The sequence below is a fragment of the Xanthomonas sp. CFBP 8152 genome, assembly GCF_014199025.1.
Classification (GTDB): Bacteria; Pseudomonadota; Gammaproteobacteria; order Xanthomonadales; family Xanthomonadaceae; genus Xanthomonas; species Xanthomonas arboricola_B.
This window is the reverse complement of the sequence record NZ_JACHNO010000003.1, coordinates 342393-457735: the sequence shown is the minus strand read 5'-3', so window position 1 is coordinate 457735 and position 115343 is coordinate 342393. Positions and strand designations below refer to the sequence as shown.

94 protein-coding genes and 5 pseudogenes (2 of these 99 cut by a window edge) are annotated in these 115343 nt (G+C 65.5%); 45 read left to right on the top strand and 54 right to left on the bottom strand.

The features are described 5' to 3' along the window. On the bottom strand, positions 1-174 hold the 5' portion of the coding sequence (locus FHT09_RS13690) for a sigma-70 family RNA polymerase sigma factor (protein ID WP_047125716.1). Its footprint begins 417 nt before the window's first position; the window shows 174 of its 591 coding nt (coding positions 1-174); it begins with the start codon at positions 172-174; its stop codon lies off the left edge, out of view. Positions 175-361: 187 nt separating this feature from the next. Between FHT09_RS13690 and FHT09_RS13685 the strand changes: the two genes are divergently transcribed. Next, positions 362-610 (top strand): hypothetical protein, encoded by a 249-nt coding sequence (locus tag FHT09_RS13685; RefSeq protein WP_104538167.1) that lies wholly within the window; start codon positions 362-364, stop codon positions 608-610. A gap of 128 nt (positions 611-738) precedes the next feature. Continuing rightward, positions 739-1332: a mechanosensitive ion channel domain-containing protein gene (locus FHT09_RS13680; RefSeq protein ID WP_104606375.1), complete on the top strand. Its 594-nt coding sequence runs from the start codon at positions 739-741 to the stop codon at positions 1330-1332. A gap of 140 nt (positions 1333-1472) precedes the next feature. On the opposite strand, the gene FHT09_RS13675 is transcribed toward FHT09_RS13680, so the two are convergent. Next, a complete protein-coding gene (locus FHT09_RS13675; RefSeq protein WP_104538168.1) occupies positions 1473-1739 on the bottom strand; it encodes a DksA/TraR family C4-type zinc finger protein in 267 nt (88 codons plus the stop codon). Positions 1740-1870: 131 nt separating this feature from the next. Between FHT09_RS13675 and FHT09_RS13670 the strand changes: the two genes are divergently transcribed. Beyond that, positions 1871-2125 (top strand): DUF2789 domain-containing protein, encoded by a 255-nt coding sequence (locus tag FHT09_RS13670; protein WP_104606352.1) that lies wholly within the window; start codon positions 1871-1873, stop codon positions 2123-2125. Positions 2126-2300: 175 nt separating this feature from the next. Here FHT09_RS13670 and FHT09_RS13665 read toward each other — a convergent pair whose 3' ends face one another. Further along, positions 2301-2474 (bottom strand): DUF1328 domain-containing protein, encoded by a 174-nt coding sequence (locus tag FHT09_RS13665; protein WP_003489471.1) that lies wholly within the window; start codon positions 2472-2474, stop codon positions 2301-2303. Positions 2475-2649: 175 nt separating this feature from the next. On the opposite strand from FHT09_RS13665, the gene FHT09_RS13660 reads away from it, so the two are divergent. The 3 genes and pseudogenes from FHT09_RS13660 to FHT09_RS13650 all read left to right on the top strand — a co-directional run bounded on the left by FHT09_RS13660 (position 2650) and on the right by FHT09_RS13650 (position 5871). Further along, on the top strand, positions 2650-3177 hold the full coding sequence (locus tag FHT09_RS13660; RefSeq protein ID WP_104606353.1) for a M48 family metallopeptidase: 528 nt from the start codon (positions 2650-2652) through the stop codon (positions 3175-3177). Positions 3178-3362: 185 nt separating this feature from the next. Then, a pseudogene (locus FHT09_RS13655) lies at positions 3363-4614 on the top strand (2OG-Fe(II) oxygenase). A gap of 156 nt (positions 4615-4770) precedes the next feature. Next, the gene (locus tag FHT09_RS13650) at positions 4771-5871 is read left to right on the top strand and encodes a Glu/Leu/Phe/Val dehydrogenase dimerization domain-containing protein (RefSeq protein WP_104538172.1); all 1101 of its coding nucleotides are present in this window, start codon (positions 4771-4773) and stop codon (positions 5869-5871) included. 75 nt (positions 5872-5946) lie between these two features. On the opposite strand, the gene FHT09_RS13645 is transcribed toward FHT09_RS13650, so the two are convergent. Further along, a complete protein-coding gene (locus FHT09_RS13645) occupies positions 5947-8796 on the bottom strand; it encodes an autotransporter serine protease (RefSeq protein ID WP_104606354.1) in 2850 nt (949 codons plus the stop codon). Positions 8797-8983: 187 nt separating this feature from the next. Here FHT09_RS13645 and FHT09_RS13640 point away from each other — a divergent pair, with 187 nt between their 5' ends. The 11 genes from FHT09_RS13640 to pdeM all read left to right on the top strand — a co-directional run bounded on the left by FHT09_RS13640 (position 8984) and on the right by pdeM (position 20317). Next, positions 8984-10159, top strand: a complete 1176-nt coding sequence (locus FHT09_RS13640) for an acetyl-CoA C-acyltransferase (RefSeq protein ID WP_104606355.1) — start codon at positions 8984-8986, stop codon at positions 10157-10159. Between the two features lie 122 nt (positions 10160-10281). Beyond that, positions 10282-10623 (top strand): hypothetical protein, encoded by a 342-nt coding sequence (locus FHT09_RS13635; RefSeq protein WP_104538175.1) that lies wholly within the window; start codon positions 10282-10284, stop codon positions 10621-10623. 238 nt (positions 10624-10861) lie between these two features. Beyond that, positions 10862-11188 carry a hypothetical protein gene (locus FHT09_RS13630; protein ID WP_104606357.1) on the top strand — a complete coding sequence of 109 codons (327 nt, stop codon included), beginning with the start codon at positions 10862-10864 and terminating at the stop codon, positions 11186-11188. 116 nt (positions 11189-11304) lie between these two features. Continuing rightward, on the top strand, positions 11305-13014 hold the full coding sequence (locus FHT09_RS13625) for a diguanylate cyclase (protein WP_104606358.1): 1710 nt from the start codon (positions 11305-11307) through the stop codon (positions 13012-13014). A 95-nt stretch (positions 13015-13109) separates the two neighbouring features. After that, positions 13110-13667 (top strand): polymer-forming cytoskeletal protein, encoded by a 558-nt coding sequence (locus FHT09_RS13620; protein WP_104606359.1) that lies wholly within the window; start codon positions 13110-13112, stop codon positions 13665-13667. Then, positions 13664-14029, top strand: coding sequence for a hypothetical protein (locus FHT09_RS13615; RefSeq protein WP_104606360.1), 366 nt, complete (start codon positions 13664-13666; stop codon positions 14027-14029). Before FHT09_RS13620 ends, FHT09_RS13615 begins: the two co-directional genes overlap by 4 nt. Before the next feature lie 320 nt (positions 14030-14349). Further along, positions 14350-15360: a ligase-associated DNA damage response exonuclease gene (locus FHT09_RS13610; RefSeq protein WP_104538180.1), complete on the top strand. Its 1011-nt coding sequence runs from the start codon at positions 14350-14352 to the stop codon at positions 15358-15360. Further along, positions 15357-15590: a hypothetical protein gene (locus FHT09_RS13605; protein WP_104538181.1), complete on the top strand. Its 234-nt coding sequence runs from the start codon at positions 15357-15359 to the stop codon at positions 15588-15590. Before FHT09_RS13610 ends, FHT09_RS13605 begins: the two co-directional genes overlap by 4 nt. Then, positions 15587-17191 carry an ATP-dependent DNA ligase gene (locus FHT09_RS13600; RefSeq protein ID WP_104606361.1) on the top strand — a complete coding sequence of 535 codons (1605 nt, stop codon included), beginning with the start codon at positions 15587-15589 and terminating at the stop codon, positions 17189-17191. The genes FHT09_RS13605 and FHT09_RS13600 overlap by 4 nt, the downstream gene beginning before the upstream one ends. Continuing rightward, positions 17188-19683, top strand: coding sequence for a ligase-associated DNA damage response DEXH box helicase (locus FHT09_RS13595; RefSeq protein WP_184416996.1), 2496 nt, complete (start codon positions 17188-17190; stop codon positions 19681-19683). The genes FHT09_RS13600 and FHT09_RS13595 overlap by 4 nt, the downstream gene beginning before the upstream one ends. Beyond that, positions 19673-20317, top strand: a complete 645-nt coding sequence (gene pdeM, locus FHT09_RS13590; protein ID WP_104538184.1) for a ligase-associated DNA damage response endonuclease PdeM — start codon at positions 19673-19675, stop codon at positions 20315-20317. Before FHT09_RS13595 ends, pdeM begins: the two co-directional genes overlap by 11 nt. Before the next feature lie 32 nt (positions 20318-20349). Here pdeM and FHT09_RS13585 read toward each other — a convergent pair whose 3' ends face one another. The 10 genes from FHT09_RS13585 to rlmD all read right to left on the bottom strand — a co-directional run bounded on the left by FHT09_RS13585 (position 20350) and on the right by rlmD (position 30091). Continuing rightward, positions 20350-21615 (bottom strand): NAD(P)/FAD-dependent oxidoreductase, encoded by a 1266-nt coding sequence (locus tag FHT09_RS13585; protein ID WP_104606362.1) that lies wholly within the window; start codon positions 21613-21615, stop codon positions 20350-20352. Between the two features lie 94 nt (positions 21616-21709). Continuing rightward, positions 21710-21916 (bottom strand): cold-shock protein, encoded by a 207-nt coding sequence (locus FHT09_RS13580; protein WP_003488188.1) that lies wholly within the window; start codon positions 21914-21916, stop codon positions 21710-21712. Between the two features lie 87 nt (positions 21917-22003). Further along, positions 22004-22756: an S-methyl-5'-thioinosine phosphorylase gene (locus tag FHT09_RS13575; RefSeq protein WP_053045293.1), complete on the bottom strand. Its 753-nt coding sequence runs from the start codon at positions 22754-22756 to the stop codon at positions 22004-22006. An 86-nt stretch (positions 22757-22842) separates the two neighbouring features. Then, on the bottom strand, positions 22843-23397 hold the full coding sequence (locus tag FHT09_RS13570; RefSeq protein ID WP_053045294.1) for a hypoxanthine-guanine phosphoribosyltransferase: 555 nt from the start codon (positions 23395-23397) through the stop codon (positions 22843-22845). Continuing rightward, positions 23397-24401: a beta-N-acetylhexosaminidase gene (gene nagZ / locus FHT09_RS13565; RefSeq protein WP_053045295.1), complete on the bottom strand. Its 1005-nt coding sequence runs from the start codon at positions 24399-24401 to the stop codon at positions 23397-23399. Before nagZ ends, FHT09_RS13570 begins: the two co-directional genes overlap by 1 nt. A gap of 138 nt (positions 24402-24539) precedes the next feature. Next, positions 24540-26117, bottom strand: coding sequence for a cryptochrome/photolyase family protein (locus FHT09_RS13560; RefSeq protein ID WP_104606363.1), 1578 nt, complete (start codon positions 26115-26117; stop codon positions 24540-24542). Positions 26118-26300: 183 nt separating this feature from the next. After that, complete coding sequence (locus FHT09_RS13555; RefSeq protein WP_104606364.1) at positions 26301-27314, bottom strand: FAD-dependent oxidoreductase; 1014 nt, start codon at positions 27312-27314, stop codon at positions 26301-26303. Positions 27315-27352: 38 nt separating this feature from the next. Then, positions 27353-28036 (bottom strand): DsbA family oxidoreductase, encoded by a 684-nt coding sequence (locus FHT09_RS13550; RefSeq protein WP_104606365.1) that lies wholly within the window; start codon positions 28034-28036, stop codon positions 27353-27355. A 149-nt stretch (positions 28037-28185) separates the two neighbouring features. Further along, the gene (locus FHT09_RS13545) at positions 28186-28683 is read right to left on the bottom strand and encodes a CYTH domain-containing protein (protein ID WP_016903736.1); all 498 of its coding nucleotides are present in this window, start codon (positions 28681-28683) and stop codon (positions 28186-28188) included. 73 nt (positions 28684-28756) lie between these two features. Next, positions 28757-30091, bottom strand: coding sequence for a 23S rRNA (uracil(1939)-C(5))-methyltransferase RlmD (gene rlmD, locus FHT09_RS13540; protein WP_184416993.1), 1335 nt, complete (start codon positions 30089-30091; stop codon positions 28757-28759). A 157-nt stretch (positions 30092-30248) separates the two neighbouring features. Here rlmD and FHT09_RS13535 point away from each other — a divergent pair, with 157 nt between their 5' ends. Beyond that, positions 30249-30971, top strand: a complete 723-nt coding sequence (locus FHT09_RS13535; RefSeq protein WP_104606366.1) for a response regulator — start codon at positions 30249-30251, stop codon at positions 30969-30971. Positions 30972-31122: 151 nt separating this feature from the next. On the opposite strand, the gene recO is transcribed toward FHT09_RS13535, so the two are convergent. The 9 genes from recO to rpoE all read right to left on the bottom strand — a co-directional run bounded on the left by recO (position 31123) and on the right by rpoE (position 40133). Further along, the gene (gene recO / locus FHT09_RS13530; RefSeq protein ID WP_104606367.1) at positions 31123-31845 is read right to left on the bottom strand and encodes a DNA repair protein RecO; all 723 of its coding nucleotides are present in this window, start codon (positions 31843-31845) and stop codon (positions 31123-31125) included. Between the two features lie 240 nt (positions 31846-32085). Beyond that, entirely contained in the window at positions 32086-32985 is a 900-nt protein-coding gene (gene era / locus FHT09_RS13525) for a GTPase Era (protein WP_026064645.1), read from the bottom strand. Continuing rightward, positions 32982-33662, bottom strand: coding sequence for a ribonuclease III (gene rnc, locus FHT09_RS13520; RefSeq protein WP_053046266.1), 681 nt, complete (start codon positions 33660-33662; stop codon positions 32982-32984). The genes era and rnc overlap by 4 nt, the downstream gene beginning before the upstream one ends. Further along, positions 33652-34059 (bottom strand): DUF4845 domain-containing protein, encoded by a 408-nt coding sequence (locus FHT09_RS13515; protein ID WP_104538192.1) that lies wholly within the window; start codon positions 34057-34059, stop codon positions 33652-33654. Before FHT09_RS13515 ends, rnc begins: the two co-directional genes overlap by 11 nt. After that, positions 34059-34859 (bottom strand): signal peptidase I, encoded by an 801-nt coding sequence (lepB, locus tag FHT09_RS13510; RefSeq protein ID WP_104606368.1) that lies wholly within the window; start codon positions 34857-34859, stop codon positions 34059-34061. Before lepB ends, FHT09_RS13515 begins: the two co-directional genes overlap by 1 nt. Before the next feature lie 104 nt (positions 34860-34963). Continuing rightward, the gene (gene lepA, locus FHT09_RS13505) at positions 34964-36754 is read right to left on the bottom strand and encodes a translation elongation factor 4 (protein ID WP_166775889.1); all 1791 of its coding nucleotides are present in this window, start codon (positions 36752-36754) and stop codon (positions 34964-34966) included. 181 nt (positions 36755-36935) lie between these two features. Then, positions 36936-38516 carry a DegQ family serine endoprotease gene (locus tag FHT09_RS13500; protein ID WP_104606369.1) on the bottom strand — a complete coding sequence of 527 codons (1581 nt, stop codon included), beginning with the start codon at positions 38514-38516 and terminating at the stop codon, positions 36936-36938. 109 nt (positions 38517-38625) lie between these two features. Beyond that, positions 38626-39516 carry a sigma-E factor negative regulatory protein gene (locus FHT09_RS13495; protein WP_104606370.1) on the bottom strand — a complete coding sequence of 297 codons (891 nt, stop codon included), beginning with the start codon at positions 39514-39516 and terminating at the stop codon, positions 38626-38628. Further along, positions 39513-40133 (bottom strand): RNA polymerase sigma factor RpoE, encoded by a 621-nt coding sequence (gene rpoE, locus FHT09_RS13490; RefSeq protein ID WP_039809975.1) that lies wholly within the window; start codon positions 40131-40133, stop codon positions 39513-39515. The genes FHT09_RS13495 and rpoE overlap by 4 nt, the downstream gene beginning before the upstream one ends. Positions 40134-40368: 235 nt before the next feature. Here rpoE and FHT09_RS13485 point away from each other — a divergent pair, with 235 nt between their 5' ends. Then, on the top strand, positions 40369-42450 hold the full coding sequence (locus FHT09_RS13485; protein WP_104606371.1) for a 3-hydroxyacyl-CoA dehydrogenase NAD-binding domain-containing protein: 2082 nt from the start codon (positions 40369-40371) through the stop codon (positions 42448-42450). A gap of 174 nt (positions 42451-42624) precedes the next feature. Here FHT09_RS13485 and FHT09_RS13480 read toward each other — a convergent pair whose 3' ends face one another. From FHT09_RS13480 to FHT09_RS13470, 3 genes are all read right to left on the bottom strand, one after another. Next, complete coding sequence (locus FHT09_RS13480; RefSeq protein WP_104606372.1) at positions 42625-45477, bottom strand: TonB-dependent receptor; 2853 nt, start codon at positions 45475-45477, stop codon at positions 42625-42627. A 379-nt stretch (positions 45478-45856) separates the two neighbouring features. Continuing rightward, complete coding sequence (locus tag FHT09_RS13475) at positions 45857-47440, bottom strand: sulfotransferase (protein ID WP_184416991.1); 1584 nt, start codon at positions 47438-47440, stop codon at positions 45857-45859. A gap of 40 nt (positions 47441-47480) precedes the next feature. Beyond that, positions 47481-47939 (bottom strand): hypothetical protein, encoded by a 459-nt coding sequence (locus tag FHT09_RS13470; RefSeq protein ID WP_053046267.1) that lies wholly within the window; start codon positions 47937-47939, stop codon positions 47481-47483. A 161-nt stretch (positions 47940-48100) separates the two neighbouring features. Here FHT09_RS13470 and FHT09_RS13465 point away from each other — a divergent pair, with 161 nt between their 5' ends. Further along, a complete protein-coding gene (locus FHT09_RS13465) occupies positions 48101-49603 on the top strand; it encodes a sulfotransferase (protein WP_104606376.1) in 1503 nt (500 codons plus the stop codon). A 23-nt stretch (positions 49604-49626) separates the two neighbouring features. On the opposite strand, the pseudogene FHT09_RS13460 reads toward FHT09_RS13465, so the two are convergent. The 7 genes and pseudogenes from FHT09_RS13460 to FHT09_RS13430 all read right to left on the bottom strand — a co-directional run. Continuing rightward, positions 49627-49997, bottom strand: a pseudogene (locus FHT09_RS13460) (aspartyl/asparaginyl beta-hydroxylase domain-containing protein); the annotation flags it as partial. 76 nt (positions 49998-50073) lie between these two features. Further along, complete coding sequence (locus FHT09_RS13455) at positions 50074-51039, bottom strand: cation diffusion facilitator family transporter (protein WP_184417002.1); 966 nt, start codon at positions 51037-51039, stop codon at positions 50074-50076. 1458 nt (positions 51040-52497) lie between these two features. Beyond that, on the bottom strand, positions 52498-53400 hold the full coding sequence (gene mmsB / locus FHT09_RS13450) for a 3-hydroxyisobutyrate dehydrogenase (protein ID WP_181141454.1): 903 nt from the start codon (positions 53398-53400) through the stop codon (positions 52498-52500). Positions 53401-53556: 156 nt separating this feature from the next. After that, positions 53557-54744 carry an enoyl-CoA hydratase/isomerase family protein gene (locus FHT09_RS13445; RefSeq protein ID WP_104607305.1) on the bottom strand — a complete coding sequence of 396 codons (1188 nt, stop codon included), beginning with the start codon at positions 54742-54744 and terminating at the stop codon, positions 53557-53559. Further along, on the bottom strand, positions 54744-55541 hold the full coding sequence (locus FHT09_RS13440; RefSeq protein ID WP_053045305.1) for an enoyl-CoA hydratase: 798 nt from the start codon (positions 55539-55541) through the stop codon (positions 54744-54746). Before FHT09_RS13440 ends, FHT09_RS13445 begins: the two co-directional genes overlap by 1 nt. Next, positions 55538-56719: an acyl-CoA dehydrogenase family protein gene (locus FHT09_RS13435; protein ID WP_104538199.1), complete on the bottom strand. Its 1182-nt coding sequence runs from the start codon at positions 56717-56719 to the stop codon at positions 55538-55540. The genes FHT09_RS13440 and FHT09_RS13435 overlap by 4 nt, the downstream gene beginning before the upstream one ends. A 10-nt stretch (positions 56720-56729) precedes the next feature. Next, a complete protein-coding gene (locus tag FHT09_RS13430) occupies positions 56730-58235 on the bottom strand; it encodes a CoA-acylating methylmalonate-semialdehyde dehydrogenase (RefSeq protein ID WP_104538200.1) in 1506 nt (501 codons plus the stop codon). 123 nt (positions 58236-58358) lie between these two features. Between FHT09_RS13430 and FHT09_RS13425 the strand changes: the two genes are divergently transcribed. The 4 genes from FHT09_RS13425 (at position 58359) to galA (ending at position 66723) form a co-directional block, all read left to right on the top strand. After that, a complete protein-coding gene (locus FHT09_RS13425) occupies positions 58359-59744 on the top strand; it encodes a short-chain fatty acyl-CoA regulator family protein (protein WP_104607302.1) in 1386 nt (461 codons plus the stop codon). 369 nt (positions 59745-60113) lie between these two features. Continuing rightward, positions 60114-62798 (top strand): TonB-dependent receptor, encoded by a 2685-nt coding sequence (locus FHT09_RS13420; RefSeq protein ID WP_104607301.1) that lies wholly within the window; start codon positions 60114-60116, stop codon positions 62796-62798. 161 nt (positions 62799-62959) lie between these two features. Continuing rightward, complete coding sequence (locus tag FHT09_RS13415) at positions 62960-64159, top strand: arabinogalactan endo-1,4-beta-galactosidase (protein WP_104607300.1); 1200 nt, start codon at positions 62960-62962, stop codon at positions 64157-64159. After that, a complete protein-coding gene (gene galA, locus FHT09_RS13410) occupies positions 64156-66723 on the top strand; it encodes a beta-galactosidase GalA (protein ID WP_104607299.1) in 2568 nt (855 codons plus the stop codon). The genes FHT09_RS13415 and galA overlap by 4 nt, the downstream gene beginning before the upstream one ends. A gap of 198 nt (positions 66724-66921) precedes the next feature. Here galA and FHT09_RS13405 read toward each other — a convergent pair whose 3' ends face one another. Next, positions 66922-67227 (bottom strand): hypothetical protein, encoded by a 306-nt coding sequence (locus tag FHT09_RS13405; protein WP_053051653.1) that lies wholly within the window; start codon positions 67225-67227, stop codon positions 66922-66924. A gap of 154 nt (positions 67228-67381) precedes the next feature. Beyond that, positions 67382-68563 carry an MFS transporter gene (locus tag FHT09_RS13400; RefSeq protein ID WP_219842997.1) on the bottom strand — a complete coding sequence of 394 codons (1182 nt, stop codon included), beginning with the start codon at positions 68561-68563 and terminating at the stop codon, positions 67382-67384. A gap of 170 nt (positions 68564-68733) precedes the next feature. On the opposite strand from FHT09_RS13400, the gene FHT09_RS13395 reads away from it, so the two are divergent. The 4 genes and pseudogenes from FHT09_RS13395 to FHT09_RS20320 all read left to right on the top strand — a co-directional run bounded on the left by FHT09_RS13395 (position 68734) and on the right by FHT09_RS20320 (position 71984). Continuing rightward, positions 68734-69186 (top strand): helix-turn-helix domain-containing protein, encoded by a 453-nt coding sequence (locus tag FHT09_RS13395; protein ID WP_104607297.1) that lies wholly within the window; start codon positions 68734-68736, stop codon positions 69184-69186. A 190-nt stretch (positions 69187-69376) separates the two neighbouring features. Further along, the gene (locus tag FHT09_RS13390) at positions 69377-70345 is read left to right on the top strand and encodes a GAF domain-containing protein (protein WP_146096351.1); all 969 of its coding nucleotides are present in this window, start codon (positions 69377-69379) and stop codon (positions 70343-70345) included. A 616-nt stretch (positions 70346-70961) separates the two neighbouring features. After that, positions 70962-71591 (top strand): annotated as a pseudogene (locus FHT09_RS13385) (methyl-accepting chemotaxis protein); the annotation flags it as partial. Between the two features lie 201 nt (positions 71592-71792). After that, positions 71793-71984, top strand: coding sequence for a hypothetical protein (locus FHT09_RS20320; RefSeq protein WP_104607296.1), 192 nt, complete (start codon positions 71793-71795; stop codon positions 71982-71984). Between the two features lie 86 nt (positions 71985-72070). Here FHT09_RS20320 and FHT09_RS13380 read toward each other — a convergent pair whose 3' ends face one another. Beyond that, positions 72071-73312: an MFS transporter gene (locus tag FHT09_RS13380; RefSeq protein ID WP_146096586.1), complete on the bottom strand. Its 1242-nt coding sequence runs from the start codon at positions 73310-73312 to the stop codon at positions 72071-72073. Positions 73313-73404: 92 nt separating this feature from the next. Here FHT09_RS13380 and FHT09_RS13375 point away from each other — a divergent pair, with 92 nt between their 5' ends. Further along, positions 73405-74379, top strand: coding sequence for an AraC family transcriptional regulator (locus FHT09_RS13375; protein WP_308686691.1), 975 nt, complete (start codon positions 73405-73407; stop codon positions 74377-74379). Positions 74380-74407: 28 nt separating this feature from the next. Here FHT09_RS13375 and FHT09_RS20315 read toward each other — a convergent pair whose 3' ends face one another. Further along, positions 74408-74758: a hypothetical protein gene (locus tag FHT09_RS20315; protein ID WP_243849048.1), complete on the bottom strand. Its 351-nt coding sequence runs from the start codon at positions 74756-74758 to the stop codon at positions 74408-74410. Between the two features lie 863 nt (positions 74759-75621). Here FHT09_RS20315 and mutS point away from each other — a divergent pair. Next, positions 75622-78177: a DNA mismatch repair protein MutS gene (gene mutS, locus FHT09_RS13365; protein ID WP_308686690.1), complete on the top strand. Its 2556-nt coding sequence runs from the start codon at positions 75622-75624 to the stop codon at positions 78175-78177. A 43-nt stretch (positions 78178-78220) separates the two neighbouring features. Here mutS and FHT09_RS13360 read toward each other — a convergent pair whose 3' ends face one another. Next, the gene (locus FHT09_RS13360; RefSeq protein WP_104607293.1) at positions 78221-78865 is read right to left on the bottom strand and encodes a glutathione S-transferase family protein; all 645 of its coding nucleotides are present in this window, start codon (positions 78863-78865) and stop codon (positions 78221-78223) included. A 57-nt stretch (positions 78866-78922) separates the two neighbouring features. After that, positions 78923-79607: pseudogene (locus tag FHT09_RS13355) on the bottom strand (YafY family protein). 78 nt (positions 79608-79685) lie between these two features. Between FHT09_RS13355 and FHT09_RS13350 the strand changes: the two are divergent. Together FHT09_RS13350 and katG are read left to right on the top strand one after the other, a co-directional pair. Continuing rightward, positions 79686-80309, top strand: coding sequence for a DUF937 domain-containing protein (locus FHT09_RS13350; protein ID WP_208409067.1), 624 nt, complete (start codon positions 79686-79688; stop codon positions 80307-80309). 432 nt (positions 80310-80741) lie between these two features. Then, on the top strand, positions 80742-82988 hold the full coding sequence (gene katG / locus FHT09_RS13345) for a catalase/peroxidase HPI (RefSeq protein ID WP_104607291.1): 2247 nt from the start codon (positions 80742-80744) through the stop codon (positions 82986-82988). Positions 82989-83521: 533 nt separating this feature from the next. Here the strand turns inward: katG and FHT09_RS13340 are convergent. Next, complete coding sequence (locus FHT09_RS13340; RefSeq protein WP_016903197.1) at positions 83522-83929, bottom strand: RNA-binding S4 domain-containing protein; 408 nt, start codon at positions 83927-83929, stop codon at positions 83522-83524. A 315-nt stretch (positions 83930-84244) separates the two neighbouring features. On the opposite strand from FHT09_RS13340, the gene FHT09_RS13335 reads away from it, so the two are divergent. Continuing rightward, positions 84245-85720 (top strand): MATE family efflux transporter, encoded by a 1476-nt coding sequence (locus FHT09_RS13335; RefSeq protein ID WP_104607290.1) that lies wholly within the window; start codon positions 84245-84247, stop codon positions 85718-85720. A 332-nt stretch (positions 85721-86052) separates the two neighbouring features. Here FHT09_RS13335 and rplS read toward each other — a convergent pair whose 3' ends face one another. The 7 genes from rplS to ffh form a co-directional block, all read right to left on the bottom strand. After that, positions 86053-86460, bottom strand: a complete 408-nt coding sequence (gene rplS, locus FHT09_RS13330) for a 50S ribosomal protein L19 (protein ID WP_005989873.1) — start codon at positions 86458-86460, stop codon at positions 86053-86055. 144 nt (positions 86461-86604) lie between these two features. Continuing rightward, a complete protein-coding gene (gene trmD, locus FHT09_RS13325; protein ID WP_039512252.1) occupies positions 86605-87363 on the bottom strand; it encodes a tRNA (guanosine(37)-N1)-methyltransferase TrmD in 759 nt (252 codons plus the stop codon). Positions 87364-87432: 69 nt separating this feature from the next. Next, positions 87433-87945: a ribosome maturation factor RimM gene (gene rimM, locus FHT09_RS13320; protein WP_016901486.1), complete on the bottom strand. Its 513-nt coding sequence runs from the start codon at positions 87943-87945 to the stop codon at positions 87433-87435. A 44-nt stretch (positions 87946-87989) separates the two neighbouring features. Next, entirely contained in the window at positions 87990-88250 is a 261-nt protein-coding gene (rpsP, locus tag FHT09_RS13315; protein ID WP_011036396.1) for a 30S ribosomal protein S16, read from the bottom strand. Positions 88251-88347: 97 nt separating this feature from the next. Next, on the bottom strand, positions 88348-89145 hold the full coding sequence (locus FHT09_RS13310) for an aminotransferase class IV family protein (RefSeq protein ID WP_104607289.1): 798 nt from the start codon (positions 89143-89145) through the stop codon (positions 88348-88350). Continuing rightward, positions 89136-90206: a nitronate monooxygenase gene (locus FHT09_RS13305; protein ID WP_104607288.1), complete on the bottom strand. Its 1071-nt coding sequence runs from the start codon at positions 90204-90206 to the stop codon at positions 89136-89138. The genes FHT09_RS13310 and FHT09_RS13305 overlap by 10 nt, the downstream gene beginning before the upstream one ends. 232 nt (positions 90207-90438) lie before the next feature. Further along, positions 90439-91815 carry a signal recognition particle protein gene (gene ffh / locus FHT09_RS13300; protein ID WP_046342053.1) on the bottom strand — a complete coding sequence of 459 codons (1377 nt, stop codon included), beginning with the start codon at positions 91813-91815 and terminating at the stop codon, positions 90439-90441. A 396-nt stretch (positions 91816-92211) separates the two neighbouring features. Here ffh and ccsA point away from each other — a divergent pair, with 396 nt between their 5' ends. Then, positions 92212-93003: a cytochrome c biogenesis protein CcsA gene (gene ccsA / locus FHT09_RS13295; RefSeq protein ID WP_104607597.1), complete on the top strand. Its 792-nt coding sequence runs from the start codon at positions 92212-92214 to the stop codon at positions 93001-93003. Positions 93004-93054: 51 nt separating this feature from the next. Here ccsA and FHT09_RS13290 read toward each other — a convergent pair whose 3' ends face one another. Then, a complete protein-coding gene (locus tag FHT09_RS13290; RefSeq protein WP_104607598.1) occupies positions 93055-94104 on the bottom strand; it encodes an aldose epimerase family protein in 1050 nt (349 codons plus the stop codon). A 240-nt stretch (positions 94105-94344) separates the two neighbouring features. Between FHT09_RS13290 and FHT09_RS13285 the strand changes: the two are divergent. Further along, a pseudogene (locus FHT09_RS13285) lies at positions 94345-95620 on the top strand (alpha-L-arabinofuranosidase C-terminal domain-containing protein). A 129-nt stretch (positions 95621-95749) separates the two neighbouring features. Here FHT09_RS13285 and FHT09_RS13280 read toward each other — a convergent pair. Beyond that, positions 95750-97939, bottom strand: a complete 2190-nt coding sequence (locus FHT09_RS13280) for a ricin-type beta-trefoil lectin domain protein (RefSeq protein WP_258077249.1) — start codon at positions 97937-97939, stop codon at positions 95750-95752. 422 nt (positions 97940-98361) lie between these two features. Continuing rightward, entirely contained in the window at positions 98362-99297 is a 936-nt protein-coding gene (locus FHT09_RS13275) for a LysR family transcriptional regulator (RefSeq protein ID WP_104606843.1), read from the bottom strand. A gap of 135 nt (positions 99298-99432) precedes the next feature. Between FHT09_RS13275 and FHT09_RS13270 the strand changes: the two genes are divergently transcribed. The 3 genes from FHT09_RS13270 to FHT09_RS13260 all read left to right on the top strand — a co-directional run bounded on the left by FHT09_RS13270 (position 99433) and on the right by FHT09_RS13260 (position 101474). Continuing rightward, positions 99433-99705: a DUF2798 domain-containing protein gene (locus FHT09_RS13270; RefSeq protein ID WP_104538221.1), complete on the top strand. Its 273-nt coding sequence runs from the start codon at positions 99433-99435 to the stop codon at positions 99703-99705. A 177-nt stretch (positions 99706-99882) separates the two neighbouring features. Then, positions 99883-100056 carry a hypothetical protein gene (locus FHT09_RS13265; protein WP_181141386.1) on the top strand — a complete coding sequence of 58 codons (174 nt, stop codon included), beginning with the start codon at positions 99883-99885 and terminating at the stop codon, positions 100054-100056. A 68-nt stretch (positions 100057-100124) separates the two neighbouring features. Continuing rightward, entirely contained in the window at positions 100125-101474 is a 1350-nt protein-coding gene (locus FHT09_RS13260; protein ID WP_104606842.1) for a glycoside hydrolase family 16 protein, read from the top strand. Positions 101475-101570: 96 nt separating this feature from the next. Here the strand turns inward: FHT09_RS13260 and FHT09_RS13255 are convergent, their stop codons facing one another. Continuing rightward, a complete protein-coding gene (locus FHT09_RS13255; protein ID WP_104538223.1) occupies positions 101571-101939 on the bottom strand; it encodes a response regulator in 369 nt (122 codons plus the stop codon). Further along, positions 101932-103095, bottom strand: coding sequence for a PAS domain-containing sensor histidine kinase (locus FHT09_RS13250; RefSeq protein WP_104606841.1), 1164 nt, complete (start codon positions 103093-103095; stop codon positions 101932-101934). Before FHT09_RS13250 ends, FHT09_RS13255 begins: the two co-directional genes overlap by 8 nt. Before the next feature lie 155 nt (positions 103096-103250). On the opposite strand from FHT09_RS13250, the gene FHT09_RS13245 reads away from it, so the two are divergent. The 6 genes from FHT09_RS13245 to trxC all read left to right on the top strand — a co-directional run bounded on the left by FHT09_RS13245 (position 103251) and on the right by trxC (position 110300). Beyond that, a complete protein-coding gene (locus tag FHT09_RS13245) occupies positions 103251-106403 on the top strand; it encodes a response regulator (protein ID WP_104606840.1) in 3153 nt (1050 codons plus the stop codon). Continuing rightward, positions 106376-107227, top strand: a complete 852-nt coding sequence (locus tag FHT09_RS13240) for a CheR family methyltransferase (RefSeq protein ID WP_181126353.1) — start codon at positions 106376-106378, stop codon at positions 107225-107227. Before FHT09_RS13245 ends, FHT09_RS13240 begins: the two co-directional genes overlap by 28 nt. Then, complete coding sequence (locus FHT09_RS13235; protein WP_039511445.1) at positions 107224-107811, top strand: chemotaxis protein CheB; 588 nt, start codon at positions 107224-107226, stop codon at positions 107809-107811. Before FHT09_RS13240 ends, FHT09_RS13235 begins: the two co-directional genes overlap by 4 nt. After that, entirely contained in the window at positions 107808-108938 is a 1131-nt protein-coding gene (locus FHT09_RS13230; RefSeq protein ID WP_104606839.1) for a hybrid sensor histidine kinase/response regulator, read from the top strand. Before FHT09_RS13235 ends, FHT09_RS13230 begins: the two co-directional genes overlap by 4 nt. A gap of 373 nt (positions 108939-109311) precedes the next feature. After that, on the top strand, positions 109312-109677 hold the full coding sequence (locus FHT09_RS13225) for a DUF1428 domain-containing protein (RefSeq protein WP_104606848.1): 366 nt from the start codon (positions 109312-109314) through the stop codon (positions 109675-109677). A 176-nt stretch (positions 109678-109853) separates the two neighbouring features. Beyond that, a complete protein-coding gene (gene trxC / locus FHT09_RS13220) occupies positions 109854-110300 on the top strand; it encodes a thioredoxin TrxC (RefSeq protein ID WP_104606838.1) in 447 nt (148 codons plus the stop codon). Positions 110301-110448: 148 nt separating this feature from the next. Here the strand turns inward: trxC and FHT09_RS13215 are convergent, their stop codons facing one another. Beyond that, complete coding sequence (locus FHT09_RS13215) at positions 110449-112824, bottom strand: TonB-dependent receptor (RefSeq protein WP_104606837.1); 2376 nt, start codon at positions 112822-112824, stop codon at positions 110449-110451. 270 nt (positions 112825-113094) lie between these two features. Here FHT09_RS13215 and FHT09_RS13210 point away from each other — a divergent pair, with 270 nt between their 5' ends. Then, positions 113095-114744 carry a glycoside hydrolase family 43 protein gene (locus FHT09_RS13210; protein ID WP_104606836.1) on the top strand — a complete coding sequence of 550 codons (1650 nt, stop codon included), beginning with the start codon at positions 113095-113097 and terminating at the stop codon, positions 114742-114744. A 219-nt stretch (positions 114745-114963) separates the two neighbouring features. Here FHT09_RS13210 and FHT09_RS13205 read toward each other — a convergent pair whose 3' ends face one another. After that, a protein-coding gene (locus FHT09_RS13205) for a response regulator (RefSeq protein WP_181141382.1) crosses the window boundary here: on the bottom strand, positions 114964-115343 show its end. It continues 1579 nt past the right edge of the window; the window shows 380 of its 1959 coding nt (coding positions 1580-1959); its start codon lies beyond the right edge, outside the window; the stop codon is at positions 114964-114966.

The window sequence follows — 115343 nt, the reverse complement described above, 5'->3', positions numbered from 1 at the left end:
GCCCCCGCATAACCGCCACACCACCGCATACAGGCGCGGCGCATGGCGGCGATAGATGGCCTCGTAGGCGGTGCGATCGCCGCCGGCGGCGGCACGCGCCAGCGCCGCATCGTCGCGGCCGGCCGGACCGTCACAAGCTGGGGCATCGATGATGGGCATGGAGGTGTCGAGCATATCCACTTCGATGCGTCAGGCAGCGCAAAGGTTTAAACCGTGCCCAGGGTGTCGTTCGAGCACGGCTCTAGACCTTTTCGCCGGCCGCCGCATCCAAGCCTGCGATGGCGCAATCCTGCGTCGCATCGCTTGCGGGGAGCACGGCCATTGGCTGCTCCAGGCGCAGGCACCCTGATCGGACGTTGCCATGCCGCATGTTCTGGGATTACTGCTGAGCCTGTGCTCCACCCATTGCCCGGCCCCGCTGCCGATCGATGCGGTGCAGCTCACACTGACTCCTGCGCGCCTGCAGGTCTGCCTGCTGCACTTGCCGTCGACACGACTGTCGTGCGTCGAGCTGAGCGCACCGGCAATCTGGTTTCCGGTCCGCCGCGCCGAGCAGCTCTGGCGGCACGTGGTCGCTTTGTCGGCACATGGCCGGCGTTCTACGCCCTGACCGGTTGCAGCGCCAGCGCTGGGGTTTCTGCCGCTGCCGCCGCAGCCGAGCGCGCATTCACCCCGCGCACCGGCTGCACGATGACGCCCCCGTTACAATGGCTGTTCTCCATGACCCTGCACGATGTGATGTCCGCGTCCGACACATTGCCCGCGATGATCCGTAGTCTGTTGCCCCACTGGAATGCGCAATGGCTGGCCGTTGCAGTGCCGACGGTCAAGATCGTGCTGATTCTCGCCGTTGCTGCGCTGGCGCGCTTGCTGCTCCGGCAATTGCTCAGGCGCCTGTGTGCCCGCTACAGCCTGCCCGCGGAAATGATGATCGGCATCCGCCGGGTTGGGAGTTTCGTCATTTCGATCAGCGCAGTGCTGATGGTGCTGCACGTGATCGGCGTCTCCAGCGGCACCTTGTGGACAGCGTTCACCGGATTCGCGGCGGTCGGTGCAGTGGCGTTCTTCGCGGCATGGAGCGTGCTGTCCAATATCTTCTGCACCTTCCTGATCATCACCACGCGCCCGTTCCGCCTGCACGACCACATCGAACTGCTGGAAGGCGGCGACAAGCCTGGTTTGAAGGGCCGGGTGATCGACATCAATGTGATTTACACGACATTGGAAGAGACTGGCGATCACGCCGGTAGCGTGTTGCAGGTTCCCAACAGCCTGTTCTTCCAGCGCACCACGCGTCGCTGGCGCGAGGTCAGCCACTTCAACGCCAACTGAGACCGACTGGCAAAACCCGGCGAGCAGTTGTCAGCTGGCTTGATCGGGGCCGGGACACTGATAGAGCCGAGCAATGGACGCGCCAGCCTGGCAGCAGACGCAGTCGTTTTGCCGGTTTCTCTGAAGACGCCCCGCGGCAATCAACGCAGCTGGCTGTCCTTGCTGCCACGACGGTTGTAGCCGCCTTGCGCCGCCTGCTCAAGGTCGTGCGCTTGCTGACAGTTCACGCACAGGTGCACGCCCGGCACCGCCTTGCGGCGTGCCTCGGGGATGGGTGCATCGCACTCTTCGCAGTGCGTCAGGCTCGGGCCCCGATGCAGCTGGCTCCGTGCGCGCTTGACCGCATCCTCGACGGTTGCATCGATCTGGTCCTGCACCGCCCCATCACCTGCCCATCCGGTCGCCATGTTCGCCTCGGCTTGTCTGCTCAGAACCGGAATATGGGCATGCGCGCGGGCAAATCCAAGCCGGATGTGCACAGCGCGCTCAAATCGGGTGCTTTAGCATCCGCTCATTCGCACCCTTCGAGGAAGTCGCAATGGAACAACACGTCCACCCGTTCTCCGAATTATTCGCCCAGCTGGGCCTGCCGTCCGATGAGGTCAGCATCCGCAGTTTCATCGATGAACATTCTCCGCTGCCGGGCGACATGCGCCTGGAGGAAGCGCCGTTCTGGACGCCGGCACAGGCGCAGTTACTGCGTGAAGAGCGCCTCGACGATGCCGACTGGATCGTGACCATCGATCAACTCAATATTGCCCTGCACACCACCGCCAAGGATACCGGCGTCTGATCTGCGCAAAAACGCGGCGATCGCCCTGCGCTAGACCTCGCTTGCAGCCCGGATTGTCGGTGGATCGGTTCCCCAGATTGCAGCAACGAAAAAAGGAGCGGCCAATGGCCGCTCCTTTGCACTTCGGGTGATGCGTCCGGCATGCGAACTGCACATCAACGCCATGCCTGGGGCATCAGGTCACCTTTTTGGCGATCGTCATGCCGAGTACGAACAGCACGATGGCGATGATGATGCCGGCCCAAAACAGGAACTTGGCAATTCCCATCGCAGCACCGGCCATGCCGCCAAACCCGAGCGCACCGGCAATCAGTCCGATGATGGCGAAAATAATGGCCCACTTGATCATGTTTGTTGTCTCCTCATCCGGCGCGGTGCCGTGTTCAGTCGTGTGCTTGCGCGGTCGTGCCGCAAAACATGCATTGCACGCTACTCACCCGGATGTGCCGCATTCGTGAATACACCTGACACACGATGTCATAGTCACGCCTGTAGATTCGCCAGCAGCGCCCGCATCGGTGATCATGCGTACCTTGCAGCAATCGATTGGCATGGACACTCTTCGCTATCTCGCCGGTTACCCGCCCGCCGTCCTGGATCAGGTGCGCGAGCTAGTTGCGCAGGACAAACTCGCACTGGTGCTGGCGCGCCGCTATCCGGATCGCCACTGCATCCGCACCGATCGCCAGTTGTACGACTACGTCAAGGCCATGAAGGAGCGCTACATGCGCTCCTCGCCCACCCTGCACAAGGCGCTCTACGACAACCATCTGCAGGTGGTGAAGCATGCGCTGGGCACGCACACGGCGATCTCGCGCGTCCACGGCAGCCGACTCAAAGCCAGCCGCGAGATCCGCATTGCCTCGATCTTCCGCGATGCGCCCGAACCGTTCCTGCAGATGATCGTCGCCCACGAGCTGGCGCATCTGAAGGAGGCGGATCACAACAAGGCCTTCTACCAGCTGTGCAACCACATGAGCCCGGACTACCACCAACTGGAGTTCGACCTGCGCCTGTATCTGACCCACCTGGCGCTGTCCACGGACGCCTGATCGCGCACCGGCAAGCGGTGGCTGCACGTCAGCGTCAGCAGCTATCCGGGGGGCGACCGGTCACCGTGTGGTACGACCGGCTGCACTGATCCTTGGCAATGCCGTCTCCACCTGGCCTTGGGTAACATCTGCGCCTGCCCGAGGTTGAGCGCGACAGCGTTGGCAGCGTCTCCTAGAATGCGGCCATGCAGGCACCATCCCTCCAGCAGCTCGCCCACGCCGCGCAGAGTGCGCAACCTGCGGCAATGACGGCATTGGGACATGCGTTGGTGCGCGCAGGGCAGACCGAGCAGGCCCTGGACTGGTACATGCGTAGTGCAGCCGCAGGCGATGCCATCGCGCAGATCGAAGCCGGCCGCATGCTGGCCTACGGTGTCGGTTGCGAGGTCGACGTGGCCCAGGCGCTGGAACACTGGCAACACGCCGAACGCCAGAATGTCGCATCAGCGTGCTATCTGTTGGCGACCCTGGCCATCACCGACGACCGGTTGACGCTGGACACGCAGGCGGAATCCCGCTTGCACGCCGCGGCCGCAGTCGACTACCCGCCCGCGCTGCGCGCGCTGGCTATCCAGCACGGCCGAATCGACCACCCCGCGCAGCAACGCAGCTGCGTTGCCTTGCTGGAACGCGCCGCCGCAGCCGGCGATGCACTGGCTGCGGCGCTGCTGGCCGAACGCCTGCTGCGTGGCGAAGGCATCCCGCCGCAACCCGAGGCTGCGGCGCAGCTGCTGCGGCAACTGCAACCGCTGGGTATTGCTGCGTCGCCCGCCGTGCGGATCACGCCACCGGATCCGGTCGGCGACGACCAGCGCATCGGTTTCGCTGCCCGACATGGCGCGACGCGCCGCCACGACGCGCCCGTGATCGAAGAAGTCTGCGGCGTGCTGTCTGCCGACGAGTGCCGCTTGTTGATGCTGCTGGCGCGGCCGCACCTGCGCGCCTCCGAGGTGGTCGACGCCGACGATGCGAGCACGCGCCGTGCGCCGATCCGCACCAGTCGCGGCGCCACGCTGGATCCCATCCTCGAGGACTTCGCCGCACGTGCGGCACAGGCGCGCGTAGCGGCCTGCGCGCAGCTGCCGCTGACCCATGCCCGAAGCGCTGTCGGTCCTGTGCTACGCGCCGGGTGAGCAGTACCGCGCGCATCGCGACTATCTGCCGCCCGGCACGATCGCCGCCGACCGTCCCACTGCCGGCAATCGTCTGCGCACCGCTTGCGTCTACCTCAACGACGTCGACGCAGGGGGAGACACCGACTTTCCGGTCGCGGGCGTGCGCGTGTGTCCACGTGCCGGGTCGGTGGTGTGCTTCGACAATCTGCATGCCGACGGCCGCCCCGATCCCGACTCGCTGCACGCCGGGCTGCCGGTCAGCGCAGGGAGCAAATGGTTGGGGACCCTGTGGTTTCGGCAGCGGCGCTATCGGCATTGGTGAACAGATTCATACACCAGCCCCCGTCGACGTGGTTTAAAATGTTGCGGCGCGACGTGATCGGACAGGGTCTGCAAACGTCGCGTTTTTTGTTTCCCATTGCACGGGTTCCGGCCCGGCCTCAGGGAAGGCACATCACGCAGCCCCGCGGAGCCTTCGATGCTTTTCGAAACCCTCGACACCACCGGCCACGAGCAGGTGATCTTCTGTCACAACCGCGACGCCGGCCTGAAAGCGATCATCGCGCTGCACAGCACCCGGCTCGGGCCCGCGTTGGGTGGCGTGCGCATGCGCCCCTATCCCAATAGCGAGGCGGCGCTCAACGATGCGCTGCGGCTCAGCCGCACCATGACCTACAAGAACGCATTGGCGGGATTGAATGTCGGCGGCGGCAAGGCGGTGATCATCGGCGACCCCAGGAGCGACAAGAGCGAGGCGCTGTTTCGCGCATTCGGCCGTTTTGTCGACACCCTGGGCGGGCGCTACATCACCTCCGAAGACGTCGGCACCGATGTCAGCGACATGGAACAGATCTATCTGGAGAGCGAGTACGTCACCGGCGTCCACCAGGTGCATCGCGGCTCCGGCGACCCGGCCCCGTTCACCGCCTACGGTGCGTTGCAGGCGTTGATGGCTTCGCTCAATCGCAGGCTTGGCCACGAGGAAGTCGGCAAGGCCAGCATCGCGATCCAGGGCCTGGGCCATATCGGCATGGAGCTGGTGAAACTGCTCAAGGAACGCGGCGCCAAACTCTATGTGGCCGATCTGAACCCGGCACTGGTGGACCGCGCGGTGGCCGAATACGGTGCAGAAGGGGTCGGTATCGAGGAGATTTATGAGGTGCCGGCCGATGTGTTCGCACCCTGCGCGCTGGAAGGGGCGATCAACGAAGACACGCTGCCGCGGCTGAAGGCCAAGATCATCTGCGGCACCGCCAACAACCAGCTCGCCAGCGCCGCCATCGGCGAAGAGTTGCACAAGCGCGGCATCCTGTATGCGCCCGATTACGTGGTCAATGCCGGTGGCGTAATGAACGTGTCGCTGGAGATCGACGGCTACAACCGCGAACGTGCGATGCGCTTGATCCGCAGCATCTATCACAACCTGGAAAAGGTATTCGACCTGTCCACCCGGCTGGGGGTAGCGCCGCAGCAGGCGGCCGACCAGATTGCCGAGGCGCGTATCGAGGCCATCAGCAAGCTCAAACTGCCGCTGGGCCGCACCGCACCGCGCTTTCTGCACAAGCTGCGCGGCGAGTGACCCACCTGTCCAGGCACGCTGCCCGGACAGGTGACCTACCGATCCACACGACCGCTCACCCAGGCCACGCGTCGATCAGAAATCGGCGCTGTAGCGCAGGCTCAGCGCGCGATCGTCACCGCGCTCGCCCACCCGTTGGTCGTAGCCGAAGCGCAACTGGCTCTGCGGCCCCAACGGCGCGGCCGCGGTGATGCCGAACAGACCACCCGAGCGCGCCGGCTGCATGCCGCGCAACGGCGCCCAGGCGTCCACACCGATGAAGCTGGCATCCAGCGTGAGGCCTTCGCTGCGCAATGCCTGCTGCCATTCGGCATAACCGCCGAGCTGCACGCCGCGCCAGCGATAGGACGAACGCACGCCGGCCAGCACCTGGGTGCGCGCGGAGGTGCTGGCATCGGCGCGCAAGCCGAAGCCGTCGCCACCGCTTTCGCGGAATCCTTCGCTGCGCAGACGCACGTAATCCAGCCCCATATAGGGCGTCAGGCTGGCGCGCGCGCCACCCAGGCGATACCCGGCTTCCAGGTTGCCGCTGAGGTAACTGCCGCTGTAGTCGCTGAAGGCACTGCTGCGGTCTTGGCCCAACTGCAGGCTGCGCTCGATCTGCCGGTTGACGTTGCCGAACCCCAACTGGCTCAGCGTGTACGCCGACCCCAGCGTGGTGCCCCAGTACAGCTGTCCCTGCACCTGCCGATCGCGCCCGCGTGCACCGTCCAGATCGCCCAGGCTGTTGGAGCGCGTTTCACCAAAAGCAAAGCCGGTGACTGCGCCAGATGCCAAACGCAGGTCGTTGCCCATCATCCAGCCGGAGGTGGCGAATCCTGCGGTGGTCACGCCACCCTCGCCCGGCCCACCCAGCGCGCGTTGCCAGACGCCCAGCACGCGCGGCTGCTGCGACACCCCATCGAAATGCGAGGCCAACGCACGCCTGCCCAGATCGATGGTGTCGAAGGTCATCGCTGCCGACTCGGCATGCGCACGCCCGGACAGACTGCGCAGCGAAGCGGCGGCAGCCTTGGCATCCGGCGACTGCTGCAACGCCGCTGCGGCGCGGATAAACCCGCTGCTGATGCCGCCAGCGCCCTGCAGTTGCTGCGCATCCACCTGCTGGAACGCCTGTTCGACACGGATTGCCGAATCCATCGCCGCCGTGCCGGTCATGCCAAGCGTGGCGGCAACGGCGGTGGCATTCAAGCTGCGCACGGCAAGGTACGCCGTATTGCTGTCGTACGTCAGCGAGGCATCCAGAAAGGTCACGGCCGCGCCGCGGCTGAGCGTGTCGAACGTGCCCTGCAATCCACTGCTGGCCTGCAACAGCGTGTAGGTGGCGTTGTCGACCACGTAATCGCGGCGGCCGAGCACTTGCAGATCGCCGGCAATCGTCGCGGTCCCGGTCACGTTCACCCGGTCGCCCACGTTCAACGCAAGGCGACCGTTGCTGGCCTGGGTGTAATTGCCCGTAATCGACAGCGTCGCACTGTTGACCTGCAGCGTGCCGGCGTTATCGACGCGTCCGCCGATTCTGCCCGCGCCGATCAGCGTTGCGCCATTGGCGATGCCAACGCGCGCGCTCTGCAGACTGGCCGTCTGCAAGGTGCCGCCCAGCACCTGGGTGTCGCCGTTAAACGTATTGGCGCCACTGCTCAACACCAGCGTGCCGGTGCCGCGTTTGGTCAGGCCACCTGTGCCACCGATGTCGTTGGCCCAGGTGGAACGCAAGGTGTTGACGGTGACATCGACCGTGCCCCAGTCAAAACGTGCCGGCCCCAGCACCGCCTTGCCGACATTGAGCAGGCCGTAGCCGAAGGTCGGGTCGACGCCGGCCGCGCCCAGATCGGTGGCCGTTCCCAGTAGCGTCTGTCGCACCAGATCGTTGTTGAAGTACGGAAACGCCTGCCACACCAGCGCAGCCGCACCGGAGACCAACGGCGCCGCAAACGAGGTGCCGCTACCGTAGAAGTAGCGGATATTGCTGGCGGTTGCATCCGGGTCGAGGAACATCGAAGTGCCCGGCGCCACCAAACAGTAGCGCATCGCCACGCCACAGGCATTGGAGTACGACGCCAGTTGCGTCGGATTGGCGGTATCCAGCGCAGCGACGACCAGCCAGCCGCGTTCCAGATCGGCGGCCGGCAGCGTGCCATTCGGGCCCAGTTGGCTGGGCAGCGCAGCGGTGTCGGACGGTTGCGATCCGGATTCGTTACCCGAAGCAAACACCACCAACCCATCGTTGCCGATGACGAACGGCCGGTATTCCTGCGCGACCTGATTGGTGACGGCCGGGTCGTTCCAATACAGCCCGCCCCAGGAATTGTTCATGATGCGCACGCCTGCGCTGATCAGATCGGCATGCACCGGACCCAGGCCAAGCGGGCCGTCGACCTCGTTGCCTTCGCCGCTGCCGTCATCGTCCGGTGCTTCGTCGCTGATGATGCGTGCCGACACCAGGCCGGCGCCACTGGCGATGCCGCCCGGCCACTGGCCCACCGCGCGCCCGGCTGCCAGTTGCGCGACCACCGTGCCGTGGCCCACGACATCGCCTGCGGCGACATTGTTCGTGCGCGGATCCACATAGATGAAGCTGTTACTGACCCGTCCCTGCAAGGCCGGATGATTGGTATTGATGCCGGTATCGATCACGCCGATGCGATAGCCCGCACCGGTGAACCCCAGCGCCTGCGCAGCACGTGCGTTGGTCAGCGTCAAATGCGCGTCGAATGCAGGTTCCGGCGTCGTCGGCGGTGCGACCACCGGCGGCGGCGGCGGTGGCGGTGAAGTGGGCGGCGGTGGTGGCGGTGGCGACGTCGGTGGCGGTGCGGTCGGTGTACTCGGACGAATACCACCGCCCCCACCACCGCCGCCACACGCGGTCAATGCCACGGCCAACGCCGAGGCCAGGACGGTCCTGGCGACGTCTGTCTTCTTCATCTGAATTGTTCTCCCCGAACCCATTCCATGGATAGGGCCCAAGCTCGGGCCCGAACGCCGTCTTTATACTGCATCCTCACACAACTGTCGCAGTCGATTGCGTAGCGGATGGGCGCAACACCAGCGCGTGCTGGCGCGAACCCACCATGAGGCAGATAATCGTTTCACTTTAAACGGTATCTCCCCTATGTCCGACATCGTCATCGTTGCTGCCAAACGCACTGCCATCGGCTCGTTTCTTGGTCAATTCAACGGTGTGCCGGCGCCGACGCTCGCCGCTGCAGCGATCCGCGGCGCGCTGGCGCAGTCCGCCGTCGCGCCGGCCGACATTTCGGAAGTCATCGTTGGCTGCGTCCTGCCGGCCAACCTGGGCCAGGCGCCCGCACGGCAGGCCGCCATCGCCGCCGGTATTCCTACCTCGACCGGCGCCACCACCATCAACAAGGTATGCGGCTCGGGCATGAAGGCGATCATGTTTGGGCACGATCTGATCAAGGCCGGTTCGGCCAGCATCGTTGTCGCTGGCGGCATGGAGTCGATGAGCAATGCACCGCATCTGCTCCCCAATTCGCGCACCGGCAACCGCTACGGCAACTTCCAGGCGGTCGACCACATGGCCTGGGATGGTCTGACCAATCCCTACGACGGCCAGGCGATGGGCGTGTTCGGCGAGGCCACTGCCGAGAAGTTCGGTTTCAGTCGCGCCGATCAGGATGCGTTTGCGATCGCCTCGGTCGAACGCGCGCAGGCTGCGCAGCGCAGCGGTGCGTTCACCGATGAAATCGTTCCGGTCGCGGTGGCCACGCGCAAGGGCGAGGTGGTCGTCGACAGCGACGAGCAGCCCGGTAAATCAGACATCGCCAAGATCCCGACCCTGAAGCCGGCGTTCAAGAAGGACGGCAGCGTCACCGCCGCCAGTTCGTCGAGCATCTCCGATGGCGCGGCGATCACCGTGCTCATGCGCGCAGACGAGGCGCAACGTCGTGGCATCGCACCATTGGCGCGCATCGTGGGCCATGTCACCCATTCGCAGGAACCTGAGTGGTTCACCACCGCGCCGGTCGCTGCGATCCAGACGTTGATCGGCAAGGTCGGCTGGCAATTGGACGAAGTGGACCTGTTTGAAATCAACGAAGCATTCGCGGTGGTGGCAATGACGCCGATCGCCGAGCTGGGCATTTCCCACGCGAAGGTCAACGTCAACGGCGGCGCTTGCGCATTGGGGCATCCGATCGGCGCTTCTGGCGCCCGCCTGGTGGTGACATTGGTGAATGCGTTGCGCATGCGCGGTGGCAAGCGCGGAATTGCGACTCTGTGCATCGGCGGCGGCGAGGCGACCGCCATCGCTATCGAATTGATTTAATTGTTTTTAACGGCGATTTTGCAAAACTGAATGCGCGCACGCTTGACACTGGTCTTTGGACCGTCATCATGTCGGGGGCGCGCAATAGCGCGTTGCCTAATCTAACGACGAGGATTGAAACAATGACCATTAACAAGCTGCTGATCGCAATGGCTCTGGGCCTGGCCCTGACCGCTTGCTCGAAGCCGGAACAGGCTCAGGACGCTGCTTCTTCGGCTAACGAAGCTGCTGCCGACGCTCAGACCGCTGCTGACCAGGCTGCTGCCTCGGGCTCGCAGTCGGCTGACGCCGCTCAGTCTGCTGCCAACACCGCTGCTGCTTCGGCTGACACCGCTGCTGACGCTGCCCAGGCTGCTTCCGGCGCTGCCACCGACGCTGCTGCCGAGCAGGCTGCCGACGCTGCCAAGACGGCTGAAGACACCGCCGAAGCCGCTAAGGACACCGCCGAAGAAGCCAAGAAGTAATCACTTCTTAGCTCCAAGCGAGTTCGGAAAAAGCCGCTGGTCTCCAGCGGCTTTTTCTTTGCCTGCGATTTACCGGTGATGGGCTGCGTCGCCGGCCAGCCGTCGAACCCGTGCCGTGTCAGGACATGTACAACGCATGCCGCCAACTGGCTGAACGGACAGCAGCACATTGACGCCGACTGCATCCGGCCCTGAATAAGCTCCGCCTTCCAACACCGGAACAGGAACAGGACCACCCATGAAGACGATCCGCATGCTGTCGTTGAGCGCCATCGCCGCTTTCACTCTCGCCGCTTGCCAAGGCCCCGACGCTGAGCAGGCGCAACGCGACGCCGCGTCCGCTGCCAAGCATGCGGCGGCGGCGACCGAACAAGCCGCCGATCGCGCCGCCGTGCAGGCCAAGGCCGCCACAGCCGATGCCCGCGTGGCAGCACGCGAACTGGCCGCCGACGCGAGCCGCGCAACCGCCAATGCCGCGGACGCCACCGCAGACAAGACCCGCGAGATGGCCAACAAGGCCGAGCAGAACGCCGACAAGCACGACGCCGAACATCCGCAGCGCTGATCGACCGCGTGACCGTGTCGACACTTTGCAGACGCGCCGGCCACTTTGCGCCGGCGCGTTCGCTTCCTGCCACCGGCGACCTCGTGTTGTCCATGCTGGCACGCTAGCATCCGCCCATGCCTGCCTTCTTTACCGTGCGCCGCCGCAACCAGTTGGCGCTGGTCTTTTCCGCGCTGGTCTTCATTGCCATCGGCGCCGGCATCTTCGTCGGCGCACGCCGCTCGCTGGCCGATGCTGCCTGGGTGTCTCATACGCATGAAGTGATCGGCCGGATCGATGAGATCCAGGCGCGCGTGCTGGACGCCGAATCGGCGCAGCGCGGTTTTCTGCTGACCGGCAACGATGCCTATCTGCTGGACTATCAGGCCAGCGTCGAGCGCCTGCCGATCCTGCTCGGCAACCTGCGTCGCCTGATTGCCGACAACCCCGCGCAGGTGCAGAACCTGGATACCTTGCGGCGGTTGGTGGAGATGCGACTGCAGCAGATCCAGCACGTGCTCGACGTGTACGTGCAGGCCGGTCTGGAGCCCGCGCGTGCCGGCATCCGGCAGAGCGCCTTCCGCACCACCAGTGCGATCCGCGAGCAAGCGCTGACCATGGTGCAACGCGAGCAGGAATTGTTGGTGCAACGTGCAGAAAGCAGCCGGCGCAGTGCGGCCTTGTTGCTGGCGCTGGCACTGGCCGGCATCCCGTTCGGGCTGGCGGTGGTCGGCACCGTCTATGCCTTGCTGATGCGCGAACTGCGGCATCGCTCGCAGGCCGAGAAGCTGGCAGCGCAGGCCATTCGCGAGTTGGGCGACAGCGTCGTCGCGCTGCAACGCAGTACTGCCGATCTCAACCTGCTCAGCCGCTATACCGGCTTGCTGCAAAGCTGCATCAGCGCAGAAGAGGCGCTGGTGGTGACCAGCCGCACCCTGGCCAGCCTGCTGCCGGGCGTTGCCGGAAGCGTGTATCTGCTGCGCTCTTCGCAGGATCGCGCTGAGGCGATCAGTCACTGGGGCGAGCCGCTGGTGCACAGTGCGCCGCATCTTCTGCCTGAACAGTGCTGGGCGCTGCGCCGTGGTCAACCGCACATCATCGACGACCTGAGCCGGGACGCACCGTGTGCGCATATCGGCGCGCCCGAGCACGACACCTGCGTCACCACCGCATGCCTGCCGATGTCCGCGCAAGGCACCCAACTTGGATTCCTGTTCTTGTCTTCGACGGGTCCGGGGCCGATGCCACGTCTGGAGATCGCCGAGGCGGCCGCCGAACAGCTGTCGCTGGCACTGAGCAATCTGCGCCTGCGCGAATCGCTGCGCAGGCAGTCGATTCGCGACCCACTGACCGGGTTGTACAACCGCCGCTATCTGGAAGAATCGCTCAGCCACGAACTGGCGCGTTGCGCACGCCGTGGCCTGCCGTTGTCGGTGCTGATGCTAGACGTGGACCACTTCAAGCAATTCAACGACAGCCAGGGGCATGCCGGCGGCGATCTGCTGCTGGCGGCGCTGGGCGAGTTGCTGCTGACCCGGCTGCGTGCCGAAGACGTCGCCTGCCGCTACGGGGGCGAAGAGTTCACGGTCATTCTTCCCGAGGCCGATGGCGTCCAGGCACTGCGTGTGGCCGAGGACATTCGCGGCTATATCGCGGCCCTGGCAGTCAGCGACGGCCTGCGCTCGTTGCCGCGGGTGACGGCCTCGATCGGCGTGGCCAGCTTTCCGGCCGATGGTGAGTTGGCTGCGAGCCTGCTCCAGAAAGCCGATGCGGCCTTGTATGTCGCCAAGCATGGTGGCCGCAACCGGGTCGCGCGGCATGGCGCTGCCACGCACGCGCCGGACTGAGCAGGCGCGCCATCGACGTCGGTTTGCGCAATCGGTCACACAAAAGATCGGTTCACGCGGCGATAGTCGGTTTTGACCCCCAGCGAGGCAGTCCGATGTCGATGTGGCGCGATCAAGCTCCCAACAAGAAAGACGGCGTTCCCGCAGCGCCTGAGGTCCCGGCTGCCGATGGGCGGCTGTTTACTGCCGAGGCCAGCCCGACACCGCCGGTCCCTGCAGCCGCGCCACCAAGCGCCACGCCCGCCGCGGCCACACCGCCGCGGCATAGCGAGGCCAAGGAATCGCTGATTGCCGCCGACATCAGCATCGAAGGCAAGATCGAGGGCGCCGGCCACGTGCGTCTGGCCGGTCGCTTCAAGGGCGATGTCAACGTCAAGGGCGATCTCACCATCGAGCGCGGCGCCAAGCTCAACGGCGGGGTGCGCGCCAACACGGTGATCATCGCCGGAGAGCTGGAGGGCAATATCGAATCGGCCGCGCAGGTGGAGCTGCAGACCTCCGGCGTGCTGGTCGGCGACGTCAAGGCCGGCAGCCTGACCGTGGCCTCGGGGGCGCGCATGCGCGGCCAGGCCGATTTCGGCTGGGGCGAGGACACCGGCAAACCGGTCGGTGCAGCCAAGCCGGTCGTCAGCGGAGACAACGACGCCACATGAGTGCGCCCCGCCCGGGCACGCCCGGTGCCACGCGCAGCTGCCCGCACTGCAAGGCGACGATTCTGGAAAGCGCCAGCGTCTGCCCTGCGTGCAGGCATCACCTGCGCTTCGACTCGGCCGCGGCGCAGCACGCACAGCCGGCACCGATCGTGCCGCTCAAGGTCGATGGCACCATTCGCCATCCTGCCGATGGCGATCCATGGGAATACACCGTGGTGGTGGTGGTGCGTAACGGCAAGGGCGAAGAGATTCGGCGCCAGATCGTGGATGTCGGCGCGATGCAGCGCGGCGAAGAACGCGGCTTTACGCTGGCGGTGGAGGCGACAGCGGTGCGTGTGCCTGGGCGGCGGTCGCGGCATTAGGGTGCTGGGATTGGGGATTGGGGATTGTGAATCGGGAATCGGGAATCGGCGTGGATGATGCGGGCCAGCGCCTGCGTGGGTGTTCGATTTCCGAGTCTTGACGGATTATTCCGATGCGGAACGGTGCGAGGTATCGGCGTGCGTGCTGCATTGAAGGCCAGCTCACGCCACGCCAGGCGCTTGATCGATTCATTGGCCTTGCATTGATCGCGCATTGGCTCGATTAGCGATTGCGATCTGCAGGCCTTGCCGCACCGGTGCACCGAGGCATGCCATTCCCATTCTCAGGATCTGCACACCGGCTTGGCCAGAGTTGCCGCATGCGCAACGGCAACGAACAACTTGGCGATCTGGTGGTGCTTGGCCCCGAAGGCCTGTATTGCCCGCAGGGCGATTTCCATATCGATCCCTGGCGGCCGGTGGCGCGTGCGGTGATCACCCACGGACACGGCGACCACGCGCGCGGCGGAATGGGCGAATACCATTGCACGCACGAAAGTCTGCCGATCCTGCAGTGGCGCCTGGGCGAGCAGGTCTATCACACGCATGCCGACGGTGAAGCGTTCGATCTGGGACGTGCGCGGGTGTCGTTGCATCCGGCCGGACATGTGCTCGGCTCGGCGCAGGTGCGCATCGAGGTGGATGGCGAAGTCTGGGTTGCCTCGGGCGACTACAAACGCCAGCACGACCCCACCTGCAAACCGTTCGAAGTAGTGCCCTGCGACACCTTCATCACCGAGGCGACCTTCGGGCTGCCGGTGTATCGCTGGCCGGACACCTCCGACGTGGCCGCCGACATCGTCGCCTGGCGCCACGAATGCGCCGCGCGGGGCGAGGCGGCCATCCTGTACTGCTATGCCTTGGGCAAGGCGCAACGCGTGCTGGCCGAATTGCGCGCCTGGGACACGCAACCGGCGTTGCTGCATGGTGCGATCGCGGTGGGCGTGGAGGTGTATCGTCAGGCCGGCATCCCGATGCTGGACACCCAACCGGTCAGCGAGCACGCGCGTGGCGCCGACTATGCCGGGCAATTGGTGCTAGCGCCGCCATCGGCGGCGGGCAGCGCCTGGATCCGTCGCTTCCGGCATGCGCAACAGGGCTTCGCATCGGGCTGGATGCGCATTCGCGGCAATCGCCGTCGGCGCAATTACGACCGCGGTTTTGTGGTCTCCGATCATGCCGATTGGCCTGACCTGCTGCGCACCATCGAAGACACCGGCGCACGGCGGGTGATTGCCACCCACGGCAATACCGACGCGTTGATCCAGCACCTGCTGGAACGCGGCGTGGCTGCCGAGGCCTTCCGTACCGATTTCGGAGCCGAGGAATGAACCCCTTGCCTGCACGTCGTTATGCGCGCGCGCGCCCACGGATCCGTTTGACCGGTGCGCTCGCGTTCCGTCGCCATGCATTGGCATTTCGCGTGCACCGCGCACTGCCGGCGGCGGTGATCGGACCGCCACGGCCTTACCGGCGCCCGCGCTGTCTGGGCGCATTTACCCGGCGCGCGCTGGAGCTGCGTGCTGCCGACAACCGCAGCAACCTGCAGGGCCCGGCGTGAAGCGATTTGCCGCGCTGTACCGCACTCTGGATCGCAGCACCGGCACGCTCGACAAGCGTGCGGCCCTGGTCGCCTATTTCAGCAGCGCGCCGCCGTTCGATGCGGCGTGGGCGCTATACCTGCTGGCCGGTGGCAAGGTGGCCAGCACGCGCATGCGCATCGCCAGCAGCGGCGAACTGCGCGAATGGATCACCGACACCGCCGGCATCGCCGACTGGCTGGTGGCCGACAGCTACGACCATGTCGGCGATCTGGCCGAGACCTTGGCCTTGTTGCTGGATGACCCGACCACCGAAGCGGCCGATCTGCCGTTGGCCGAGTGGATCGAACAGCGGTTGCTGCCGATCGCCAACCAGGACGTGGAGGTGCGCAAGGCCTGCATCGTGCAGGCGTGGCGCAGCCTGGCCTTCGACGAGCGCCTGGTCTTCAACAAGCTGCTGACCGGGGCCCTGCGCGTGGGCGTGTCACAGCGACTGGTACAGCAGGCCCTGGCGGAAATGTCCGGGGTAGAGATCGCGCGCATTGCGCAGCGCATGCTCGGCAGCTGGCGGCCGCATCCGGGCTATCTGGCCACCCTGCTGACCGCCGAAGAACTGCCCGGCGATCGTCAGCAGCCCTATCCGTTCTTTCTCGCATCGCCACTCGAAGCCGAGGTGGAGACGCTGGGCACGGTCGCTGACTGGTTGCTGGAATGGAAGTGGGACGGCATTCGCCTGCAGCTGATCCGGCGCGCTGGCGACGCGGCGTTGTGGTCGCGTGGCGAGGAACGTCTGGATGGCCGTTTTCCGGAGATCGAACAGGCCGCGCTGCAGTTGCCCGACGGCACCGTCATCGATGGCGAGCTGCTGGCCTGGCAACCGGAGCAGCCCTTGCCGATGCCGTTCACCGCCTTGCAAACGCGCATCCAGCGGCTCAAGCCCGGGCCGAAGACACTGGCGGCGGCGCCAGCGCGCGTGGTCGCCTACGATCTGCTTGAGCTGGATGGCGAGGATTTACGCGAGCGTCCTTTGCAGGAGCGTCGCGCATTGCTGGAAGGCGTGCTGACAACGCTCGCCGACCCGCGCATCGTCGCCTCGCCGCTGGTGCAGGCCGGCGACTGGCAGGCGGCGGCGCAAGTGCGCCTGGATGCACGCGAACGCGGTGTCGAAGGACTGATGCTCAAGCGTGCCAACTCGACCTACCAGTCGGGCCGCCGACGCGGCGACTGGTGGAAATGGAAGATCGACCCGCTCACCATCGATGCGGTGCTGCTGTACGCGCAAGCCGGCCATGGCCGGCGCAGCACGCTGTACACCGACTACACCTTCGGGCTATGGCACGAGGGCCAGCTGGTGCCGATCGCCAAGGCCTACTCGGGTCTGGACGACAAGGAGATCCTGCAACTGGATCGCTGGATCCGCGCCAATACCACCGAGCGCTTCGGCCCGGTGCGTGCGGTCACCGCGCATCATGTCTTCGAACTGGGGTTCGAAGCGGTCAACCGCAGCGCGCGGCACAAATCCGGCATTGCGGTGCGTTTTCCGCGCATTCTGCGCTGGCGGCACGACAAACCGATGCGCGAGGCCGATCACCTGAGCCGCCTGCAGGCGCTGGCACGGTGAGTGCTGCGCCGCAGACACGCGGCACGCCCCTGCAACAATGGCGTGCCTGGTTCGCGCAGCGCGGTTGGGCGCCGTTGCCGTTTCAACGCGATGTGTGGAAGCGCTATCTGGCCGGCGAATCCGGCTTGCTGCATACGCCCACCGGCAGCGGCAAAACGCTGGCGGCCTTCGGTGGGCCGCTGCTGGAGGCCCTGTCCACACGTGGACGCAAGCCGGCGATCAAGCCAGCCACCACGACCGCACGACGGCAACAGCAACGCACGCTGCAGGTGCTGTGGATCACGCCCTTGCGCGCGCTTGCTGCCGATACCGCACGCGCCCTGCGCGAGCCGGTGGAGGCCTTGGGGCTGGATTGGCAGGTGGGCCTGCGTACCGGCGATGCAAGCGCGCGCGACAAACGGCTGGCGCGCAGCGGCAAGCTCGATGTGCTGGTCACCACGCCCGAATCGCTGGCCTTGCTGTTGTCGTACCCCGACACTGCGCCGCAGTTGTCGGCGCTGCGCTGCGTGATCGTCGACGAATGGCACGAGCTGCTCGGCAACAAGCGCGGCGTGCTGCTGCAGCTGTGCCTGGCGCGCCTGCGCGGCTGGGCGCCGCAGCTGCGCATCTGGGGCCTGTCGGCAACGCTGGGCAATCTGGCGCAGGCGCGCGACGTGCTGTTGCCGCATCGCCCCGATGCCGCGCTGGTGTCGGGCGTCAAACCCCGCGCGATGACCTTGGAGACGCTGCTGCCCGACAGCGGCGAGCGCTTTCCGTGGGCCGGGCATCTGGGTCTGGCGCAGCTGGCGCGCGTGTTGCAGAAGATCATGCAGCAACGCACCAGCCTGGTGTTTACCAATACGCGCGCACAGGCCGAGTTGTGGCATCAGGCCTTGAGCGCGGTGTGGCCGGACGATCCGGTCACGCTCGCGCTGCATCACGGTTCGCTGGACCCGTCCTTGCGTGCGGCGGCCGAACAAGGCTTGCGCGACGGCAGCCTGCGTTGCGTGGTCGCCACCTCCAGCCTGGACCTGGGCGTGGATTTCCCGGCTGTCGATCAGGTGCTGCAGGTCGGCAGTCCCAAGGGCATTGCACGCCTGCTGCAACGTGCCGGCCGCGCGCGCCACCGTCCGGGCGAATCCGGGCATGTGGTGTGCGTGCCCTCGCATGCGCTGGAACTGGTGGAGTACGCCGCAGCGCGGCGCGCCATCGTGCATGGCCAGATCGAAGCGCGACCGCCACCGCGCCTGTCGCTGGACGTGCTGGCGCAGCACTGCGTCACCCTGGCACTGGGCGGCGGTTTTCAGGCCGATGCCTTGTTTGAGCAAGTGCGCGGCACCGATGCATTTGCGGCGCTGGATCACGCTACCTGGCAGGCGGTGCTGGACTTCATCGTGCAAGGCGGCAGCGCGCTGGCGCATTACCCGGATTTCCACAAGGTCGTGCGCGACGAAGAAGGCGTGTATCGCGTCATCGATCGGCGCGTCGCGCTGCGGCATCGCTTGTCCATCGGCACGATCACCAGCGACGGCAGCGTGCGCGTGCAGTTCCTGCGCGGCGGGCGCCTGGGTGCGGTGGAAGAACAGTTCGTCGGCCGCCTGCGCCGTGGCGATCGTTTTCAATTCGCCGGCCGTCTGCTGGAGCTGGTGCGGCTGGAAGACATGACCGCCTACGTGCGCGTGGCCAAGGGCGGCAGCGGCGTGGTACCCAAGTGGATGGGCGGACGCATGCCGTTGTCGTCGGCTTTGGGCCGCGAGGTCGAAGCGGTGTTTGCCGATCCCGGCGACGCACCGGAAATGCAGGCGCTGGCACCGTTGCTGCGCCTGCAGGCGCAGCTGTCCTCGCTGCCCGGCCCTGACCATTTACTGGTGGAAAGCATCAAGGCGCGCGATGGCCGGCACGTGTTCGTGTATCCGTTCGCCGGCCGCCAGGTCAATGAAGGACTGGCGGCGTTGCTGGCAGCGCGCTGGGGCCGGCGTCAGCGTAATACATTCAGTTTTGCTGCCAACGACTACGGTTTCGTGTTGTCGCCGGCGCAGGATGTGGAACTGGATGCGGGCATCCTGCAGGCGCTGCTGTCGCCGGAGGGCTTGTTCGCCGATCTGCGCGACAGCCTCAACCTGGGCGAGCTGGCGCGCCGCCAGTTCCGCGAGATCGCGCGCGTCGCCGGCTTGCTGTCGCCATCGCTGCCCGGTCGTGCACCACGCAGCCTGCGTCAGCTGCAGGCCTCCAGCGGATTGCTGTACGACGTGTTGCAGCGTTTCGATCCCGATCATCTGTTGCTTGCCCAGGCCGAGCGCGAAGTGTTCGAAGGCCAGCTCGAACTGGCGCGGCTTGCGCATGCCTTGGAAGATTGCGCGCGGCGCGAACTGCGCCTGTGCAAACCGCGCAGCCTCACCCCATTATCGTTTCCGTTATGGGCAGAACGCGTGCGCGGCCAACTGAGTACCGAAGACTGGAAGGCCCGCGTGTTGCGCGCTGCCGAGCAACTGGAGCGTAAACATGGGCGATAGCGTGCAGCTGCAGCTGGCCGGCGAAACAGTGGAACTGCTCGGCGAACGCGCACTGTATCGACCGGCGCAGCGCGCCTTGCTGATCGCCGACCTGCATCTGGGCAAGGCCGATGTGTTCCGTCGCGCCGGCATCGGGATGCCGGCCGGCGGCACCGCGCACGATCTGGAGCGGCTGGATGTGCTGCTAGAACGGCGCGCCGTGGACGCGTTGTGGATACTCGGCGACCTGCTGCACGGACCCGTACCGCGCGCGGCCTGGCATCGCCGCTGGAGCGCATGGCGCGAGCGCCATTGCGCCTTGCGCGTGATCGCCATCCGCGGCAATCACGACCGCGCGTTGGCGGGCGCCGATCTGCATATCGAGGCGGCCGGCGAACAGGTCGAAGATGGCCCCTTCGTGCTGCGCCACGATCCACTGCCGCATCCGACGGGGCACGTGCTGTGCGGGCATCTGCATCCGCTGGCCGCGCTGCCCGGCATGTCGCGTCGCTGGCCGGCGTTCTGGTTGCGCGAGCGCGTCACCATCCTGCCGGCGTTCTCGCATTTCACCGCGGGCATCGTGCCAACGCTGGTCGAAGGCGAACGTCTGGTCGCTTGCGTGGAGGACGATGCGCTGGCATTGCCGGTGCGTTAACGGGCGCGGCGCTGCGTGGACCGATGCTTCATCTATGCGGCCGCTTCGGCGTTGTCGACGTCAACACGCGGCACCGGTTGCGACAACGCGTCCACAAACTCCGGCGCCAATGCCAACTTGCCGAACCAGCCGTGCTGGGTCCCGCTGAGCACGCGCAGCATATGCCCACGTCCTCCGGGCACGCGTCCCATCGGGCGCATCAGCAGATCGCGTCCGTGCGCCCAGAGATCGCGTTCGGACTGGAACAGCGGCGTCAGCCAACGACTCCAGCGGTGATAGATCGCCACATGCGCCTGCCGCTCGCGCTGATAGTGCTGCAAGGCCGCATCCAGATCGGCGCCGACCCGCAGCGCGTCGCGCATCGCCAACGCATCCAGCAGCGCCATGTTGACGCCCTGCCCCAGCTGCGGACTCATCGCATGCGCGGCATCGCCGGCCAGCACGAAACGGCCGCGATGCCAGCGCGTCACCACCGCGTCGCGATAACTCGCACGCGCCAATGCGCCATGCACCTGCACGCTGTCCAGACGCGCATGCGCCTGCGGCCACATCTGCGCGATCTCCTCGCGCCACGCGGCAATGCCGCGCTGTTCCCAGGCGACAAAATCGTTGCACGGCAGGCTCCAGAAAAAACTCAGCCGCGGGGTGGCGTCGCCCGGACGCGTGCCCACCGGCAGCAGGCCGATCATCTTGCGCGCGCCGACATAGCGCTGGCGCAACTCATCGACGAACGGCCAGTCCTCGCGTGGCAGCAAGCACCACAACGCACCCCACGGATACACCCGATCCAGCCGCGTGCCCTGTGCCTGCGCGCGCAAGCTCGACGCAGAACCATCGGCGGCGATGATCAGATCGTAGGGGCCGTGCCAGTGCCCGCGCTGATCCTGCACGCGCGCGCCGTCGTGATCGATCGCGGTGATCTGGGTATCCACATGCAACTGCGCGTAATCTGGCCAGGCCTCGCGCAACAGCGTAAACAAGGCGCCGCGCTGCATTCCCAGGCCCATCAGCCGCGCATCCAGATCGCGGTACTGCATGTCCATCACCGCGCGTCCGCACGGCGTTTCGCCATACAGCCGGCGCACCGGTGCGCCATGCGCGAGCGCCTGCGGCAGCAAGCCCATCTTCCACAGCACCTGCAACCCGCTGGGCTGCAGCAGGAAGCCCGCTCCCACCGGCCCGGGCGTGGCGGCACGTTCAAACACGTCCATCCGGTGCCCGTCGGCGCCCAGCAGCACGGCCAGCGCCTGTCCCGCCGTTCCATAGCCCACTACCGCAATTCGCAATGCTCGCTGCATGTCCTTCGCTCTCTGGATGGCACCTGCCCTGCAGGGACCGCTGCAAAAAAAACCCCGCCGTGGCGGGGTTCTTCAACCGCACAATCGAGTCACGTCACTCGACCGGCGTGATGTTCGAAGCCTGGGCACCCTTCGGGCCCTGGGTCACGTCATAACTGACGCGCTGGCCTTCCTGCAGGCTGCGGAAGCCCTTGGAGTTGATCGCGGAGAAGTGCGCGAAGACATCGGCGCTGCCGTCCTCCGGTGAGATGAAGCCAAATCCCTTGGCGTCGTTGAACCACTTGACGGTACCGTTCGGCATGGTGATGCGAGACCTTTGCAATAATTAATGGGTGGTGTACGGCGATGCGTACGCGCCGAGTATGCAAAGCTTATGCCCCGATGACAATCACCCGCGTGCAAGTTCGCCGATCAACTCCGGCAATCCGGACGAGGCGGCATCCACGTTGGCCAACACCTCCGCCATGGTGATTTCCTGCGCGTCGCCACAGCCGGCCGCCCAGTTGGCCACGATCGCCAAACACGCATATTCCAGGCCTTTTTCGCGTGCCAGACCCGCTTCGGGCATGCCGGTCATACCGACCAGATCGCAGCCGTCGCGACGCATGCGGGCGATCTCTGCAATCGTTTCCAGCCGCGGCCCCTGGGTTGCGCCGTAGCATCCGCCGGCAACCATCGTAACGCCGGTCACCTTGGCGGCGGCAATGACCTTGCTGCGAAACATCGGCGAATACGGATGACCGAAATCCACGTGCTGCACCTCGCTGCCTGGCTCTTCGCAGAAGGTGGACACGCGGCCCCAGGTGTAATCGATCAGCTGGTCCGGACAGGCCAGCACGCGCGGACCGAACTGCTCGGTGATGCCGCCGACGGTGTTGAGCGCCAGTACGCGCGCAGCACCGATTTGCTGCAGCGCAGCGACGTTTGCGCGGTAATTCACCTTGTGCGGCGGCAGCGAATGGCCCTCGCCATGCCGCGCCAGGAACGCCACGCGGTGGCCCAGCAACATGCCCACCCGGATCGGGCCGGAGGGCGCGCCATACGGCGTCTCGATGACATGCGTCTGCACCTGGTCCAGCTGTGCGAGCTTGTAGACGCCGGTGCCGCCGATGACGGCCAATGCGATGGAATTGGAGGACACAAGCAACCTCTGCAACGAAAGACAGGACGGTGGCGCGCAGGCCTGCGCGCCGGGCTGCCCGCAGCGACGCGGGCAAACTGCGGCAGTTACTGCTTCATCGCGTAAATGGCGGGAATGCCGCGCAGCTGCTCGTTGACGTCCATGCCGAAGCCGAACACGTAACGGTCGGCCACTTCCACGCCCACATAGTCGGCGGCCACGCCGGGCACGCAGCGGTCGTGACGCTTGACGGTCAACACCGCCACGCGCACGTCGGTGGCGCCCTGCTCCAGGCACCACTGGCGCACGCCCTGCAGCGTGTAGCCCTCGTCGAGGATGTCGTCGACCAGGATCACCCGGCGGCCGAACAGCGCAGTGGCCGGACGGTGCTTCCACACCAGCTCGCCGCCGGTGGTTTCGCCGCGATAACGGGTGGCGTGCAGGTAATCGAACTGCAGGTCCTGGCCGCGTGCGCCCAGCTCCAGCGCCAGCTGGCCGGAGAACGGCAACGCGCCGTGCATGATGGTGAGATACACCGGCACTTCGCCGGCATAGTCGCGCGCGATCGCGTCGGCAATGCCGGCGACCGCCGCATCGATGGCGGGGCGGTCGACCAGCAGGTCGGCTTGGGCCAGGGCCTGGGAAATGGTGAGCGTGGACATCAGGCAGTTGTTCCGAAAGAGGCGGAAAGGGGAGTGGTGAATGAGGTGTCGGAGCCGGCGAGCAGGCCATCCCAGCCCAGCGCGCCGCGTCCGATCAGGCCGATCAATGCTGCGGTATTGAGGCTGCGGCCGGCCACGGCCTGCAGCGATTCGTCGACCAGTTCCGGGTGGCAGACCAGCACCACGTCGCAGCCGGCATCCAGATGCGCATGCACCCGGCCCGCCACGCCGCCGGCGCTGAACGAGGCGGCCATGCCGATGTCGTCGGAGAACACCACGCCGCGAAACCCCAGTTGCCCGCGCAGGATCTGCTCGATCCAGCGCTGCGAATAGCCGGCCGGTTCCGCGGCGACCTGCGGATAGACCACGTGCGCCATCATCACCGCATCGGCGCCGGCCTCGATGCCGGCCATAAACGGCAGCAGATCTTCGGCCAACAGGACCTCCAGCGGGCGCGGGTCGCTGGCATGGTCGACGTGGGTGTCTTCCAGCACGGTGCCGTGGCCGGGGAAATGCTTGAGCGTGGCGGCCATGCCGGCAGCGTGCAGCGCCTGCACATAGGCGCGGGTGAAGCTGGCCACGATCTGCGGGTCGTCGCTGAATGCGCGATCGCCGATGGCGCGGTTGCCACGGCCCAGATCCACCACCGGTGCGAAGCTCAGGTCCACACCGCTGGCACGCACTTCGCTGGCCATCAGCTGCGCATGCGCGCGCGCCGCAGCGAGCGCGGCTTCGGGGTCCTGCGCGTACTGCGCGCCGAAGCTCTGCAGCGGCGCCAGGGCGCTGTAGCCGTCGCGAAAGCGCTGTACGCGCCCGCCTTCCTGGTCGACGCAGATCAGCACCGGGCGCGGTGCGGCCGCGCGGATGGATGCGGACAGCTCGGCCACCTGCGTGCGCGAGGCGAAGTTGCGCGTGAACAGCACCACGCCGGCGACCGCGTCGTGCTGCAGCCAGTCGCGTTCCTGTGCGCTGAGTTCGGTACCGGCAACGCCGATCAGAAGCATGTTGGGGGACTCCCGGGCCAGGCGCCACGTTGGCGCAGCGCGGCATTGTCGCAGATGCGCGTTGCAGCGTCAGATCGCGCATTCAGGCAGGCCCGTTTTCCGGCCATCCCTGCCCGGCCGCTGCACGCCGGCTGCACCTCAGAGCCGCTCCAGATTCGCCCGCCAATGCGCGGCCTGCGCCTGCACCTGTTCCAGCGCAGCCGGTGCCATGGCGTCGAGCTGCCGGTATGGCAGCGCCAGGCGCTCGTTGGCGCCCAGCAGCGTGCGCTGCCGTGCCAGGAAATCCCAGTACAGCGCGTTGTACGGGCAGGCCTGCGCGCCGACCCGCGCCTTGCGCTGGTACCGGCAGCCACCGCAGTAATCGCTCATGCGGTCGATATAGGCCGCGCCGCTGATGTACGGCTTGCTGCCCAGCAGGCCGCCGTCGGCGAACTGGCTCATGCCGACCGTATTGGGCAGCTCCACCCACTCAAACGCATCGATATAGACGCCCAGGTACCAGCGATGCAGCGCCTGCGGATCCAGTCCTGCCAGCAGCGCGAAATTGCCGATCACCATCAGCCGCTGGATATGGTGCGCATGCGCGTTGGACAGCGAATTGCCGATCGCATCGGCCAGGCAGCGCATGCCGATCTGCCCGTCCCAGAACCAGTGCGGTAGCGGCGCATGCTGAGCGAGGCGATTGGATTGCGCATAACCGGGCATCTGCGACCAATACACGCCGCGCACGTATTCGCGCCAGCCCAGGATCTGGCGGATGAAGCCCTCCACCGATGCCAGCGGCGCATGCCCGTCATGCCATGCCGCTTCCGCACGCGCGATCACCTCGCGCGGATGCAGCAGCTTGACGTTGAGCGCAAACGACAACAGCGAATGGAACAGCCGCGGGCTGCGCGTGCTCATCGCATCTTCGTAGCGACCGAAGTGCGGTAGCGCATGCGTGACGAAGGCATCCAGGTGCTGCAAGGCTTCGTCGCGGTCCAGCGGCCACGGCAGCGCGTCGGCATTGGGCGCGCCGAAGCTGCGTACCCCGGCTGCCTCGATGACGCTCCACAGCGCGTGGTGATCGTGCGCTGCGCGCCACTCCTGCGGCGCGGGCGGATCGCCCGGCCATGGCGCACGGTTGTCGTGATCGAAACTCCAGCGCCCGCCTTCCGGCTCGCCTGCGGCATCGAGCAGGATCCGGTGGCGCGGACGCATGCGCCGATAGAACGCTTCCATGCGCCATGCGCCGCCCGCGCGGAAACACCCCGCCACCTCATCGCGTTCGCTCAGGAAATGCTCGCTGTCGACCACGCGCGTGGCGAACGGCTGGCGTGCGCGCCAGTGCTGCAATGCTTGGTCCAGCCGCCATTCGTCCAGCGCCTGGTACTCCAGCTGGCCGGCGCGGTAATGCGCCATCAGCGCGTCCAGATTGGCGGCAATCGATTGCCGATTGCTGGGGCTGTCGATGGCCACGTAACGCACCCGATGACCGGCCTGCCGCAAGCACGCGGCGAACGCGCGCATCGCCGCGAAGATCGCCAGGATCTTCTGCGCGTGGTGCAGCACGTAGTCGGTTTCCTCGCGCACTTCCATCAGCACGTAGACCACGCCGGCCTCGGTTGCATCGAACCAGCTGTGTTGTGGATTGAGTTGATCGCCCAGGATCAGGCGCAGCGTGTGCGCGGCTACCTGCGGTTTACGCCCGGCTGCGGTCGCGTTGGGATCGCTCATCTATGCCGGACTCCTGCACGCCAGCAGCGCCTGGCAACGATTGAGCTCGCAAGGGCATGCGCACTGCACGGCGGCACGTGCTCCGTCATGCCTGCGCGACCAATCTGCGTTGGCGAACGGCCTGGTGTGCGTAGGCCTGCTGCCTCCAAGTGCCAGTGCCTCTCCCGCTGCGCTTGCCACGCATCAATCCTGCCCGCTGCAGGCGGCATCGCCGGCGCACACACGCCTTGCCAACGCCACACCGCTCTGCCAGGCACCTTCGACCTTGCCCCCGGCCAACCAGTCGCCGCAGATGCCGATACCCAGCCGCGCCTCCCAGGCACAGCCGATCTGCAAGGCCGGATCGGTGCTGGCAACCGTCCAGCGATAGGCGTCGCAGGACTGCGGCGTTGGCAGACCAAGCGCGGCCAGTGCCGGCAACACGCTGGCAATCACTGTTGCGGGCGTCGCGCCGAGATGCGCCTGGCTCCAAGCGGCATTGGCGTGCAGCAGCCAGGTTTCCACGCCCTCTCGCCCCGGCTTGCTGGAGTTGCGTGCCGCCCAGCGCAACGGGCCGGCGTTGACGAACAGGGCGTCGTACCCGGGGTCGACCGGCATGTCGAAACGCGCCACCACCGCCCAGGCCGGCCGCATCCGCGCGCCGGCGGCAAGCGTCGCCAGCGTGGGCGCGATGTCCGCCAGCAACGCAGCTGCAAGCGGTGCCGGCACCGCCAGCAGCACGGTGTCGAAGCAGCAACTGCGTGTGGTCGCATCTTCCGCCACCTCCAGTTGCCAGGTGTCGCCCTCGCGCTGCAGCGATCGCACAGAGCTGCCCAACCGAACATCGAGGGCCGCCGCAAGCGCACGCGCCGGTGCGGCCATGTCCGGCACCCCGACAAAGCGCGTCAACCCGCCGTGCGACGCACGCATGTCGGCGCCATCCCAACTGGCGACGCGCGCAGGCCAGACCGCCGCGACGCCGCGCGCGATCCATGCCTCCACCACCACGGCAAACGCCTGGTCACGTGCGGTGAAATACTGCGCGCCGTGATCGCATTGCCAGCCATCGCCGCCACAGCTGCGCATGCGTCCGCCGGGCACATCGCCCTGCTCGAACAGCGTCACGGCCAATCCTGCCGCCTGCAGACGTTGCGCGCAGGCAAGCCCGGCCAACCCGGCGCCGATCACCGCAACCGTCTGCGATTGGGTGGGCGTCATTTCGTCAGCTGCGGCAGTCGCGACACGCCGCCGGCCGTTCACACCGCGCAGCCGTCCGGCCCGCAGGTATCGGGACCGCCGATCGGCGCCGATTCGGCCGTCAGCTGCAACAGTGCCTGCACGAAGCTTTCCGGCGGCTGCGCGCCCTGGATCAGGCTGCGTCCATCGATGACGAAACTGGGCACCGCACGGATTCCCAACGTAGCGGCTTGCGCCAGTTGCGCTTCCACCGCAACGACGCCTTCGTCGCAGTCCAGCAGGGCGCGCACGCGGGCCTCGTCCAGACCGCCGGCGGCCCCGGCGGACACCAGCGTTTGGGTCGCGCCGATGTCCTGGCCTTCGGCAAAATACGCGTGGAACAGCGCTTCGATCACGGCCTGGACATCGCCCTCGCGGCTGGCCAGCCAGATCAGCCGATGCGCGCGCAGGGTGCTGACCTGCACCTGCCCACGCGCGAAATCGAACGGCAGGCCTTCGGCGCGCGCAGTGGCCTGGGTCTGCGCCAGCATCTGCTCCACGCGCGCGGCACCGCCGAACTTTTGCGCCAGCGCATCGCGCAGCGGGGTCGGCTCCAGGCCAGCATCGGGGTCCAGCTGAAACGCGTGGTAGTGGATGTCCAGCGCCGGTGGCTGCGCCCCGAGCGCAGCCACCGCCTGCTCGAACCGACGCTTGCCGATCCAGCACCAGGGGCAGACCACGTCAGACCAGATATCGATGCGCATGGGTGGGGATTGGAGATTCGTCATTGGGGATTCGCAAAGCATAAACCCAATACCAAGGCAGGGATTGGGGAGTCGCGCCGCAATCAGCCCAAGTCCGACGCATCGCTTTAGCTTTTACGAATTCCGAATGCCCAATCCCGAATCCCGACTTACAAATCCCCGCTCCAGTGCTTGAACGGGTGCGAGGCCAGCGCCAGGTTGTAATAGCGCACGTCGTCGGTGACCTCCGCGCCAGTCCATTCGGGTTTGGCGAAAGCCTCGCCCGCATCGTCGAGTTCGATCTCGGCCACCACCAGCCCGGCGTTGTCGCCGAGGAATTCGTCCACTTCCCACACATGCCCCTGGTACTGGACCAGATGCCTGCGCTTGTCGATCAGGCCGCCGACACACAGCGCCAACAGCGCACGCGCCTCGACGACCGGAATCGGATACTCGAACTCCTGCCGCGTGTGCCCCACCTCACGCGATTTCAGGTTGAGAAACGCGCTCTCGCCCTGGATGCGCACCCGCACCGACGCGTTCTGCGCACCGCTGCGCAATGCCGCCTGGTCGTTGATATAGCCCTGCGCCATCGGGATCACCGCATGGGCGGCACTGCGCCAGCCATCGCCGGTCACCAGGAATTTGCGTTCGATTTCGATGGGCATGGAGATCGGGAATCGGGAATCGCAACAGCATACGGCGAACCGCCTCTACGATTCCCGATTCACTATTTCCGATTCACCGCCTCTCGAACACCGCAATGCTCTCCACATGTGCGGTGTGCGGAAACATGTCCATCGCGCCGGCGGCCTTGAGCGTGAAGCCCTGCTCGTTGACCAGGTAGCCGGCATCGCGCGCCAGCGAGCCGGGGTGGCAGCTCACATAGACGATGCGCTCGAACTTCTTCAGCGGCAACTGCTGCAGCACTTCCAGCGCGCCCGAGCGCGGCGGGTCCAGCAGCAGCTTGTCGAAGCCCTGCCGCATCCACTCAGCGTTGCGCTGGTCCTGGGTCAGGTCGGCCGCATAGAACTGCGCGTTTGCCAGACCGTTGCGCTGCGCGTTGTCCCTGGCGCGCGCCACCAGCCCGGCATCGCCCTCCACACCGACCACTTCGCGTACGCCGCGCGCCAGCGGCAGGGTGAAATTGCCCAGCCCACAGAACAGGTCCAGCACGCGGTCGTCCGGCCTGGCGTCGAGCAGTGCCAGCGCATGCGCGATCATTTTCTGGTTGAGCGAGGCGTTGACCTGGATGAAGTCCAGCGGCCGGAACGCCAGCTCCACATCCCACTGCGGCAGGCGGAACGACAGTGGCACTTCCTGCGGCCACAGCGGATGCACGCTATCCACGCTGCCCGGCTGCAGGAAGATCGCAAAGCCCTGCGCCTGGGCGAACGCGGTCAGCTCCTGCAGGTCGCGCTCGCTGAGCGGCTGCAGATGACGGATGGTCAATACCACCGCGTCGTCGCCGGCGATGAATTCGATCTGCGGGATGTCGCGCTTGCCGTCCAAACCTTCGACCAGCGCCGCCAGCTGCGGAACCTTCTCGCCGATCTGTGGGATCACCGTGTAGCAGACCGACAGATCGGCCACGAAACGCGGATCCAGCTCGCGAAACCCCACCAGGGTCTTGTCCTTCTTTTCGACGCGCCGGACCGAAAAGCGGCCCTTGCGCCGATAGCCCCAGGTATCGCCGACCAGGGCCGGCAACACCGCCTGCGGCGTGACGTGTCCGATGCGCTCTAGGTTGTCCATCAACACGCGCTGCTTGGCCACGATCTGCTGCGACTCTTCCAGATGCTGCAGGACGCAGCCGGCGCAGACGCCGAAATGCGGGCAGCGCGGGGTCACCCGCTGCGGCGACGCCTCCAGCACCTCCACCGTCCTGGCCTCGTCGAAATGCCGGCTGCGCGCGGTGGGTTCGGCACGCACCAGTTCGCCGGGCAAGGCGCCAGTGATGAAGGTGACCTTGCCGCCCTCGCCGTCGCGGCGGGCCACACCGCGCCCGTCGTGACTGAGGTCGGTGATCGCGGTCTGGAACGGAGTACGGTCGAGGCGGTTTCGGGTTCTGGCCACGTGGCGACAAGCTGCGGGCAAAAAGGGTGCGTATTGTCGCAGATGCGATCGATCGCGGCCGCTTCGCGCTGGAGAACAATTGTCGCGCCCTGCAAACACAGGCACACTTCCGCTGCACGCGCCTGCTAGGACGCGGCATCGCTGACAAGGAGGCAGCATGAACATGGCCACACGCCACGAACCCCAACCACGACTCTTGCTGGTAGAGGACGACCCGATCAGCCGTGGCTTTCTGCAGGCGGTGCTGGGAGGTCTTCCCGCTCATGTGGACTGCGCAGACTCCTTGTCTTCGGCACTGGACCGCGCGCGAGAACGTCGCCACGACTTGTGGCTGATCGATGTCAATCTTCCCGATGGCACCGGCAGCGGCCTGCTACGCGCATTGCGCCTGCTGCACCCGGACGTGCCTGCACTGGCTCATACCGCGGACACCGCTACGGCGATGCAACGCAGCCTGCAGTCCGATGGCTTTCTGGAACTGCTGGTCAAGCCACTGACCTCCGAGCGCCTGCTGCAGGCGGTGCGTCGCGGACTGGCGCGCGGCCGCTACAGCGTGGCGCCGGTGGGTGTGGTCGACATCGCCGCCAGCGATTGGGACGAAGCGGCCGCGCTCAGCGCCCTCAACGGCCAGCAACATCATCTCAACGCGCTGCGCGAGTTGTTTCTGGCCGAGTTGCCGGGCACCCGCGATGCGGTGGACTCGGCCTTGCAGGTCAGCGACGATCAGGCACTGCGCGGCCATCTGCACCGGCTGCAGGCCAGCTGCGGATTTGTCGGCGCGGCGCGGCTTGCCGGCGCAGTGCGCCTGCTGCGCGGCGACCCGCATTCCAGCACGGCGCAGACGCAGTTCCATGCGGCAGTGGCCGCATTGCTGCACTGAAGGGCGACTGCGTCGATGTCCCCGGGCTCGGCGCAGCGTCGGCGATCGGAACAGGCGACATCGAGCACCACGCGTGCGCGATGGGTCCACATGGAGTCCAACGCGCATCTGGCTACTACTGGCCAGGTTTGGTTGACCGGTCTTTCGCTCCTCAACGCCGCCGCGCCAGATCCTCGAGCATTTCCCAGGATTTCAGCCCGCGTCCGCTCAGATGGTGCAGCAGCACGCCCCGCATGCTGCGACGCAGGCCCGGCATGTCATCGGCCATGGGCATGAGGTCCTGGCCCAACGCCAGCAGCGCCGCGCCGGTGACGGTGTCGCGCCGATCCTGTGCCATCGCCTCGCTCAAGACGCGCAACGCGCCTTCCTGAGGATCGAGCCGGTAGCGCGCCGCCGGGTCGATCGGTTGGCCGTCGCGGTCGTGCTGCAGATCGAACGCCACGCCCAGGCCATCGAGCACATCGCGCTCGAACTGGCGCAGCCCCCAGGCCAGCGGCAGGTCCGATGCCAGATGCGCACGCGCCTGCGCATAGCAATCGAACAGCTCTGGCACCGGGTCGTTGCGCGGCGCCAGGCGCAGCAGCAATTCGCTGATATAGAAGCCGGCCAGCATGGATTCGCCCGCCAGCCGGGGTGCGGTATCCAGCGCCTCGGCCTGACGCAACTGGGCCAGTTCGCCGCGTTGCACCGCCGTGAACTGGATCAGTTGCAGTGGCTGCAGCGCGGCCCGCAAGGCCTGCTTGCGTGGCCCGTGCACCCCGCGCGCCAATAGCCCGACCCGACCATGCTGCTCGGTCAGCACCTCCACCAGCAGGCTGGTCTCGCGCCAGGCGCGCACATGCAGGACGAAACCGCGTTCGTGTTCGATCAGCATGATCTGTTATGCGGCAAGGGGCGCAACTGCAGGACAGAAGACCGGCTGCCGGCAGTGACCGCTGTGAGCCACTCCCGGCAGCGCACATGATCGCACCGGCCACCGATATCAGCCGCGGTGGCCAGGCGCGATCCGGTGCATCGGGACATCGCTTGCATCGCAGCTCCACGCCAGTGCCGGTGTAGGCGATCACTTCGGCAGGCCGTCAGCATCTCATCTGCACCGGCGCCGGCCAGGACCTCACTCGTATCCGAACGCCTTCAATGCCGCTTCGTCGTCCGACCAGCCTTCGCGCACGCGCACCCAGGTCTCCAGGAACACCTTGGCACCGAACAGGCGCTCCATCTGCAGCCGCGCCTTGCCGCCGATGTCCTTCAGACGGGTGCCGCCCTTGCCGATCACGATCGCCTTCTGGCCTTCGCGCTCGACCCAGATCACCGCGCCGATGCGCAGCAGCGCACCATCTTCGGCAAAGCGTTCGATCTCCACCGTGGTGGCATACGGCAATTCTTCGCCGAGTTGCCGCATCAACTGCTCACGTACCAGTTCCCCGGCCAGGAAGCGCTGACTGCGGTCGGTGATCTCGTCCTCGCCGAACATCGCTTCGGCCTCCGGCACCAGCTTGAGCAGGTCGCCGACCAACGCCTCCAGGCCCTTGCGCTTGAGCGCCGACACCGGATGCACCGCAGCAAACGTACGCCCCTGGCTGACCTGGGCCAGGAACGGGAACAGCGCGGTCTTGTCCTTGAGCCGGTCGACCTTGTTGACCACCAGCACCACCGGCACGTCGGCATCGCTCAGGACATTGAAGGCCAGGGTGTCTTCCTCGTCCCAACGGCCGGCTTCGATCACCAGCACCGCCGCGTCCACGCCTTCCAGTGAGCCGCGCGCGGCGCGGTTCATCACCCGGTTCATGGCGCGCTTCTGCTCGCGATGCAATCCGGGCGTGTCGACCAGCACCAGTTGCCCCTCGGGGAAGGTGGCAATACCCAGCAACCGGTGGCGCGTGGTCTGCGGCCGGTTGGACACGATGCTGACCTTGGCGCCGACCAGGGCATTGGTCAGGGTGGACTTGCCGACATTGGGCCGGCCGATCACCGCAACGCTGCCGCTACGATGGGGGGAAGAGGTTTCGCTCACGTGTTTGAATCCAGTTGTGCGATGACAAGGGTGGCTGCCTGTTGCTCGGCGAGGCGACGCGAGCTGCCCTGGCCTTCGGCGCGGGCGACGGGCTGTTCCAGGATGCAGGCGACATGGAACTGCTTGGCGTGTTCGTCGCCGCTTTCGCTGATCAGCGCGTAAGTGGGCAATTGCAGCTGCCGCGCCTGCAGCCATTCCTGCAGCCGCGTCTTGGGGTCTTTCTCTGCCTTGCCCACCGGCAGCGCCGCCAGCGAGGGCTCGAACCACGGCAGCACCACCGCGCGGCAGCGTTCGAAACCGCAGTCCAGGTAGATCGCCGCGACGATCGCCTCGACCGCGTCGGCCAGAATCGAATCGCGTCGATGGCCGCCGGATTTCAGCTCGCCCGGGCCCAGCGTCAGCCGCTCCCCCAGATTGAGGGTGCGGCCGATCACCGCCAGCGCTGCTTCGCGCACGAGTTCGGCACGCGCGCGGGTCAATGCGCCTTCGTCGGCCTTGGGCCAGCGCTGATACAGTGCCTCGGCGATCAGCAGATTGACGATGCCGTCGCCGAGGAATTCCAGTCGTTCGTTATGCGGCGTCCCGGCGCTGCGATGCCGCAGCGCCTGGGCGAGCAAGCCCGGATCGGCGAACGCATGCCCGATCGGATCGCCACGCTGGAAAGTTCTATTCGCCACCACGTCCGGTCATGTCCTGAGACGTCTCGAATTTACCGACAATATCCAGATTGCCGATCAATTCGCGGCGGACTTCGTAGTTGACCTTCATGCGCCAGCCCCCGTCGACGCGCTCGAACTTGACGTCTTCTTTTTTGACGTTTTCCGAGTAATTGATGTACAGCCGCCGAAAGAACAGATCCTGCAACTTGGACGGATCCATGTTGGCGCTATCGGGTTCCTTGGCCAGGCCTTTCATGGCCGTGCGCACCGAATAATATTCCTGATACATCGGAAACAGCTTCATTCCGATGTACAGCGCGAACCCCACCACCGCCAGCACCACCACGAACGACGTCAACGTCATACCGCTTTGCTTGCGCTTCATTGTGCTTCCCCCGGCACGCCGTGCGTGCATTACTGGATTCCGGTCCCGATCCGCGACGGATCGAAACTCCCCTTGCAGAACCACCCCTCGCAATTGAGCCAGATCAGGAACGCCTTGCCGCGCAGGTTGGCCTCCGGCAGGAAGTGCGTCTGGGTCCAGAACCGGCTGTCTTCGCTGTTGTCGCGATTATCCCCCATCACGAAATAGCTGTCCGCCGGCACGGTCCAGTCGCCCTGCCCGGCCGGCATGTTGCGATCGACCCACTCCAGCACCGTGTGGGTGCGGCCCGGCAAGTCCTCGACCAGCAAGGTGGTGCCGGTCATCTCGGCGCCCTTGCCCTTGCCGATGTACTCGCCCTTGACCGTGTAACGCATCGGCTTGTCGTTGATGTACAGCGTATCGCCATGGAAGCCGATCTTGTCGCCCGGCAGGCCCACTACGCGCTTGATCCAGTTCTGGTCCGGCGCATGCGGCGGCTTGAACACCACCACGTCGCCACGCTTGGGCTCGCCGGTGGGAATGAACTTGGTATTGCTGATCGGCAGACGGAACCCGTACGCGAACTTGTTGACCAGGATGAAGTCGCCGATCAGCAGGTTGGGCATCATCGAACTGGACGGAATCTTGTACGGCTCGGCAACGAAACTGCGCAGTATCAACACCACCGCCAGCACCGGAAAGAAGGCCCGCGAGTAATCGATGATCGCCGGCTCGCTGTCCAGCAGACCGGCGCGTGCGGCGCGGCGCTTGGCCAGGAACAGCTTGTCCAGCAGCCAGATGAAGCCGGTGCCCAGCGTCAGCACAACCAGGGCGATTTCAAACCATTTCATTGATGTTCCTTTCGGAAAGGGAATCGAGAATCGAGAATGGGGAATCGGAACAGCAGGAGCACTTGCGCCCTTACGATTCCCAATTCCCGATTTACCATTCCCAGCTACTTATCCATCTGCAAGACAGCCAGGAAGGCTTCCTGCGGAATCTCCACGCGGCCGACCTGCTTCATGCGCTTCTTGCCTTCTTTCTGCTTTTCGAGCAGCTTCTTCTTGCGCGAAACGTCGCCACCATAGCACTTGGCCAACACGTTCTTGCGCATCGCCTTGACCGTGGAGCGCGAGATGATTTGCGAGCCCACGGCAGCCTGGATCGCCACGTCGAACATCTGCCGCGGGATCAGCTCCTTCATCTTCTCGCACAGTTCGCGGCCGCGCCGGTCGGCGTAGCTGCGGTGCACGATGATCGACAGCGCATCGACCTTGTCGCCGTTGATCAGCGTATCCACGCGCACGAACGGGCCGGCATCGAAACGCAGGAAGTGGTAATCCAGCGAGGCGTAACCGCGCGAGACCGACTTGAGCTTGTCGAAGAAATCCAGCACCACTTCGGCCATCGGCAACTCGTAGCTGATCTGCACCTGGCTGCCCAGGTAGTTGATGCCGATCTGGGTGCCACGCTTTTCTTCGCACAAGGTGATGATGTTGCCGACGTAATCGGGCGGAGTGAGGATGTTGGCGCGGATGATCGGCTCGCGGATCTCTTCCACGTTGTTGAGCGGCGGCAGCTTGGATGGATTGTCCATCGGGATGATGCTGCCGTCGGTCTTGAGCACCTCATAGACCACGGTCGGCGCGGTCGAGATCAGGTTGAGGTTGTACTCGCGCTCCAGACGCTCCTGCACGATTTCCATGTGCAGCATGCCCAGGAAGCCGCAACGGAAGCCGAAGCCCATCGCTTCGGAGCTTTCCGGCTCGAAACGCAGCGCCGCATCGTTCAACCGCAGCTTGTCCAAGGCCTCGCGCAGATCCGGGTAATCCTCGGCATCGACCGGAAACAGGCCGGCGAACACGCGCGGCTGCATTTCCTGGAAACCTGGCAGCGCATGCGGCGCCGGGTCGGCCGCCAGGGTCAGCGTGTCGCCGACCGGTGCGCCGTGCACGTCCTTGATCGAGGCGTTGATCCAGCCCACTTCGCCGGCGCCCAGCGCGGCAAGCTCCTTGCGCTTGGGCGTGAACACGCCGACCTTGTCGACCAGATGGGTGCGGCCGGTGGACATCACCAGGATCTTGCTGCCCGGCTTGATCTCGCCCTGCATCACGCGCACCAGCGAGACCACGCCCAGGTAGTTGTCGAACCAGGAATCGATGATCAGTGCCTGCAGCTTGTCGGTGTCGCGGGGCTTGGGCGGCGGAATCCGCTGCACGATCGCTTCCAGCACCAGATCGATGTTCAGACCGGTCTTGGCACTGACCGCTACCGCGTCTTCGGCGTCGATGCCGATCACCGCTTCGATCTCGGCCTTGGCACGTTCGATGTCGGCGGTGGGCAGGTCGATCTTGTTGAGCACCGGCACCACTTCCAGACCCTGCTCCACCGCGGTGTAGCAGTTGGCCACCGACTGCGCTTCCACGCCCTGGGCCGCATCCACCACCAGCAGCGCGCCTTCGCACGCGGCCAGCGAGCGGCTGACTTCGTATGAGAAGTCCACATGCCCGGGGGTGTCGATGAAGTTCAGGTGGTAGACCTGCCCGTCCTTGGCCGTATACGGCAAGGACACCGATTGCGCCTTGATGGTGATGCCGCGTTCGCGCTCGATCGGGTTGGAGTCCAGGACCTGGGCCTCCATCTCGCGCGCCTGCAGGCCGCCGCACAGCTGGATGATCCGGTCGGCCAGGGTGGATTTGCCGTGGTCGACGTGGGCGATGATGGAGAAGTTGCGGATATTCCGCATTGAATCAGAGGACATTGAGGTGGGCGCCGGCGGTGCCGTCGTCAGGGTAACGCAGCATTATCGCACGGTCGGCCCCTTTGGGGCCGGGGATTGGGGAATCGGGATTCGGGAATCGCAAAAGCCAGGCGGGCTATCGCCTCGCGGAGCCGCGCTTGCCATTCCCGATTCTCCATTCCCTCCGTTAGGCGCCGGCCTTCAAGGCCACATAACTGGTCGCCTTGCCGTCGGTGACCAGCAGCATGACCACGTCGCCCTTCTTGTAACTGGACAAGGCGCGGTTGAGTTCAGCGACGCTGCCCACCTTGGTGCGACCGACGCGGGCGATGATCAGGCCCGGCGACAACGGCGGTTGGGTGCTGCGTGCTGCCGCGCCGGTCACCGAGGCGATGCGCACGCCCTCGCCGGCTTCCAGGCCCAGGCGGCTGCGCTCGGCAGCGGTGAGATCGGCCACCTGCAGGCCGAGCAGCTCCACGCTGGCCGGAGCGCTCGGCTTGGCGTCATCGGCCGCAGTCCGCGGCGCGGCGTTGCCGGCCGGGTTGTCCAGCGTCGTCAGGGTGACGGCCACCTTGCGCGGCTTGCCATCGCGCAACACGTCCAGGTTGACCTTGGTGCCCGGCGCCATCAGCCCGATCATCGGCGGCAGATCGCTGGCGACATCGATCGGCTTGCCGTTGACCGCGCGGATCACATCGCCCACCTCGATTCCGGCCTTGGCCGCCGGACTGTTGGCCGGGATGTCGTTGACCAGCGCGCCGCGCGTGTCCGGCAGGCCCAGGCCCTGTGCCTTGAGCGAGTCGATCGGGCCGACCGCCACGCCCAGCATGCCGCGGCTCACATGGCCGCTGGCCTTGATCTGCTCGGCAGCGCTGAAGGCCAGGTCGATCGGGATCGCGAAGCTGATCCCCATGTAGCCGCCCGAGGCGGAGAAGATCTGCGAATTGATGCCGACCACCTCGCCGCGCGTATTGAGCAACGGGCCGCCGGAGTTGCCCTGGTTGATCGCCACGTCGGTCTGGATGAAGGGCACGTAGCGCTGGTCCGCGTACGGATTGCTGCGCCCGGTGGCACTGACGATGCCGGCGGTGACCGAGTGGTCCAGCCCGAACGGCGAGCCGATCGCCACCACCCACTGGCCCGGCTTGAGCGTGTTGGAATCGCCCAGGCGCACCGTCGGCAGGCCCTTGGCCTCGATCTTGAGCAGCGCCACGTCGAATTGCTCGTCGCTGCCGACCACCTTGGCCTTGAACTCGCGGCGGTCGGTCAGCTTGACGGTGACCTCGCTGGCGCCATCGACCACATGGTGATTGGTCAGCACATAGCCGTCGGCGGAAATGATGAAGCCCGAGCCCATCGACTTGCCGGCGATACCGCCATCGTCTTCGCCGCCCTGGCCAGGCGCCTGGCGCGGACCGCCCGGCATCTGGAAATCCGGCCCGAAGAAGCGACGGAAGAATTCCGGCATCTGCTCGTCGCCGGGCATCGCGCCGCCGTCCTGCCCACCCGGACCACCACGTCGCTGGCGCGCCATGGCGTCCTTGCGGGTGATCGTGGTTTCGATGTTGACCACACCCGGGCCGACCTGCTCGACCAGGTTGGTGAAGTCCGGCAACCCGGCCACCAGCTGCGGAGCCGGGGTGGCGCTGCGATTGGCGGCAATCGGGGCAACGTCCCTGGCAGCGGGCGCGGACTGCTGCGCGCAGGCGGCCAGCGGCAAGGTCATGGCGATCAGGCCGAACATCTGGGTGCGAATGCGATGGTTCATCAGGTTGCCTCCGATGGCAGGGCGACAGGGGCCAAAGCCCCTGCCAGTGCAGGGGTCCGGCACGATAACGGAAAGGAGCACACCGAACGGATGAAGATCGGCGGCGACATCAGTCCTGCGGTGGTTGCACCGGCAGCGGGCGGTTCGGCGCAGGGTTGGCAACACCCTGCGGCGCAGGCTCGAACGGATAGAACGCGGTACCTTGTCCGCCTTGGCGGAAGCTGGCATTGAGCGGACTTTCGCCGGCACCGGACAGCGCCGCACGCGGCCACGGGCGCGCCTGCAAGGTGGTATCCGGATGCGTGAATGGATTCGATGGCGCCGCCGCACCGGCCGTGGCCGTCGCCGAAGCGGGAGCAGCCGTCGCCAGCATGCGGGTTGGCGCCTGCTGCTGGCGCGCGGCAACGCTGCGGGCGACCTGCTGGTTGCGTGTGGCCGCGCCACGGCGCGTGGATGCCAGCGCCGCAGCCGGCACCGCTGCGGCCAGCGCGGCCACCTCATCGGGGGCGGCCGGGCCAGGCTCGGCCGGAGCCTTCGGCGCCGTGGGCGTGATGGGGGCCTGCGTGGCGGCCGGCAGCTGCGCTGTCGTGGCGAACACCGGGACCTGCGCAGCAGGCGGTGCGGTTTCGGGCAGGCGCTCGCGCGCCATGAACAGGGCGATCGCCGCGACCGATGCCGCGATCGCCGCGCCACCACCCCAGCGCCGGCGCGTGGCCGCACGCGTGGCTGGCTGCACCTGCGGAACGGGCTCGTCGGCAATGGCGCTGCGTACGCGCGCGGCAAAATCCAGCGGTGCCGGCGCGCTGGCCGCACCGCGCAGCACATCGCCGCACAGCTGCCACCGTTCGTGGCAGCCGGCCAGTTCTTCGTCATGGGCCAGACGGCGCAGCAAAAAGCGCGACTCGTCGGCGTTCAATTCGCCGTCCACCAGCGCAGACAGCTGCTGGCGGTAGTGACGCTCGAACTTGTCGGTGGTGGACATGGCAGGGTTATGGCTCATACACGGTGTCGCTCACGGGTGGCGCTTTCGGTCTCCAGCAGAGGCCGCAGCTCGATGTCGATGGCCTCGCGCGCCCGGAAGATGCGCGAGCGCACCGTTCCGATCGGGCAATCCATCTTTCGCGCGATTTCGTCGTAGCTCAGCCCCTCCACCTCGCGCAGGGTGATGGCTGACCGAAGTTCTTCCGGCAAGGCTTGGACCGCACGCATCACCGTTTGTTCCAGCTCCTGTCGCATCAATTCGCGCTCCGGGGTGTCGGTATCGCGCAGGCGGGTGGCACCATCGAACTGTTCGGCATCGCTGATCTCGATATCGTCGGTGGGCGGACGGCGGTTGTGCGCAACCAGATGGTTCTTGGCAGTGTTGACGGCAATGCGGTGCAACCAGGTATAGAACTGCGCGTCGCCGCGGAAACTGTTGATCGCACGGTAGGCGCGCACGAACGTATCCTGGGCCACGTCCTGACACTCGCTCCAGTCGGCGATGTAGCGCCCGATCAACGCAACGATGCGGTGCTGGTATTTGCGCACCAGCACATCGAACGCTGCGCTCTCGCCGCGCTGCACGCGCCGGACCAGTTCCAGGTCCAGCTCCTGAGGTGTATCGACTTCGGCCATGTCGGGCCGCACTCCTGTCAGCCCACCGAAGTCGGGCAATGAGACAACCATTGAAAAGAAAAGTTCATACCGATCCGTACGATCGTCACGCATCAGACTAGCTGCACCGATGCGCCACTGGCGACGCCTCGCACGAGGCGCGCGCCGCCCTGCCGACTGGTATGGGTATTTGACGTGAAGGAAACAACCTCTGGATGATAACGGCCTTTCCTTCTATCACCGGACGACCAGACGCATGCTTCCAGGTTTCGACGGGCTCCGATTCAGCCATTGGCAGACCGACCTACGCGAGGACGGCGTGGTCGTGCTCAGCCTCGATCGCCAGGGCGCACCGGTCAACGCGTTTTCGCAGGAGGTGCTGCTCGAACTGGGCGCACTGGTCGAACGCCTGGCGCTGGACCCGCCCAAGGGCGTGGTACTGCGCTCGGGCAAGCCCAACGGCTTCATCGCCGGCGCCGACCTGAAGGAATTTCAGGAATTCGACCGCAAGGGTACCGTCAACGATGCGATCCATCGTGGCCAGAGCGTCTTCCAGAAGCTGGCCGAACTGCCCTGCCCCACGGTTGCCGCGATCCACGGCTTCTGCATGGGCGGCGGCACCGAGATCGCGCTGGCGTGCCGGTATCGCGTGGCCTCCGACGATGCCAGCACGCGCATCGGCCTGCCGGAAACCAAGCTCGGCATCTTTCCCGGCTGGGGCGGCAGCGCCCGCTTGCCGCGCCTGATCGGTGCGCCGGCGGCGATGGACCTGATGCTGACCGGCCGCACCGTCGCGGCCAAGGCTGCCCGCGCGATGGGCCTGGTCGACAAGGTCGCCGCGCCCGCGGTGCTGGTCGATGTCGCCGCCGCGCTTGCGCTCACCGGCAGCAAGCGCCCGTTCAAGCAGCGCGCCACCGCATGGGCCACCAATACCTTGCTCGCGCGCAAACTGCTGGCCCCACAGATGCGCAAGCAGGTCGCACGCAAGGCGCGCAAGGAGCACTACCCGGCTCCCTACGCCTTGATCAACGTGTGGGAGCGCGCCGGCGGCAGCGGCATCCAGGCGCGCCTGGCGGCCGAGCGCAAGGCGGTGGTCAAGCTCGCCAGCACGTCAACCGCGCGCAACCTGATCCGCATCTTCTTTCTCACCGAGCGCCTGAAGGCGCTGGGCGGCAAGGATGCCGGCGCTACGGCGCTGGCTCCGATCCGCCATGTGCATGTGGTCGGCGCCGGCGTGATGGGCGGCGATATCGCGGCCTGGGCGGCCTACAAGGGCTTCGAGGTAACGCTGCAGGACCGCGAGCAGCGCTTCATCGATACGGCACTGGGCCGCGGCAACGAGCTGTTCGCCAAGCGCGTCAAGGACGAGGCCAAGCGGCCGGCGGTGGCAGCGCGCCTGCGTGGCGACCTCGCAGGCGCGGGCGTGGCGCAGGCGGACCTGGTGATCGAAGCGATCATCGAAAACCCGCAGGCCAAGCGCGAGCTGTATCAGTCCATCGAGCCGCAGCTCAAGTCCGATGCGTTGCTGACTACCAACACCTCGTCGATTCCGTTGACCGAGCTACGCGGGCATATCCAGCGCCCGGCGCAGTTTGCCGGCCTGCACTACTTCAATCCGGTCTCGATGATGCCGCTGGTGGAAATCGTGCAGCACGACGGGCTGGATCCGGCCAACGTCGCGCGCCTGGCGGCATTCTGCAAGGCGCTGGACAAGTTCCCGGTACCGGTGGCCGGCACCCCGGGCTTCCTGGTCAATCGCGTGCTGTTCCCGTACCTGCTCGAAGCGGCCACCGCCTATGCCGAAGGCGTGCCGGGCCCGGTGCTGGACAAGACCGCGGTGACGTTCGGCATGCCGATGGGGCCGATCGAACTGATCGACACGGTGGGGCTGGACGTTGCCGCCGGCGTGGGCGCGGAGCTCGCCCCGTTTCTGCACCTGCCGATTCCGGCGGCGCTGGCCACCGTGGAGCCGGGCAAGCGCGGCAAGAAGGACGGTCAGGGCCTGTACAAGTGGGAGAACGGGCGCGCGGTCAAGCCCGAGGTCGCCAGCGGCTACGCGGTGCCGGCAGACCTGGAAGATCGCCTGATCCTGCCGCTGCTCAACGAAGCGGTCGCCTGCCTGCACGACGGCGTGGTGACCGATGCGGACCTGCTCGACGCCGGCGTGATCTTCGGCACCGGCTTTGCCCCGTTCCGCGGCGGCCCGATCCAGCACATCCGCAGTGTCGGCGCCGACGCCTTGCTGGCCCGTCTGCAGGCACTGCAGGCGCACTATGGCGAGCGTTTCGCGCCGCGCCCGGGCTGGCAGTCGCCGTTGTTGCGTGAACCGGTGGCGTGAGCCGTCGACGCTGTCTTCGACGTCGATCAGACACGCAGGCGAGAGGCGATCGGCGACCGCACTGATCTGACGGTTGCAGCGCGGCAAGCCGTCGACACGAGCTGTCGCAGGCAATCAGAAAAAACAACGGCGAGCCTTGGCTCGCCGTTGTTTTTTACCGAGTTGCAACGTGCCTCAGAAACGCAGACCCACACTGGTGAAGAAGTAACGGCCAGCCTGGTCGTAACCGGCGAGCGAGTTGCCGTTGAAGGTCAGGCTGCCGCCCACCAGCGGCGGCTCCTTGTCGGCGATGTTGTTGATGCCCAACGTCCAGGTGACGTAATCGCCCAACTGCATCGAACCGGACAGGTCGAAGTAGTTGTACGCCGACACCTTGTTGTCCTGGTTCACCAGGCGGACGTCGGTTGTGCCACGGGTGCCGTCGGTGTTCTGGTAATCCAGCTCACCGATGTAGCGCCAGCGCAGCCCGACGGTGTAGCGATCGAAGCTGTAGCGCGTGCTCAGCACATGCCGCCATTCGGCACTGTTGCAGGCCACGTTGACCACGCCCGCGCAGTCGTAGGTCACTTCCTGCACACCCGGAACCGGCTCGTACTCCTGCTTGATGGCGTAGCTGCCCATCATCGAGGCGGTCAGGCGCCCGGGGCCGACGCTCCAGGCATACGACGCGGTCAGATCCACGCCCTGGAAATGCAACGAACCAAAATTATCCTGGGAATTGAGGATCAGACCGGAGACGTCCGGGTCGCTACCGCGGAACAGGTCACCTGTCGTGGCATTGCGGCGCACGCGGCTGCAGATATCCGCATTACCGGTCACGCCGCATGCGGTCAGGATGTTGGACGAGCCGATGCTGCGGATCGCATCGTCGATCTTGATGTCGTAGTAATCCACGCTCAGATCGAGCCCCTTGACGGGGCTGGCAGCAAGACCGACGGTCCAGGTGTTGGCCGTTTCCGGCTGCAGGCCCGTGTTACCGCCGCCGATTTCGTTGTACTGACCGGCCGGGTTGGCCGCAACGCGGCCGTATTGCGCCGCGGTGACGCCGGTGTTGGCGCACTGGGCCTGAGTGAAGACCGGATTGGCACCGGCGCACGGGTCGCTGCCGCTCCACAGTCCGATCGTATTTTCGTTGTACAGCTCGGTCACGTTGGGAGCGCGGATCGCACGGTTCCAGCCGGCGCGCAGGTGGTACTTGCCATCGACGAATGTCGCACCCAGACCGGCCTTGTAGGTACTCACGCCGCCGGAGGTGTCGTAGTCCGAGTAGCGATAGCCAAGCTGCATGTCGAGATGATCCAGACTACCGGCCTGCGCCACCAGCGGCACCGCGCCTTCGAGGAACAGTTCCTTGACGCCGATGTCGCCGGACACATTGGAGGTCGGGCCACCCAGGCCGGTGAAGTTGCCGGTCTGCATGTTGCTGTCGGCCACCCGCTTGAAGGTTTCGGTGCGGGTCTCGACACCGCCGACCAGACTGATCGGGTTATCGCCGGCCCACGGCAGGCTATAGCCGAAATTACCGGTCACATAGGCATTGAACACGCGCATCGAGGTTTCGTAGTTGACGATACCCACGCCCTGCAGCGCTTCTGCCTCTGCTGCGGTGACACTGTCGGTCCACACGCTGTAGGGCACGCAGCCATCGAACGAACCAGGCTGGCAGCCCAGCAGCGCGTCACGTACCCGCGTGGTCACGAAGTCGTTTCTGTTTTCCGACTTGGTGGTACTGCGGTTATAGGTGAACGAGGCGTCGTACGACCAGTTGTCGTTGATGTCGCCCTGGGCGCCGGTGGTGATGCTGAAACTGTTGGTATCCGAGTCGGTGATGCGCGGGCCGCCTTCGACGTTGCGCTTGGCCACATAGACGGTGAACTCATCGTCGGTGATGCCCACATCGTTGCACAGGCTACCGATCACCGAGGTGGCGCAGTTGACGTTGAGGTCGGTGAAAAACGCACCCGACGGCGCGATCTGGGTCGAACTCTTGCGGTTGACGAACAAGGTTTCGAGATAGGGCTTGAAGTGCTCGTTGACCTCGTACTTGATGTTGGTGCCGGCCGTGTAGCGCGTATCCGGACGCTGGTAGTAGTTCAACGGCGCGAAGTTGTAGAGATTCGGGGATGCGACCTGCGACCAGGTTCCGCCGGCGGAAGGCTGCACATAGAACGCGCCAGCCGACGGAGCGACGACATAGAAGTTGGCCGGGTCTGCGGTGGCTGACCCGCCGCACGCAGTGCCGCGGTTGCTCAAGGCGCATGCGGAGTAATCGCGCTGGCCCTGCAGCAGTGGATCGTTCTCGCGCCAGGTCGCCCATGCGGTGGCATGCCCCGCCTCGCCGAAGCTGCCGCCGATGGCCAGGTCCACATTGCGCGAGATGCCGTCGAAACCGGAGTTCCCTGTCGGATAATCGTAACCGGCATCGTCCATCAGGCCGCGCATCAACGTGTTGCCATTGTCGTGCTGGTAGGCGTTGTAGCCCATGTCGACACTGACACCTTCGAACTCGTCGTCGAGCACGAAATTGACCACGCCGGCGACGGCATCCGAGCCGTACACCGCCGAGGCACCGCCGGTCAGGATGTCCACGCGGCGCACCAGCGCTGCCGGAATGATGCTGATGTCCGGACTCTCGCCAATGCCCTTGGGAATGCGCCTGCCGTTGACCAGGGTCAAGGTGCGCTGCGCGCCCAATCCCCGCAGATCGACGGTCGCATACCCCTGCGAGCCATTGTTGGCGAAGTTGTCGAAGCTCGCCGAAAGCTGCGGATACTGATTGATCAGGTCTTCGACCTTGGTCGAACCGGTGTACTGGAATTCTTCCTTGTTGATCTCTGCCACCGGACTGGAGGCAGTCATCGTCTGGCTCTTGATGCGCGTACCGGTGACACTGATCGCGTCCAGGCTCTTGAGTTCCGTCGAGGGCTGATCCTGCGCCATCACGGTCCCCGACAGGGCCAACGCGGTGGCGCCAACCGTGAGCGACACCCGGATGGCGTCGCGCAGCTTGGTAGTCTTCAATCTCATCTCTCTCTCCGAAAGTCCGAACGGGTAAGCGCAGCGCGGTGCGCTTGCATCTGAAGCGATGCCGGCACGTGCTGCGACGTCGTTGGCAAGCGCGTCAAACTGCGCTTCCACACTGGCGAACGGCCGGACGAAAGAGCGCCCGAAAAACGTTGCCAACCCGATGTTAAGACGACGTTGAGGAGAATTAAAGCGCCATTCAGAAATGCTCCGAATCGGTGCGACGAATCCCCAAAACAGTGCGGATGCCGGGGAAAAATGGCCATTTTCCGCCGGTTTCTTGTGTGGAGCTCAATGTAGACACGCGTGTTCGCTCGTCGCTCGCGAGCCAGCGGCGCGCTCACTCGAAAGACTGGACCGGATGATCGGCCAGCGCCAATCGCTACACCACTTCGACGCCGGGCACGATCACGCCAGCTGCCTGAAGTCGCGTCAACAAAGGCAGCAGTCCGTCCAGATGCCGCCGAGAGCTATGCACCGAGCGTTGATGGACATCGCCGCGCACCTGCGCCGCGCTCGCAGTCACGAACGGCACATGCTCCAGTTCGGCGATGGCGTCACTGCGCGTCAACCCGCACCAGCTCAGCACCCGCGTGATCTGCTGGTCGGTGTCGCGCACCAACTCTTCGTAGTGCACATCGAGAATGCTGCCAGGCAGTACCGCATGCCAGTGCCGCATGGTCTGCTGATACGCCAGGTAGTAATCGGCGAGCTCATCGAGCGCATACGAGAACGGATAGGCGTTGTAGAACAGGGTCTTGTACATCGCATAACAGGTGTCCAGCGGATCGCGCACCAGATGGATGATGCGTGCACGTGGCAGCGCGGTGGCAATCATGCCGCAATACAGGTAATTGACCGGCATCTTGTCGATGAACACCGGATGGTCGTGCACCAGTTCACGGGCGCCGCGCAGATACTCCTGCCCAAGCGCCGCAAAATCGATCTGCAGCGACGCCTGCGCGGCGGTCAATTCGGGATTGGTCGACAATGCGCCGGATGTCGCACTGCCGAGCAGCGCACCGAAATCCATCAACTCACCGGCCGAGCGTGCACCGCCGCGCTGGATCAGCAGGCGCTCTAACAAGGTGGTGCCTGAGCGTGGCAGCCCGACGATGAAGATGGCCCCCTCGCCCGCATGACCGGGCTGCAGTGCGCGCAAGGCAGCCGGGTCGTACGCCTCTCGCACCTGAGCGATATGCGCACACTCGGCAGCAACGTCGTACTGCAGTGTCTTGCGCTTGCAGGCCGCTGCGGCGGTCAGTGTCTCGAAGGATTCCGCATGCCGGCCCAGATCCTCCAGCTCCTTGCTCAAGGCGTACAGCCCGGCCGCTCGCGCGGATGGTTCCGACAGCGTGGTCAAGCGGTGACGCAGATCGTCCAGGTGGTTGTGCTGCCCGGTCTGACGCCGGAGCGTGGCGCGCAGGTACAAGGCATCGCCCGTGCCGGGTGCCAGTTGCAATAGCCGCTCCAGGGTGCGCTCAGCCGCATCGAATTCGCCGCCAAAGAACTGCATGGTGGCAAGGTCGTAGAGCAAGCCGGGCTGTTCTCCCAGCAATGTCATCGCATGCCGATACGCGTCACGGGCGGCAGCCACCTCGTGGCAGCCACTGTACAGCGCACCGATCCGCCACCATGCAGCACCGTCGGCCGCGGCCAGCGCCTGCGCCTGTCTGGCGACCAGCCGGGCCTCGCGGCGGCGACGCAGCTGCAGCAGCAAGCTGCCGTACTTGATCAATAGCGGAAGCGGTGATGTGGCAACCGCGGCTGCCTGTGCGATGCGGTCGGCTGCGGCCTGCGGTTCGCCGTTGGCCAGCAAGGCTTCACTGGCAAGCTCCAGCAGATGCGCATCGCCGGGCTGCTCTGCGCAGGCGCGGTCGGCGAACGCAGCTGCCTCGGCATAACGTCCCTGACGCAGCAGTTGATACCCGTTGTGCAACAGGGCGCGTAGCTGTCTCTCAGTCATTCGTTCTCTTCTGTCTGTTGCGATGCCGTCGGTGGCCTGGCTAGTCGATGCGGCGGGCACGCAGCGCCACACCGGCAGCGGTCACCAGCATGTAGCTTCCCATTGCGGCCTTGCGGATCACCACAACCTCGCCCTCGGCCAGCGGTCCGCGGCTGGTCGCTTCTGTCAGCGCCCAGCGCTGGCGACTGTCCAGCGACACGATGCGCGTACCGTCTGGCTGATACGCCACCGCAAGCACCTTCGCGGTGAGTTGCGCAGGCGCTGATTGCTGCACACCTGTCGCTGCCGGGGCCTGTTGGGTGCTGCGGCCGAATACCCTCACTGCCCTGTCCGCCTCTGCCGCCCGCACCGCCTGCGTTGGCGGGAAGCTGGCGTCGTAGCAAGCCAGCCGCGGCAGGGGATCGAGTACTGCGGCGCAGCGATGCGTCGGCACGTCCTGCGCTGATGCCACCGAGGCGCAGCTCAACATCGTCAGCCCCCACACCACTCGCTTGTGCATGCGCGCATCTTCACTCGTCGACTGCAGCAGAGCATACAAGGCAAGCGGCGAGCGCAGGAAAGACCGCTCAGCACCGTGCCGCCACCGGCCGATTGAACGCACCGCCGGCGCCGCCTAAGCTGCAGGTCTCCCACCCGTTGCAAGAATGCCTGGAAAACGCCTTGGACCCGTCCTTGCAGCACGCCGCACGCTTACTGCAACAGGGCCATCTGGCGCAGGCGATTGCTGCTTATCGCCGCATCCTGCAGGCGCAGCCCCGCTGCGCCGATGCCTGGTACAACCTGGGATATCTGCTGCGCCAGACCGGCGAGGCATCCGCCGCAATGGACGCTTATGCGCAGGCATTGCAGTGCGGTGCCGCGTTACCGGAGCAGATCCATCTCAATCGCGCTGCGCTGCTGAGCGACCATCTTGGCCAGGAGGCGGCAGCGCTGAAGGAACTCGACCTGGCACTGCAGTGCCGGCCGGACTATGCTCCGGCCTTGCTCAATCTGGGCAACCTGCAGGAAGAGCTGGGTGCACGCGACCAGGCGATCGCCGCATACCGGCGGCTGCTCGCCAATCCTCCTGTCGATGCCCGGACACGGGCGCTGCAGCTGCAAGCCACCGCACGCCTGCTGCAGCTGGATCCTCCAACGCATGCGCAGGACATCCGCCTGCTCGCACTTGCGCAGGCAGGCTCGGTCGCGGGGCAGGATCCTGCGTTGACGGCCACGCTGCTGCATGCACTTGCCCATGCCTACGACCGCCTCGGCCTGCACAGCCAGGCATTCGATGCGGCCAGTGCCGCCAACCGGCATGGCCATGCACATGCAAGGCGCTACGACCCGATCCGCACACAGCAGCAGTTCGACAACATCGCTGCGGTATTTGCCGATGCAAACGACGCGCGCCAGTCACCGCCCATGGCCGCCGTAGACGACGCGGTATCGCCACTGTTTATCTGCGGCATGTTCCGCTCCGGCTCCACCCTGATCGAACAGGCCTTGTCGCGCCACTCGTGCATTGCCGCCGGGGGCGAACTGGATGCGCTGCCGCGACTGGTTGCACAGTCGCTGTCGCCGTTCCCGCAAGCCGCGCAGCACCTGTCCTCGCACACGCTGGCGCAGCTGGCCGCGGCCTATCGTCAACGCGTGTCGGCAGCCGTTCCCCAGCATGCGCAACTGCGTTACATCACCGACAAGCGCCCCGACAACTTTCTGCTGATCGGGCTGATCAAACAGCTGTTTCCGGCGGCCAGGATCGTGCACACACGTCGCCACCCGCTGGACAACGGGCTGTCGATCTTCATGCAGCAGCTCAATCCACAACAGTTTGGCTATGCGGGCCGGCTGGAGGACATCGGGCATTTCTATGCCGCCTACCAGCGACTGATGGCGCACTGGCTGTCGCTGTATCCGGACAGCATCCACACGTTCGACTATGACGCCTTCGTCGCCGCTCCGGAGCCCAGCTTGCGCGCCCTGCTGGACTTCTTGCAGTTGCCCTGGGAACCGGACTGCCTGGATTTCCACAAGGCGCCTGGAGCCGTCAGGACAGCCAGCTACTGGCAGGTGCGCCAGCCCCTGCATGGCGATGCGTCCGGGCGCTGGAAACATTACACCGCCCAGCTCGTTCCCCTGCGCGCCACGCTTGCCCGGTTCGGCATCACGCCTGCGGACTGAATCGGTCGACTACCGGCGATACCTCATCCCGCACGGTGGCGCGCGATCGCCGCCTCCATGGCATTGCCCATCTGCCGCTCCTCCCGGCTCAGCAGCGGGTTCCAGACATCGAAGATCAGCACCGCACGCAGCTGCGCGCTCGCGTTGCGCGCCTCATGTCCGATCGAGTCGAATACCAGCACCTTGCCGACCTCGCACTGCCGCTAGTCGTAACCGACACCGAAGCTGCAGCCCTCGGGCACGATCAACGCAAGATGCGCCACCAGACGCGCGTTGGTCTGTCCATGGTGCGGCGGAATGACGGTCAGCGGCGAGGCACCAAAGACATCGCGTTCGGACACGCGCCATCGATCTGCACCGCATCGACCAATGCCAACGCGGCTGCGGTTGCCGGCACTGCCGGAGTGGTGCCCGGCACCGTCATACCGCCGCCAAGCAGGCGAGAAGCTCACTGGGCGGCGCTGTCCGCGTCAGTGCGAGTGGCGGTCATGCGAATGCGCGTGACCACGATGATCGTCATGCGCGGAGCCCTGCGCGGCCGGCGACGTGCCACACGGTTCGGTGCCGCAATCGCCGCTCTCCACCTGCAGGGTGACGTGGCTGATCTCGAAGCGCGCGTGCAGCAGCTCGGCAAGGGCGTCGCGCAGGCGGTCGCGGTCGGTGGTTTCGCCGACCACCACGTGTGCGGTGAGCGCGGGGGTACTGGAGGCCAGTGCCCAGACATGCAGGTCGTGCACGTCTTCGACGCCGGGGTAGCTGGTCAGCGCCTGCTGCACCTGCGGCAGATCGATGCCTTTGGGCACGCCTTCCAGCAGCACGTTGATCGCCTCGCGCAGCAGCACCCAGGTGCGCGGCAGCACCCACAGGCCGATCAGCACGGCCAGCACCGGGTCGATCCATTGCCAACCGGTCCAGCCGATCAGCAGCGCGCCGATGATCACCGCCACCGAGCCGAGCATGTCGCTCCAGACCTCCAGATACGCGCCCTTGACGTTCAGGCTCTCGCCGCTGCCGGCGTGCAGCAGCTTCATGGCGATCAGATTGATCACCAGGCCGAAGCCGGCGATCAGCAGCATGCCGCTGGAGGAAATATCCTGCGGCGCGCGGAAGCGCTGCGCGGCCTCCCAGAGAATGTAGGCGCCGACCGCGAACAATAGCGCGCCGTTCGCCAGCGCGCCGAGCGCTTCCAGACGCACATAGCCATAGGTGCGGCGCGCATCGGCAGGACGGCGACTCAGGCGCACGGCAAGCAGGGCGATCATCAGGCCGACGGTGTCGGTGGCCATATGTGCGGCGTCGGACAACAGCGCCAGGCTGTTGGTGATGAACGCACCGATGACTTCCGCCAGCAGGAACGTGGCGGTGAGTCCCAGTGCCCACCACAGCGGTGTCTCGTGGCGGATGTCGCTGGGGGCGTGGCTGTGGTCGTGTCCCATGGATGCGGTGGCCTCGTGCAATGCGCGCACCTTAGGCGCACGCGATGGCGGAGACTATTACACCCGGGCGTGATGACATCACATCACCCGAGCGCGGCGTTGCACGTTACTGCTCAGGCCGGGTAGTCACCTGGAGTGGCCAACAGAACCTCTCAAACGCCGCAGCGATGGCGGCAACGTGTCGGCCACCCTCGCTTTCGTTAGCGGGTGGAGTGATGTCGTATTGGCAGTGACACTGCTCGGATGGAAAGAAGCTGATCAGACCCCACCTCATCGGAAGGCTGCGCTGCATGCACTGCCTGCCCCCTGCTTGCAACCATGCGTACCGACCATCGTGACTGGCCCTTGCCCGCCCACCGTCGCGGGACCTTACGCGGCATGGATGCCGCGTAAGCGCCTACAAGGACGTACTTGCAGCGTGTCCTGCGATGGCGGGCGGGCAAGGACCCTGCAGCAAAACCACAGCGTCGAGTGCGCGGTGCCCTCACCGCTCGCGGGACACGCCGTGAACCCGTCCCTGGGGGCTCGGTGGCGGCATCCATGCCGCCACACGGTCCCGCAATCGGCGAGGCCACCGCACCAGACAGTTTGCTGGCTGTCTTACTGAAAACCATGCACACCGATCAACTCGACAGGTCCTTGCCCGCCCACCGTCGCGGGACCTTACGCGGCATGGATGCCGCGTAAGCGCCTACAAGGACGTACTTGCAGCGTGTCCTGCGCTAGCGGACGGGCAAGGACCCTGCAGCAAAACCACAGCGTCGAGTGCGCGGTGCCCTCACCGCTCGCGGGACACGCCGTGAACCCGTCCCTGGGGGCTCGGTGGCGACATCCATGCGCCACACGGTCCCGCAAGCGGCGAGGACACCGCCCCAGACAGTTTGCTGGCTGTCTTACTTAAAACCATGCACACCGACCATCGTGACTGGCCCTTGCCCGCCTACCGTCGCGGGACCTTACGCGGCATGGATGCCGCGTAAGCGCCTACAAGGACGTACTTGCAGCGTGTCCTGCGATGGCGGACGGGCAAGGGCCCTGCAGCAAAACCACAGCGTCGAGTGCGCGGTGCCCTCACCGCTCGCGGGACACGCCGTGAACCCGTCCCTGGGGGCTCGGTGGCGGCATCCATGCCGCCACACGGTCCCGCAAGCGGCGAGGACACCGCACCAGACAGTGTGCTGATTGTTTTACTGAGCCATGCACACCGACCATCCCGCCTGGTCCTTGCCCGGCCGCCGTCGCGGGACCTTACGCGGCATGGATGCCGCGTAAGAGCCTACATGGACGTACTTGCGGCGTGTCCCGCGATGGTGGGCGGGCAAGGGCCCTGCAGCCAAGCCGCAGATCATCCACTCTACAGCCGAGGCCCCCAGTTCGATCAACCCTGCAGACGGAGGCGAATCACCACTCCAGCCGCACCTAGTTGACGATGGGCGTAGACACTTTTGCCAGCCGCTCTCAAACCTTGGCCACCAGCTTGATCACGCTGGAAAAATCCAGCGCGCCGTTGCCGGCCTGGCTGTTCATCGCGTACAGATTGCGCGCCAGCTCGCCGAGCGGAATCGACACGCCCGCCTGCACTGCGGATTCGGCGACCAGCCCCAGGTCCTTGAGCATCAGATCGTTGCCGAAGCCACCGCTGTAACCGCGCGATGCCGGCGCGTTGGGCAGCACCCCCGGCCACGGATTGCAGACTTCGGTGGCCCAGCTGCGCCCGGTGCTGACCGCCATCATCTGCGACAGCACCGCCGGGTCCAGCCCTTGCGCCACACCGAGCGCCAGCGCCTCGCCGGTGGCGGCCATGATCACGCCCAACGCCATGTTGTTGCACAGTTTGGCGACCTGGCCGGCGCCATTGTCACCGACGTGGAAGATGTTCTTGCCCATTGCCTGCAACACCGGCCGCGCGCGCTCCAACACCTGCGCGGCGCCGCCGACGATAAACGTCAGGCTGCCTGCCGCCGCACCCGCCGTCCCGCCGGAGACCGGCGCATCCAGTATCGCCAGGCCACGCGCCTGCGCCTCGGCGGCGAGCTTGCGTGCGCTGGCGGGTGCGATGGTGCTGCAGTCGATCACCAGGGCAGCGGCGGGAATCTGCGCCAGGATCCCGGCCTCGCCCAGGTAAAGCGCTTCGACGTGGCGGCTGGCCGGCAACATCGAGATCACGATCTCGGCGTCGGCCAGGGTGTCGTGCGCGGAGCTGGCGGCATGCGCGCCGGCTGCTGCGGCGGCGTCCAGTGCGGCAGGCACCAGATCGAAGACGCGCAGCTGGTGCCCGGCCTTGATCAGGTTTGCAGCCATCGGCCCGCCCATATTGCCCAGGCCGATAAAGGCGATCTTGCTCATGGTGTCGGTTTCCAGGTTAGAACGATCATCAATAGTTAGGACGGCCATGAACGAGCGGCTGGATCGCAACGCAGCCGTCGCAAACTTCAGGCTTGCCGGTGCCAATGCGAACCCTGCAATTCCTCCATCGCGTCCGCGTTGCGCTAGCCATCAACTGCATTTGCCAGCCGCTCAGCGTTCACCGAGTGCACGTACAGCAAGATCGGCGAGCGGATGCTGTGCGGCCGGCCAGGGCGATTGGAAAAATCCAGCAGCCCACTGCGCATCCGCCTCTTCCAGCAAGGCGGGTTGCCACTGCGGCTGGCGGTCCTTGTCGATCAACAGCGCGCGAATGCCTTCGGCAAAGTCGCCATGGGCGGCCGTATGCAGCGCCACCACGTACTCGGTGCGAAAGGTGTCGGCCAGCGTGCCGATGCCCGGGTGACGTTGCAGCTCCCAGGCCAGGCGCGCCGAGCCAGGGGCGCCGGCTGCCAGCGTTGCACGCGCGGCCTGCAGCCAGGCATCTTCGCTTTGCAATGCCAGGATTGCAGCGACCACCTCTTGCAGCGTCTGGCCTGCCACCAATTGCGCGATCAGCGCCGCATGCACCTGCAATGGGCCCGGTTCCAGCGGTTGCGCGATCCCCTGCAGGAACGCGCCGAGCTGGGCGCGATCCTCATCTGCATCGCCTGTCCAGGCATGCGCGCCCAAGGCGTCCAGCACTGCCGCGTATTGCGCATGCTCCAGGCGGACATCCGCAAGCCCGGCATAGATGGCATCGCTGGCGCCCAGCGGCGCGCCGGTCAGTGCCAGAAACAACCCGGCAGCCTGCGGCACCCGGCGCAACAGCCAGCTGCCGCCGACATCGGGGAACAGGCCGACGCTGATCTCCGGCATCGCCAGGCGCGAGCGCTCGGTGACCACGCGATGGCTGGCACCGGACATCAAGCCGATACCGCCGCCCATGACGATGCCATGGCCCCAGCACAGCACCGGTTTGGGATAGGTGTGGATGCGATGGTCGAGCCGATACTCCTCTTCGAAGAACGCAGCGGCGTGCGCATTGCCCTGCGGTTGCGCGCGACGCTCCTGCGCATCCGGCACCGCCTCGCGATGCGCGCGCATGCTCTGGTACAGACCATGCAGATCGCCGCCCGCGCAGAACGCCTTCTCGCCTGCGCCGCGCAACACCACGCAGACAATCTGCGCATCGTCGGCCCAGACACGCAGCTGCGCATCCAGCAAGCGCGTCATCTGCAAGGACAAACCGTTGAGCGTCCCGGGCGCGTTCAAGGTGGCGATGCCGATGCGATGCCCGTCCGCGCAGTCGCGTTGTTCGAACAGCACCGGCGCTTCTTCGGTTGGGCTCACATCCAGCATCAGCCATTGCTCCACTGCGGCGCGCGTTTCTCGAGAAAGGCCGCCACTCCCTCGGCCTGATCGGCCTGCTCGAACAGGTCGACGAAGGCTTCGCGCTCTGCCACCAGCGCGGCGGCATGCGTACCGTGACGGGTGGACTGCACCAGGCGCTTGCACGCCGCGACGCTGGCCGGACTCTGCTTGCCGGCACGCTGCGCCCAGGCAATGGCCTGCGCGCGCGACTCGCCCGTGCCCACCACCTCTTCCACCAGGCCGATGCGGTGCGCAGTGGCGGCATCCAGACGCTCGCCCAGCAGGATCATGCGCTTGGCCCAGCCCTCGCCGACCAGGCGCGGCAGGTTCTGGGTGCCGCCGGCGCATGGCAGCAACCCGACGCTGGCTTCCGGCAAGGCCAGCTGCGCGTGCTGTTCGGCAATGCGCAGGTCGCAGGCCAGCGCGCACTCCAGGCCACCGCCCATCGCATAGCCGTTGATGGCGGCGACCGACACGCCGCCAAACGCACTCAAGGCCTCGAACGCCTCGCCGAAGCGACGCGCGGCCTCCCGTGCAGCAGCCTTGTCGCCATCGGCAAACTGCTTGAGGTCGGCGCCGGCACTGAAGAACTTCTCGCCGTCGCCGGTGATCACCAGCGCATAGATGCTGCGGTCCGCATCCAGCGCGCGTACCAGATCGCGCAAGGCTGCAAGGCTGTGCACGGTCCAGGTGTTGGCCGGCGGATTGCACAAGGTAACGATGGCGACATGGCCATCGCGTTCGACCTGCAAGCCGGTGTGCGCCTGTGTTGCCCAATCGCTCATCGCAATTCCTCCTCGCCGTTGAGCAGGTGGCGCGCAATGATCATGCGCATCACCTCGTTGGTACCTTCCAGGATGCGGTGCACGCGGCTGTCGCGTAGCAGGCGCTCGATCGGGTATTCGCGGATATAGCCGTAGCCGCCGTGGATCTGCAAGGCCTCGTCGCAGATCGCAAAGCCGGCGTCGGTGGCGAAGCGCTTGGCCATCGCGCACCACACGGTGGCATCGTGACTGCCGGCATCGAGCTTGCGCGCAGCGGTGTGCACCATCTGCCGCGCGGCCACCAGTTGCGTGGCCATGTCGGCCAGTTTGAACTGCAGCGCCTGGAAATCGGCCAGCTTCTTGCCGAACTGACGGCGCTCGCCCATGTAGCGGCGGGCGGCATCCAGCGCGCCTTGCGCCGCTCCCAACGAACAGGCGGCGATATTGATGCGGCCGCCGTCCAGCGCCTTCATCGCCATCTTGAAACCCTCGCCCTCCTTGCCCAGCAGATTGCCGGCCGGAATGCGCACGTTCTCGAAATTCACCCCGCGCGTGGGCTGGCTGTTCCAGCCCATCTTCTCTTCCTTGCGGCCGTAGCTGATGCCGGGCGCATTGGCAGGCACCACGAAGGCGCTGATGCCGCGGGCGCCGTCATCGCCGGTGCGGGCCATCACCACCAGCACATCGGTGGCGCCCGCGCCGGAAATGAAGGCCTTGCTGCCGTTGAGCACGTAGCCGTCGCCGTCGCGCTGTGCGCGCGTCTTGAGCGAGGCCGCGTCCGAGCCGGCACCCGGTTCGGTCAGGCAGTACGAACCCAGCTTGGCGCCGCTGGTCATCGCCTCGCCCCACTGCGCGCGCACCGCATCGTTGCCGTAACTGGCGATCAACCAGGTGGCCATGTTGTGGATGCTGATGAACGCCGAGGTGGATGGATCGACCGTGGCCAGTTCCTCGAACACCACCGCGGCATCGAGCCGGCGCATGCCCAGGCCGCCCACGCCCTCATCGGTGTACAGCCCGCAGAACCCCAGCTCGGCCGCCTTGGCGATGGCCTCGCGCGGGAAGTGGCTTTGCGCATCCCAGTGCGCGGCGTGCGGTGCGAGTTCCTTGTCGGCAAAGTCGCGCGCGGCAGCGCGGAAGGCTTCCTGCTCGTCATTCAAATCGGCCGTATTGGCGTGTAGCTGGATGGCTGCATTCATGGCGATCAGGTCACTTGAGGGAGATGGTGGTGTTGACGCCGTGGCCCAGCGTTTCGTCGTCGAACCAGCGCGCGGTCACGGTCTTGGTCTGGGTGTAGAACATCACCACCTGTTTGCCGTACGGGCCCAGGTCGCCGAGCTTGGAGGCGCGCGATCCGGTGAACGAGAACAGCGGTACCGGCACCGGAATCGGCACGTTGATGCCGACCTGGCCCACGTCGATGTCTTCCTGAAAACGCCGCGCCGCCGCACCCGACTGGGTGAACAACGCAGTGCCGTTGCCGTTGGGATTGGCATTGACCAGGGCAATGGCCTCATCCAGCGTGGCCGCCTCCAGGATCACCAGCACCGGGCCGAAGATTTCCTCGTCGTAGATGCGCATGCCCGGCCTCACGCCGGAGAAGATGGTCGGGCCGACGAAGTTGCCCTGCTCGAAGCCAGGCACGCTGGGCGCGCGCCCATCCAGTTCCAGTCTGGCGCCCTGCTCGACGCCGGAGGCGATCAAGCCTTCCACGCGCGCGCGCGCCGCGCAGGAAATCAGCGGCCCAACCTCGGTGCCCGGCGCATTGCCCGCGCCCAGCGTCAGGCCCTTGGCCTTGGCCACCAGCGCCGGAATCCACTCCCGCGCCTCGCCCACCAGCACCAGCGTGGACGCGGCCATGCAGCGCTGGCCGGCCGCACCGAAGGCGGCGCCGACCATCGCGTTGAGCGTCTGTTCCTGATTGGCGTCCGGCAGCACCACGGCATGATTCTTCGCGCCCATCATGCATTGCACGCGCTTGCCTGCCAGCGAGGCGCGCCGATAGACGTGCGTGCCAACCCTGGTCGACCCGACGAACGACAGCGCCTTGATGTCCGGGTGGTCGCACAACGCGTTGACCACGTCTTCGCCGCCGTGCACGACATTGAGCACGCCCTTGGGAATGCCCGCCTCCAGCGCAAGTTCCACCAGCCGCATGGTGACCATCGGGTCCTGCTCGGATGGCTTGAGCACGAAGGTGTTGCCGGTGGCAATGGCCATCGGAAACATCCACAACGGAATCATCGCCGGGAAGTTGAACGGGGTGATGCCCGCGCACACGCCCAGCGGCTGCAGCAGGCTGTAGGTGTCCACGCCGTTGGCGACGTTGTTGGCCAGCTCGCCCAGTTGCAGGTTGCCGATCGCCGCGGCGTGTTCCACCACTTCCAGTCCGCGGAACACATCGCCTTCGGCATCGGCCAGGGTCTTGCCCTGCTCGGCGCTGAGCAGCGCGGCCAGCTCGGGCATGTGCTCGCGGATCAGCTGCTGGTATTTGAGGAAGACGCGCGCACGTGTGCCGATCGGCGTCTTGCGCCAGCTCACGAAGGCCCGGCTGGCCGCAGCCACCGCCGCATCCACTTCGCCGGTGGTGGCGAACGGCACCTGGGCCAGCACGGATTGATCGGCCGGATTGACCACGTCCTGCCAATGGGGACTGGCGGAGGTGACGAACTGGCCGTCGATCAACAGGGAGACGCGCGGGACGGAATCACTCATTGCGGGTTCGCTCGCAGAAGGTCGCTACGGATGCTTCGCATTGTTCGCACCATGACCAAGCATTCCCAGCCCGGGACTGCTTAATCGCGCTAAGCTGCCGTCACTCTTTTGCGAATCTTGCGAATGCCCCAGTCGCAGCTCCCGCTCCGCCACCAGCTCGGCCTGCGCCTGCAGCGGCTGCGCCAGCGCCACGGCCTGACCCAGGCGGAGCTGGCGCGCCGGCTCGGGTTGTCGCCGAGCTACCTCAACCAGATCGAGCGCAACCAGCGCCCCCTGACCCTGGCAATCCAGCAGCGGCTCAAGGCCACCCTGGGCGATGTCGACGGCCTGCTCGACCTGGACGACCCGGCCGCGCTGGTCGAGCCGCTGGACGACTCGCTGCGCAGCCTGGGCCACAGCCTGTCGGCCGCCGAGCTGCGCGTGCTCACCGGCAACCTGCCGCAGGTGGCCCAGGCCCTGCTGGACCTGCACCGCGCCCACCGGCACCTGCTCGAGCGTACCGCCGCACTGGAAATACAGATCGGCGCCGACCATGCCGCATTGCCCTCGCTGTCGCCGGGCGAGCAGGTGCGCGATTACTTCAATCGCGCGCACAACTATCTGCCGGAACTGGATGAGCGCGCCGAGGCGCTGTATGCCGAACTCGGCCTGACCTCGGACAACCTGCCGCTGCGGCTGCGCCAGCGCCTGGCAGATCGCCACGGCCTGCTGGTGCAGGACGCGCCCGAGCTGTACAGCGACAAACGCAGCGTGGATACGCAGGCCCGCGTGCTGTGGCTGCCCGCGCACCTGCGCCCCGGCCAGCAGGCCTTCCAGATGGCCGCGCAACTGGCGTTGCTGGAATGCGCGCCGTTGCTCGACGCACGCATCGCCGATGCCGGCTTCGAAGATGCCGAACGTGTCGCGCTGTCGCGGATCGGGTTGTCGAACTATTTCGCCGGTGCCCTGGTGATGCCGTATGGCCAATTCCTGCGCAGCGCCCAGCGCTCCCGCTACGACATCGAATGGCTGGCCGATCGCTTTGGCGTCGGCTTCGAGGCGGTCTGCCACCGGCTCAGCACCTTGCAGCGGCGCGGCGCAGCCGGGCTGCCGATCTTCTTCATGCGGGTCGATCGTGCCGGTAACGTATCCAAGCGCCACTCGGCCACCGACTTCCATTTCTCGCATGTTGGTGGCGCCTGCCCGCTATGGATCGTCTACGAGGCCTTCAACCAGCCCGACCGCATCCTGACCCAGATCGCACGCATGCCCGATGGCCGGCGCTACTTCTGGCTGGCGCGCCAGGTCAGCAGCGGCGCGCCGGGCTACGGCCGCCCGCGCAAGACCTTCGCGCTGGCGATGGGCTGCGATCTGCGTCATGCCGATCAACTGGTGTATGCGCGCGGCTGGGACCTGGACGCGGTGGACGATGCGGTGCCGATCGGCCCCGGCTGCCTGACCTGCGAACGCAACGACTGCGTGCAGCGCGCCTTTCCCGCACTGCCCAGGTTATCTGCCAACGCGCGTTAGCCCCAGGCCCGGGTCTGCAGCGTTCTGTCAGGCGGTCTTGTTTCGCCGCAGGCATCTCGCGCGTCGGCGGCGATCAGGCAGACGCTACCGCTGCACTGCAGCATTCCAACGCGAGATAGCTCACGCAAAATGCTTCATTGGAATGGAATGACTTGCGCTTCTACCCTGAAGCAGACACATGCAGGACAGGGGGACGCCAAGGCGATCGACGATCGTCGCAGCGTCACGCACACGATCAATCAGCTCCACACCGCACTACTGCAGCAACCGCCATGCCCGCGTCGGACGCGTCAGCGCGCAGCTGCGCCAGCGCGCCGCACCAGCGGCCATTAGTCCATTCGGTAACTTTGTCCTGGGAGGGATCAAACGATGCCCGTTCACCACACCGGCCACCCGGCCGGCCGGCGCCTGCGCCGCACGCCCGTGCGCGACGTCCTCACCACCACCATCGCCTGCGTGCTGGCCACCGCATTCAGTGCGCACGCACAGGACAGCGCGCCTGCCGCAACGCCGGCCACCGACGCCACCACCGCGGCGGCGCCGCCGGTCACGCTCGACAACATCACCGTGATCGGCCAGCGCGCCAGCCTGAATCAGGCGGTGCAGGCCAAGCAGATGTCCGATCACGTCATGGAAGTGATCTCTGCCGACAACATGGGCCAGATGCCCAACGTCACCGTCGCCGAAGCACTGGTGCGCCTGCCCGGCGTCAACGGCACCCGCGACCGCGGCAACGAGAGCCTGGCCACCGTGCGCGGTCTGGGCCCGCGCATGACCATGGGCACCGTCAACGGGCGCGAAATCGCCTCCTCCGAGCCCAATCGTGCGGTGCGCTGGGAAGTGTTCCCCACCGAGATCGTCTCCACCGTCAAGGTCTACAAGACCCAGTCGGCGGACCTGGTCGCCGGCGGACTTGCCGCAACGGTGGACATCTCCACCATCAGCCCGCTGGACTACACCGGCCCGGGCTTCGTCGGCACCGCCGGCCCGGTGTTCTACGACCATGCCAAGGACGTGGACGGCTACTCTCCGTGGGGCAACCGCTTCGGCGCCAGCTGGGTGCACCAGATCAACGACAACCTGGCGGTTGCGCTGGGCGCCACCTACCAGAAGCAGAAGAACTCCAACTCCTCGATCGGCAGCTGGGGCTATACCGATGCCACCACCTCGCGCGATGTGGATGGCGACGGCACTGTGGACCCCACGCCATGGGGCGCAGCCGACCAGCTCAAGCTGACCGAGCAGACCCGCACCGGTGCGATGGGTACCGTGCAATGGCGCTCGGGCAACGTCGAGTTGAAGTTCGACGGCCTGTATTCGCGTATCGAAATCGACGAAGACCAGTTGCAGAACTGGTTCAATGGCCTGGCCTACAGCACCTTCTCGACCGGCGCCAATCCCTACACCACGCCGGGCTCGTCCTACACCATCGTCGATGGCGATGTGGTGGCCGGCACGCTGGCCAACTCGAACCTGCAGGTCGACCATGTGGTCAGCCACTACAACGAGGTCAAGACGCTCACCGCCGGCGGCCTGAACGCCAAGTGGAGCGGCGATGTGTGGACGCTGGGCAGCGACCTGTCGTTCTCGCAGGCCAAGCGCGACAACACCTGGCAGGCGGTGCGCTTCGGCAGCAACCCGGACACCGTCTCGTTCGATTTCCGCCGTAGCGTCACCCCCACCATCAGCACCAGCTCGGACACGCCCGAGTGGGGCATCGCCGGCCAGACCGAACCGCAGGGGCTGCGCGACAGGATCGCCGCGCTGGCGCTCAACGCCAGCCGCTCTGTCGATGCCGCCGCGTTCACCTCGCTGGAATTCGGCGCACGCGCCGCGCGCCGCGAGAAGCAGAACCGCCGCTTCATCAGCAACCAGTCCGGCTACGACCAGCCGATCTCGGCGTACCAGGGCCTGATCTCTCCGGTCACCATGCCGGACTTGAACGTGCCCACCCTGACCGGCGGCAACATGGATGCGATCGCCGAGATCGGCTTCGGCGGTTTCGACCCGGCCACGCTCGAGGAGCAGTTGCTCGACCACTGGAACGTCAAGGAAGACGTGCGCGAAGCCTTCGCCAAGGCGGTGTTCAGTTCGCAGCTGTTCGGCACCGATGTCACCGGCAACATCGGCGTGCGTTTGGTCAATACCAGGACCACCAGCGACGGCTTCGATTCGGTCGGCACCACGGTGCAGGCGAGCAGCGACAGCAAGGAATACACCGACGTGTTGCCCAGCGCCACGGTCAACTTCCTGATCGACGATCAACGCATCCTGCGCTTTGCGGTGGCCAAGGTCATCGCGCGTCCGCCGCTGGACGAGTTGCGCACCGGCCGGCGCCTGGACGACCCCAACGTCACCGTCGGCCAGCTCACCGGCAGCGGCGGCAACCCGCAGCTGGATCCGTTCAAGGCCACCCAGGTCGACCTGTCCTACGAGTGGTACTTCCACAAGGAAGCGCTGGCGGCGATTGCGGTGTATCGCAAGGAAGTGGATTCCAGCATCGGCTACCGCACCGACCGCGAAGTGATCAACGGCCTGGATTACCTGGTCAGCGCGCCGTTCAATGGCGGCGGCGGGCACATCAACGGTGTGGAACTCACCTTCCAGACACCGTTCTACTTCATCCCGCACATGGAAAACTTCGGCGTCTATTCCAACTTCTCGCTGGTCGATTCCAACCTCAAGGAATTCTCGCCGGAAGACAACCCGCTGCCGCTGAGCGGCCTGGCACGCAAGACCGGCACCTTCGACCTGTGGTACAGCAACGGCAGCTTCGAAGCGCGCGTGGGTTACAAGTACCACAGCCCCTACACCGTGGTGTACGGCTGGAATGCGGCGCGTCTGGCACGGCTGCAGAGCGAAGGCACGGTGGATCTGAGCCTGAACTGGCAGTACAGCAAGCAGCTCGGTTTCCGCTTCCAGGCCGGCAACCTCACCAACGAACCGCTGCGCGCCTACACCGACAACAAGCCCAACCGTCTGGCCAACCAGGACGACGGCGGCTACCAGGTGTTTGGCCGCCGCTACTCGCTGGAAGCGACCTACAAGTTCTAGGTGCCGCTGATACCGCTGTTGCACGACTGCTCCACAGCTGCGCGCGGTGTGCGCGATCGCCTGCGTCACTGACGTGGTGATTGCGCACACCTTACGCACGACGGCACCGCCGCATGCGGCAGGCCGTCACCCGCTCCGCGTTTCATCTGTCGAGGAATTGCATGCGCTCCACACGCCGCCTCTGGACGCCCGCGCTGCTCGCGCTGGCCATGTCCACCTTCGCACACGCCGCCCCTGCCCCCGCCACGCTGTATCTGGGCGCGGACCTGTCCTACGTCAACGAGATGGAGGAATGCGGTGTGCAGTACCGCGAGAACGGCACGGTCAAGGATCCGTTCGAACTGTTCCATGCGCACGGCGCCAATCTGGTGCGCGTGCGGTTGTGGAACGATGCCCGCTGGACCCGCTACAGCGACCTGTCCGACGTCAAGAAGACCATCGCACGCGCGCGCGCGCAAGGCATGCAGGTGCTGCTGGACCTGCACTATTCCGACGACTGGGCCGATGGCGAAAAGCAGCTGATTCCCAAGGCCTGGGCCAGCATCACCGATACCGACGAGCTGGCGCGCACGCTGTATGGCTTCACCTACGACACGCTCAGCGCGCTCGATCGTGCCGGCCTGATGCCGGAGCTGGTGCAGGTCGGCAACGAAAGCAATTCCGATCTGATGGACAGCAAGCCGTGGGACAAGCAGCGCCCCATCGACTGGCAGCGCAACGCCAAGCTGTTCAATGCCGGCATCAAGGCAGTGCGCGACATCGGCGCACGTTCGGCAATCAAGCCGCGGGTGATGCTGCATATCGCCCAGCCGGAGAATGTGGAACCGTGGTTTGCCGCCGCCACCGAGGCCGGCGTCACCGACTACGATCTGATCGGCATCAGCTACTACCGCAAGTGGTCGACCCAATCGATGGCCGAGCTGGGCAAGACCATCAAGCGCCTGCGCGGCCGCTTTGATGCCGATGTGGTGGTGGTGGAAACCGCCTATCCGTGGACGCTGGATTCCGGCGACACCTCGCACAATCTGCTCGGCGAGGACTCGCTGATTGCCGGTTACCCGGCCACGCCGCAGGGCCAGTTCCGCTACATGGTCGACCTCACCCAGCTGGTGATCGATACCGGCGGCGCCGGCGTGGTGTATTGGGAACCGGCATGGACCAGCAGCAGCTGCAAGACGCGCTGGGGCACCGGCTCGTCGTGGGAAAACGCCAGCTTCTTCGACTTCAAGCATGCCAATGAACTGTTGCCGGCGATCGACTTCATGCGCCACCCGTATACCGGCGTGCCTGCAACCACGAGCAAACCTGCTGCGGGCGTGCAAGGCAACGCTGCAGACACCGGCAAGGGGATCCAGCCATGACCGGCATCAATCGCCGCGAGCTGCTGCGCGGCATGCTCGCCAGTGGCGTGAGCGCCGCACTCCCGATCGGTGCGACCGGTGCGTTGCCGCCCGCCATCGCCGCTGCAGCACCAGCTGCAGGTGACACCGCCACCCCGCTTACCGCGCTGGGCGATGCAGCCCTGGCACCGCGCGAACGGCTGCTGTTCGACTTCGGCTGGCGCTTCCATCTGGGCCATGCCAGCGACCCAGCGCGCGACTTCGGGTTCGGCACCTTCCAGCGCACCTTCGCCAAGGCCGGCAAGGACACCGCCACCGCCGCGCAACTCGCCTTCGACGACAGTGGCTGGGAACTGCTGGATCTTCCGCACGACTGGGCCGTCACCCTGCCCTTCCGGCAGGAACCGATCTCGGCCACCATCACCGAGGAAGATCCGGCCGCCGCGCACGGCTACAAGCCGCTGGGCACCAGTTTTCCGGAAACCAGCGTGGGCTGGTATCGCCGCGTGCTGCAGATTCCTGCGGACGATCTGGGCAAGCGCATCAGCCTGGTGTTCGACGGCGTGTTCCGCGACTGCATCGTGTTCTGCAACGGCCACATCGTCGGGCGCAATGCCAGCGGCTATTGCGGGTTCGAGGTCGACCTCAGCGAGGTACTCGACTACGGCAAGCCCAACCTGATCGCGGTGCGCGTGGATGCCACCCTGGGCGAAGGCTGGTTCTACGAAGGCGCCGGCATCTATCGCCATCTGTGGTTGAACAAGACCGACCCGCTGCATCTGCCGCAGGACGGCGTGTTCGTGCGCAGCACGCTGCAAGGTGCCACCGCCACGGCGCAGCTGTCCACCGAGGTGCGCAACGATGGCAGCGCCCCGCGCCAATGCACGCTGCAGGCGCGCGTGACCGCGCCGGATGGACGCGTCGTCGCACAGGCGGCCAGCGCCGCGGTCAGCATTGCTCCCGGCCAGGTGCACCTCATCGAACAGACCCTGCCGCTCGGCGAAGCGGCGCTATGGTCGATCGACACCCCGCAGCTCTACCGCCTGACCACCAGCGTGCACAGCGACGGCAAGGCAGTCGATGCGGTGGTCACGCCGTTCGGCGTGCGCACGGCCGTCTTCGATGCACAGCGCGGCTTCCTGTTGAACGGCGCGCCGCTCAAGCTGCACGGCACCAACAACCACCAGGATCACGCCGGCGTCGGCACCGCCATCCCCGACAGCCTGCACGAATGGCGCCTGCGCCGGCTCAAGTCGATGGGCTGCAACGCGTACCGCAGCTCGCACAATCCGGCCACGCCCGAACTGCTCGCGCTGTGCGATCGGCTCGGCATGTTCGTGATCGAGGAAACCCGCCGCATGTCCACCGACCCCGAGGCGATGGGCGAGCTGGAGACGATGGTGCGGCGCGGGCGCAATCATCCCAGCGTGATCCTGTGGTCGCTCGGCAACGAAGAGCCGCAGCAGGTCACCGAGCGCGGCGCGCGCATTGTCAGCCGCATGCAACAACGGGTACGTCAGCTCGACCCCACCCGCCCCACCACGTTCGCCATGGACAAGGGCTTTGGCGATGGCGTTGGCCAGGTCGTCGATGTGGTCGGTTTCAACTACCGCACCAGCCAGATGGACGGCTTCCACACGCAGTATCCGCACATTCCAATCTACGGCAGCGAAACCGGCAGCACCGTGTCGGTGCGCGGCAACTACCAGCGCGACGACACCCGCGGCTACACCCGCGCCTACGACACCGACCACCCGTGGTGGGCCAGCACCGCCGAAGCCTGGTGGAGTTATGTCGCGCAGCGCCCGTATATCGCTGGCGGCTTCATCTGGACCGGCTTCGATTACCGCGGCGAACCAACGCCCTACAACCGCTGGCCGAATGTCGCCTCGCAGTTCGGCGTGCTCGACAGCTGCGGGTTTCCCAAGGACAACTACTGGTACTACCGCGCGCAATGGACCAGCGAACCGGTGCTGCATCTGTTCCCGCACTGGAACTGGGACGGCCTGCTGCAGCCCGATGACAAGGGCCGCGTCCAGGTCTGGTGCCATAGCAATCTCGAAGCGGTGGAACTGCTGGTCAACGGCGTCAGCCAGGGCCTGCAGCAGGTGCCGGCCTACGGCCATGTCGAATGGCGCGTGGCCTATGCACCGGGCGTGATCGAGGCGCGCGGCTATCGCGCCGGCACACTGGTGCTGAGCGAACGCCGCGAGACGGTCGGCAAGCCGGCAGCGATCCGCCTGAGCTGCGACCGCAACGCAGTGCGTGCCGACGCCGAAGACGTCGCGGTGGTCAAGGTGGAGATCGTCGACGCACAAGGCCGCCTGGTGCCGACGGCCGACACCCTGGTGCAGTTCGCGCTGCGCGGCCCTGCGCGATTGATCGGCGTGGGCAACGGCGACCCCGCCAGCCATGAAGACGACAAGGCACCGCAACGCAAGGCCTTCAATGGACTGTGTGCGGCCCTGCTGCAGAGCACGCGCAGCGCCGGCAGCATCGTCTTGCAGGCCACCGCACCCGGCCTTGCCGCTGCCACACTGCGCCTGGATGCCGACAAGACCAAACCACGTGCCTCGGTGGCCTGACGCAAGCCGCAGCAGCAGCCGAAGTGATCACCAACGAGCAGGTCCGCAGCAGCACCTGGGCGTACCGCAATGCCGGGTGCCAGGACCGGCTCCCGGCACAGTCACTGGCGCCCGTGTGCGCAAGCGGTACACAGTGGCGGCGATCAGCACCTGGCCCATCGCCGCTGGGCCACGCGATTGGGCCGCTGGCCGACGGACTCACGCATCCGCGCCCCCTGCATCCGGCGCACGCGGGAAGTAACGGCTGAGCTTTTCTTCCCACGCCTGGAACTGCTCAAGCGTGTAGGCATCCATCGGTCGCGGGTCGGCGGCGACCGCTTTCTTCTGCGCGACATACGCGATGCGCTGGGAGGACAGCTCATCCCAGGCCTTGCGCAGCATCACCGGATCGGGATGCGAGACCATCATCGCTTCCAGCAACGTGGCCTGGGCCACACGCGCGGCCAGCAGGTCGCTGAGCGCCTCGGTCACGGCCTGCATCCACTCTTGCTGTTTCTGTTCCATATCCAAACCGGACCTGCCTGATGTGCCCCACACGGTAGCGCGCCCCTTGGGACGGCCATGTGGAGCCACTATCGGCGCGGCGCAGGCGATCTCCCCCTGGTGTCACGGAATGTATTGCGCCATGCCCGCGAGCGCTCGCAAGAACTGGCAGCGGTCAGGACTCGACGCCTGCAGTGCGGGTATCGCCCCGCCTTGTCGTCCACCAGAACAGCAGGGCCAGGAGACTGGCTGCCGCGCCCAGTAGGCACACACCTTGCCAACCTGCCCTGGCATAGGTGACGGTCGCGCCGATTGCACCCAGTCCGCTGCCGGCGGCATAGAACAGCATGTAAAGGCCAACCAAGCGGCTATGCGCCTCAGGCGTGGTGCGGAAGATCAAGCTCTGGTTCGTCACATGTAGTGCTTGGCCTCCCATATCGAGCAGCACGATGCCAATGACCAGTGCCCACAATGACCACTCCATCAGCGACAGAGGCCACCAGGCCAGCAGCAGCACCGTGAGCGCCGCTGCACTGGTGCGCTGAGCATGACCCTGGTCCGCCCACCGCCCGGCGCGCGCCGCAGCCAAGGCGCCTGCCACACCGACCAGACCGAAGGCACCGATGGCCATATGGGAGAAGCGATAAGGCGGCGCGCTCAAGGGCAGCACCAGCGCACTCCAAAAGATGTTGAATGTGGCGAACATCAACAGCGCCAGCGTGCCGCGCACTTGCAAGACCTTTTCCTGGCGTAGCAGCGTCAGCATCGAAGCGATCAGACGCGGGTAACGCATCGTCTGGGACGTCGACGGCAAGACCGGCAGCCATCGCCACAACGGAAGTGCCATCGCAACCATCAGGAAAGCGGCGCAGAAGTACACACCGCGCCATCCTGCCAAATCGCTGACACCACCGGCAAACACCCGTGCCAGCAACAGACCGATGAATACGCCGCCTTGCGCTGCGCCGACCACGCGGCCCCGTTCATGGGGCGCGGCGGCACTGGCCGCATAGGCAATCAGGCCCTGCGTCATCGCTGTGCCCAACAAGCCGACGGCGAGCATGCCTGCCAGCAGTGCAGGCGCAGATCGCGCCATCGCCACGACGGCAAGTGCGACCACCAGCGCCAGGAGCTGCATAGACATCAGGCGACGGCGATTGACCAAGTCGCCCAGCGGCACCAGCAGCAGCAATGCCAGCGCACAACCGATTTGTGTGGCTGTAATGACCCCGCCCACAGCCGCGTAGCTGATGCCGAAGTCTCGAGCCAGCGTGTCAAGCAGCGGCTGAGCGTAATAGACATTTGCCACGCTCAGTCCACTTGCAACCGCAAACAGCCACACCAAGTATCGGGGCATGTTCGCAGACGGAACCGTTGGAGGATTGCTTGACGGTAGTGATGCGACAGAAATCCCCATGGTTCCAACCCCACCCAATCCAGTTGCAAATAAAAACCGATTGAAGGCTAAGCAATATGGTTTTAAAATGCAACTTTATTGATTCCCAGTCGATCGGCTCCGGAGACGCCATGCCCCCTCGCAGACGCCTTGGTGACGAACATTGCCCGGTTGCGCGATCGGTCGATCTCATTGGGGATCGATGGGCGCTGCTGATCGTGCGCGATTCCTTCGATGGTGTGCGCCGCTTCGGCGATTTCCAGCGGAGCCTGGGCGTGGCGCGCAATATCCTGTCCGATCGGCTGCGCAAGCTGGTCGATGCGGGCATCCTGGTAATGCAAGATGCATCCGACGGCACGGCTTATCAGGAGTACGTGCTGACGGCACAGGGCGACAGCCTGTTCCCCGTCGTGGTGGCATTGCGACAGTGGGGCGAAGACCACCTTTTTGAGCAGGGCGAACGTCATTCGGTGCTGATCGACAGGCGCACGGGCAAGAAGGTCGCACGCATGTCGCTTCAGGCAAAAGACGGCGCTCCGCTGCTGCCTGCGTTTACGCAGGTTCGGAAAGTGATCAATCCGTAGTCGCCCAGTTCGCCCACGCGTCTGCGGCGACTCAACGCCCAATGGTGGGCAGCCGCCCTGCTGGGTATCGCCTTCGGGCCCATCCAGGCCAGACCGGGGGCCGTTCCGCCGTTCAGAAAATCGACAGGGTGCCCGCTGCAGATTGATTCTGCACGGCCGATATGAGGTCAATCCCTAACGCTGCCGCCGCATGTCGACCGAACTTAGAACCCAAGTCCCCTTCGCCGGAATGCAAGACACCGCGAGCGAGCTGCTTGAGCGTCTTGCCGAGCTGACGCCGCTGAAGACCTGGGTGCTTGCCGAGGTCAAAAACGATCACTGGATCATTCGTGGCTGCACCGACGCTTCCTTCGGGTTGAAGGTCGACCAGTTCTTGAGTTGGCACGAGTCGGTATGCCGCAGCATGATCGTCATGGGGGGCCCGCAGTTCGCTCCCGACTTGCAGAAAGTCGAACACCTGGCCCAGTCCGCCGTGGCGACACGGCTGGGTATCGCAAGCTATTTGGGCGTGCCCATTCGAATTCCTGGCAAAGTTGAGGGAATGCTGTGCGGACTGGACAACCGGGTCATCGAGGACAAACTGGATCACCTCTTGCCGCTGGTGGAAACATTTGGACGGGTGCTGGCCGGATCGTGGGCCCAGCACCTGGCCGAGGTCCAACCGCACCCCGCTGATCCGCATATCCTGCAAAACGTGCAGACGCTGACGGGCCTCTACGATCTCGGCACCTTCCGTGATCTCCTGCAAGCAGCGGCGGATCATCGCCATCGCAACGAGCCAGGCGGCGTATTGCTCTTTGACGTAGGCGCCAGCAACTCGGGCAATGGCGCCGAGTCAGAACAAGATGTGGCGGCGGCCATCGCCCTGCTGAAGCAAGCCACCCGTCCTCAGGACAGCCTGGCACACCTGGCGCGCGGAGAGTTCGCCCTGTTTCTGCCTGGCACCAGCGAAGCCGGGTTGGTGTCGGTCGCCCGGCGCATCCAGTCGTCCTTGAATGCAGAGGGGTTCAGCGCCCGATGGGGAGCCAGCTGGTTCAAGGAAATGCAGCAGCTCAACAACATCGATCAGCTCATCAAGGCAGGCTCCCTGCCGGGCGCCAGTCTGGCTGGAAGCGATGAGCACACGATCCCAGCGGCTGTCCCCGCAGGACCAGGCTAAGCCCTCAAAGGACGAGGGCACGCAGGGGCGCTGTCAGCGGAACCAGCAGCTGCGGGTCAGGAAAATACTTACAGGCATGTTCGCCTATTGCCGATAGCGGCTTGAGGCTTTTCCTTCAATGATGGCGTGTCACTCGGCGAGCATCGAGAGCCGATCGTCTGACACTGATGTTGGACGAACGTAGGTGCCTGCCCCATCAAGGAGGATCGCTATTGGGCGTCACCGCAGTTCGGCACGTGGGCGATTACCTGCTCACGGCCCACAGCATCCCGTGCAATGGAAAATTCCTGCCGGAGCTCCTGATTTCCAAGCCCGGCAGCATCACGTTGCACCGATGCCAACTCAGAAGTACCGCCTTTGCTGACCAACGCGACGCGTATGACTACGCCAAGCGCTGGATGGCTACATGCCATGTGTCGAGCACAGGCGCTGTCAGCCCCGCCTAGCAACAGAGGCAGGCCTACGATCGCTCATTCGTCTGCTGCGATCACTCCATGCCGCCAACTATTCGAGTGTGCAAACCTCGATCGGCTTCGCCGTTGCCGATAAGCTTTTCTTTGCGCCAGCCTCGCCAAGGGTGACCATCGGCGGTCCCAGAAAACGCAGTAGCGACGCTCGGACCAAAGCACAAGACGCACCAGGTCGCCTGCTCCAGGCAATGCAGGTCATGCAAACGCAGATACGCAGCCTGATGTCCGCCCGGTCAAACATGGCCAAGCGCCACGATGAAGGCCAGACCGGCTTCCGCATGGATGCACAGGCCTTCCCGGGCGACTACGGCCGCAAGGCCGAGGCCACCAATGCCCTGGTGGCCTCCCACCTGGCCGTGCAGTCCAACCTTGCGCGGATCATGGGCCGCTATGCCATCGGCGAGCCGAGCGAGAGCATGGAGCGCCTGCCCGGTGAGAAGGCCGTGCTCTCCCAAACCATGGACGAGGTCAAGGCCAACCTGTCCGCCAGGAATATCGAGATCAAGCAGCTGGCGCAGGCCGCCGCCATCGGTGACTTCACGGCGCGCGGCGATGCCGATCGTTTCCAATACGATTTCCGCATCATGGTGGAGCGCTTGAACCTGCTCATGGCCACCGCAGACAGCAACCTGCAATCGCTGTCCTCGCTGCTGCATTCCAGCGCGGCAGGAGACCTGACCGCGCGAATGACCGGCGAGTTCAAGGGTGTGTTCGCGCAGATGCGCAATGACGCCAATACCACCGCCGCACAGCTTGCGGAGATTGTCGGACGCGTGGGCCCAGGAACCTGGGCTCATTGGGTTCTGATACGACACATCATTCCGCAGGACCAAGCGATGGCAACCGCTTGTCCTGCATTGTCGTGTCCGCTATAAATTCGCTGAGCGGGTTTAACAGCACCGACATAGTGGCTAAGTAGGCTTGCTCCGCATGCCAGACCAGACGCAAGGCTACCGTTTGCGCATCAAAGGGCTTGAATGCAGAAACTCATAAGTGACCTGGAAGCCCTGCTGGCAGCTTGGGATGCGCAAGCAACAACTTTTGATTCGTGCGACATGCCGGCATCTGCACTTGCTTTTCGAGAGTGTCAGCGACGCTTGGGCCTGGTCTTGGCGTCGCATGCTCGGCACCCAGTTGCCCGTCAGAGTGACGTCAACTTTACTCTTTGAAAGGCTGCCGGGCTGGGCGGCACATTGTTCGGCCGAGGTCCAAGGCGTACTTAGCGACACTGTGGCCACCCAAAGGTGGATGTGGGCTAGATATGAAACGGACCTGCCGAGAGCGTCGGCGAGCTCACCCTGACTCGGAACGCAATGAGTAGGCTAGCGAGGAGCATCACTGCCGCGGCAACGATGAGGACTGCAACGATGCCCCCCAGCCCGAACACCAGGCCGCCCAAGGCGGCCCCCGCCGCGATAGAGGACTGCACCGCGGCCACTACCATCCCGCCGGCGCTCTCGGCTTGGTCGGGCACCGCACGTGCGACCCAGCTCGACCAGGCAACGGGTACGCCACCGAAGGCCAGACCCCAGAGCGAGACAAGGATCGATAGCCCGCCAATACCCACCGGCAACAGGACCATGCCGAGAACGGCTACGCCAACCAGGGCAGGCATGATCACCAACGTCACTTTCAAACTGCGCTCCATGAGCCAGCCGGCCAGTAGTGTGCCGACAAAGTTCGCCACACCGAATCCGAGCAGAATCAGCGCCAGGCCGTCGGCGCTCATCTGCCCCAGGCTCTCCATCGTTGGGCGGATATAGGTAAACAGCGAATACTGACCGGTGTGCGCCAGAACGCAGCCCAGCATTCCGACCGTCACACCTGGTCGGCGCAAGAGCCCCACCACCGACTCTGGGAGTGCGGCCTTGCGCGGGGCCATTCGGGGCAGCGTGAACCACTGGAACGCAAAAGTGAGGCCACCTACCGCCGTCGCAGCCCAAAAGGCGCTGCGCCAGCCCAGCAGCCCGCCCAGGTAGCTCCCCAGCGGAACGGACACCACCGTGCCGACCGCAATCCCGCTGAAGATGATTGAAAGCGCGCGAGGCACGCGCTGTGGCGGCACCAACCGCATGGCAACGGCCGCTGCCATGCTCCAGAAACCACCCAGCGCGACGCCCAGAAGGACTCGCATCACCAGAAGAACACCCATGCTGGAAGACAACGCCACCAAGGCGTTGGACAGGAGCATCAAACCTGTGAAACTCAACAGCACCAGGCGCCTGTCCATCGAACGGGTCAGCCGAGGCACAAGCAGGCCAGCGAACAGGGCCACCACAGCAGTGACCGTCACTGCCTGACCGGCCAGCGCCTCCGACACACCCAGATCCGCCGCCATTGGCGTCAACAGGCTGGCAGGCAGGTATTCGGCCGTGAGCAGCCCAAAGACCCCCATGGCCAGCGAAAACACGGCCACCCATGCCGATGAAGACGGCTCCCCGCTGCCCCATGTCACCGGATCAGGCGCGTCTGCGACATCAACTACGTCATTACTCATCAAAGATCCCAGTGCAATCGTGCAGCCGAGAGTCTATGGAGCCAAGTCAGGATGATCTATGATTGTCCGACCTGTATTTTTGATCGAAACCCCTGGCTAACTCAATACGCCACGCGTCATCCCAGCCCAGCGATCTGATCAGCCAGCTGCTGACCGGCATGCGGTTACATGGCGTCCAATACCGACGCATTCAGATCGGGCCGACCTTTGGGCTTGGATTTCCCCTGAAGCCAGGGCATGCCTACTTCCACTACCTGGCGGTGGGCAATGCGATGCTTCGTAGCGCGGGCGGCAGCCAACACCTTCTAACCGCCGGGGATGTCGTGCTTCTTCCCCGCGGAGAAGGACACTCGTTGTTGTCTGGCGAGGACCATCCAGTCCAGTGCTTAGAAACGATAGACGCAGCCCCACTGGGTGACGCGGTGAGCGGCATCGACACGTGCCCGAGCACACATCCCGTGCCAAGCGCTGTGCTCTTCCACGGATGCATGGTGTTCGATCTAGGTGGCATGCATGGGTTAAGCACGTTGATGCCGACCGTGATGTTGGCCGATGGCAACGCCGCTCGGTTTCCTGGGCTGTTGCCGCTGGTCGACGCGATGAAGCGCGAGGTGTGCTCAGGACGTATTGGATTTGCTGGAATACTCGCCCGGCTGGCGGATGCAGTCGCCGCCATGATCGTCCGTGACTGGGTCGAGCGCGGTTGCGAAGGAGCCTCAGGCCTGGTCATGGCCATGCGCGACCCTCGTCTATCGCCGTCGCTGCTTGCCCTACACAAAGACCCCGGACGCGATTGGACCGTCGACGCACTGGCTGCAGAGTCAAACATTTCACGTTCTGTCTTTGCAGACCGGTTCCAGACCGTCATTGGAACCGCGCCCCTGCGTTACGTGACTGAGCTGCGAATGCAGTTGGCGAGTCAATGGTTGACTCAGCAAAGCCTGTCCATAGAGGTAGTGGCAGAGCGTCTCGGCTATGCGTCGCAGGCAGCATTTAGTCGCGCCTACAAACGCGTCATGGGGCACTCTCCTGGCGCGACTCGACGAGGACGACAACGCCAGCGCTAGGACGCATTCCGAAACCCAACCCAACTTGCTAGTCCGCATCACGATTCCTCTTCTTTTGTTTGGTCAGGTCCACGCCGATGACCTCGTTCCGGTAACCCACCTGGACGCGCGCAACTTCAACCTGTGCGCGCGGACCTGCGTTCTCCATCCAAACGCATACCACCTCAAAGACCAGCAGATCGTCTTTTGCGTCCCTGCCTTGCTTAAGCACTCCGGTTGCCTCGCTTTCGCTCATGCGGATCGAAAGATGAAAGTGCCCGGCATGCCGGGGTGTCCAAATAGATCGCTCACTGCGAGCACCGGTCGGGACAGACCCCTCGCCGGTGATGCCCTCTACCTGGAATCCGGCAATCCAAGGAATCGGTACGTAGATGTCCAAGATGCCGCGTTGCCGGTCATAGGACGGCTGATCCACGATGGTGGGGCGAACGGCAAAACGCTGAAGGCCACGGAAGCGCTGCGCCCTTGCATCGAGGGCCGCCCCATACTTGCGCTCAATGGCTTGCGGCTCTTGAGCGGTGATGCCGTTGGGGCCGTTCCGCTTCGTATCGATCAGCCACTCGCCATATCAAGCGCTGCTCTCGCTCGGTCTTTCTCAACCGATAGCTGGACCGCGTCGACGCAGTCAGCCTCGCATCGCAGGTGTGGTAGCCGCCGAAGCCGTGGACGCCAGCCCGGCTCGGATGTGTCGCGCGCCCGCCAGTTCGTTTTGGTCGAGGTCCCAGTAGGTGCCTTGCAGGTCGAGATACAGGCTCTTGGCCCTGTCCCTTGATGCCTGCGGAGCCCCGGTGATGGCCCGCCCAATCCGCTGAAGAAGATTTCCCCTGTCCTGCGCTAGCACCGCCATGCTTGCTGCCAGAACGCGCCCGTGACTGCAGCTACTGCTTCTTCATGCCCTCGACCCGATGGCCAAGCGCCCACTGGGTCCCATGGCCGGCACCCTCTCGACGGACAGCTCAAGGATTTGCCGGTGGGTGAGCTTAAACTTGAGTCCGCGCCGACTTGAGGCAGCCCCTGGTTGCGTCGCAACATCCTGTTCCATTCCAACGCCTCGTCCGTTTCGTCGCAACATCGCTTCACTCGTTTAGAGGGTCGTCGCACCAGCGCCGCAACACAATTTACCGTTACTCGCCGCTACCGACCCTGATCGACCGCCACATCCCGGAAGAACATTTCTTGCAAAACACTGACACAAAAGAAAAAACCAAGAACGCCAGCGGGGCTGTAGAGCACACACCCCTGATGAAGCAATTTTTCGCCGCCAAGTCGGACTACCCCGACCTGCTGCTGTTCTTCCGCATGGGCGATTTCTACGAGCTGTTCTACGACGATGCGCGCAAGGCCGCACGGCTGCTCGACATCACCCTGACCCAGCGCGGCAGTTCCGGCGGTGCGCCGATCCCGATGGCGGGCGTGCCGGTGCATGCCTACGAGGGCTATCTGGCGCGGCTGGTGGCGTTGGGCGAGTCGGTGGCGATCTGCGAACAGATCGGCGACCCGGCGCTGGCCAAGGGCCTGGTCGAGCGCAAGGTGGTGCGCATCGTCACCCCGGGAACGGTCACCGACGAGGCGCTGCTGGACGAGCGCCGCGACACCTTGCTGATGGCGATCGCGCGCAGCAAGCAAGGCTATGGCCTGGCCTGGGCCGATCTGGCCGGCGGGCGTTTTCTGGTCAACGAAGTGGACAGCGTGGACGCGCTGGAAGCGGAAATCGCACGCCTGGAACCGGCCGAGCTGCTGGTGCCCGACGAAGACAACTGGCCGGAGTTCCTGCGCGGCCGCGTCGGCGTGCGGCGGCGGCCGCCGTGGTTGTTCGACGCCGACAGCGGCCGGCGCCAGCTGCTGGCGTTCTTCAAGTTGCATGACCTGTCCGGCTTCGGCATCGACGACAAGCCCTGCGCCACCGCGGCGGCTGGCGCGCTGCTGGGCTATGTCGAGGAAACCCAGAAACAGCGACTGCCGCATCTGACCTCCATCGCCATGGAAGTGGCCAGCGAGGCGATCTCGATGAACGCGGCCACGCGCCGGCATCTGGAGCTGGACACACGCGTCGATGGCGACACCCGCAACACCTTGCTCGGGGTGCTGGACAGCACGGTCACGCCGATGGGCGGGCGCCTGCTGCGGCGCTGGCTGCACCGCCCACTGCGGCTGCGCGAGGTGCTGGTACAGCGCCACCACGCGGTCGGCAGCCTGATCGACAGCGGCGCCGATACCGACGTGCGCGAGGCCTTCCGCGCGCTCGGCGATCTGGAACGCATCCTGACCCGCGTGGCCCTGCGCTCGGCGCGCCCACGGGATTTTTCCACCTTGCGCGATGGCCTGGCGCTGTTGCCGAAGGTGCGCGCGATCCTCGCGCCACTGGATTCGCCGCGCCTGCAGACGCTGTATGCCGAACTCGGCGAGCACGATGCCACCGCGCACCTGTTGATCAGCGCGGTGGCCGAACAGCCGCCGCTCAAGCTCAGCGACGGTGGCGTGATCGCCACCGGCTACGACGCCGATCTGGACGAGTTGCGCCGCCTGTCCACCAATGCCGATCAATTCCTGATCGACCTGGAACAGCGCGAACGCGCCAGCAGCGGCATCGCCACGCTCAAGGTCGGCTACAACCGCGTGCATGGCTACTACATCGAGATCAGCAAGGGCCAGGCCGAGAAGGCCCCGCTGCACTACAGCCGCCGGCAGACGCTGACCAACGCCGAGCGCTACATCACCGAAGAACTCAAGAGCTTCGAGGACAAGGTGCTGTCGGCGCGCGAGCGCTCGTTGTCACGCGAAAAGCTGCTGTATGAAGGCCTGCTCGACGCACTCGGCGACGAGCTGGAAGGCCTCAAGCGTTGCGCGAGTGCATTGAGCGAGCTCGACGTGCTGGCCGGATTTGCAGAACGCGCGCAGGCACTGGATTGGTCACGTCCGGAACTGGACAGCACAGCCTGCCTGCGTATCGAACGCGGCCGCCACCCGGTGGTGGAGGCGGTGCGCGACCAACCGTTCGAACCCAACGATCTGGAGTTGCATGCCGACCGTCGCATGCTGGTCATCACCGGCCCCAACATGGGTGGTAAATCGACCTACATGCGCCAGAACGCCCTGATCGTGCTGCTGGCGCATATCGGCAGCTATGTGCCGGCCAGCCGCGCGGTGATCGGGCCGATCGACCGCATCCTCACCCGCATCGGCGCGGGCGACGACCTTGCGCGCGGGCAATCCACCTTCATGGTGGAAATGGCCGAAACCAGCTACATCCTGCACCACGCCACGCCGCAATCGCTGGTGCTGATGGACGAGATCGGCCGCGGCACCTCTACCTACGACGGCCTGGCGCTGGCCGATGCGGTGGCGCGCCACCTGGCGCACAGCAACCGCTGCTACACGCTGTTTGCCACGCATTACTTCGAGCTCACCGCCTTGGCCGACCAATCGCATGCCGGCGGTGCCAGCGGCATCGCCAACGTGCACCTGGACGCGGTCGAGCACGGCGAGCGCCTGGTGTTCATGCATGCGGTCAAGGACGGCCCGGCCAATCGCAGCTTCGGCCTGCAGGTGGCCGCACTCGCCGGCTTGCCCAAGGCCGCCGTGACCCAGGCGCGGCGGCGCCTGGCCGAATTGGAACAACGCGGCGGCGAAAGCCATGCCTCGGAGATGGCGCCGCAGGCGCTGGATGCGCCGCAGCAGTTCGGGCTGTTCGCGCCGCAGGCCAGCGCCGCGCAGGAAGCGCTCGCGGCGCTGGACCCCGACGAGCTGAGCCCCAAGCAGGCGCTGGAAGCGCTGTACCGGCTCAAGGCGCTGCTGTGACGCCAAGGCCTGCAGTCCGCATGCCGGACCGCAGGCCGGCCGCTCACACCGGGGCGGCCGGCGGGTGCGGGTTCGGATGCGCGGCGCCCAGGCCGTCGTCGATGGCCTGGGCGCGCCGCGCCGCCGGCCGCGTGCCGTGGCGCTGCGCGAAGGCCACGAAGGCCGGGCGCGGGGCCAGCGCGCCGATGCGCAGGTAGAAACCCAGGCAAGCAGCGACGTACAGATCGACCGCGGTGAAATGCTCGCCGGCCAGATGTTGGCGGCCCTCGAGTGCGGTTTCGAGCGTGTGCAGCAGATCGGCCTCGTTGCCGTAACCGGCACTGTGCGACGGCGCCAGGGTGCCGCTCTGCCGGGCGGTCAGCAGCGCCTCGAACGGGCCGGCCATGAACATCAGCCAGCGGTAGTACGGCCCGCGCGCGGCCGATCCCGGCGGCGGCGCCAGCTGCCGCTCCGGCACCTGCTCGGCCAGGTAGGCGCAGATCGCAGCGTTCTCCGTCACCACGGTGTCGCCGTGCACCAGCGCAGGCACCTTGCCCATCGGATTGATCGCCCGATAGGCCGGCGTCTTCATGTCCGCACCGTAGTCGAGGATCTCGTGCCGGTACGGCAGACCGGTTTCCTCCAGCATCCAGCGCGCAACGCGGCCGCGCGACAGGGGGTGGGTGTACAGCACGTAATCGATGGCCATGGCCGGGTTCCGCTGGGAAGGGACGCCAGTGTGGGCGACCCTTGCTGACACCCGCTGTCAGCAGCCGACGCCGTGGCCGGTTGCCGCGCGCCAGCGCTGGATCAGCAGCGGGCGGCGCGAGGGATAGCGCTCGCCGCCGTCGGCCAGCGCCCGCACCCGGTCGGCGCGGAAGTGGCGGAAATCGCCGCGCAGCTCGCACCAGGCGGCGATCATGCCGTGGCCGCCCAGAAAGGCCATCGCGAATGGCCAGATCTGCCGCTGCGACACCTGGCCACCGACATCGACATACTTCATCCGCAGCACGTGTTCGCGCCGTATGCCACGGCGCAGGACCGGCAACCACGGTGCCGGCGGCGGCGCGTCCCCGAGGTCCGGCACCAGCAGGCCGCTGGTCTCGATCGCCAGCCGCAGGTCGGCCGGCAGCGTGGCGGCGATCCGCGCGGTCGCACGCTGCGCCGCCTGCGCCAGTTCCGGATCGGCCTGGCGCGCGACCCAGCGTGAGCGCTTCCAGCTCGTCGGCGGTGAAGTTCAGCGCCGGCAGCAGGAAGCCGGGGCGCAGCGTATAGCCCACCCCGGGGTCGCCGAGGATGTCGGCGCCCTGCGCACGCAGGGTCGCGATGTCGCGGTAGAGCGTACGCAGGCTGACCCCGAGCGCATCGGCCAGATCCGCGCCAACGACCGGCCGGCGGCGCCCGCGCAGGGCATCGAGCAGGTGCAGCAGACGGGTGGCGCGCACAGTCATCGCGACAGCATAAGGGCTTTTGCTCCCTTCCTAACCGGCGGCGGCGTAGTGTGCGCACGAACGACCCCAGACCCAGGAATGGTTTCCATGAGCACCTCTCTGACCCAGGAACTGAGCACGCAGCTGCAGGGCGCGCCGGTGCAGCAGATCGCCGATCGCCTCGGCGTCGACCCGGCGCAGGCGCAACGCGCGGTCGCCACCGCCCTGCCGCTGCTGCTGGCGGCGCTGGGCCGCAACGCGCAACAACCGGAAGGCGCCCAGGCCCTGCTTGGCGCGCTGCAGCGCGACCACGCACCGGCCGCCGCCGGCAACGGGCTCGGCGGCCTGCTCGAGAGCGTGCTCGGCGGCGGTGGCGCGCAGGCCGATGGCGCCGGCATCCTCGGCCACGTCTTCGGCGGCCAGGCGCCGCAGGCCAGTGCCGGGCTCGGCCAGGCCACCGGCCTGGACACCCAGCGCTCCGGCCAGCTGCTGCAGATCCTGGCGCCGATCGTGCTGGCGTTCCTGGCCCGGCGCTTCCTCGGCGGCGGCGGCACCGCCGATGCCGGACAACTCGGCCAGGCGCTCGGCCAGGAGCGGCAGCAGGTCCATGCCGACAGCGGCCTGTCCGGCCTACTGAGCAGCGTGTTCGACCAGGACGGCGACGGCAAGCTCGGCGTCGGCGACCTGCTCAAGCTGGGCGGCGGGCTGTTCGGCAAGCGCTGAGGTACCGCCGCTGCCTGGGCGCTTCGCCGCAGCACACCGCTCCCTCCCGCGGCGACGGCATCGCCTCCGATGCCGTGGGGTTCGCCCTGCTCCTCGGGCAACCGGCGGCGCGGTGGCCGTGATGCCGGCAACGCGAAAGCGTTCGACAGGGCCGTGTGATCGATGCGCAGCGGCCAGGCCGAGTGCCCCGCAAGCAAGCCGCATGACGATTGAGGCCATCTATCGCAGTATTTTCATCAATCAATTTTATCAACCGCCTGGTTACCGATAGTCTGCCTCTACCGAAACCGGTCCGGTTCCGCTCCACGTCCGCTCCGTCGTCCCGCCCTCAGGGCGCCGCCGCAGGGAGCCGCCGGGCGAATCCAGGCCAGTCTTTTTCCGGCGTCCGTCCCGTTACCCGGGCCGCGCCCCGCGCAACGAAGGTAGAGAGCGATGACCACCGAAGCCAAATGCCCGTTCAATCACACCGTCGTCGGCAACGGCACCACCAACAAGGACTGGTGGCCGCAGCAGTTGCGCGTCGACCTGCTGAACCAGCACTCCGCGCGCTCCAATCCGTTTGATGCGGCGTTCGACTACGCCAAGGCCTTCGCGGCCCTGGACCTGGAGGCGCTCAAGCGCGACCTGCATGCGCTGATGACCGACTCGCAGGACTGGTGGCCGGCCGACTTCGGCCATTACGGCCCGCTGTTCGTGCGCATGGCCTGGCATAGCGCCGGCACTTATCGCATCGGCGACGGGCGTGGCGGTGGCGGTCGTGGCCAGCAGCGTTTCGCACCGCTCAACAGCTGGCCGGACAATGTCAGCCTGGACAAGGCGCGCCGGCTGCTGTGGCCGATCAAGCAGAAGTACGGCCAGGCGATTTCCTGGGCCGACCTGATGATCCTCACCGGCAACGTCGCGCTGGAAAGCATGGGCTTCAAGACCTTCGGCTTTGCCGGTGGCCGCGAAGACACCTGGGAACCGGATCAGGACCTGTACTGGGGCCGCGAAACCAAGTGGCTGGGCGGCGACGAGCGCTACTCGCGCGGCTCGCCGGGCGTGGACGAAGCGCACGGCGTGCTGGTGAAGGACGACGACAGCGAAGTGCCGCACACCCGCGATCTGGAAAATCCGCTGGCGGCCGTGCAGATGGGCCTGATCTACGTCAACCCGGAAGGCCCGGACGGCAAGCCCGACCCGGTCGCCGCCGCGCGCGACATCCGCGACACCTTCGCGCGCATGGCGATGAACGACGAAGAGACCGTGGCGCTGATCGCCGGCGGCCACACCTTCGGCAAGACGCACGGCGCCGGCCCGGCCGACAACGTCGGTGCCGAGCCGGAAGCCGGCGAGCTGGAGAGCCAGGGCCTGGGCTGGCACAACCGCTACGGCAGCGGCAAGGGCGCCGACACCATCACCAGCGGCCTGGAAGTCACCTGGACCACCACCCCGGCGCAGTGGAGCAACGACTTCTTCGACCATCTGTTCAAGTTCGAGTGGGAACTGAGCAAGAGCCCGGCCGGTGCGCACCAGTGGGTGGCCACAAATGCCGACGCCATCATTCCCGACGCGCACGATGCAGCGAAGACGCATCGGCCGACCATGCTGACCACCGATCTGGCGCTGCGTTTCGACCCGGCCTATGAGGCCATCTCGCGTCGCTTCCACGAACACCCGGACCAGTTCGCCGACGCCTTCGCCCGCGCCTGGTTCAAGCTCACCCACCGCGACATGGGCCCGCGCTCGCGTTACCTGGGCGCCGAGGTGCCGAGCGAAGAATTGCTGTGGCAGGACCCGGTGCCGGCCGTCGACCACCCGCTGGTCGATGCGCAGGACGCCGCCGCCCTCAAGCAGACCATCCTCGATTCCGGCCTGAGCGTGGCGCAGTTGGTGTCCACCGCGTGGGCCTCGGCATCGACCTTCCGCGGTTCGGACAAGCGTGGCGGCGCCAACGGCGCACGCATCCGTCTGGCACCGCAGAAGGATTGGCAGGCCAACCAGCCCGCGCAGCTTGCACAGGTGCTGGGCACGCTGGAACGTATCCGGGCCGACTTCAACGGCGCGCAGTCGGGCGGCAAGCAGATATCGCTGGCCGACCTGATCGTGCTGGCCGGTAATGCCGCGGTCGAACGTGCCGCACAGGCCGCTGGTCACAGCGTCACCGTGCCGTTCGCACCCGGCCGCACCGATGCCTCGCAGGAGCAGACCGATGTCGAATCGTTCGCGGTGCTGGAACCGGTGGCCGATGGCTTCCGCAACTACGCCAAGCAGCGCTATGCGGTGCCCGCGGAGGCATTGCTGATCGACAAGGCACAGCTGCTGACGCTGACCGCGCCCGAGTTGACCGTGCTGGTCGGCGGCCTGCGCGTGCTCGGCGCCAATGTCGGCGACTCCGGCCATGGCGTGTTCACCACCCGCCCCGGCGTGCTGAGTAACGACTTCTTCGCCAACCTGCTCGACATGCGTACCGAGTGGAAAGCCACCTCCGAATCGAAGCAGGTCTACGAAGGCCACGACCGCAGCACCGGCGAAGCCAAGTGGACCGGCACGCGCGTGGATCTGGTGTTCGGTTCCAACTCGATCCTGCGTGCGGTGGCCGAGGTCTATGCCAGTGCCGATGCACAGGAGAAGTTCGTCCAGGACTTCGTCGCCGCCTGGACCAAGGTGATGCAGCTGGATCGTTTCGATCTGGCGTGAGTGGCAAGGCGCACGCCCTCGTGCGTGCGCCTCCAGCAGTGTTGAACCACACGCAACAGATCGACTCGGCACTGAAGACGTCAGTGGAGCGGCGGGTCTGCGGTTTGGCTGCAAGGCCCTTGCCCGCCCACCATCGCAGGACACGCCGCAAGTACGTCCATGTAGGCTCTTACGCGGCATCCATGCCGCGTAAGGTCCCGCGACGGTGAGCGGACAAGGACCAGTCGAGATGGTCGGTGTGCCTGGTTAGGAGCAGAGCATGATGCGCTGGTCGGATTACTGTGCGGCTTGCACCACCTACCTGGCGCCAAACGTGGGCAACACCGCCACCACGCGACCGCCGGCCAGGTCTTGTGAGCCGTTCTCAAGCTTCTGATCGACGGTTCTGCACCTGGATACATCGCACACCGCAACAGAAAACGGCGCTTCCAACCTCAATCGGGAAGCGCCGTTCTTTCTTGAGTGAACGACACGACGGAGATCCAGGCGTTTCTGTTTCCACCATCCAATTCGCAGCGGACAACCACGCAGCGCTACAACGCGTCGATATCGCCCAGCGCGTTGATCAGCCGGCGTGCGCGCTTGTCCGGCTTGCCCTCGGGTGCGCGATAGCCGGTGCGTTCGGCGGCGCGCTGCAGCCGCCATTGCGCACGCGCCTCGCGTGAGGCATCGCTTTCCACGTACAGCGTCTGTGCGACCGGTGCCGGGCCACGCACATCGCTCAGCGCGGCGACGGTGATTTCGAAGATCTCGCCGCCGCGGTCGATGCGCAGCTGCTCGCCGCTGCGCAGCGTGCGCGAGGGCTTGGGCCGCTGGCCGGCGACGTCCACCTTGCCGTTGTCCACCGCCGTCTTGGCCAGGCTGCGCGTCTTGAAGAAGCGCGCCGCCCACAGCCAGACATCCAGCCTGACCGTCGTCGCTTGTTCCACCAGTTGAGTCATTGCGTTGTGCTTGCCGTCGGTTCCAAAGGGCTGCGGGCCGCTGCCGTGATCGCCACTGCATCGGCGCGTCGCAACGGGCTGCGTTGAGCGGGAAATATCTGGGCAAGCCCGCTGTAACTCAAGCGTCGCTGCCGTCTAAGTACAGCCTACCTTCCACACTCTGGCTGACTCATACAGACTGACCCGCACAGCGTGCGTCGTGTCATCGGCCTGGCGGCTTCACGCTCCTGCGGCAGTTGCTATTTGCCTGGCGACAGCGCGCCTCACACCTGCCAGTGCTAGTGTTCGCAGCTTCTGCACCACGGCCCGTCTGCGATGCCCAAATCCGCTGTCCTGACCGAAGGCCCGATCGGCAGGAATCTGCTGCTGTTTGCGATGCCGATCCTTGCGGGGAACATCGCGCAATCGCTCAATGGCTCGATCAATGCGATCTGGGTGGGCCGCTACCTCGGCGAGGCGGCACTGACTGCGGCGGCCAATGCCAACAGCATCATGTTCTTCCTGATCGGCTCGGTGTTCGGCATCGGCATGGCCTCGACCATCCTGATCGGCCAGGCGATGGGCGCGCGCGACATCGCACAGGCGCGCAAGATCATGGGCACCAGCGCCAGTTTCTTCGGCGGGCTGTCGGCGCTGATCGCGGTGCTCGGCTGGTTTCTGGCGCCGCATCTGTTGACCGCGATGGGCACACCGCCGGCATCGCAGACGCTGGCCGAGGAGTACCTGCGGGTGATCTTCCTGGCGATGCCGCTGATCTATGTGTTTGCGTTCCTGTCGGCGGCGCTGCGCGGTACCGGCGATGCCCGCACGCCGTTCCGCTTCTTGCTGGTGTCGGTGGTGCTGGACATTGTGTTCAACCCGCTGCTGATCTTCGGTCTGGGTCCGTTCCCGGCGCTGGGCATCGCCGGTGCGGCCTGGGCCACGTTGCTGGCACAGGCGGTGGCACTGGGCGGTTTGCTGCTGTATCTGCGCAGCAAACGCCATGTGCTGTGGCTGGGGCGCGCCGATCTGCACCTATTCCGCATCGCGCCGGCGATCCTGCGCGCGCTCATCGTCAAAGGCGTGCCGATGGGCCTGCAAATGGTGCTGATTTCGCTGGCCATGATCGCGATGATGACGCTGGTCAACGGCTTCGGTACCGACACCGCAGCCGCCTACGGCGCGGCGCTGCAGCTGTGGACGTATGTGCAGATGCCGGCGATGGCGCTGGGCGCGGCGTGTTCGACGATGGCCGCGCAGAACGTGGGCGCCGGCTTGTGGACGCGCGTGGATGCAACCGCACGCACCGGCATCGTGGCCAACTTCCTGATGACCGGCGTGCTGATCGGGCTGCTGATCGTGTTCGATCGCTGGACGCTGGCGCTGTTCCTGCCCAGCGACAGCCCGACGCTGGAGGTGGCGCGGCATCTCAATCACATCGGTATCTGGTCGTTCCTGCTGTTCGGCGTGAGCTTTGTGGTTTCCGGCGTGGTGCGGGCCACCGGTGCGGTGATCCCGCCGCTGCTTATCCTGGCGTTCGGTCTGTGGGGCGTGCGCGTGCCGCTGGCAAACGCCTTGATTCCGCATCTGGGAGCCGACGGCATCTGGTGGAGCCTTCCGATCAGCTCGCTGTGTTCGATGCTGCTGTCGCTGGCGTATTACCGCTGGGGCGGCTGGCGCAAGGCACGCATGCTGACCACGCCGGCAGATCCTGCGGAACTGGCCGCCGCCGCCGAAGTGCAGGCGCATCCGGCCTCGCCGGTTGCCGACACCGCGCCCATCGCAGGCGCGCCGCAGCCCCGCCGGTACTGACGTCCGCTGGCCCAGCCGGGTAGCGCGCTGTCACACCGGCCGACATCACGCGCGAAAGCAGGAGCCGGACGCCGCGTTGAGATGATCCATGCCGCGCGGACGCTCGTGCGTAATCGGCCGGGCCCCACTGGTGCAACCGCTTACCGGCGCGCTACAGGGAGGTCCCGCCCACTGCGCAGCAACCGCGCGCTCACGTGCAAACCTATGAGCATCGCGTACGCAACCGGCGAATCCCTAATCTCGATTCCCGATTCCCCATTCCCGATTCCCACAACGCAAACGGCCGCCCGAAGGCGGCCGTCTGGCAACAGCAGGGCAAGCCTGCCAGTGACTTACTCAGCCTTGGCAGCAGCCTGGCGAGCGGCCTTGGCCTGTGCAGCGGCGGCCAGATCTTCCTTGATGCGGGCAGCCTTGCCTTCCAGACCACGCAGGTAGTACAGCTTGCCGGCGCGCACCTTACCGCGACGCTTCACTTCGACCGAGTCGATGATGGCGCTGTGGGTCTGGAACACGCGCTCGACGCCGAAGCCGTGCGAGATCTTGCGCACGGTGAACGCGGAGTTCAGGCCGGCGTTCTTGGTACCGATCACGACGCCCTCATAGGCCTGCACGCGCTCGCGGTTGCCTTCCTTCACCTTGACGTTCACCACGACGGTGTCGCCCTGGTTGAACTCGGGAAGCTTGCGCTGAATCTGGGCGGCTTCGAAGTCAGCCAGGATGGTCTTGTTGAGTTTGCTCATAATGGGCACCGCGTGTCTGGTGATATTGGACCGGCAGTCGCCGCACGGCGATTGCTCGAGGTTCGTAGGAGGACCAGACGCAAGGCTGGCCAGCAAGCCGCATATTGTACCCCAATCGATAGTGCAAGAGCTAGGGGTGAGCCCTTATTTCTCGTCGCCCGGGGCGAGTTCGCGGCGAAACTCGTCCAGCAGACGGCGATCGTTCTTGTCCAACCCGGCCTCATCGAGCAGGTCCGGGCGACGCAACCAGGTCCGGCCCAGCGACTGCTGCCGACGCCAGCGCGCAATTGCAGCGTGATTGCCCGAGCGCAATACCTCCGGCACATCGCCCCAGTCATGGGTCGATGGATGGCTGTAGTGCGGGCAGTCGAGCAGGCCTTGCGGGCCTTCGAAACTGTCCTGGGCTGCGGATTCGGCGTCGTTCAACACACCCTCCTGCAACCGCGTCACCACATCCACCAGCACCGCCGCGCCAAGCTCGCCACCGGACAACACGTAGTCGCCGATGGAGATTTCCATATCCACCGCCTGCGCCAGAAAGCGCTCGTCCACGCCTTCGTAGCGCCCGCACAGCAACACCATGCGTGGCAACTGCGCCAGCTCGCGAGCGAGCGGCTGGGTGAGCGGGCGCCCCTGCGGGCTGAGATAGATCACCGGCGCTGGACGTTCGTCTGCCGCTTGCACCGCGTCCAGGCAGGCCCGCAACGGCTCGATCAACATCACCATGCCGGGCCCGCCACCGAACGGACGATCGTCCACCCGGCGGTAATTGCCCTGCGCATGCTCGCGTGGATTCCAGCCCTGCAATTCCAGCAAGCCACGCTCCTGCGCCCGCCCGACCACGCCGAACGCCGCGCATTGCGCGATGAACTCGGGGAACAGGCTGATGACGTCGATGCGCACTGGGGAATCGGGAATCGGAAGTGGGGAATGGGTAAAGCAAGAGCGGAGCTGCGCGATGCGCCATTCCGGTCAGAAATCCGGATCCCAGTCCACCACGATCAGGTTGGCTTCAAAGTCGACCGACTTGACGAAATCCGGCAGCACGAACGGCACCAGCCGCTCGCGATCGCCGCGCACCACCATCACGTCGTTGGAGCCGGTGGAGAACAGGTGCGACACCGTGCCGAGCTTGACGCCTTCGACGGTTTCCACCTGCAGCTCTTCCAGATCCACCCAGTAATATTCATCGGGCTTGGGTGGCGGCAGCACGCTGCGCGCGACGTAAATCTCGGTTCCGTGCATGGCCTCGACGGTATCGCGGTCGGTGACGTCGGGGAACACCGCAATCAGATTCTTGCCCTGATCGCGCCCACGTACGCCGCTCACGACCGATTCCTGCCCCGAGGGCGTCCGCACGATCCACGGCTGGTACCGGAAGATCGCACTGCGCGGCTCGGTCCAGGATTCGAGCTTGAGCTCGCCCTTGACACCAAAAGCGCCGACAATCCTGCCTAACAGGATGCGGCGCTCGGTCGGCTTCATCTGTGTCGACTCTGGGCCAGGCGGTGACGCCCGGCGCTCCAGGATCAGGCCGCAGCGGCCTGGGACTTGGATGCTTCGCGATACAGGTTACGCACCTTGTCGGTCAGCTGTGCGCCCTGGCCGACCCAATGGTCGACGCGTGCAACGTCCAGCACGACGCGCGGTTCTGCGCCCTGCGCAACCGGGTTGTAGTAACCCAGACGCTCGATGTTGCGGCCGTCGCGCGCGCTGCGCACGTCGGTCACGATGATGTGGTAGAACGGACGCTTCTTGGCGCCGCCGCGGGTCAGTCGAATCTTGACCATGGTGTCGTTTTCCTGAGTTGCCCAGTCGCCAGAGTGGCGCGGTAAGCCGGCGATTATAGCGGGCTCCGGCGGCGAAGCCAAGTCACCCCGGAATCGCTCAGATCGCTTGCCAGGCCTGGGACTGCAGGGCCTGCTCCAGCAATGGCAGCTGCGCGCCCCGCGCCGGCCATGACGCCGATCCGGCTTGCACGATCGTCTGCTGACCGCGCGCGTTGCAGCTGAACGCGCCATCGAAGCTGCCCAGTTCGCTCAGCATGACCGGGCGAAACTCCTGCTGGATACCGAGCGTTTGCAGGCCTGCCTGCAGCAGACGCTGCTGGGTGCCGGGCAGCGCCGGCCCTTGCGGCCACACCACCCTGCCCTGCTGCCACACGCCCAGATTCCAGAAAGTGCCTTCCAACAGATGCTCGTGCGCGTCGATCAGCAATGCATCGTCGTAGCCGGCCGCCATGGCCTGGCGACGCAGATGCAGCAGCGCGAAGGTGCCGACATGCTTGTGGCGGGGTTGCTCGCGCACATGATGGACCGGCTGCACGCGCAGCGCAGTGGCCGGCGTTCGGGCTGCAGGCGCGATGGAGATCAGCACATCGAGTGCAAGCTGGCGCGACGGATCGCGCAGGTCGAAATCCTGCGCAAACACGGTGATGCGCACGCTGGCGTCTTCGCGGTTCGCAGACGACAACGCAGCGCGCAACTGGGCGCGCAGGCATGCCTCGTCGATCGATGCACCGAACAAGGCAGCGCCGTCGTGTTGCAGCCGCTGCAGATGCAGGTCCAGCCCGCGTACCGCACCGGCGCGCACCTGCAGCGTGGTGAAGTGGCCGTAATTGATCAATGCGGCCGCGCCCAACTGCTGCGCTGTCGCCACTGCGCCGTTGCAGAAGATCAGCGGCACAACAGCGCCTGCGCTTCAGCCCACCACCGGGTCACCAGGTGCGCGGCAGGCTGTGCCGGTGCCATCCAGGCCGATTGGCCGGCCCAGGCCTGCATGGCGTCCAGGCGGTTGTCGCGCGCGGCGGCCTGACGCATCGGTGCGGTCAGCGCGCGCTGTACCGGATACGGCGCCGGCACCGGCGCCTGCGCGGCGATGGCAGCACGCACATAGGGCGTCGCGAGTGCACGCCCCAGCCGACCGGAAAATGCACGGGTCGGCTGGGTCTGTTCCGGTTCGGCCTGGGCCAGGGCATCGGCCCAGGCGTTCGGTAGCGCGGCCTCGGGCGTGCGCAGCAGGCCGGTACCGACCTGCACGGCGCTTGCGCCCAGCATCAGCGCCGCGGCAATGCCGCGCGCGTCGGCGATGCCGCCTGCGGCGATCACCGGGATGTCTAGGTGATCGACCAATCGCGGCAGCAAGGCGAACAACCCGGTCATCTGCCGCTCGGCCCGACCGGCGTCGAACGCACCGCGATGCCCACCGGCCTCGGCACCCTGCGCAACCACCGCATCGGCACCGGCCGCCTGGGCCGCACGCGCTTCGTCCAGCGTGGTGGCGCAGGCGAACCAGGCAATGCCGGCACTTTTCAACCGCGCAACCTGATCGGGCCGAAACACGCCCATGATCGATGAGGCCACGGTAGGCCGCGTAGCGAGCAAGGCCTCGAACTGGGCATCGAAGTCGGCCGGCGTTGCATCGCCCGCCGCCTCGGGCACCGGCGGCCCCCAGTGCGACAGAAACGCGCGCATGCGCGCCTCCGCAGCGGCATCGCGCACCGGTGCCGGATCGGGAATCCACAGATTGACCTGGGCAGGCCCGGCACTCGCTTCACGAAACGCCGTCATCCACGCCACGATGTCCTGCGGCTGCGACAGCACGGCGCCCATCGCGCCCATGCCGCCGGCATCGGCAACGGCCGCCGACAACGGCACCGGGCAGGCACCGGCCATGGGGCTGAGCAGGATCGGAAGGCCTAAACCAAAACGCCGCTGGAAGGCGTCGATCTGCGAAAACGAACCCATCGTGCGCGCCCTGAAGTCATGATCAGGCCATGGTACCCGCGCGTGCATCCGACGTCCGCTCGGCGCATGCAGGCGGAATGCGCGATCAATCCAACGACCCTGCGATCACAGATCGCTGCGCCACGCCCGCACCGTCCAGCCAGCGCCCGACTGCAGCGCCGGCTGACAGCCGGCAAGTTCAACGCCAGGCGCGCCTGGTGAGACACTCACCGCGCGCGTCGCCGCTCGAAACTCAACGGAACGGCATGCCGCCGCGGCCGCCCATGGCGCCCATCATGCCCTTCATGTTGCGCATCAGGCCCTTCATGCCGCCGCCGGCCAGCTTGCCCATCATCTTTTCCATCTGCTGATACTGCTTCATCAGCTTGTTGACATCGGCCGGCTGCATGCCGGAGCCGCGGGCGATGCGGGCGCGGCGCGAGCCGTTGAGCAGGGCCGGGTTGCGGCGCTCCTTCTTGGTCATCGAATTGATGATCGCGATCATGCGCGGCACCTCCTTGCCGGTGACCTGCTGCTTGACGTTGTCCGGGATCTGGCCCATGCCCGGCAGCTTGTCCATCAGCCCATGGATGCCGCCCATGTTCTGCATCTGCTCGAGCTGTTCCTTCATGTCGTTGAGGTCGAACTTCTTGCCTTTGGCGACCTTGGCGGCGAGCTTGGCGGCCTTTTCCTGGTCGACGCTGTGCTCGACCTGCTCCACCAGCGACAGCACGTCGCCCATGTCCAGGATGCGGCTGGCGACGCGGTCGGGATGGAACACGTCCAGGCCGTCGGTCTTTTCGCCGGTACCGACGAACTTGATCGGCTTGCCGGTGATGTAACGCACGCTCAGCGCGGCACCGCCACGGGCGTCGCCGTCGGTCTTGGTCAGCACCACGCCGGTCAGCGGCAGCGCCTCGCCAAAGGCCTTGGCGGTGTTGGCCGCGTCCTGGCCGGTCATCGCATCGACCACGAACAGGGTTTCGGTCGGATTGACCGCGGCATGCAGCGCCTTGATCTCGTCCATCATCGCCGCATCGATCGCCAGGCGGCCGGCGGTATCGACCAGCAGCACGTCGGCGAACGACTTGCGCGCATCGCTGATGGCGGCGCGCACGATGTCGACCGGCTTCTGCGAGGCGTCGGACGGGAAGAACAGCACGCCGACCTGCTCGGCCAGGGTCTTGAGCTGCTCGATCGCGGCCGGGCGATAGACGTCGGCCGAGACCACCATGACCTTCTTCTTGCGCTTTTCCTTCAGGTGCTTGGCGAGTTTGCCGACCGTGGTGGTCTTGCCCGCACCCTGCAGGCCGGCCATCAGGATGATCGCCGGCGCCGGCACGTTGAGGTTGAGGTCGGTGGCGGCCGCGCCCATCACGGCGGTCAGCTCGTCGCGGACGATCTTGATCAGCGCCTGGCCCGGGGTCAGCGACTTGAGCACTTCCTGACCGACCGCGCGTACCTTGATGCGCTCGATCAGCGCCTGCACCACCGGCAGCGCCACGTCGGCTTCGAGCAACGCGATGCGCACTTCACGGGTGGCTTCGCGGATGTTCTCCTCGGTCAGGCGGCCGCGGCCGCGCAGGCGCTCCATGGTGCCGGAGAGACGTTGGGTAAGGGACTCGAACATGCGCAAGGGACCGCGTGAGGGGAAACGGGCGTCGATTATAGCGGCACCGGCCAGCCAGCCGCCCCAGCGGCCGCCCGCCGCCCGACCGGCGAAGCCGACCCGCAAGCAGCTTCACCAACGCGCAGCAATGCGCACGGCCAGCCATAGCAGCAGCGCCAGCAACAGCAACGGCAGCTGCAGTGCCAGCGGTAAGCCCCCTGCCCGCGCGTACCGCCCCCGCACGCCAGTCCATCTCCAGCCCCCGCAGCTCGCAACTGCTTTTCCCGATTCCCGATTCCCGATTCCCGATTCCCGATTCCCGATTCCCGATTCCCGATTCCCGATTCCCGATTCCCGATTCCCGATTCCCGATTCCCGAATCCCGAATCCCAGCCCCCAATATGCGAAACTTCCACGATGACAATCGTTCTCATCGCGTTCGCCTTGTATCTGCTGGCCACGGCGCTGCTCACCCGGTCGGTGCTGCGCGATGGCAACCAGGCGCCTGCACGCTGGCTGATCCCGGCGCTGGCGGCCGTGGCGCTGCACGCCGGGTATCACGTGCTGGTGGCGCTGCGCACCGCCGGCGGGCCGGACATGCATTTCTTCGCCGCGCTATCGCTGTGCGGCCTGGGCATGGCCGCGCTGACGGCCGTGTTCGGCGCGCACGGGCGCATGGCGGCGGTGGGCGTGGTGGTGTTCCCGCTGTCGGCGGTCTTGCTGGCCTGCTATCACGCTTACGGCCACGAACCGAGCTCGGACCTGGGCTGGCGGCTGGAACTGCACGCATGGATGGCGCTGCTGGCCTACGCCACGCTGGGCATCGCCGCGTTGCTGGCGATCATGCTGTGGCTGCAGGAGCGTGCCCTGCGCCGGCGCGACTTCCACACCTGGCTGCGCGCGTTGCCGCCGTTGACCGAGCTGGAGACGCTGCTGTTCCGCACGATTACGGTCGGCTTCGTGTTGCTGAGCCTGACCCTGCTGACCGGCCTGCTGTTCGTGCAGGACTTCCTGGCGCAGCGGCTGCTGCACAAGACCGTGCTCAGCATCCTGTCGTGGATCGTGTTCGGTGCACTGCTGATCGGCCGCTGGCGCAACGGCTGGCGCGGCACCAAGGCGGTGCACTGGACGCTGACCGCGATGGCGCTGCTGGTGTTGTCGTTCTTCGGCAGCAAGTTCGTGATCGAACTGGTCCTGGGGCCGCGCTGACCGCGTTGGCCTCAGGACCTGCGGGCCTCACCGTCGTTGTGATACCCGCTCTCAGGCGTCCAGCGCAGCGCTCACCGCCGCCCACGGCTGATCCGGCCCCGGGTTGGCGAAGTGGTAGGCGATGCGGCGGCGATAGACCTGCCCGGGCCGCAGGATCGTCGACGGGAAGTGGGGGTGATTGGGCGCATCCGGATAGTCCTGCGGCTCCAGGCAGACGCCACGGCCGAGTCCGGGATGGTGGTCGTCCAGATGCTGGCCTTCGTAGAGTTGCACCGCCGGCGCGTCGCTGATGATGCGCAGCGCCACGCCACTGTGCGGCGAGTACAGCTCGGCAATGCAATCGGCCCCGGCGGCCAGCACCAAGCATTGGTCGTAGCCCTTGCCGAGCACCACCTGTTGGTGCGACGGATCAATGTTCTCGGCCAACGCTGCAGCATGGCGGAAATCGAACGGCGTGCCGGCAACGGGTGCGATCTCGCCGGTCGGGATCGATTCGGCATCTACCGGCAGATAGCGATCGGCCGGCACCCGCAACACTTGTAGCGCGGCGCGCTGATGCGGGTCGCCGGATAAGTTGAAGTAGGGGTGATGGGTGAGGTTCAACGGGGTGGCGGCATCGCATTGCGCCCGGAAGTCCAGCTGCAGGCTGCGTCCTCGCAACTGCAGCCGCGCGCGCACCTGCAGATTGCCGGGGTAGCCTTCCTCGCCATCGGGCGAGTCGTAACCGAGCAGCACCTGATCCTGCGCCTGCTCCAGCACGCTCCATACGCGCCGCCCGAAGCCGCGCAGGCCGCCGTGCAGCTGGTTACGCCCTTCGTTGGCCGCCAGCGTGTGGGTGACGCCATCCAGCGTGTAGCGCGCACCGGCGATGCGGTTGCCGAAGCGGCCGACCAGGATGTTGAGGCTGTCACCATCGGCGGCGTACGCAGGCAGATCCGGCAATGCCAGCAGCAACGGCACCGCCGTGTGCTCGGTGGTCAGCCGCAGCGCATGCAGGATGCCGCCGTAAGTGAGTACTTCCGCCTCCAGGCCGGCATCGCTGCGCAGCGTGAGCGCATGGACGTCGACACCGCCTGGCAACTGCCCGAAAACTCGCTGCATGGATCGTCCCGCCGATACTGGAAGCTGGCGAGCATAGCGGGGTAGCGCGGTCGACGACCATGCCCCGGCGCACATCCTGGCGTGCGATGCGATGACCATGTCGGCAAGGCATGCGCCAGCGCTCGGCTGATTGATCGCGGTGCAGCGACAAGCCGCCATTGCAGGCACTAGGCTAGCGACGCGCTCGCCACGCAGCGGCGTGTGATCCCCTCGATCGATCAGCACAGGAGCGCCAAGCCGATGCAATGGATTTCCCCCGCCTTGCGAATCTCACCGGGACGGCTGTTGCAGGCTGTCGTTGGCGCAGCCTTGCTCGCCAGCGCGCTCGCCGCCCCTGCGGCCGAGGTCAAGGTGACCGGCACGCTGCGCGTGGACCAGCCCAGTGCGCAGGTGTCGCGGCAGCTGTTCTGCCAGTTTGCCGAGCATCTGGGCACCGGCATCTAGGGCGGGGTGTGGGTCGGCGAGGACTCGGCCATCCACAATACGCGCGGCTATCGCAACGATGTGCTGGCCGCACTGAAGGCGATTGTGGTGCCCAACATCCGCTGGCCCGGCGGCTGTTTTGCTGACGAATACCATTGGCGCGATGGCGTCGGTGCGCCGGGCAAACGCCCGGTCAGCGTCAATCAGAAGATCCTCAAGATCACGCCCGGCCCCAACAACGACGATTACCACTGGACCGGGGTGATGATGCGCAAGGCCGGCACGCTGATGGACGGCCTGAGCCTGCATTACTACACCGTACCAGGTGGCTGGCCGCCACGCTCCTGTTCCACGGACTTCGACGAAGCCGCCTGGATCGACGCGCTGTCGCGCACGCTGGTGATGGACGAGCTGATCAGCAAACACAGCGCGATCATGAACCGCTACGACCCGGGCAAGAAGGTCGCACTGATGGTGGACGAATGGGGCACCTGGTACGCCGGGCTGCCGGATGCGAACCCGGGTCTCCTGCATCAGCAGAACACGCTGCGCGATGCACTGAGGGCCGCGCTGAACATCGATATCTTCAGCGCACATGCCGAGCGCGTGCGTATGGCCAACATCGCGCAGATGGTCAATGTGCTGCAGGCGATGATCCTCACCGACGGCGACAATATGGTGCTGACGCCCACCTATACCATGTGTTCGCGCTGTACACGCCCTACCAGGACGCCACCCAACTGCCGTTACGCCTGCAAACACCTGAGTCTCGCCACGGCGATGTCCACGTGCCCGCAGTGCACGGCTCGGCTGTCAAGACCAGGGATGAACACGTCTCTATCGCCCTGACCAATCTGGATGCGACGTCGGCCGCGAGCGTCAGCGTACAGGTGATGGGCTCCCGGCGCGCGGAGTGACCGGACAGATTCTGACCGGGCCGGCGATCACTGCGCTCAATACCTTTATGCAGCCGTACGCGGTGGAACATAAGGCGTTCAAGGGAGCACGCGTGCAAGGCAACGCGGTGACTATCGCGTTGCCGCCGCGTTCGATTGTGATACTGAAACTGGAATATCGAGAGATTTTATACTGAAGCCTGAAAGTAAATTACAACATCAGGCATCAATCATCTGCAGATAGCATCTTCCAAAAAAAAGGGGCGCTATGCGCCCCTTCAAAAATAAACTATCTAATCGAACAAAAACTAATTTAATCAAACTTATTAGTTGGGCTGCAACTCCCAAGTTTGGTTCGAATTTCCAAGACACTGCCACATTTGAACACGGGCACCGTTACGTTGCCCACCCGCCGAATCATCCAGACACTTATCATTAAGCTCGCTACGTATTTCTCCACGAATACGCCAGGCCTGAGCGCTACCGCCGTTGCACTGCGCCATTACCACGCGTGAACCATTTGCATTCAAGTTTCCAAGGACCGTCAGGCAGTTGCCACCAAACCCGCGAATGGATCCATTTTTTCCAAGCGTCCACACCTGGTTTTTTGTTTGTGCGCAATCCCATATTTGCACAACCGCTCCCGGGATATTGTCAAATCCAGCAACATCCAAGCAGCGACCTGCAGACACTTGAATTTGACCAGTGCGAGGAGAATATATCCAAACCTGATTACTACCCCGCAGATTATCCCAAGTTTGCAACTGCGATCCATTCGAAGATAACGGACCAGACACGTCAAGAACTTTTCCACCGGTCGCGATAATCGAGGAGTTATAGAAATACCAAGCCTGATTTGTACTATTCAACGAATCCCAAAGTTGTAACGGCGCACCGCTCTCAGAGTTTACACCCGCAATATCCAAAACCTTCCCAGCTGAGTTCGACAAAAGAGAGCGACCACTACGCTGCAAAGACCACTTCTGCTGCGAAAAACCATTACAACTCCAGACTTGAATGACTGATCCGTTCTGCGTGGAGCCACCAGGAATATCCAAACATCTGCCAGAAGGACCAGAAATTTGGCCGGGCGAGCTCAAATCGTCAAAAGGCACACTGGACGTACGGAATTGAATAATTTTTGGAATTGTAGAGTCAAAGGCATTCCTATTATCAGCTTCAAGCGCGACACCGCAGGGCCGGCCATAGCAGTTGGTGATCAAAGGCGATGAGTAAATATTTACCTCTCTTTGACCATTGACTCCGTAAGCCATCAAAGTGTGAAAGCTATCCACATCGCTTCTGTAACCGTAGTTTTCGCCCGTCTCATCCCCTGCTTCACGCGTGTGCCCTGAACCCAGCAGGTGACCCAATTCATGACCAAGAGTGCTGGGCGTGCAGTAGAATCCGCCATCAATGCCGTCCGAAACCTCCGCGTACGCATACCGAGAGTCTGTCGTACCGTTACGCCAAGCAACCCCGCAGCTTTCTTGCACTTCATAAAACCGCCTCACGACGGCAACAAGGTCGGCACCAACATTTTCTCGGAGCTGACGAAGAGGCCGGAATGCTGCATTAGAAGCAGTAATTCCAGTTACTTCACTCAAAGCCTGAGAATTCAAGTTTTTATCGGTATAATTAATTTCAAGCGTACCAATCAATCTATAGCGAGTATTGATTGTAGTGTTCGCAAACGCCTGATTCGCCTCTTCCACCAAGTTAGTAAGTGCAGTCTCAACCGCAGACTCCCCGCCGCGGTAATCCTTGTACCCAGTTGTATAACCCAACAACAAATCAATCGAATTCGTCGCAGTGGTACCGGCATCAGCATTTACTTGTTGCAAGCTAGTATAACCTGGTATCAAACCCGTTGAGGCCACCTGCGGTTGCAGCTTGGCAGTAACGGATGCAAGCAGCTCGCGCGAGTCGCTTTTTCGACTGGGCTTCGCAGCCTGCGTTGCAGATACGGTCGCTGCCATTACGTAAGGACGACCATCTATCGTTGAAATTTTATATACGTTTCCGCCACTGGATCCGAGGGAACCAAAGACTGCATTCTTACCGAAGGTAATAACCGACTCTTCACCAATTCCAGCACCAGGAAGGCGGCCAACCCACGTCCAATTGCCGTTTTTTCCATGTGTGTGACGAACGTACTCCATTTTGAGCTCGGCCCCGTCAGGCGACATGATGCTCATGGTTCCTTCGAGCACAGCGCGTAGTGCGTATGATTCACTCAGGTGGACGGGGTATAGGTCAAACGGGCCTTCTTTCTTTTCAGGCTTCCGGCTTTCGTAACTTAATAAAGTCCCGCTATCCGGATAGTCGAACAAACTATTATTCACAGCTACAGCGGCCATACGGCCTGCTTTAGAAGCCACCATCTTCGACCCAGAAGCAACAGGCGTAGCCTGGAGAGCGCTGCGTTGCGGAGACTCAGCCGGACTATTCCAGAAAAAACCCCCAAGACCCACACCTGCAAACAACCCCACAACCAATGCGCTCTTCTTTAACATTACAATTCCCCATCTGCCGTGCAAGCTGCTCGGCCGATCCGTCAAACATCAAAAGGCCCTACTCGTAAATGCCCGATCCATCGGGTGATTCCCATCCCCGCGCGGCACCTCTTGTTTACGAGCTCTTCCATTGCACGCATGCTGTTCACCATGCGCCGCCGAACAAGCAAATTAGCCCCGTATCAGCAGCGTCTCACTTCTTATCGGCCCCGGCCCAGATTGCTTGAGACATTTTTCAGCCTCGCCAAGACGTCAGTACGGATGCATATCAGGTATAGAAGCCACGCATTTGTGTCATTAACCAATGCACTGTAATACGGGCACTTTTTAAGCCCGCGTATCGTCCTCGCAGGAGCTGCATTGCCTTCTCCGCAGACGCACGAGCAACCACACAGCGATGGGCGCTCAATTTTGCGTGGATCTCAACGTTGACTCGCAGTACCCCATTGCACGGGCAGGCGTTCGAGCACGTGCTCCATGAAGGCGCGCACCTTCGGGGTGAAGTCGCGGCGGTCGGCGACGCAGAGGTAGATCCGCAGCGGCTCCGGCAATGCCTGGGCGGTGCTGCCGAGATCGGAGACAAACAGCGGCTGCAGCTCGTCGCGCTGCAGGTAAGGCTGCACGACATAGGCGGCCAGCCGCGCGATACCGCCGCCGGCCGCGGCCATGGTGGCGAGCGCATCGATATCGTCGCTGACCATTGCCTTGCCCAGCTCCGGCTGGAAGCGCACGCCATTGCGTACGAAATTCCACGGCAGGCAGCGCCCGTCGACCGGGTAACGCAGCAGCAGGCAATCGTGATACTTCAAGTCGTCGGCGGTCTGCGGTGTGCCGCAGCGCGCCAGATAATCGGGTGCTGCGCAGACCACAAGCGGTACCTGGGCGATGCAACGTGCCACCAGGCCGTCTTCCAGCTGCGCCTCGATGCGCAGGCTGACATCCACGTTTTCCTGCGCGTGCTGCACCGCCCGGTCGGTGCACAACAGCTCGATCTCCAGCTGCGGGTACTGCTGACGCAGGGCCGGCAGCATCGGGGCGAGCACGTGCCGCGCAAAGGCCGCAGTGCTGGCCACCCGCAAGCGCCCCGCCGGCGCCTGTTGCGGCCCGGCCACCGATTGCCGCGCACGTTCCAGGTCCCGCTCCAGTTGCCGCACCTGCTCGAAGTACAAGGTACCGCGCTCGGTCAGCGCCATACTGCGCGTGGTCCGGTGCAGCAGACGCACGCCCAGGTGCCGTTCCAGACGCGCGATGTTCTGGCTGACCGCGGCCGCACTGATCCCCAGCAACTTGGCGCCCCCGGCAATGCTACCGGCATCGACAGTGCTGACAAAGCTACGGATGGACTGAAGAATGTTCATTGACTAGGCAAGTATTGCCGAACGATTCGTAATTTCTTCTTACGTAAGCCGCAAGGCTACGCGATCTACCCCGCCAGCGGTGGCCTCTCTACAGTGCTGCCCATCGCGTCGATTCGCGGCAACCGAGGTCATTGCATGTCGTCATCTCCCCCCTCCCCATTGGTGCGCCCGCGCTGGAAACTCGGCGTGCGCACCACCCCGTTCGTGTTTGCGTTCTACATGGCCGCGATCATGGCCTTGCTGATGTGCCTGGTGATCACCGGCGCCAATACCGGCCTTGCCCCTGGCTACCTGTGGCGCGTGCTGGACGCCTACCGTATTGCGATGCCCACCGCGTTCTGCTGCGTGATGGTGGTGCGACCGTTGGTGATACGGCTGGTGGCGTGGACGGTGCACGCAGGGCATTGAGCCAGGCATGCGCCAGCATGCTCGACAAGCTGCCGCAGGCCATCGTGATGGTGCATCTGCAAGGTCATCGATGTGCAGCAGCACGCGGCTTGCCTGCCACGGTGGCATCCCCTGCGCGGCAGCCAGTCCGAAGCCTGCCAAGGCGTGCATGCGTTGGCGATGGGACCATCTCCCGGCTTGAACGCATTGACCCGGACGCCGCAGATGCCATCGCGCCCGCAGCGAAACATTCGCAGCCAGCTGCTGCCACGCAACATCCGCCGCATGCAGTCTGCGACCACCGTCATGCCGATGCTGGACTATTCCGGAATGAGCGCCACGGAACTGAAACGCGCCACACAATTGCTTTGACACTGAAGTAGCCGCTGCGCAGCGTCACTTCTCCATGGACGTCGGTCCACTTTTCGGAGACGTACGCAATGAACACGCTACGCAGCGTCGCTGTACAGCTCGCCCTGCTATGGGCAGTGACGATGACACCAGGCGCACACGCGCAAACCCTGGTCTGGGAGGACAACTTCGACGGCCCCGGCATCGACGGCAACAAGTGGACCTACGACGTCGGCAACGGCTGCCAGATCGGCCTGTGCGGCTGGGGCAACGGCGAGATGCAGTACTACACCAGCCGCGCCGAAAACGCGCGCATCGACAACGGCCGGCTGGTGATCGAAGCGCGGCGCGAAGCGTTCCAGGGCATGCCGTTCACCTCGGCGCGTCTCAAGACCGAAGGCCGCATGCATTTCAAGTACGGCACGCTGGAAGCGCGCATCAAGACCCCGGTGGTGGGCAATGGGCTGTGGCCGGCGTACTGGATGCTGGGCACCATCGGCGTGTGGCCAGGTCGCGGCGAGATCGACCTGATGGAAGCCGGCATGGCAGCGGCGATCGCCAATGGCAGCGCCAATCGCCGTATCGGCGCCGCCGTGCACTGGGACTACAACGGCCAGCAGGCCGACTACGACACCAGCTACACCAGCCCGGTGGATCTGCATGCCGACTTCCATGTGTACCGCATGAGCTGGGACCCGCAGTTCATCCGCGTGTCGATCGACGGCCAGCAGTACTTCGAGTTTGCGATCTCCAATATCGAGGGCGCCTCGCTGCACGAATTCCATCAGCAGCAGTACTTACTGCTCAATCTCGCCGTGGGAGGCGCCTATACCGGCATCACCTCGCCTGCGGCGGTGACCGCGCCGCTGCCCGGCAGGATGGAGATCGATTACATCCGCCTGTATCAGAACCCCGGTTCGCAGCTGTACGTAGGCGCGCAACACGCGGCGCCCGCAGGGCGCTTTGGCGTGTTCACCGAGCAGACCGATACCAGCGGGCGGCTGAACCTGGGCCAGGATGCCGAGCTGTATCTGTGGAACAACCTCGCCCCGATTGCGCAGGCGCCGTTCGAAGGCCGCAACGTGATGGCGTACCGCGCCAACGCTGGTGCCTGGTATGGCCTGGGCATCCAGACCGACTATCGCAACATGGCCGCCTATGCCGGCGGCGCGCTGAAGCTGCACCTGAAAACCACCACGCCGTCGACCTTCAAGATCGGCATCAACACAAGTTTTGGCGACAGCTGGGTGGATTTTGCCGCGGGCGGCAATCAGTACGGCCTGGTGCGCGATGGCGCCTGGCACGAGGTGAGCATTCCCTTCAGTGCGTTCTACGATCTGGATCTGCAGGCGGTCAAACAGATGTTCATGCTGGTGGCCGATCCACCCGCCGCACCGGTGGAGATCGCCATCGACAAGGTGTACTACCAAAGCCGTTGAGCGGCGTAGGCGCATGACGCACCGTCAACGCGACGCACGGCTGCCGCGCAACTGCGTGCAGAGGTGTGTGTAGCGCATGACACACGCAGCCAACGCTCAGGCGTTGGCTGTAACGCCTTTGAGCATATCGATCAGCTGACGCAGGCGATACGGCTTGGGCAGGAAATCCACCTGCGCCGGCAGCGGCGGCAATTGCGCCTTTGCAAACCCCGAGGCCAGGATCACCCGGGCCTGCGGCAGCAGCTGCGCCACGTGTTCGCTCAGTTCAATGCCCGACATGCCGTTGGGCATGCGGATGTCGCTGAAGACCACATCATAGGGGCCGCTCTCGCGCAGCATGCGCAAGGCGCTGTGGCCGTCGTCGGCGGTTTCGACGGCGATGCCTGCATCGCGCAGTGCCTCGCCGATCAGTTCGCGCAATTCCTGTTGATCTTCCACCATCAACAGACGCAGGGGTTCAGTCATGCTCAGCCTCCTCGATGGCCGGGAGAAACAGGGTAACGCTGGTACCGCAAGCCGGAGCGGTGTCCAGCTCGACGAAGCCACCGGATTGGGACGCAAAGCCATACACCTGGCTCAATCCCAGGCCAGAGCCCTTGCCCACGTCCTTGGTGGTGAAAAACGGCTCACTGGCGCATTGCGCCACATGCGCAGACATGCCGGGGCCATCATCGCGCACGGCGATGCTGACGTAGCAGCGCGGCCGGCCATGCGGATCGGATGGCGCAACACGCTGCTGTCGCGCCGTTTCCAGCACGATGTTGCCGCCACCGGGCATGGCATCGCAGCTGTTGAACACGAGATTGAGCAAGGCCGCTTCCAGTTGGCCGGGATCCACGCGGATATCGGGCAATTGCTCGGCAAACTTGAGCGACAGCGCCAGCCCGGCCGGGCAGGCACGCCGCAGCAGTTCCAGCGAGCGTGTCACCACCGCGTTGGCACCATGGCGCTCGGGAATCAGCCGCTGCCCGCGCGCAAAGGCGAGCAGCTGCCGCGTCAGCAAGGTGCCACGGTCGACTGCCGTCTGCGCCGCCTCCACCAGCATGCGCGTGCGCGCGTCGTCGCCGGCGCGCAGCGCGATCAGATCCAGGCTGGTCGCCATCACCGTCAGCAGATTATTGAAATCGTGCGCCATGCCGAGCGTCAGGCGACCCAGCGCATCCACCTTCTGCGACTGCAGCAGGGCGTGCTGCGCCTGCTGCAACAGCTGCTGCGCCTGGTGTCGCTGGTCGATGTCGCAGGTGACCTTGGCAAACCCGGCCAACACGCCAAATTCCAGCACCGGCTCGATCGCCACACTCGCCCAGAAGCGGCGACCGTCCTTGCGCACCCGCCAGCCTTCGGTGGCAAAGCGTCCTTCGCGTCTGGCGGTGTCCAGATTGCGGGCCGGTTCGCCGCGCTGCACATCCTCGGGCAGGTAGAAGCGCGAGAAATGCATCCCCATGACCTCGGCAGCGGTATACCCTTTGATGCGCTCGCCCCCGGGGTTCCAGCTGCACACATGGCCGCCCGTATCGAGCATGTAGATCGCATAATCGGACACGCTCTGCACCAACAGCTGGCACTGCCGGCTGTCGTGAGAAAGCGGCCCCGCACTGCCGACGGCCGTTTCCGCATCCATCACGCGACTTTCCCCCGGAAAAGCGCGCGACCATAGTGACGAGTGCGTGAAGGCCGCGTGCAAGCCGACCCGGCTGCAGGCATCAAGATACCGGCGATTTGCGCGTGAAAATTATCGGCTACCATGACCGCCCTTCCAGTCCGGTCCGTGCCTTTATGCAGAACATCTCGACCACACGCGACCGCTGGGTGTGGGGGATCGCGGGGGCCCTGATGGCAGGAACGCTCGGCGTGGAATTGATCACGCCGCTCGGCTACGCGGTGTGGTTGACCTATTTTGTCGCCGTGGGCGTGACGGTGTTCCAGAATCGCGTGCAGGCACCGCTGGTGGTCGCCGCACTGTCGTGCGTGCTGGTCGCAATCGGCTTTCAGCTGGCGCCGGCCAGTACCAATTCGAGTTTTTCCTCGGTCAACCGCAGCATCGGCGGGGTGTCGTTCCTGGCGATGGCGCTGGTGGTGATGCAGGCCATCCGTGCGCGCCGTCAGGCCGAACTGGCGCTGTGGCTACAGCAGGCCGAGAACACGATCGAAGCCAGCTTGCGCGGCGATCACAGCCCGGACGATCTGGCCAATGCCGCCGTGCGCGTGTTGTGCCACACGCTGGATGCGCAGGTCGGCGCGTTGTATCGCATCGAGGGCGAACGCCTGCGTCTGACCGGCGGCGCCGCGCTGCCGGCCGATGTATCCAAGACACTGCCCACCGATACCGGCCAACTCGGCGAGGCCTTGCGTGGCGGCACGGTGCGCCGGGTGCGCGGCGTGGAAGCCGGACATCTGCAGATCGCCTCGGGCCTGGGCCGGAGCGCTTGCCAGGAGCTGCTGCTGGCACCGGTCGTCGCCGATGGGCGGGTGATCGGCATTCTCGAGCTGGGCCGCGCCGCTGCGCCGGGCGCTGCCCGCACGCGCGATGAAGAACTGCTCGCACGCTGCGGCGAAAACATCGGCCTGGCTTTGCGCACCGCGTTGCTGCGCGCGCAGCTGGTGGCCTTGCTTGAAGAAACCCAGCGTCAGAGCGAAGAACTGCAGACCCAGCAGGAAGAACTGCGCGTGGCCAACGAGGAGTTGGAGGAGCAAAGCCGCAGCCTGCAGCAATCGCAGAGCGATCTGGAACTGCAGCAAGCCGAGCTGGAACAGACCAATGTGCAGCTGGAGGAACGGACCCAGGCGTTGGAGGCCCAGAAGCAGGCCTTGCTGGTTGCGCAGAACCAGCTGGTGCGCAACAGCAACGAGTTGTCCACTGCCTCGCGCTACAAGTCCGAGTTTCTGGCCAACATGTCGCACGAGTTGCGCACTCCGCTCAACAGCGCGCTGATCCTGGCCAAGCTGTTGTCGGACAACAAGGACGGCACGCTCAGCCCCGAGCAGGTGAAATACGCACAGGCGATCCTGTCGTCCAACAACGACCTGCTGGCATTGATCAACGACATTCTCGACCTGTCCAAGATCGAGGCCGGGCACGTGGAATTGGCCGACGAAACCGTCGCCACCACCTCGGTACTGCAGCGACTGCGCGAAACCTTTGAGCCGCTGGCGCGCCAGAAAGGCCTGGCGTTGCAGCTGGCTGCCGAATCCGACGCACCGACGCAACTGGTCATCGACAGCCAACGCCTGCAGCAGATCCTCAAGAACCTGCTGGCCAACGCGATCAAGTTCACCGAACACGGCAACGTCAGCCTGTCGATCCAGTCGCACACGCCGGGCCGGGTGCTGTTCAAGGTCAACGACACCGGCATCGGCATCGCGCACGAACAGACCGAGATCATCTTCGAAGCGTTCCGTCAGGCCGATGGCAGCACGCGCCGTCGCTATGGCGGCACCGGCCTGGGGCTGTCGATCTCGCGCGACCTGGCGCAGCGCATGGGCGGCAGCATCCGCGTGGACAGCCAGCCGGGACGCGGCAGTTGTTTTACGCTGGAGTTGCCGATCGACGGCGCACCGGCCGAGCCGGTCACCAACGCGGGCGCAGTAGCGATCGGCGCCACGCCGTCGTCGCAGCCCGCCAGCGGCATGGCCATGGCTTCGCGCCTTGGCGAGCGCGCTGCGGTGGCATCCACGAAAATGCCGCTGCCGATTCCGGCAACCGCCACACCGCCGCTGCAGCGCGCCGAGGACGATCGCGACCAACGCACCCGTCCCGGCCGGCTGATCCTGGCGGTGGAAGACGAAGCACGCTTTGCGCAGGCGCTGGTCGACCTGGCCCACGAACTGGATTTTGATTGCGTGGTGGCGCCCAGCGCCGAAGAAGCGCTGCATCTGGCGACCGAATTGCGTCCCAGCGGCATCCTGCTCGACATCGGCCTGCCGGATGCGTCCGGCCTGAGCGTGCTCGAACGCCTCAAGCGCGACCCGGCCACGCGCCATATCCCGGTGCATGTGGTTTCCGCGCTGGAGCGCAGCCAGATTGCCCTGGAGCTGGGCGCGGTGGGCTATCTGATCAAGCCGGCCACGCGCGAACTGCTGGCGGGTGCGATCCGCCAACTGGAAGACACCAATGCACGCGCGGTACGCCGCTTGCTGATCGTCGAAGACGACAGCGCCCTGCGTGCGAATCTGCAATTGTTGCTGGCGCGCGATCAACTGGACATCGTCGCGGTGGGCAGCATTGCCGAAGCGATGCAGCAGCTGGCCGGCTCCACCTTCGATTGCATGGTCACCGATCTGGCGCTGCCCGACGGCAGCGGCTACGACCTGCTCGAGCGCATGGCCGGCAACGACGCAGTCGCGTTTCCGCCGGTCATCGTCTACACCGGGCGCGCGCTCACCCGCGACGAGGAACAACGCCTGCGCCGTTATTCCAAGAGCATCATCATCAAGGGCGTGCGCTCGCCCGAGCGCCTGCTCGATGAGGTGACGCTGTTCCTGCACAGCGTGGAAGCTTCGCTGCCCAGCGACCAGCAACGCCTGCTGCGTGAAGCGCGCCGCCGCGACGCGGTGCTGGACGGCGCCACCGTGCTGCTGGCCGAGGACGATGTGCGCAACATCTTTGCGCTGTCCAGCGTGCTCGAGCCGCTGGGCGTGACGCTGCAGATCGCCCGCAATGGCCGCGAGGCGCTGGAACATCTGGCCAAGCACGAGGTGGACCTGGTGTTGATGGACATCATGATGCCGGAGATGGATGGCCTGACCGCGATGCGCCAGATCCGCGCCAATCGTCAGTGGCAGGATCTGCCGATCATCGCGCTGACCGCCAAGGCCATGGCCGACGATCGCGAACGCTGTCTCGAAGCCGGCGCCAACGACTATATCGCCAAGCCCATCGACGTGGACAAGCTGGTGTCGCTGTGTCGGGTATGGTGCTCACGGCAATGAACGCGGTGGAGCTGTTCGACCTGGAACTGCGGGTACTGCTGGAAGCGGTCTACCAGCGCTACCACTACGACTTCCGCGATTACGCGGTGTCGTCGCTGCGTCGGCGCATGCGCCACGCGATGGCGCGTCTGGAGTGCGCGCGCGTGGCCGATCTGCAGCACCGTCTGCTGCACGAACCGGACACCTTCGCGCAGGCGATGCAGTTCTTCACCGTGCAGGTGTCGGAGATGTTCCGCGACCCGGCCTACTTTCGCGTCCTGCGCGAGCATGCGGTGCCGGTACTGCGCACCTATCCGTCGATCAAGCTGTGGGTGGCCGGCTGCAGCACCGGCGAGGAAGTCTGGTCGCTGGCCATTCTGTTGCACGAAGAAGGCCTGCTGGAAAAGGCGGTGATCTATGCCACCGACATCAATCCCGAGGCGCTGGGCATGGCCGAAGCAGGTGCGTTCGGCATCGACCGCATCGCGCAGTTCAGCCGCAATTACCTGGACGCCGGCGGCCGCGGCTCGCTTTCCGACTACTACACCACCGCCTACGATGGTGCGGTATTCGATCGCCGGTTGAAGCGCAATATCGTCTTCGCCGATCACAGCCTGGCCACCGACACGGTGTTCTCCGAAGTGCATCTGGTGTCGTGCCGCAACGTGCTGATCTATTTCAACCGCAGCCTGCAGGACCGTGCAGTGGGCCTGTTTTACGATGCCTTGGTGCATCGCGGGTTTCTGGGCCTGGGCAGCAAGGAATCGCTGCAGTTCGGTGCGCATGCGCAGGCATTCGAGACCGTGGCACGCGAGCAGCGCCTGTTCCGCAAGGCGGCGGCATGAATGTCATGCACGCGGCGGCAGCGCAGTTCGACGCGATGGTGATCGGTGCCTCGGCCGGCGGCGTCATGGCCTTGCAGGCACTGTTGTCCAGCCTGCCTGCGGACCTGCCGATGCCGGTGCTGGTGGTGTTGCATCTGCCGCGCGACCGCACCAGCCATCTTGCCGAATTGATGGATGCACGCTGCGCCTTGCCGGTGCGCGAAGCCGAAGACAAGCAGCCGCTGCTTGCCGGCAGCGTCACCATCGCCCCGCCCGACTACCATCTGCTGGTGGAAACACGCGACAGCCTGGCGTTGTCGATGGATGCACCAGTGCTGTTCTCGCGCCCGGCGATCGACCCCTTGTTCGAATCGGCCGCCGACGTCTTCGGCCAGCGCCTGCTGGCGATCCTGCTCACCGGCGCCAGCAGCGACGGCAGCGCCGGGGTGGCGGCGGTGCGCGCGGTCGGCGGCACCGCCTGGATCCAGCGCCCCGACGATGCCGCCTCACCGCTGATGCCCGCCTCCGCTCTCGCCTATGCTGGCGCCGATGCGGTGCTCACCCTGCAGGCGATCTGCAGCCGACTGGAAGCCTTTCACCCATGAACCTCACCGCGACCGGCCTGGCTGCGCACAGCAACGGCGATGAACCCGCCAAGCTGCTGATCGTCGACGACGTGCCGCAGAATCTGGTGGCGATGGAAGCGCTGCTGCAGCGCGACGGCCTTCAGGTGCTGTGCGCCGCGTCCGGCGCGCAGGCGCTGGAACTGCTGCTCGAACACGACGTGGCGCTGGCGCTGCTGGATGTGCACATGCCGGAGATGGATGGCTTTTCGCTGGCCGAACTGATGCGCGGCTCGCAGCGTAGCCGGCATGTGCCGATCATTTTCCTGACCGCATCGCCGAACGATCCGATGCGCGCCTTCCAGGGCTACGAAACCGGCGCGGTGGATTTCCTGCACAAGCCGATCGAGCCGCACGTGATCCTGAGCAAGGTCAATGTGTTCATCGAGTTGTACCAGCAGCGGCGCCTGCTCAAGGCACGCAACGCCTCGCTGGAACGCGCGCTCACCCTCAACGAAACCATGATGGCCGTGCTCACCCACGACCTGCGCACGCCGCTGTCGGTGATCCTGCTGTGCGCCGACAAGCTCAGCCTGGATGTGGACGCCGACGGCTCGGCCGCGCGCACGCTCGATCACCTGGAAAACAGCGCGCGGCGCATGGCGCGAATGGTCGAACAGTTGCTGGATTTCTCGCGCCTGCGCAGCGACGGGCTGTCGATGCAGTTCGGCCCCTGCAATCTGGGCGAAGTGACCCACAGCGTGGTGGGCGAGGTGGCACAGGCCAATCCGCACACGCCGATCGACCTGCGTACCGAAGGCGATCTGGACGGCGACGGCGATGGCGATCGCCTTGCACAGGTCGTGTCCAATCTGGTCGGCAACGCGGTGCTGCATGGCGGCAACCAGCCTGTGCGGGTGCACCTGGACGGACGCGAACGCGACACGCTGCGGCTGTCGGTACGCAACATCGGGCGCATCGCGGACAGTCTGATGCCGCGCCTGTTCGAGCCGTTCAAGGCCAGCTTCCATGCCAGCCAGGGTCTGGGGCTGGGCCTGTTCATCGCCGACCAATTCGTCAAGGCGCACGGTGGTACGTTGCAGGCGCGCAACGAAGACGGCGAAGTGGTGTTTGAGGCCGTGCTGCGGCGACACAACCTGGCCGGGTAATCGCAGGTCGGGCATCGGAGTGTCCGCCACAGCGCCCGGCAGGGCGTATTGCTTGGTCGAAGCCCACGCGATGCCCATGCTGGCGCCCGTCGCAGCGCCAGTACCTGGCGACAACGCCCCCTGACGAACTCATCCAGAATTCACCGCGCATCGTGCCGCGCGCGCGATCCGGCAATGCAAGCCAGGCACAACAACGTGTGCATCAACGTCATGCGAGCGCGACCAGTGCTCCCCGGCGAGATGCGCCGTATGCTCGCACTCCATGCGCGGGGCGGCACACGCTCTGGCGCTGCTTTGCCGCTTGTGTCGATCGCACCAGCATCTGTTCGTCATCATCAGGCGCACGCCGTGCGCCATGTCTGAGGAGGTGGTCATGTCGTATGTGGATGGGTTTGCGCTTGCGGTGCCCACGGCCAACAAGGCCGCGTTTCTGGAACATGCCCGCATGGGCGATGCCGTCATCATCGAGTACGGCGCGTTGCGCGTGGTGGAGTGCTGGGGCGATGACGTCCAGCACGGACAACTGACCGACTTCCATCGCGCGGTCGATGCCGGCGAGGACGAAACCGTGGTGTTTTCGTGGATCGAATGGCCGGACAAGGCGACCCGCGATGCGGGCATGCGCAAGATGATGGACGACCCGCGCATGGACCCGTCGGTCAACCCGATGCCGTTCGATGGCAAGCGCCTGATCTACGGCGGCTTCGTTCCGATCCTGAGCCTGGGGCAGTCGGGCTGAGCACTGCAGCGCGTGCGCCGGCCTGTCGCATGAGCGCCGCACACCCGGTGTTGCGGCAGTGGCCGACGACACCGGGCCCTTCGGCGATGGCAGTTACACTGGCCGCATGCAGCCGCGCTCGCCGCCCATAATGCGCGAGCGCAGCGACTGCATTGCCTGCCACCGGAGACCGCCGCATGACAGACACACCGCTGCTGATCGCCTGCCCGAGCTGCGCTGCGATGAACCGTGTCGCAGCTGCGCGTCTGCGCGATGCACCCAACTGCGGCAGTTGCCACAACCCCTTGTTTCTGGGCACGCCGGTGGCGCTGTCGGCGGCCGATTTCGACAAGCATGCGGTGCGCAGCGCGCTGCCGTTGGTGGTGGATTTCTGGGCGCCGTGGTGCGGACCATGCCTGAGCATGGCGCCACAGTTTGCCGCAGCCGCGGCAATGCTCGAACCGCAGGTCCGGATGGCGAAGGTCGATACCGATCTGCATCCGGCGCTGGGCACGCGCTTTGGCATCCGCAGCATCCCGACCTTGCTGGTCATCCGCGGCGGCAGTGAGCTGGGTCGTCACTCCGGCGCGGTGAGCAGCGCGCAGATCGTCAGCTGGGTGCAGTCGGTATTGCGCAGCCGTTGATACAAAAAACCCGCTGCGCGATGCACGCAGCGGGCCTGGTTCTACGACCAGCATCGCTGCGCCACGCGCGCAGTGATGCCGATCAATCAGCAACCGGGAGCGGCCGACAAGACCATTGCGCAGCCGCTCGCTACCGTCTCAATCGCGCTTACTGCCAGTTGACGTTGACCGACACGCCCACCACGCGCGGCTCGTTGTACACCGCCGCCATGTAGTTTTCGATCACGCCCTTGACGTTCTTCTCGTTGGTGATGTTGCGCGCAAACGCCGCCACTTCCCACGCGCCATAGCCGCCGGTGTAGCCGAGCTTGAGGCCGCCTTCGAAATTACCGTCGGCGCGGAACTCGGTGGAGTCGTACAGCACGAAGCTCGTTTCGCCCTGCTTGTTCCAGTCGGTGGAGACGAAGAAGGCGCCGTCGTTGCCCACCGGGATGTCGTAGCGCGCGGCCAGGTTGAGGTTGTACTTGGGCGCGTTGGGCAACGGGTTGCCGTCGATCTGCGCAAAGGTGTTGGCGCCGACGCGGATGGTCGGGTCGTTGACCGTGCACACCACCACGCCGTTGAGCGCACAGGCCTGCGCATAGACGCGATCGTCCCGGATCTCGCTATGCAGCAGGCTCAGGCCGGCGGTCAGCGACAGGTTGGAGATCGGGCGCCAGTCCAGATCCGCTTCCAGGCCGTAGGCCTTGGCCTTGTCGGCATTGAACAGCACACCGTTGCCGTCCGAGTCGTTGCCGTTGAGCTGGATGTCGTTCACCGTATAGGTGAAGCCGCTGACATTCAGACGCAGACGGTTGTCGAACAGGCTGCTCTTGATGCCGGCTTCCCACGACAGGATGGTTTCCGAATCGGCGGTGGTGAAATCCGAATTGAACACCGCGCTGCGGCCCTGGATGGTCGGGCCGCGGAAACCGCGTGCCACGCGCGCATAGACGCTCAGCTCGGGATTGATCTCATACATCGCGCTGAGGTCCCAGCTGGGCTGGGTATCGGACATGCGCACGTCGCGGCGGCCGCGATAGGTCACCGCACCTGCGGCGGTATCGGCAGTCTTGAGCAGACGGGTTTCCTTGCTGTCCTTGGTCTGGCGCAGACCGGCGGTCAAGGTGAGTGCATCGGTGGCCTTGTAGCTGAGCTGCCCGAACCCGGCCCAGGAGGTATTGGTGTTGCGCAGGCGCACCCAGTTGTTGGGGTTGCGCGCCGCGGTCTGCAGGAAATACGCACGCTGATAAAAATCGGTGGTGTCGCGCCCATCGAAGTAGAACGCGCCCACCTGCCACTGCAGTGCGTCGTCGCCTTCGCTGGCCAGACGCAGCTCCTGGGTGTACTGATCCAGGTCGCGGATCTGCCCCATCGACTGGCCGAAGCCGTTCGGCACGCCATTGACCGGGTAGTTCGCCGCTGCGCCGCCATCGGTGTCGCCACGGCTGTAGCCGGAGGTGGTTTCGTAAGCGGTGATGGAAGTCAGCGACACGCCGCCGAAATCGTAGATTGCCTTGATCGAGCCGCCGTCGGTCTGATACGCCTGCGGGTTGTCGTGCGCCTCGTCGTAGGCCACGCGATCGCGCGCCACGTCGACCTTGTCGCTACCACGGGTGACCGCATTGCGCAGGAACAACGTGGAGGTGCCGTCGTAGTCGCGGGTATGTACCGAACCCAGCAGCGAGAACGCGTCGTTGGGCTTGAGCAGCACCTGCAGGCGCGCATTGCGGTCGTTGTAGCCGCCCATCGCATCCTTGCGCGGCGTGCGCGTGCCGTCGGCGCTGCTGCCGGCAAAGGTGTTGTCCACCCAATCGTCGCGGTGTTGATACAGGGCCGACACGCGGAACGACAGCACGTCGTTGATCGGGCCGCCGAAGCCGCCGTCCAGCGACACCGTGTTGTAGCTGCCGTAGCTGGCATCGACGCGGCCGGTGTAGGTATCGCCGGGCTTGATCGTGTCGAACTTGACGATACCGGCGGTGGTGTTGCGGCCGAACAAGGTGCCCTGTGGGCCGCGCAGCACTTCGACCTGGTCCACGTCGTAGACCGGGTTGGACTTGAGCACCACGTGCTCCAGCACCACGTCGTCCTGGATGATGGACACCGGCTGCGAAGCGCCGAGGTAGAAATCGATATTGCCCAGGCCACGGATATAGAAGCGCGGGAAGATGCGCCCGGTGGTGGTCTCGGCATAGAAGCCCGGTACGCGGCCGGACAGTGCCAGCAGCGTGTCGTCGCCACCGGCGGTGAACTCGCGCATCGCCGCGCCCTGCACCACGCCCACCGACACCGGCACTTCCTGCAGGTTCTGCTCGCGGTGCTCGGCGGTGACGGTGACCGTATCCAGCGCGGTCGGGCTGCCCTCGCCCTCTCCCTGGCGCGTCGGCACCTGCTGCGCAGAGGCCGCGGCCGCCAGCGAGGCGAGCAGCAGGCCGGCGCAGGCATGCGCCAGCGGCGTGCGCTGCAAGGCGGCGCGACGACGTGCGGGTGCGTGCGTGGTGGCGGACGTCAGGGACGCGGAGACAGACGAGTACAACGGCATGCGAAATGATCCTTGGGTAGGTGACGCGAGGGGCGATACGGGGTTGTGCCGGCCGAAGGCGCGACGTGGCGCCGCGCGCACGATATGTCAGCAATGTTTCAGCTCTATGGCAAGCGTGCCGTGGCGCACGTGGCTGCCGCCGCACAGCCCTGTGCGTGGCGCGCGCCAGCCATGGCGAAATGGCAGATGCCTGCAGTAGCGGTGTGCTGTCATGCTGGCGCCATGTGGACGCGCTCCGGAGAGGGACAGACCTTGAAACGACTTGGATGGATGGCGGGCCTCCTGGCCGCAGTGAGCTGTCAGCTGGCGCAGGCCGGCAGCGCGGTGATCAACCGGATCGACTACCAGGGCGATGACGGCGGCCCGGTGCCGACCGCAGCGCAGTACCGCAACCCTGTCGTGGCCGGCTTCCATCCGGACCCATCTGCGGTCCGCGTTGGCGACGACTTCTATCTGGTCAACTCCAGCTTCGGCTATTTCCCCGGCCTGCCGGTGTTCAAGAGCCGCGATCTGGTGCACTGGACGCAGATCGGCAATGCGATCGATCGCCCCGGCCAGATCAGATACGGCAGCGACGAACTCACCCGCGGACTGTTCGCCGCCAGCATCAGCCACCACGACGGCATCTTCTACATCGCCAGCACCTGTTTCTACTGCGATGGCGGCAATTTCCTGATCACCGCCAGGGATCCGGCCGGACCGTGGTCGGACCCGATCTGGCTGGATGCCAAGGGCATCGATCCATCGCTGTTCTTCGACGACGACGGCAGCGCCTGGCTGGTCAACAACGATGTGCCTGCCGGCACGCTGCGTTACGACGGACACCGCGCGATCTGGCTGCAGCAGCTGGATCTGACCCGCATGAAACTGGTCGGCACGCGCCAGGTGCTGGTGGATGCGGGCTTCAGGCCAGCCAGCAACCCCGAGCATATCGAGGGCCCGCACCTGTTCCGCCGCGATGGCTACTACTACCTCACCGCAGCCGAGGGCGGCACCGGCGAGCAGCATGCGCAGATGATCTACCGCAGCCGCCAGATCGCCGGGCCGTACCAGCCCTGGAGCGGCAATCCGGTGCTGACCCAGCGCGATCTGGACCCAAGCCGCGACGCGCCGATCACCTCCGCAGGCCACGCGCAGTTCGTCGAGTTGCAGGACGGCTCCTGGTGGGCGGTGTTCCTGGCCACCCGCCCGTATCAAGGCAACCGCTACAACCTGGGCCGCGAAACCTTCCTGCTGCCGGTGCAGTGGCGCGACGGCTGGCCGGTGATAGTGCCGCACGGCACGGCAGTGCCTGTGGTCGCCGCGCGCCCGCCACTGCCGGCAGGCCCGCAGGACACACCCACCAGCGGACCGATGCAGTGGAGCGAGCGTTTCCAGGACGCGCACGTACCGATGCAATGGATGACCATCCATCCGCCAACCACGCCGTGGTATGTCACCGGCCCACAGGGTCTGCGCATCACGCCTTCGACCGTGGCGCTGGGCGATGTCGGACGCGGGCAACCGGCGTATCTCGGCCACCGTCTGCAGCATCACCACGCCACGCTGGGGGCGACCGTCGATGGCAGCACGCTGGCAGCGGGCGAACAGGCCGGGCTGGCGATCGTCGCCAGGGAAAGTCATTTCCTGGCCGCACTGCTGGTGCGCGACGATGCGGGCATGTCGGTGGTGCTGTCCCGCCGTGCCGGGACGCAGGAGCCGGGCACCGGCACCGTGCTGGCACGCGCGCCGCTGGCCGATGCAAGCCAACCGGTCACGCTGCGCTTCGCCCTGGATGGCGCACGCGTGCATGTGGATTACGCGGTCGGCAGCGGTCAATGGCAGACGCTGCTGGAACAGGGCGATGCGAGCATGCTCAGCACCGACAGCACCGGCGGTTTCCTGGGCGCCACGTTCGGCCCGTACGCATATTCGCGTTGAGCGCGCGCAAGCGAACGACACGTCGGCGCTGCCGACGCACTGGACGACCGCCCGCTACAGGCAGGCGCGTACAACGTAGCGTGTCACGCGCAGGAAGCGCACACCTGATACATGCGGGTCGACGTTGGCCCCGACGGCATTCAACGCGCAAGGCGTCGCCACGACAGCGTCGCGCGGCAGGTCGGCATCGACGGCTGACGCCTACGCGCGCAAATCGCGTCAGCCGCGGACGGCCAGCACACTGCTATCGAGCATCTGGCCGACCATGTTGAGCAGATCGTTGAGGCTGAAAGGCTTGGGCAGCAGCGCCATGCCGTCGGCCAGAAATTCCTGGCGGGTGGCGGCGTTTTCGGCGTAGCCGGTGATGAACAGGATCGGCAGGCCGGGGCGCAGCGCGCGCGCCACATCGGCCATGTCGCGCCCGTTCATGCCGGGCAGGCCGACGTCGGACACCACCAGATCGATCTCCACACCGGCACGCAACTGATCCAGTGCGCCATTGGCGTCTTCGGCTTCGATCACGTGGTAGCCGGCATCGCTGAGCACCTCGCTCACCATCATGCGCACCACGTCGGTGTCGTCCACCAGCAGGATGCGCT

What these genes read in the sequence shown, in the direction of transcription:
- pdeM (WP_104538184.1), top strand. Translation starts at nt 19,673, where the DNA reads ATGGGCGATAGCGTGCAGCTGCAGCTGGCCGGCGAAACAGTGGAACTG.
- FHT09_RS13570 (WP_053045294.1), bottom strand. Translation starts at nt 23,397, where the DNA reads ATGTCCACGCTCACCATTTCCCAGGCCCTGGCCCAAGCCGACCTGCTG.
- FHT09_RS13485 (WP_104606371.1), top strand. Translation starts at nt 40,369, where the DNA reads ATGCTTCCAGGTTTCGACGGGCTCCGATTCAGCCATTGGCAGACCGAC.
- FHT09_RS13250 (WP_104606841.1), bottom strand. Translation starts at nt 103,095, where the DNA reads ATGGATGCGGAAACGGCCGTCGGCAGTGCGGGGCCGCTTTCTCACGAC.
- mutS (WP_308686690.1), top strand. Translation starts at nt 75,622, where the DNA reads ATGAAGCAATTTTTCGCCGCCAAGTCGGACTACCCCGACCTGCTGCTG.
- FHT09_RS13495 (WP_104606370.1), bottom strand. Translation starts at nt 39,516, where the DNA reads ATGAGCCATAACCCTGCCATGTCCACCACCGACAAGTTCGAGCGTCAC.
- FHT09_RS13360 (WP_104607293.1), bottom strand. Translation starts at nt 78,865, where the DNA reads ATGGCCATCGATTACGTGCTGTACACCCACCCCCTGTCGCGCGGCCGC.
- recO (WP_104606367.1), bottom strand. Translation starts at nt 31,845, where the DNA reads ATGCTGATCGAACACGAACGCGGTTTCGTCCTGCATGTGCGCGCCTGG.
- FHT09_RS13260 (WP_104606842.1), top strand. Translation starts at nt 100,125, where the DNA reads ATGAACACGCTACGCAGCGTCGCTGTACAGCTCGCCCTGCTATGGGCA.
- FHT09_RS13560 (WP_104606363.1), bottom strand. Translation starts at nt 26,117, where the DNA reads ATGAGCGATCCCAACGCGACCGCAGCCGGGCGTAAACCGCAGGTAGCC.
- FHT09_RS13620 (WP_104606359.1), top strand. Translation starts at nt 13,110, where the DNA reads ATGTCGATGTGGCGCGATCAAGCTCCCAACAAGAAAGACGGCGTTCCC.
- rpsP (WP_011036396.1), bottom strand. Translation starts at nt 88,250, where the DNA reads ATGGTCAAGATTCGACTGACCCGCGGCGGCGCCAAGAAGCGTCCGTTC.
- FHT09_RS13335 (WP_104607290.1), top strand. Translation starts at nt 84,245, where the DNA reads ATGCCCAAATCCGCTGTCCTGACCGAAGGCCCGATCGGCAGGAATCTG.
- FHT09_RS13480 (WP_104606372.1), bottom strand. Translation starts at nt 45,477, where the DNA reads ATGAGATTGAAGACTACCAAGCTGCGCGACGCCATCCGGGTGTCGCTC.
- FHT09_RS13245 (WP_104606840.1), top strand. Translation starts at nt 103,251, where the DNA reads ATGCAGAACATCTCGACCACACGCGACCGCTGGGTGTGGGGGATCGCG.
- FHT09_RS13625 (WP_104606358.1), top strand. Translation starts at nt 11,305, where the DNA reads ATGCCTGCCTTCTTTACCGTGCGCCGCCGCAACCAGTTGGCGCTGGTC.
- FHT09_RS13275 (WP_104606843.1), bottom strand. Translation starts at nt 99,297, where the DNA reads ATGAACATTCTTCAGTCCATCCGTAGCTTTGTCAGCACTGTCGATGCC.
- FHT09_RS13350 (WP_208409067.1), top strand. Translation starts at nt 79,686, where the DNA reads ATGGTTTCCATGAGCACCTCTCTGACCCAGGAACTGAGCACGCAGCTG.
- FHT09_RS13545 (WP_016903736.1), bottom strand. Translation starts at nt 28,683, where the DNA reads ATGCCCATCGAAATCGAACGCAAATTCCTGGTGACCGGCGATGGCTGG.
- FHT09_RS13270 (WP_104538221.1), top strand. Translation starts at nt 99,433, where the DNA reads ATGTCGTCATCTCCCCCCTCCCCATTGGTGCGCCCGCGCTGGAAACTC.
- FHT09_RS13585 (WP_104606362.1), bottom strand. Translation starts at nt 21,615, where the DNA reads ATGCAGCGAGCATTGCGAATTGCGGTAGTGGGCTATGGAACGGCGGGA.
- FHT09_RS13685 (WP_104538167.1), top strand. Translation starts at nt 362, where the DNA reads ATGCCGCATGTTCTGGGATTACTGCTGAGCCTGTGCTCCACCCATTGC.
- ccsA (WP_104607597.1), top strand. Translation starts at nt 92,212, where the DNA reads ATGACAATCGTTCTCATCGCGTTCGCCTTGTATCTGCTGGCCACGGCG.
- ffh (WP_046342053.1), bottom strand. Translation starts at nt 91,815, where the DNA reads ATGTTCGAGTCCCTTACCCAACGTCTCTCCGGCACCATGGAGCGCCTG.
- FHT09_RS13380 (WP_146096586.1), bottom strand. Translation starts at nt 73,312, where the DNA reads ATGAGTAATGACGTAGTTGATGTCGCAGACGCGCCTGATCCGGTGACA.
- galA (WP_104607299.1), top strand. Translation starts at nt 64,156, where the DNA reads ATGACCGGCATCAATCGCCGCGAGCTGCTGCGCGGCATGCTCGCCAGT.
- FHT09_RS13425 (WP_104607302.1), top strand. Translation starts at nt 58,359, where the DNA reads ATGCCCCAGTCGCAGCTCCCGCTCCGCCACCAGCTCGGCCTGCGCCTG.
- lepB (WP_104606368.1), bottom strand. Translation starts at nt 34,859, where the DNA reads ATGAAATGGTTTGAAATCGCCCTGGTTGTGCTGACGCTGGGCACCGGC.
- FHT09_RS20320 (WP_104607296.1), top strand. Translation starts at nt 71,793, where the DNA reads ATGCAGAAACTCATAAGTGACCTGGAAGCCCTGCTGGCAGCTTGGGAT.
- FHT09_RS13680 (WP_104606375.1), top strand. Translation starts at nt 739, where the DNA reads ATGTCCGCGTCCGACACATTGCCCGCGATGATCCGTAGTCTGTTGCCC.
- FHT09_RS13500 (WP_104606369.1), bottom strand. Translation starts at nt 38,516, where the DNA reads ATGAACCATCGCATTCGCACCCAGATGTTCGGCCTGATCGCCATGACC.
- rpoE (WP_039809975.1), bottom strand. Translation starts at nt 40,133, where the DNA reads ATGGCCGAAGTCGATACACCTCAGGAGCTGGACCTGGAACTGGTCCGG.
- FHT09_RS13215 (WP_104606837.1), bottom strand. Translation starts at nt 112,824, where the DNA reads ATGCCGTTGTACTCGTCTGTCTCCGCGTCCCTGACGTCCGCCACCACG.
- FHT09_RS13665 (WP_003489471.1), bottom strand. Translation starts at nt 2,474, where the DNA reads ATGATCAAGTGGGCCATTATTTTCGCCATCATCGGACTGATTGCCGGT.
- rimM (WP_016901486.1), bottom strand. Translation starts at nt 87,945, where the DNA reads ATGAAGCCGACCGAGCGCCGCATCCTGTTAGGCAGGATTGTCGGCGCT.
- FHT09_RS13340 (WP_016903197.1), bottom strand. Translation starts at nt 83,929, where the DNA reads ATGACTCAACTGGTGGAACAAGCGACGACGGTCAGGCTGGATGTCTGG.
- FHT09_RS13630 (WP_104606357.1), top strand. Translation starts at nt 10,862, where the DNA reads ATGAAGACGATCCGCATGCTGTCGTTGAGCGCCATCGCCGCTTTCACT.
- FHT09_RS13225 (WP_104606848.1), top strand. Translation starts at nt 109,312, where the DNA reads ATGTCGTATGTGGATGGGTTTGCGCTTGCGGTGCCCACGGCCAACAAG.
- FHT09_RS13280 (WP_258077249.1), bottom strand. Translation starts at nt 97,939, where the DNA reads ATGTTAAAGAAGAGCGCATTGGTTGTGGGGTTGTTTGCAGGTGTGGGT.
- FHT09_RS13440 (WP_053045305.1), bottom strand. Translation starts at nt 55,541, where the DNA reads ATGAGCGATTGGGCAACACAGGCGCACACCGGCTTGCAGGTCGAACGC.
- FHT09_RS13515 (WP_104538192.1), bottom strand. Translation starts at nt 34,059, where the DNA reads ATGCACGCACGGCGTGCCGGGGGAAGCACAATGAAGCGCAAGCAAAGC.
- katG (WP_104607291.1), top strand. Translation starts at nt 80,742, where the DNA reads ATGACCACCGAAGCCAAATGCCCGTTCAATCACACCGTCGTCGGCAAC.
- nagZ (WP_053045295.1), bottom strand. Translation starts at nt 24,401, where the DNA reads ATGCTTCTGATCGGCGTTGCCGGTACCGAACTCAGCGCACAGGAACGC.
- FHT09_RS13635 (WP_104538175.1), top strand. Translation starts at nt 10,282, where the DNA reads ATGACCATTAACAAGCTGCTGATCGCAATGGCTCTGGGCCTGGCCCTG.
- FHT09_RS13605 (WP_104538181.1), top strand. Translation starts at nt 15,357, where the DNA reads ATGAACCCCTTGCCTGCACGTCGTTATGCGCGCGCGCGCCCACGGATC.
- FHT09_RS13650 (WP_104538172.1), top strand. Translation starts at nt 4,771, where the DNA reads ATGCTTTTCGAAACCCTCGACACCACCGGCCACGAGCAGGTGATCTTC.
- FHT09_RS13230 (WP_104606839.1), top strand. Translation starts at nt 107,808, where the DNA reads ATGAACCTCACCGCGACCGGCCTGGCTGCGCACAGCAACGGCGATGAA.
- FHT09_RS13235 (WP_039511445.1), top strand. Translation starts at nt 107,224, where the DNA reads ATGAATGTCATGCACGCGGCGGCAGCGCAGTTCGACGCGATGGTGATC.
- FHT09_RS13470 (WP_053046267.1), bottom strand. Translation starts at nt 47,939, where the DNA reads ATGCACAAGCGAGTGGTGTGGGGGCTGACGATGTTGAGCTGCGCCTCG.
- FHT09_RS13405 (WP_053051653.1), bottom strand. Translation starts at nt 67,227, where the DNA reads ATGGAACAGAAACAGCAAGAGTGGATGCAGGCCGTGACCGAGGCGCTC.
- FHT09_RS13615 (WP_104606360.1), top strand. Translation starts at nt 13,664, where the DNA reads ATGAGTGCGCCCCGCCCGGGCACGCCCGGTGCCACGCGCAGCTGCCCG.
- FHT09_RS13660 (WP_104606353.1), top strand. Translation starts at nt 2,650, where the DNA reads ATGCGTACCTTGCAGCAATCGATTGGCATGGACACTCTTCGCTATCTC.
- rplS (WP_005989873.1), bottom strand. Translation starts at nt 86,460, where the DNA reads ATGAGCAAACTCAACAAGACCATCCTGGCTGACTTCGAAGCCGCCCAG.
- FHT09_RS13255 (WP_104538223.1), bottom strand. Translation starts at nt 101,939, where the DNA reads ATGACTGAACCCCTGCGTCTGTTGATGGTGGAAGATCAACAGGAATTG.
- FHT09_RS13535 (WP_104606366.1), top strand. Translation starts at nt 30,249, where the DNA reads ATGAACATGGCCACACGCCACGAACCCCAACCACGACTCTTGCTGGTA.
- FHT09_RS13610 (WP_104538180.1), top strand. Translation starts at nt 14,350, where the DNA reads ATGCGCAACGGCAACGAACAACTTGGCGATCTGGTGGTGCTTGGCCCC.
- lepA (WP_166775889.1), bottom strand. Translation starts at nt 36,754, where the DNA reads ATGCGGAATATCCGCAACTTCTCCATCATCGCCCACGTCGACCACGGC.
- FHT09_RS13550 (WP_104606365.1), bottom strand. Translation starts at nt 28,036, where the DNA reads ATGCGCATCGATATCTGGTCTGACGTGGTCTGCCCCTGGTGCTGGATC.
- FHT09_RS13640 (WP_104606355.1), top strand. Translation starts at nt 8,984, where the DNA reads ATGTCCGACATCGTCATCGTTGCTGCCAAACGCACTGCCATCGGCTCG.
- FHT09_RS13415 (WP_104607300.1), top strand. Translation starts at nt 62,960, where the DNA reads ATGCGCTCCACACGCCGCCTCTGGACGCCCGCGCTGCTCGCGCTGGCC.
- FHT09_RS13420 (WP_104607301.1), top strand. Translation starts at nt 60,114, where the DNA reads ATGCCCGTTCACCACACCGGCCACCCGGCCGGCCGGCGCCTGCGCCGC.
- FHT09_RS13475 (WP_184416991.1), bottom strand. Translation starts at nt 47,440, where the DNA reads ATGACTGAGAGACAGCTACGCGCCCTGTTGCACAACGGGTATCAACTG.
- FHT09_RS13455 (WP_184417002.1), bottom strand. Translation starts at nt 51,039, where the DNA reads ATGGGACACGACCACAGCCACGCCCCCAGCGACATCCGCCACGAGACA.
- FHT09_RS13400 (WP_219842997.1), bottom strand. Translation starts at nt 68,563, where the DNA reads ATGCCCCGATACTTGGTGTGGCTGTTTGCGGTTGCAAGTGGACTGAGC.
- FHT09_RS13210 (WP_104606836.1), top strand. Translation starts at nt 113,095, where the DNA reads ATGGCGGGCCTCCTGGCCGCAGTGAGCTGTCAGCTGGCGCAGGCCGGC.
- FHT09_RS13395 (WP_104607297.1), top strand. Translation starts at nt 68,734, where the DNA reads ATGCCCCCTCGCAGACGCCTTGGTGACGAACATTGCCCGGTTGCGCGA.
- FHT09_RS13675 (WP_104538168.1), bottom strand. Translation starts at nt 1,739, where the DNA reads ATGGCGACCGGATGGGCAGGTGATGGGGCGGTGCAGGACCAGATCGAT.
- FHT09_RS13445 (WP_104607305.1), bottom strand. Translation starts at nt 54,744, where the DNA reads ATGCTGGATGTGAGCCCAACCGAAGAAGCGCCGGTGCTGTTCGAACAA.
- FHT09_RS13390 (WP_146096351.1), top strand. Translation starts at nt 69,377, where the DNA reads ATGTCGACCGAACTTAGAACCCAAGTCCCCTTCGCCGGAATGCAAGAC.
- FHT09_RS13430 (WP_104538200.1), bottom strand. Translation starts at nt 58,235, where the DNA reads ATGAGTGATTCCGTCCCGCGCGTCTCCCTGTTGATCGACGGCCAGTTC.
- FHT09_RS13290 (WP_104607598.1), bottom strand. Translation starts at nt 94,104, where the DNA reads ATGCAGCGAGTTTTCGGGCAGTTGCCAGGCGGTGTCGACGTCCATGCG.
- FHT09_RS13435 (WP_104538199.1), bottom strand. Translation starts at nt 56,719, where the DNA reads ATGAATGCAGCCATCCAGCTACACGCCAATACGGCCGATTTGAATGAC.
- FHT09_RS13555 (WP_104606364.1), bottom strand. Translation starts at nt 27,314, where the DNA reads ATGACGCCCACCCAATCGCAGACGGTTGCGGTGATCGGCGCCGGGTTG.
- FHT09_RS13580 (WP_003488188.1), bottom strand. Translation starts at nt 21,916, where the DNA reads ATGCCGAACGGTACCGTCAAGTGGTTCAACGACGCCAAGGGATTTGGC.
- FHT09_RS13670 (WP_104606352.1), top strand. Translation starts at nt 1,871, where the DNA reads ATGGAACAACACGTCCACCCGTTCTCCGAATTATTCGCCCAGCTGGGC.
- FHT09_RS13305 (WP_104607288.1), bottom strand. Translation starts at nt 90,206, where the DNA reads ATGGGTTCGTTTTCGCAGATCGACGCCTTCCAGCGGCGTTTTGGTTTA.
- trxC (WP_104606838.1), top strand. Translation starts at nt 109,854, where the DNA reads ATGACAGACACACCGCTGCTGATCGCCTGCCCGAGCTGCGCTGCGATG.
- FHT09_RS13645 (WP_104606354.1), bottom strand. Translation starts at nt 8,796, where the DNA reads ATGAAGAAGACAGACGTCGCCAGGACCGTCCTGGCCTCGGCGTTGGCC.